General features: G+C 72.8%; 96 protein-coding genes, 1 rRNA gene and 1 pseudogene (1 of these 98 only partly in view). 60 read left to right on the forward strand and 38 right to left on the reverse strand.

What is annotated here, in order from left to right; translation table 11 throughout:
• Positions 1-105, forward strand: a 5S ribosomal RNA gene (gene rrf / locus ACGFT2_RS16530); the annotation flags it as partial.
• 1,058 nt (positions 106-1,163) lie between these two features.
• Complete coding sequence (locus ACGFT2_RS16535; protein WP_393279196.1) at positions 1,164-2,156, forward strand: hypothetical protein; 993 nt, start codon at positions 1,164-1,166, stop codon at positions 2,154-2,156.
• An 82-nt stretch (positions 2,157-2,238) separates the two neighbouring features.
• Here ACGFT2_RS16535 and ACGFT2_RS16540 read toward each other — a convergent pair whose 3' ends face one another.
• Positions 2,239-3,522 (reverse strand): DUF1015 domain-containing protein, encoded by a 1,284-nt coding sequence (locus tag ACGFT2_RS16540; protein ID WP_393278434.1) that lies wholly within the window; start codon positions 3,520-3,522, stop codon positions 2,239-2,241.
• A gap of 73 nt (positions 3,523-3,595) precedes the next feature.
• Here ACGFT2_RS16540 and ACGFT2_RS16545 point away from each other — a divergent pair, with 73 nt between their 5' ends.
• The 4 genes from ACGFT2_RS16545 to ACGFT2_RS16560 are packed head-to-tail and all read left to right on the forward strand — an operon-like array spanning position 3,596 to position 7,613.
• The gene (locus ACGFT2_RS16545; RefSeq protein ID WP_393278436.1) at positions 3,596-4,624 is read left to right on the forward strand and encodes an HAD hydrolase-like protein; all 1,029 of its coding nucleotides are present in this window, start codon (positions 3,596-3,598) and stop codon (positions 4,622-4,624) included.
• Between the two features lie 57 nt (positions 4,625-4,681).
• Positions 4,682-5,725 carry a FecCD family ABC transporter permease gene (locus ACGFT2_RS16550; protein ID WP_393278438.1) on the forward strand — a complete coding sequence of 348 codons (1,044 nt, stop codon included), beginning with the start codon at positions 4,682-4,684 and terminating at the stop codon, positions 5,723-5,725.
• On the forward strand, positions 5,722-6,768 hold the full coding sequence (locus ACGFT2_RS16555) for a FecCD family ABC transporter permease (RefSeq protein WP_393278440.1): 1,047 nt from the start codon (positions 5,722-5,724) through the stop codon (positions 6,766-6,768). The genes ACGFT2_RS16550 and ACGFT2_RS16555 overlap by 4 nt, the downstream gene beginning before the upstream one ends.
• Complete coding sequence (locus tag ACGFT2_RS16560) at positions 6,765-7,613, forward strand: ABC transporter ATP-binding protein (RefSeq protein WP_393278442.1); 849 nt, start codon at positions 6,765-6,767, stop codon at positions 7,611-7,613. Before ACGFT2_RS16555 ends, ACGFT2_RS16560 begins: the two co-directional genes overlap by 4 nt.
• Positions 7,614-7,674: 61 nt before the next feature.
• On the opposite strand, the gene ACGFT2_RS16565 is transcribed toward ACGFT2_RS16560, so the two are convergent.
• Positions 7,675-8,022, reverse strand: coding sequence for a sterol-binding protein (locus ACGFT2_RS16565; protein WP_393278444.1), 348 nt, complete (start codon positions 8,020-8,022; stop codon positions 7,675-7,677).
• A gap of 42 nt (positions 8,023-8,064) precedes the next feature.
• On the opposite strand from ACGFT2_RS16565, the gene ACGFT2_RS16570 reads away from it, so the two are divergent.
• The 5 genes from ACGFT2_RS16570 to ACGFT2_RS16590 all read left to right on the forward strand — a co-directional run bounded on the left by ACGFT2_RS16570 (position 8,065) and on the right by ACGFT2_RS16590 (position 13,957).
• Entirely contained in the window at positions 8,065-8,364 is a 300-nt protein-coding gene (locus ACGFT2_RS16570) for a hypothetical protein (protein WP_393278446.1), read from the forward strand.
• A 57-nt stretch (positions 8,365-8,421) separates the two neighbouring features.
• A complete protein-coding gene (locus ACGFT2_RS16575; protein ID WP_393278448.1) occupies positions 8,422-9,237 on the forward strand; it encodes a TlyA family RNA methyltransferase in 816 nt (271 codons plus the stop codon).
• On the forward strand, positions 9,234-10,139 hold the full coding sequence (locus tag ACGFT2_RS16580) for an NAD kinase (RefSeq protein ID WP_393278450.1): 906 nt from the start codon (positions 9,234-9,236) through the stop codon (positions 10,137-10,139). Before ACGFT2_RS16575 ends, ACGFT2_RS16580 begins: the two co-directional genes overlap by 4 nt.
• A gap of 316 nt (positions 10,140-10,455) precedes the next feature.
• A complete protein-coding gene (gene recN / locus ACGFT2_RS16585) occupies positions 10,456-12,198 on the forward strand; it encodes a DNA repair protein RecN (RefSeq protein ID WP_393278452.1) in 1,743 nt (580 codons plus the stop codon).
• A gap of 583 nt (positions 12,199-12,781) precedes the next feature.
• Positions 12,782-13,957, forward strand: coding sequence for a glycosyltransferase family 4 protein (locus ACGFT2_RS16590; RefSeq protein ID WP_393278454.1), 1,176 nt, complete (start codon positions 12,782-12,784; stop codon positions 13,955-13,957).
• Positions 13,958-13,990: 33 nt separating this feature from the next.
• Here the strand turns inward: ACGFT2_RS16590 and ACGFT2_RS16595 are convergent, their stop codons facing one another.
• From ACGFT2_RS16595 to ACGFT2_RS16605, 3 genes are all read right to left on the reverse strand, one after another.
• Positions 13,991-15,673 (reverse strand): PucR family transcriptional regulator, encoded by a 1,683-nt coding sequence (locus ACGFT2_RS16595; protein ID WP_393278456.1) that lies wholly within the window; start codon positions 15,671-15,673, stop codon positions 13,991-13,993.
• A gap of 274 nt (positions 15,674-15,947) precedes the next feature.
• A complete protein-coding gene (locus ACGFT2_RS16600; RefSeq protein ID WP_393278458.1) occupies positions 15,948-17,330 on the reverse strand; it encodes an FAD-binding protein in 1,383 nt (460 codons plus the stop codon).
• A 134-nt stretch (positions 17,331-17,464) separates the two neighbouring features.
• Positions 17,465-19,267, reverse strand: a complete 1,803-nt coding sequence (locus ACGFT2_RS16605) for a glycoside hydrolase family 15 protein (RefSeq protein WP_393279198.1) — start codon at positions 19,265-19,267, stop codon at positions 17,465-17,467.
• A gap of 533 nt (positions 19,268-19,800) precedes the next feature.
• Here ACGFT2_RS16605 and ACGFT2_RS16610 point away from each other — a divergent pair.
• The 11 genes from ACGFT2_RS16610 (at position 19,801) to ACGFT2_RS16660 (ending at position 32,512) form a co-directional block, all read left to right on the forward strand.
• Positions 19,801-21,450: a CTP synthase gene (locus tag ACGFT2_RS16610; RefSeq protein WP_393278460.1), complete on the forward strand. Its 1,650-nt coding sequence runs from the start codon at positions 19,801-19,803 to the stop codon at positions 21,448-21,450.
• A 75-nt stretch (positions 21,451-21,525) separates the two neighbouring features.
• A complete protein-coding gene (locus ACGFT2_RS16615; RefSeq protein ID WP_393278462.1) occupies positions 21,526-22,152 on the forward strand; it encodes an NUDIX domain-containing protein in 627 nt (208 codons plus the stop codon).
• Positions 22,153-22,315: 163 nt separating this feature from the next.
• Positions 22,316-24,382: a tetratricopeptide repeat protein gene (locus tag ACGFT2_RS16620; protein ID WP_393278465.1), complete on the forward strand. Its 2,067-nt coding sequence runs from the start codon at positions 22,316-22,318 to the stop codon at positions 24,380-24,382.
• A 140-nt stretch (positions 24,383-24,522) separates the two neighbouring features.
• A complete protein-coding gene (gene ald / locus ACGFT2_RS16625; RefSeq protein ID WP_393278467.1) occupies positions 24,523-25,647 on the forward strand; it encodes an alanine dehydrogenase in 1,125 nt (374 codons plus the stop codon).
• Between the two features lie 413 nt (positions 25,648-26,060).
• A complete protein-coding gene (locus tag ACGFT2_RS16630; RefSeq protein ID WP_393278469.1) occupies positions 26,061-27,194 on the forward strand; it encodes a ParA family protein in 1,134 nt (377 codons plus the stop codon).
• Entirely contained in the window at positions 27,179-27,727 is a 549-nt protein-coding gene (locus ACGFT2_RS16635) for a hypothetical protein (protein WP_393278471.1), read from the forward strand. The genes ACGFT2_RS16630 and ACGFT2_RS16635 overlap by 16 nt, the downstream gene beginning before the upstream one ends.
• A gap of 18 nt (positions 27,728-27,745) precedes the next feature.
• On the forward strand, positions 27,746-28,963 hold the full coding sequence (locus ACGFT2_RS16640) for a segregation and condensation protein A (RefSeq protein ID WP_393278473.1): 1,218 nt from the start codon (positions 27,746-27,748) through the stop codon (positions 28,961-28,963).
• Positions 28,960-29,610: an SMC-Scp complex subunit ScpB gene (scpB, locus tag ACGFT2_RS16645; protein WP_393278475.1), complete on the forward strand. Its 651-nt coding sequence runs from the start codon at positions 28,960-28,962 to the stop codon at positions 29,608-29,610. Before ACGFT2_RS16640 ends, scpB begins: the two co-directional genes overlap by 4 nt.
• A 13-nt stretch (positions 29,611-29,623) precedes the next feature.
• On the forward strand, positions 29,624-30,685 hold the full coding sequence (locus ACGFT2_RS16650) for a pseudouridine synthase (protein WP_393278477.1): 1,062 nt from the start codon (positions 29,624-29,626) through the stop codon (positions 30,683-30,685).
• A 53-nt stretch (positions 30,686-30,738) separates the two neighbouring features.
• Positions 30,739-31,758 (forward strand): ADP-ribosylglycohydrolase family protein, encoded by a 1,020-nt coding sequence (locus ACGFT2_RS16655; protein ID WP_393278479.1) that lies wholly within the window; start codon positions 30,739-30,741, stop codon positions 31,756-31,758.
• A 4-nt stretch (positions 31,759-31,762) separates the two neighbouring features.
• Positions 31,763-32,512, forward strand: coding sequence for a DNA polymerase beta superfamily protein (locus ACGFT2_RS16660; RefSeq protein ID WP_393278480.1), 750 nt, complete (start codon positions 31,763-31,765; stop codon positions 32,510-32,512).
• Here ACGFT2_RS16660 and ACGFT2_RS16665 read toward each other — a convergent pair.
• Positions 32,438-33,280: a DNA polymerase beta superfamily protein gene (locus ACGFT2_RS16665; RefSeq protein WP_393278482.1), complete on the reverse strand. Its 843-nt coding sequence runs from the start codon at positions 33,278-33,280 to the stop codon at positions 32,438-32,440. The genes ACGFT2_RS16660 and ACGFT2_RS16665 overlap by 75 nt on opposite strands.
• Positions 33,281-33,302: 22 nt before the next feature.
• On the reverse strand, positions 33,303-33,767 hold the full coding sequence (locus tag ACGFT2_RS16670) for a Rieske (2Fe-2S) protein (protein ID WP_393278484.1): 465 nt from the start codon (positions 33,765-33,767) through the stop codon (positions 33,303-33,305).
• A gap of 159 nt (positions 33,768-33,926) precedes the next feature.
• On the opposite strand from ACGFT2_RS16670, the gene aroH reads away from it, so the two are divergent.
• The 5 genes from aroH to der all read left to right on the forward strand — a co-directional run bounded on the left by aroH (position 33,927) and on the right by der (position 38,450).
• Positions 33,927-34,289, forward strand: a complete 363-nt coding sequence (gene aroH, locus ACGFT2_RS16675; protein ID WP_393278486.1) for a chorismate mutase — start codon at positions 33,927-33,929, stop codon at positions 34,287-34,289.
• Positions 34,286-35,371 (forward strand): prephenate dehydrogenase, encoded by a 1,086-nt coding sequence (locus tag ACGFT2_RS16680; protein ID WP_393278488.1) that lies wholly within the window; start codon positions 34,286-34,288, stop codon positions 35,369-35,371. Before aroH ends, ACGFT2_RS16680 begins: the two co-directional genes overlap by 4 nt.
• 168 nt (positions 35,372-35,539) lie before the next feature.
• Entirely contained in the window at positions 35,540-36,235 is a 696-nt protein-coding gene (cmk, locus tag ACGFT2_RS16685) for a (d)CMP kinase (protein ID WP_393278490.1), read from the forward strand.
• A 62-nt stretch (positions 36,236-36,297) separates the two neighbouring features.
• Positions 36,298-36,885, forward strand: coding sequence for a lysophospholipid acyltransferase family protein (locus tag ACGFT2_RS16690; RefSeq protein WP_393279200.1), 588 nt, complete (start codon positions 36,298-36,300; stop codon positions 36,883-36,885).
• Positions 36,886-36,968: 83 nt separating this feature from the next.
• Positions 36,969-38,450 carry a ribosome biogenesis GTPase Der gene (gene der / locus ACGFT2_RS16695; RefSeq protein ID WP_393278492.1) on the forward strand — a complete coding sequence of 494 codons (1,482 nt, stop codon included), beginning with the start codon at positions 36,969-36,971 and terminating at the stop codon, positions 38,448-38,450.
• Positions 38,451-38,514: 64 nt separating this feature from the next.
• Here the strand turns inward: der and ACGFT2_RS16700 are convergent, their stop codons facing one another.
• Together ACGFT2_RS16700 and ACGFT2_RS16705 are read right to left on the reverse strand one after the other, a co-directional pair.
• Positions 38,515-38,925, reverse strand: coding sequence for a hypothetical protein (locus tag ACGFT2_RS16700; RefSeq protein WP_393278494.1), 411 nt, complete (start codon positions 38,923-38,925; stop codon positions 38,515-38,517).
• A gap of 192 nt (positions 38,926-39,117) precedes the next feature.
• Positions 39,118-39,906 carry a hypothetical protein gene (locus tag ACGFT2_RS16705; protein ID WP_393278496.1) on the reverse strand — a complete coding sequence of 263 codons (789 nt, stop codon included), beginning with the start codon at positions 39,904-39,906 and terminating at the stop codon, positions 39,118-39,120.
• Positions 39,907-40,448: 542 nt separating this feature from the next.
• On the opposite strand from ACGFT2_RS16705, the gene ACGFT2_RS16710 reads away from it, so the two are divergent.
• Complete coding sequence (locus ACGFT2_RS16710; RefSeq protein ID WP_393278498.1) at positions 40,449-41,150, forward strand: transglycosylase family protein; 702 nt, start codon at positions 40,449-40,451, stop codon at positions 41,148-41,150.
• A 44-nt stretch (positions 41,151-41,194) separates the two neighbouring features.
• Here ACGFT2_RS16710 and ctaD read toward each other — a convergent pair whose 3' ends face one another.
• Positions 41,195-42,880 carry a cytochrome c oxidase subunit I gene (gene ctaD / locus ACGFT2_RS16715; RefSeq protein ID WP_393278500.1) on the reverse strand — a complete coding sequence of 562 codons (1,686 nt, stop codon included), beginning with the start codon at positions 42,878-42,880 and terminating at the stop codon, positions 41,195-41,197.
• Positions 42,881-43,311: 431 nt separating this feature from the next.
• On the opposite strand from ctaD, the gene ACGFT2_RS16720 reads away from it, so the two are divergent.
• Positions 43,312-43,527, forward strand: coding sequence for an I78 family peptidase inhibitor (locus ACGFT2_RS16720; RefSeq protein ID WP_393278502.1), 216 nt, complete (start codon positions 43,312-43,314; stop codon positions 43,525-43,527).
• A 111-nt stretch (positions 43,528-43,638) separates the two neighbouring features.
• Here ACGFT2_RS16720 and ACGFT2_RS16725 read toward each other — a convergent pair whose 3' ends face one another.
• Positions 43,639-44,661 carry a phosphatase PAP2 family protein gene (locus ACGFT2_RS16725; protein ID WP_393278504.1) on the reverse strand — a complete coding sequence of 341 codons (1,023 nt, stop codon included), beginning with the start codon at positions 44,659-44,661 and terminating at the stop codon, positions 43,639-43,641.
• 238 nt (positions 44,662-44,899) lie between these two features.
• Positions 44,900-46,288 carry a hypothetical protein gene (locus ACGFT2_RS16730; protein WP_393278506.1) on the reverse strand — a complete coding sequence of 463 codons (1,389 nt, stop codon included), beginning with the start codon at positions 46,286-46,288 and terminating at the stop codon, positions 44,900-44,902.
• A gap of 260 nt (positions 46,289-46,548) precedes the next feature.
• Between ACGFT2_RS16730 and ACGFT2_RS16735 the strand changes: the two genes are divergently transcribed.
• Together ACGFT2_RS16735 and ACGFT2_RS16740 are read left to right on the forward strand one after the other, a co-directional pair.
• A complete protein-coding gene (locus ACGFT2_RS16735) occupies positions 46,549-48,174 on the forward strand; it encodes an MFS transporter (RefSeq protein ID WP_393278509.1) in 1,626 nt (541 codons plus the stop codon).
• A 288-nt stretch (positions 48,175-48,462) separates the two neighbouring features.
• Positions 48,463-49,653, forward strand: a complete 1,191-nt coding sequence (locus ACGFT2_RS16740; protein ID WP_393278511.1) for an acyl-CoA dehydrogenase family protein — start codon at positions 48,463-48,465, stop codon at positions 49,651-49,653.
• A 36-nt stretch (positions 49,654-49,689) separates the two neighbouring features.
• Here the strand turns inward: ACGFT2_RS16740 and ACGFT2_RS16745 are convergent, their stop codons facing one another.
• Positions 49,690-50,133, reverse strand: a complete 444-nt coding sequence (locus ACGFT2_RS16745; protein ID WP_393278513.1) for a cell division protein SepF — start codon at positions 50,131-50,133, stop codon at positions 49,690-49,692.
• Between the two features lie 324 nt (positions 50,134-50,457).
• Here ACGFT2_RS16745 and ACGFT2_RS16750 point away from each other — a divergent pair, with 324 nt between their 5' ends.
• From ACGFT2_RS16750 to ACGFT2_RS16790, 9 genes and pseudogenes are all read left to right on the forward strand, one after another.
• Positions 50,458-51,669, forward strand: coding sequence for a DUF5685 family protein (locus tag ACGFT2_RS16750; protein WP_393278515.1), 1,212 nt, complete (start codon positions 50,458-50,460; stop codon positions 51,667-51,669).
• Between the two features lie 671 nt (positions 51,670-52,340).
• Entirely contained in the window at positions 52,341-54,140 is a 1,800-nt protein-coding gene (locus tag ACGFT2_RS16755) for an FAD/NAD(P)-binding protein (RefSeq protein ID WP_393278517.1), read from the forward strand.
• Entirely contained in the window at positions 54,137-55,078 is a 942-nt protein-coding gene (locus tag ACGFT2_RS16760; protein ID WP_393278519.1) for an LLM class flavin-dependent oxidoreductase, read from the forward strand. The genes ACGFT2_RS16755 and ACGFT2_RS16760 overlap by 4 nt, the downstream gene beginning before the upstream one ends.
• A 70-nt stretch (positions 55,079-55,148) precedes the next feature.
• Positions 55,149-55,702: pseudogene (locus tag ACGFT2_RS16765) on the forward strand (DUF1684 domain-containing protein); the annotation flags it as partial.
• Between the two features lie 259 nt (positions 55,703-55,961).
• Entirely contained in the window at positions 55,962-56,861 is a 900-nt protein-coding gene (locus tag ACGFT2_RS16770) for a S1 family peptidase (protein WP_393278521.1), read from the forward strand.
• Positions 56,862-57,199: 338 nt separating this feature from the next.
• Positions 57,200-58,282, forward strand: coding sequence for a S1 family peptidase (locus ACGFT2_RS16775; RefSeq protein ID WP_393278523.1), 1,083 nt, complete (start codon positions 57,200-57,202; stop codon positions 58,280-58,282).
• A 262-nt stretch (positions 58,283-58,544) separates the two neighbouring features.
• Positions 58,545-62,141, forward strand: coding sequence for a DNA polymerase III subunit alpha (locus tag ACGFT2_RS16780; protein WP_393278525.1), 3,597 nt, complete (start codon positions 58,545-58,547; stop codon positions 62,139-62,141).
• Positions 62,138-63,112 carry a hypothetical protein gene (locus ACGFT2_RS16785; protein WP_393278527.1) on the forward strand — a complete coding sequence of 325 codons (975 nt, stop codon included), beginning with the start codon at positions 62,138-62,140 and terminating at the stop codon, positions 63,110-63,112. Before ACGFT2_RS16780 ends, ACGFT2_RS16785 begins: the two co-directional genes overlap by 4 nt.
• A gap of 449 nt (positions 63,113-63,561) precedes the next feature.
• Positions 63,562-64,464 (forward strand): esterase/lipase family protein, encoded by a 903-nt coding sequence (locus ACGFT2_RS16790; RefSeq protein WP_393278529.1) that lies wholly within the window; start codon positions 63,562-63,564, stop codon positions 64,462-64,464.
• Positions 64,465-64,550: 86 nt separating this feature from the next.
• On the opposite strand, the gene ACGFT2_RS16795 is transcribed toward ACGFT2_RS16790, so the two are convergent.
• From ACGFT2_RS16795 to ACGFT2_RS16810, 4 genes are all read right to left on the reverse strand, one after another.
• Positions 64,551-65,609, reverse strand: coding sequence for a lytic polysaccharide monooxygenase (locus ACGFT2_RS16795; protein WP_393278531.1), 1,059 nt, complete (start codon positions 65,607-65,609; stop codon positions 64,551-64,553).
• 326 nt (positions 65,610-65,935) lie between these two features.
• Positions 65,936-66,070, reverse strand: a complete 135-nt coding sequence (locus tag ACGFT2_RS16800) for a hypothetical protein (RefSeq protein WP_393278533.1) — start codon at positions 66,068-66,070, stop codon at positions 65,936-65,938.
• 299 nt (positions 66,071-66,369) lie between these two features.
• The gene (locus ACGFT2_RS16805; protein ID WP_393278535.1) at positions 66,370-66,870 is read right to left on the reverse strand and encodes a DUF402 domain-containing protein; all 501 of its coding nucleotides are present in this window, start codon (positions 66,868-66,870) and stop codon (positions 66,370-66,372) included.
• The gene (locus ACGFT2_RS16810) at positions 66,848-67,780 is read right to left on the reverse strand and encodes a GNAT family N-acetyltransferase (protein ID WP_393278537.1); all 933 of its coding nucleotides are present in this window, start codon (positions 67,778-67,780) and stop codon (positions 66,848-66,850) included. Before ACGFT2_RS16810 ends, ACGFT2_RS16805 begins: the two co-directional genes overlap by 23 nt.
• A gap of 72 nt (positions 67,781-67,852) precedes the next feature.
• Between ACGFT2_RS16810 and ACGFT2_RS16815 the strand changes: the two genes are divergently transcribed.
• Positions 67,853-68,224: a GntR family transcriptional regulator gene (locus tag ACGFT2_RS16815; protein WP_393278539.1), complete on the forward strand. Its 372-nt coding sequence runs from the start codon at positions 67,853-67,855 to the stop codon at positions 68,222-68,224.
• A 246-nt stretch (positions 68,225-68,470) separates the two neighbouring features.
• On the opposite strand, the gene ACGFT2_RS16820 is transcribed toward ACGFT2_RS16815, so the two are convergent.
• Together ACGFT2_RS16820 and ACGFT2_RS16825 are read right to left on the reverse strand one after the other, a co-directional pair.
• Complete coding sequence (locus tag ACGFT2_RS16820) at positions 68,471-69,241, reverse strand: DUF72 domain-containing protein (RefSeq protein WP_393278541.1); 771 nt, start codon at positions 69,239-69,241, stop codon at positions 68,471-68,473.
• Positions 69,242-69,256: 15 nt separating this feature from the next.
• Positions 69,257-70,351: a DUF5925 domain-containing protein gene (locus ACGFT2_RS16825; protein WP_393278543.1), complete on the reverse strand. Its 1,095-nt coding sequence runs from the start codon at positions 70,349-70,351 to the stop codon at positions 69,257-69,259.
• Between the two features lie 131 nt (positions 70,352-70,482).
• Here ACGFT2_RS16825 and ACGFT2_RS16830 point away from each other — a divergent pair, with 131 nt between their 5' ends.
• Positions 70,483-71,898: a xylan 1,4-beta-xylosidase gene (locus ACGFT2_RS16830; protein WP_393278545.1), complete on the forward strand. Its 1,416-nt coding sequence runs from the start codon at positions 70,483-70,485 to the stop codon at positions 71,896-71,898.
• 12 nt (positions 71,899-71,910) lie between these two features.
• On the opposite strand, the gene ACGFT2_RS16835 is transcribed toward ACGFT2_RS16830, so the two are convergent.
• The 5 genes from ACGFT2_RS16835 to ACGFT2_RS16855 all read right to left on the reverse strand — a co-directional run bounded on the left by ACGFT2_RS16835 (position 71,911) and on the right by ACGFT2_RS16855 (position 79,274).
• Positions 71,911-75,714, reverse strand: coding sequence for a lipopolysaccharide biosynthesis protein (locus tag ACGFT2_RS16835; RefSeq protein WP_393278547.1), 3,804 nt, complete (start codon positions 75,712-75,714; stop codon positions 71,911-71,913).
• Positions 75,707-76,507, reverse strand: coding sequence for a polysaccharide deacetylase family protein (locus ACGFT2_RS16840; RefSeq protein WP_393278549.1), 801 nt, complete (start codon positions 76,505-76,507; stop codon positions 75,707-75,709). Before ACGFT2_RS16840 ends, ACGFT2_RS16835 begins: the two co-directional genes overlap by 8 nt.
• A 134-nt stretch (positions 76,508-76,641) precedes the next feature.
• Positions 76,642-77,631: a glycosyltransferase family 2 protein gene (locus tag ACGFT2_RS16845; RefSeq protein WP_393278551.1), complete on the reverse strand. Its 990-nt coding sequence runs from the start codon at positions 77,629-77,631 to the stop codon at positions 76,642-76,644.
• The gene (locus ACGFT2_RS16850) at positions 77,628-78,452 is read right to left on the reverse strand and encodes a glycosyltransferase family 2 protein (RefSeq protein WP_393278553.1); all 825 of its coding nucleotides are present in this window, start codon (positions 78,450-78,452) and stop codon (positions 77,628-77,630) included. The genes ACGFT2_RS16845 and ACGFT2_RS16850 overlap by 4 nt, the downstream gene beginning before the upstream one ends.
• 381 nt (positions 78,453-78,833) lie before the next feature.
• Entirely contained in the window at positions 78,834-79,274 is a 441-nt protein-coding gene (locus tag ACGFT2_RS16855) for a hypothetical protein (protein WP_393278555.1), read from the reverse strand.
• A 284-nt stretch (positions 79,275-79,558) separates the two neighbouring features.
• On the opposite strand from ACGFT2_RS16855, the gene ACGFT2_RS16860 reads away from it, so the two are divergent.
• Entirely contained in the window at positions 79,559-80,365 is an 807-nt protein-coding gene (locus ACGFT2_RS16860) for an SGNH/GDSL hydrolase family protein (RefSeq protein ID WP_393278557.1), read from the forward strand.
• Between the two features lie 18 nt (positions 80,366-80,383).
• On the opposite strand, the gene ACGFT2_RS16865 is transcribed toward ACGFT2_RS16860, so the two are convergent.
• The 4 genes from ACGFT2_RS16865 to ACGFT2_RS16880 all read right to left on the reverse strand — a co-directional run bounded on the left by ACGFT2_RS16865 (position 80,384) and on the right by ACGFT2_RS16880 (position 86,863).
• A complete protein-coding gene (locus ACGFT2_RS16865; RefSeq protein WP_393278559.1) occupies positions 80,384-82,012 on the reverse strand; it encodes a serine/threonine-protein kinase in 1,629 nt (542 codons plus the stop codon).
• Positions 82,013-82,056: 44 nt separating this feature from the next.
• Complete coding sequence (locus ACGFT2_RS16870; protein WP_393278561.1) at positions 82,057-83,769, reverse strand: nickel transporter; 1,713 nt, start codon at positions 83,767-83,769, stop codon at positions 82,057-82,059.
• Entirely contained in the window at positions 83,766-85,238 is a 1,473-nt protein-coding gene (locus ACGFT2_RS16875) for a tetratricopeptide repeat protein (protein ID WP_393278563.1), read from the reverse strand. The genes ACGFT2_RS16870 and ACGFT2_RS16875 overlap by 4 nt, the downstream gene beginning before the upstream one ends.
• An 83-nt stretch (positions 85,239-85,321) precedes the next feature.
• Entirely contained in the window at positions 85,322-86,863 is a 1,542-nt protein-coding gene (locus tag ACGFT2_RS16880) for a DUF4331 domain-containing protein (RefSeq protein WP_393278565.1), read from the reverse strand.
• Positions 86,864-87,072: 209 nt separating this feature from the next.
• On the opposite strand from ACGFT2_RS16880, the gene ACGFT2_RS16885 reads away from it, so the two are divergent.
• From ACGFT2_RS16885 to ACGFT2_RS16895, 3 genes are all read left to right on the forward strand, one after another.
• Entirely contained in the window at positions 87,073-87,615 is a 543-nt protein-coding gene (locus ACGFT2_RS16885) for a sigma-70 family RNA polymerase sigma factor (RefSeq protein ID WP_393278567.1), read from the forward strand.
• Positions 87,612-88,424: an anti-sigma factor domain-containing protein gene (locus ACGFT2_RS16890; RefSeq protein ID WP_393278569.1), complete on the forward strand. Its 813-nt coding sequence runs from the start codon at positions 87,612-87,614 to the stop codon at positions 88,422-88,424. The genes ACGFT2_RS16885 and ACGFT2_RS16890 overlap by 4 nt, the downstream gene beginning before the upstream one ends.
• A gap of 126 nt (positions 88,425-88,550) precedes the next feature.
• Positions 88,551-88,820 (forward strand): hypothetical protein, encoded by a 270-nt coding sequence (locus ACGFT2_RS16895; RefSeq protein ID WP_393278571.1) that lies wholly within the window; start codon positions 88,551-88,553, stop codon positions 88,818-88,820.
• Positions 88,821-89,007: 187 nt separating this feature from the next.
• On the opposite strand, the gene ACGFT2_RS16900 is transcribed toward ACGFT2_RS16895, so the two are convergent.
• From ACGFT2_RS16900 to hmgA, 4 genes are all read right to left on the reverse strand, one after another.
• Entirely contained in the window at positions 89,008-90,204 is a 1,197-nt protein-coding gene (locus ACGFT2_RS16900; RefSeq protein WP_393278573.1) for a CaiB/BaiF CoA transferase family protein, read from the reverse strand.
• Positions 90,205-90,330: 126 nt separating this feature from the next.
• The gene (locus tag ACGFT2_RS16905; protein WP_393278575.1) at positions 90,331-91,485 is read right to left on the reverse strand and encodes a type ISP restriction/modification enzyme; all 1,155 of its coding nucleotides are present in this window, start codon (positions 91,483-91,485) and stop codon (positions 90,331-90,333) included.
• 25 nt (positions 91,486-91,510) lie between these two features.
• Positions 91,511-92,260, reverse strand: coding sequence for a GntR family transcriptional regulator (locus tag ACGFT2_RS16910; protein ID WP_393278577.1), 750 nt, complete (start codon positions 92,258-92,260; stop codon positions 91,511-91,513).
• Between the two features lie 27 nt (positions 92,261-92,287).
• Positions 92,288-93,604 (reverse strand): homogentisate 1,2-dioxygenase, encoded by a 1,317-nt coding sequence (hmgA, locus tag ACGFT2_RS16915; protein WP_393278579.1) that lies wholly within the window; start codon positions 93,602-93,604, stop codon positions 92,288-92,290.
• A 152-nt stretch (positions 93,605-93,756) separates the two neighbouring features.
• On the opposite strand from hmgA, the gene ACGFT2_RS16920 reads away from it, so the two are divergent.
• The 9 genes from ACGFT2_RS16920 to ACGFT2_RS16960 all read left to right on the forward strand — a co-directional run bounded on the left by ACGFT2_RS16920 (position 93,757) and on the right by ACGFT2_RS16960 (position 104,730).
• Positions 93,757-94,413 carry a hypothetical protein gene (locus ACGFT2_RS16920; RefSeq protein ID WP_393278581.1) on the forward strand — a complete coding sequence of 219 codons (657 nt, stop codon included), beginning with the start codon at positions 93,757-93,759 and terminating at the stop codon, positions 94,411-94,413.
• Positions 94,414-94,477: 64 nt separating this feature from the next.
• Positions 94,478-95,095 carry a TetR family transcriptional regulator gene (locus ACGFT2_RS16925; protein WP_393278583.1) on the forward strand — a complete coding sequence of 206 codons (618 nt, stop codon included), beginning with the start codon at positions 94,478-94,480 and terminating at the stop codon, positions 95,093-95,095.
• A 159-nt stretch (positions 95,096-95,254) separates the two neighbouring features.
• Positions 95,255-97,486, forward strand: coding sequence for a molybdopterin oxidoreductase family protein (locus ACGFT2_RS16930; RefSeq protein WP_393278585.1), 2,232 nt, complete (start codon positions 95,255-95,257; stop codon positions 97,484-97,486).
• Between the two features lie 124 nt (positions 97,487-97,610).
• On the forward strand, positions 97,611-99,098 hold the full coding sequence (locus tag ACGFT2_RS16935; RefSeq protein WP_393278587.1) for a CitMHS family transporter: 1,488 nt from the start codon (positions 97,611-97,613) through the stop codon (positions 99,096-99,098).
• Positions 99,099-99,126: 28 nt separating this feature from the next.
• Positions 99,127-100,407, forward strand: a complete 1,281-nt coding sequence (locus ACGFT2_RS16940) for an MFS transporter (protein ID WP_393278589.1) — start codon at positions 99,127-99,129, stop codon at positions 100,405-100,407.
• A gap of 102 nt (positions 100,408-100,509) precedes the next feature.
• Complete coding sequence (locus ACGFT2_RS16945; RefSeq protein ID WP_393278591.1) at positions 100,510-101,196, forward strand: hypothetical protein; 687 nt, start codon at positions 100,510-100,512, stop codon at positions 101,194-101,196.
• Complete coding sequence (locus ACGFT2_RS16950; RefSeq protein ID WP_393278593.1) at positions 101,183-101,884, forward strand: class F sortase; 702 nt, start codon at positions 101,183-101,185, stop codon at positions 101,882-101,884. Before ACGFT2_RS16945 ends, ACGFT2_RS16950 begins: the two co-directional genes overlap by 14 nt.
• 358 nt (positions 101,885-102,242) lie before the next feature.
• Positions 102,243-103,631, forward strand: a complete 1,389-nt coding sequence (locus tag ACGFT2_RS16955; RefSeq protein ID WP_393278595.1) for an aldehyde dehydrogenase family protein — start codon at positions 102,243-102,245, stop codon at positions 103,629-103,631.
• Between the two features lie 16 nt (positions 103,632-103,647).
• Complete coding sequence (locus ACGFT2_RS16960) at positions 103,648-104,730, forward strand: Zn-dependent alcohol dehydrogenase (RefSeq protein ID WP_393278597.1); 1,083 nt, start codon at positions 103,648-103,650, stop codon at positions 104,728-104,730.
• 3 nt (positions 104,731-104,733) lie between these two features.
• Here ACGFT2_RS16960 and ACGFT2_RS16965 read toward each other — a convergent pair whose 3' ends face one another.
• From ACGFT2_RS16965 to ACGFT2_RS16975, 3 genes are all read right to left on the reverse strand, one after another.
• On the reverse strand, positions 104,734-105,669 hold the full coding sequence (locus tag ACGFT2_RS16965; protein WP_393279202.1) for a DMT family transporter: 936 nt from the start codon (positions 105,667-105,669) through the stop codon (positions 104,734-104,736).
• Positions 105,670-105,767: 98 nt separating this feature from the next.
• Positions 105,768-106,481, reverse strand: coding sequence for an ArsR/SmtB family transcription factor (locus ACGFT2_RS16970; protein WP_393278599.1), 714 nt, complete (start codon positions 106,479-106,481; stop codon positions 105,768-105,770).
• A gap of 53 nt (positions 106,482-106,534) precedes the next feature.
• Positions 106,535-107,176, reverse strand: a complete 642-nt coding sequence (locus tag ACGFT2_RS16975; RefSeq protein ID WP_393278601.1) for a TetR/AcrR family transcriptional regulator — start codon at positions 107,174-107,176, stop codon at positions 106,535-106,537.
• 102 nt (positions 107,177-107,278) lie between these two features.
• On the opposite strand from ACGFT2_RS16975, the gene ACGFT2_RS16980 reads away from it, so the two are divergent.
• The 3 genes from ACGFT2_RS16980 (at position 107,279) to ACGFT2_RS16990 (ending at position 109,473) form a co-directional block, all read left to right on the forward strand.
• Positions 107,279-108,430, forward strand: coding sequence for an acyl-CoA dehydrogenase family protein (locus ACGFT2_RS16980; RefSeq protein ID WP_393278603.1), 1,152 nt, complete (start codon positions 107,279-107,281; stop codon positions 108,428-108,430).
• A gap of 59 nt (positions 108,431-108,489) precedes the next feature.
• Positions 108,490-108,777: a YiaA/YiaB family inner membrane protein gene (locus ACGFT2_RS16985; RefSeq protein ID WP_393278605.1), complete on the forward strand. Its 288-nt coding sequence runs from the start codon at positions 108,490-108,492 to the stop codon at positions 108,775-108,777.
• A 72-nt stretch (positions 108,778-108,849) separates the two neighbouring features.
• Positions 108,850-109,473 carry a TetR/AcrR family transcriptional regulator gene (locus tag ACGFT2_RS16990; protein ID WP_393278607.1) on the forward strand — a complete coding sequence of 208 codons (624 nt, stop codon included), beginning with the start codon at positions 108,850-108,852 and terminating at the stop codon, positions 109,471-109,473.
• A 13-nt stretch (positions 109,474-109,486) separates the two neighbouring features.
• On the opposite strand, the gene ACGFT2_RS16995 is transcribed toward ACGFT2_RS16990, so the two are convergent.
• Positions 109,487-109,948, reverse strand: a complete 462-nt coding sequence (locus tag ACGFT2_RS16995; RefSeq protein ID WP_393278609.1) for a MaoC family dehydratase — start codon at positions 109,946-109,948, stop codon at positions 109,487-109,489.
• Positions 109,949-110,054: 106 nt separating this feature from the next.
• Between ACGFT2_RS16995 and soxR the strand changes: the two genes are divergently transcribed.
• On the forward strand, positions 110,055-110,507 hold the full coding sequence (soxR, locus tag ACGFT2_RS17000) for a redox-sensitive transcriptional activator SoxR (protein WP_393278611.1): 453 nt from the start codon (positions 110,055-110,057) through the stop codon (positions 110,505-110,507).
• A gap of 333 nt (positions 110,508-110,840) precedes the next feature.
• Here soxR and ACGFT2_RS17005 read toward each other — a convergent pair whose 3' ends face one another.
• Entirely contained in the window at positions 110,841-111,551 is a 711-nt protein-coding gene (locus ACGFT2_RS17005) for a 3-keto-5-aminohexanoate cleavage protein (RefSeq protein WP_393278614.1), read from the reverse strand.
• A 252-nt stretch (positions 111,552-111,803) separates the two neighbouring features.
• Positions 111,804-112,406: a hypothetical protein gene (locus ACGFT2_RS17010; RefSeq protein ID WP_393278616.1), complete on the reverse strand. Its 603-nt coding sequence runs from the start codon at positions 112,404-112,406 to the stop codon at positions 111,804-111,806.
• 207 nt (positions 112,407-112,613) lie between these two features.
• Here ACGFT2_RS17010 and ACGFT2_RS17015 point away from each other — a divergent pair, with 207 nt between their 5' ends.
• Positions 112,614-114,900, forward strand: partial view of a penicillin acylase family protein gene (locus ACGFT2_RS17015; protein ID WP_393278618.1) — the 5' portion only. Its footprint extends 500 nt past the window's final position; the window shows 2,287 of its 2,787 coding nt (coding positions 1-2,287); it begins with the start codon at positions 112,614-112,616; its stop codon lies beyond the right edge, outside the window.

Here is a 114,900-nt window from a genome sequence, read left to right on the forward strand (position 1 = left end):
AGCGTGAGGGAAACGCCCGGTTACATTTCGAACCCGGAAGCTAAGCCTCACAGCGCCGATGGTACTGCAGGGGGGACCCTGTGGGAGAGTAGGACGCCGCCGAACAATCTTTGGGAAGGACCCCTGGTCCCCAGCGTTCAGCTGGGACCAGGGGTCCTTTCGTTTTTACAATGCTTGCGGTACCGAAGACAGGAGTCACCATGTCCACCAACTCTCCCGACGACCGACCGGAGCGCGACCAGCGGCGACGGGACAGTGGTGACCGCGGTGACCGTGGCGGCTTCCGCCGCGACGACCGCCGTGATGACCGCGGTGACCGTGGTGGCTTCCGTCGCGACGACCGCGGTGGCGACCGTCCCTCCTACCGCCGCGACGACGACCGTGGTGGTCACGGTCGGCGTGACGACAACCGGGGTGGCTTCGGCCGCCGTGACGACCGCCGCGATGACCGCGGCGACCGTCGTGACGACCGCGGTGACCGCGGCGGCTTCCGCCGCGACGACCGCCGTGACGACAGCCGCGGTGGCGGCGGCTACCGCCGTGAAGGTGACCGCGGGCCTCGCCCCGGTTTCCAGCGCGACGACCGCCGTGAGGGTGACCGCGGGTCCCGCCCCGGCTTCCAGCGCGACGACCGCCGTGAGGGTGACCGCGGGTCCCGCCCCGGCTTCCAGCGCGACGACCGTGACCGTGGCGACCGCGGCGGCTTCCGCCGCGATGATCGCCGTGACGACCGCGGTGACCGCGGTGGCTTCCGTCGCGACGACCGCGGTGGCGACCGTCCCTCCTACCGCCGCGACGACGACCGCGGTGGCGACCGTCCCGCCTTCCGCAGGGATGACCGCCCCTCCTACCGCAGGGACGACCGCAGGGACGACCGCAGGGACGACCGCAGGGACGACCGCAGGGACGACCGCCGAGACGACCGGCGGGACGACCGGCGCGGCGAGGACCGGGGTGGTTTCCGGGGCCGTGACGACCGGGGTGACCGTGGCGGATTCCGCGGCCGTGACGACCGCGGTGACCGTGGCCCCCGTCGGGACGACCGTGGCGGTCGGCCGGGTGGCCTCCGGGGCCGCGACGACCGTGGCGGACGGGACGACCGCCGTGGTGGTGGCCGCTTCCGCGACGACCGCGACCGCGACCGTGACCGCGACCGCGAGCCGATCAAGCGGCTGCCGATCCCGGAGGACGTCACCGGCGAGGAGATCGACAAGGACGTCAGGCAGGAGCTGCAGAGCCTGCCCAAGACGCTCGCGGACGACGTCGCCAGGAACCTGGTGATGGTGGCCCGGCTCATCGACGAGGACCCCGAGGGCGCGTATGCCTACTCCAAGGTGGCCCTGCGTCTGGCGTCCCGCGTCGCCGCCGTGCGCGAGGCCGGTGGCTTCGCCGCGTACGCGAACCAGAAGTACAGCGAGGCCCTTGCCGAGTTCCGTGCCGCGCGGCGCATGACCGGCTCCGTGGAGCTGTGGCCGGTGATGGCCGACTGCGAGCGTGGGCTCGGCCGGCCGGAGAAGGCACTGGACATGGCCGGTGCCCCGGAGGTGCAGAAGCTGGACAAGGCGGGCCAGGTCGAGATGCGGCTCGTCGCGGCCGGCGCCCGGCGGGACATGGAGCAGCTGGACGCGGCCATCGTGACCCTGCAGAGCCCCGAGCTGGCGTCCAACTCCGTACAGCCGTGGACCGCGCGGCTGCGGTACGCCTACGCCGACGCTCTGCTGGCCGTGGGCCGGGACCGCGAGGCGCGGGAGTGGTTCGCGAAGGCGGTCGAGGCCGACCGGGACGGCAGCACGGACGCCTCCGACCGGCTCGCGGAACTCGACGGAGTCGAGTTCATGGACGCCCTCGACGAGACCGGCACCGAGGCCGAGTCCCGCCCCGAGGCCGAAACCGAGACCGTCGCCGACGCCGACGCTGACGCTGACGCTGACGCTGACGCTGACGCTGACGCTGACGCTGACGCCGACGCCGACGCCGAGGTCCGGAGCCCGGACGACGACGCGTCGGACGACGACGCGTCGGACGACGACGAGGCGGACGACAACGCGTCGGACGACGACGAGGCGGACAGCAACGCGTCGCACGACGAGGCGGAAGAGTCCGGCCAGTCCGGCCAGTCCGGCCAGTCCGGTCAGGTGGACGGCGACAAGGACTGACGTAGGTCATCGAGAAGAGGGCAGGCTCCTTGTGGAGCCTGCCCTTTTTCATGTCCTCCCCCGGGAGGTCCGCCCTCGGCGGTCAGGTCTCCAGTGCGCGCAGCACCAGCCCTGAGGCCGGTTTCGGGCCGAAGGACGTCGACTTGCGCGGCATGGTCACGCCCTGGCGGGCCAGGTCGCGTACGACCTCCTCGTGGACCGGGTGCATCAGTACGGCCGTTCCGCCGTCGCGCTCGGCCTTCTCCACCGTGGCGGCCGTGTCGTGGATGTAGGCGATGTGGGCCGGGGAGTCCTCGGGGATGTGCCAGACGTGTTCGAGGAGCGTGGCGTGCAGGACCGTGGCGTCCAGGGAGCGCCAGGCGGCCGGGCGGTCCGCCGGGATCGTCCGGCCCAGCAGTGCCGGGTCGGGACGGTCGAGCAGGTGGAAGGCGCCGTCGCCGGCGAGCAGGAACGCGTTGCCCGCGCCGGCCGCCTCGCCCAGTGCCTCCTGCGCCTGGGTCAGGGGCGTGTCGAGGCGCCGTACCCGGAACAGGCCGTCCACGGCGGACAGCGCGTCGGCGACCGGCAGGCCGTGCAGCAGACGGTGGATGGCGCGTACGCGCAACGGGTAGCGGACGGTGTCGACCAGGAGGACCAGGCCGTGGTCCCAGGGGCTGGGGGAGGGGTGTTCCGCGCGCAGCCGGAGGTAGGTGGCCCAGCGGTGGTGGCCGTCCGCGATCAGGGCCTGGTGGCGGGCCAGCTCGGACTGGATGAGCGACTGGTCGGCGGCGTCGGTGACGGACCACAGGCGATGGTGGAAGCCGTCCTCCGTGGTCGTCGCGAGCAGCGGGGGACCGGCCGCCGTCCGCTCGACGACCTCGGCGGCCGTGCCGTTGCCGCGGTAGGTCAGCAGCAGCGGCTCCAGGTTCGCCCGGGTGGCGCGCATCAGGGCAGCGCGGTCCGCGACGACGGGCGGCATGACGTCCTCGTGCGGCAGTACCACGCCCTCCTCGGGCTCCGAGACGCGTAGGGCACCGATCACGCCGCGCTGCAGCATGCCGTCGCCGTCCCGCTGCTCGTACACGTACAGGCCGGGCTCGGAGTCGGCCGCGAGGATCCCTTCGTCCAGCCAGCGGCGCAGGGTGTCCGCCGCCTGCTCGGTGCCTGCGCTCGGCGTGCCGGCCTGGGGCAGAATCAGCCGGACGATGTTGTACGGGTCGGCCGACTGGAGGTGGTGGACCCCGTCGGGCCGTACGACGACGTCGTACGGCGGAGAGGTGACGGAGGCCAGGCTGCCGACCCGTTCGGGGTCGTAACGAAGGCCGCGGAACGGGGTGAGTTCCAGGCCTCGGCGCGCCGTTGCTTCCGAGTGACCTGCAGTGTTCATCCCGGCATCGTACGTGTCCGGGCGGCGTGCGGGATGATCGGGGGAAAAGCGAGTGAACGAGGAGCGATGTGACATGAGCCAGGGCGTCAGGACGAGGCCCGAGGGCAGTGGGCAGCCCCTGAGCGAGGCGTACGACACGGCGCTGCTCGATCTCGACGGGGTGGTGTACGCGGGCGGGAACGCGATCGCGCACGCGGTGGACTCGCTGGCGGCGGCGCGCGACGGCGGGATGCGGTTGGCGTACGTCACCAACAACGCGCTGCGGCCGCCGGACGCCGTGGCCGGGCATCTGACGGAGCTGGGCATACCGGCGGGGGCCGAGGACGTGATCACCTCCGCGCAGGCCGTCGCCCGGCTGATCAGCGAGCAGGTGCCGCACGGGGCGCGCGTGCTGGTGATCGGAGGTGACGGACTGCGGGTGGCGCTGCGCGAACGGGGGCTGACCCCGGTGGAGTCCGCGGACGATGATCCGGCGGCGGTGGTGCAGGGGTTCGGCGGGGCCGATCTGCCGTGGGGGCGCTTCGCCGAGGCCTCGTACGCGGTGGCGCGCGGGGTCCCGTGGTTCGCGTCCAACACGGACCTGACGATTCCCAGCGGGCGGGGGATCGCGCCGGGCAACGGGGCGGCCGTGGAGGTCGTGCGCATCGCGACCGGCGCCGAGCCGCAGGTGGCGGGCAAACCGCTGCCCCCCATGCACAAGGAGACGATCATCCGGACGGGTGCGAAGCGGCCGCTGGTGGTCGGGGACCGGCTGGACACCGACATCGAGGGCGCGTTCAACGGCGAGGTGGACTCGCTGCTGGTGCTCACCGGCGTCACCGACGGGGCCGGGCTGCTCGCCGCGCCCCCGCGGCACCGGCCCACGTACGTGGACGCCGATCTGCGCGGTCTGCTCTCCGGCCAGCCGGAAGTGACCGAGGAGGGTGACGGGTTCCGCTGCGGTGGCTGGACGGCGTCGGCCGGCGCGGACCGGCTGGAGCTGGCGGGCGACGGCGAGGCGCTGGACGGGCTGCGGGCGCTGTGCGCGGCGGCCTGGACGGCGGCAGGGGACGGTTCCTGCGCGCTGGACGGCGCGAAGGCGCTGGCCCGGCTGGGGCTTTGAGCCGCGGGACGTGCCCCGGGGATCGAGAGAACAGGCAGGGTAGGCTAACCTAACCGGGTGTTGGTCGACAGTCCTACGGAACAGTGCGCGGAGACCGCCCCCGCGCCCCCAACCCGCCGGGCGGTGAGGGTCCTTGGGCTCTTGCTCTCCGTCGCGATCCTGGTGCTCGTCGCCCTGGCGAGCATCGCGATCGGGGCGAAGGCGCTGCCCCTGGACCAGGTCTGGCACGGCCTGTTCCACGACACGGGGAGCTACGGCGACGTGGTCGTGGACGAGCGGCTCGCCCGTACCGTCCTCGGACTGCTGGCCGGTGCCGCGCTCGGCCTGTCGGGCGCGGTGCTGCAGGCGCTCACCCGGAACCCGCTGGCCGACCCCGGTCTGCTCGGTATCAACGCCGGCGCCTCCGCCGCCGTCGTCACGGCCACCACCTACTTCGGTGTCACCAGCCTCAGCGGCTATGTGTGGTTCGCCTTCGCCGGCGCCGCGGCGGTCGGCGCGCTGGTGTGGTTCCTGGGCGGCAGCCGGGGCGCCACGCCGGTCCGGCTCGCGCTCGCCGGTACGGCGATCAGCGCGGCCCTGTACGGCTATCTGCAAGCCATGATGATCTTGGACGACGCGGTGCTGGGCAAGATGCGCTTCTGGACGGTGGGTTCGCTCTCCTCCGCCTCGAACGCCACCACCCTTCAGGTGCTGCCCTTCCTCGCGGTCGGCGCGGTCCTCGCGCTCGCGCTGGCCCGGCCGCTGAACGCGGTGGAGATGGGCGACGACACGGCACGCGCTCTCGGCGCCAACCTCAACCGCACCCGCGCGCTGGCCATGCTGGCCGCCGTGCTGCTGGCCGGGGCCGCGACCGCCGCCTGCGGTCCGATCGTCTTCGTCGGCCTGATGGTCCCGCACGTGGTGCGCTCCTTCACCGGCCCCGACCTGCGCTGGATCCTGCCCTACGCCACGGTCCTGTCGCCCGTCCTGCTGCTCGGCGCCGATGTCGCCGGCCGCGTCGTGGCCCGGCCCGCGGAGCTTCAGGTGGGCATCGTCACCGCGCTCGTCGGCGGCCCGGTCTTCATCTTTCTCGTACGTCGGCGGAGGACGGCCCAGCTGTGAAGACACTCTCCAAGAGCCGTGCCGTACGCACTCCCGGCGGGCTCTCCCTGCGCCTGGACCCGCGTGCCCTGGTCGTCGTCGTCCTGCTGCTGGCGGCCGCCTGTGCCGCCGGTGTCGCGCTGATCGGCACCGGCGACGCGCAGATCCCCGCGGCCGACGTGCTGCGCACGCTCGCCGGCGACGGCACCGCCTACCAGGACTTCATCGTCAACGAGCTGCGGCTGCCCCGGGTCCTGGTCGGCCTGCTGGTCGGCGCCTCGCTCGGCCTCGGTGGCGCCCTGTTCCAGTCGGTCTCCCGCAACCCGCTGGGCAGCCCCGACGTGCTCGGTCTCGCCCAGGGTTCGACGGCCGGCGCCCTCACCGTGATCGTGCTGCTGTCCGGCAGCGCCACCCAGGTGACCATCGGCGGTCTGGTCGGCGGCCTGGTCACGGGCCTCGCCATCTATCTGCTCGCCTGGCAGCGGGGCGTGCACGGCTACCGGCTCGTCCTGGTCGGCATCGGTGTCAACGCCGTCGCCACCGCGGTCAACGGCTATCTGCTCACCAAGGCCGATCTGGTCGACGCGGCCCGTGCGGTGGTGTGGATGACCGGCTCGCTCAACGGCCGTGACTGGGAACAGGTCTGGCCGCTGCTCGCCCTGTGCGCCGTCGTGGTGCCGCTGGTCCTCGCCAACGCGCGCGGCCTGCGGATGATGGAGATGGGCGACGACGTCTCGAACGCGCTCGGCGTGCGCGTGCAGCGCGTGCGGCTCGTGCTGATGGTCTCCGCCGTCCTGCTCACCGCCGCCGCCACGGCCGCCGCGGGCCCCGTCAGCTTCGTCGCGCTGACCGCGCCGCAGCTCGCCCGCCGGCTGACCCGCTCCCCGGGGCCGAACCTGGTGCCCTCCCTCTGCATGGGAGCCGCTCTGCTGGTCGCCGCCGACTGGGCCTCCCAGCGCGCCTTCGGCGCCGACGAGCTGCCCGTCGGCGTGGTCACCGGTGTCCTGGGCGGCGCCTATCTGCTGTGGCTGCTGGTCACCGAGCGCCGGGCAGGCCGGATATGAGCGGCACGAACACGAACACGACTAGGAGCACTGTGAACCGCCTGTCCGCCGAGAGCGTCACCCTCGCCTACGACCAGCGTGTGATCGCCGAGCAGCTGTCGGTGGAGATTCCCGACAACTCCTTCACGGTGATCGTCGGCCCGAACGCGTGCGGCAAGTCGACGCTGCTGCGGGCGCTGTCGCGGATGCTCAAGCCCAGCCGGGGCCGCGTGCTGCTCGACGGCCAGGCCATCCAGGCGATGCCGGCAAAGAAGGTCGCCCGCACCCTCGGACTGCTGCCGCAGTCGTCCATCGCGCCGGACGGCATCACCGTCGCCGACCTGGTCGGCCGGGGCCGCTACCCGCATCAGGGCCTGCTGCGCCAGTGGTCCGCAGAGGACGAGCGGGTCGTCCAGGAGTCGATGCGGCAGACCGGCGTCGCCGAGCTGGCCGAGCGGTACGTGGACGAACTGTCCGGCGGTCAGCGGCAGCGGGTGTGGATCGCCATGGCACTGGCCCAGCAGACCCCGCTGCTGCTCCTGGACGAGCCGACCACCTATCTCGACATCCAGCACCAGATCGACGTTCTCGACCTGTGCGCCGAGCTGCACGAGACGCAGGGCCGCACCCTGGTCGCCGTCCTGCACGACCTGAACCACGCCGCCCGCTACGCCACCCACCTCATCGCCCTGCGCGGCGGCGAGGTCATCGCCGAGGGCGCGCCGAACGAGATCGTGACGGCCGAGCTGGTCGAGCGGGTGTTCGGGCTGCGCTGCCAGGTCATCGAGGACCCGGAGACGGGCACCCCGCTGGTGGTGCCGGCCGCGCGGAAGGCACGGGCCGAGAAGGTCACAGCAGCCTCCTGAGCCGGAGCAGGTCCAGCGGGCGTCATAGCAGCTTCCTCAGCCGGAGCAGGTCCAGCGGGCGTCACAGCAGCTTTCTGAGCCGGAACAGGTCCAGGAGGCTCGCCTCCAGCTTCACCCGGCCCCTGCTCCAGGCGGTCGCGAAGGTCAGCTCGCCGTCCACCAGAGCCACCAGGTCGTCGCCGGCCATGGCGAGCCTGATCTGCGCCTTCTCGCGGGGCGACCCCGGACGGGTCTCCTCGACCTCGATCCGGCCACCGGTCATCCGGCCCGCGAAGGTGACGTCGAGATCGGTGATGTGGCAGCTCACCGAGCGGTCCAGGGCGGCGGCCGCGCGGACGTCGCCCTCGGAGTCCTGCATGTTGTCCGAAAGCTTTCCCAGTGCGGTGCGGCACTCCTCGACCGTGGCCATCGCCACCGACGTTACCCCAGCGGTTCGGGGTAGCGTCTGGGCATGAGCGAGTCCGTGTCCGAGGCCGTCCCGCAGGCCGCCGAGGACGTCCCCGAGCCCGAGCCGGCGCCCGAGTACGACCCCGCCGCCCCGGCCCCCCTGAACGTCCCGCGCACCCCCACCGGCAACGCCGAGGTCGACGCCGGGCTGCAGCGGCTGGCCGATGCCGACCACCTCGCCACCGACGGACACGTCGAGGTGTACGAGGATGTACACGGAGGGCTGCGGGACGCGCTCGCCGCGCTCGACGCCCGCCCGGGGCCGCCGGCTCCCGGCCGGCCCCCGACCGCCGCCCCCCGGTAAGACCCCCGGGTCGCACCGACCGATCGCCGTACCACCAGAGCAGGAGCTGAACCGAACGTGGCAGGAGTCGCACGCCGTCGTCTGGACGCGGAGCTGGTCCGCAGGAAGCTCGCGCGTTCACGCGAGCACGCCGGCCAGCTGATCGCCGCCGGGCGGGTCTCCGTCGGCAAGACCGTGGCGACCAAGCCGGCCACCCAGGTGGAGCCCGCGGCGGCGATCGTCGTCCAGACCGACGACAGCGATCCCGACTACGTCTCCCGCGGCGGACACAAGCTGGCCGGCGCGCTGGCGGTCTTCGTGCCGCAGGGCCTCGTCGTCGAGGGCCGGCGCGCGCTGGACGCCGGCGCGTCCACCGGCGGCTTCACCGACGTCCTGCTGCGCGCGGGCGCCGCCCACGTCGTCGCGGTGGACGTCGGTTACGGTCAACTCGCCTGGTCCCTGCAGAGCGATGAACGCGTCACCGTCAAGGACCGTACGAACGTACGCGAGTTGACGCTCGAGGCGATCGATGGGGAACCAGTGGATCTTGTCGTGGGCGATCTGTCCTTCATCCCGCTCGGGCTGGTGCTGCCGGCCCTGAAGCGGTGTGTGAAGCCGGACGCCGATCTGGTGATGATGGTCAAGCCGCAGTTCGAGGTGGGCAAGGAACGGCTGGGCAGCGGGGGTGTCGTACGGAGTCCGCAGCTGCGGGCGGAGGCCGTGCGTGCAGTGGCCGAGAAGGCCTGGGAGCTGGGGCTCGGGGTGCGTGGCGTCACCGCGAGTCCGCTGCCCGGACCCTCGGGGAACGTCGAGTACTTTCTCTGGCTGCGGTCCGGGGCTCCCGCACCGGACCCGGCCGACGTCGAGCGTGCAGTGGCGGAGGGGCCGCGTTGACACAGAACCGGGCGCGAACTGTTTTCCTGCTGGCCCACACCGGGCGGCCCGCGGCGATCCGCAGTGCGGAACTCGTCGTCAAGGGCCTGCTGCGGCACGGCATCGGGGTGCGGGTGCTGGAGGAGGAGGCGTGCGATCTGCCGCTGCCGGACGAGGTGCAGCTGGTCAAGGAGGCGACTCCGCAGTGCCTAGACGGCTGTGAGCTGCTGATCGTGCTCGGCGGCGACGGCACCCTGCTGCGGGGCGCCGAGTTCGCACGGGCCTCCGGGGTGCCGATGCTCGGCGTCAACCTCGGGCGCGTGGGATTCCTCGCGGAGGCCGAGCGGGACGACCTCGATCGGGTGGTCGACCGGGTGGTGGCGCGGTCGTACGAGGTCGAGGAGCGGATGACCGTCGACGTGGTCGTGCACCGCAACGGCGACATCGTGCACACCGACTGGGCGCTGAACGAGGCGGCCGTGCAGAAGGCGGGCGCCGAGAAGCTGCTGGAAGTGGTGCTGGAGATCGACGGGCGCCCGGTGACCGGCTTCGGCTGCGACGGGGTCGTCCTGTCCACGCCGACCGGCTCCACGGCGTACGCGTTCTCCGCCGGCGGCCCCGTGGTGTGGCCCGAGGTGGAGGCCTTGCTGATGGTGCCGATCAGCGCGCACGCGCTGTTCGCCAAGCCGCTGGTCACCTCGCCGGACTCGGTGCTCGCGGTGGAGGTCCTGCCGCACATCCCGCCGGGCGTCCTGTGGTGCGACGGGCGGCGGACCGTGGAACTGCCGCCCGGGGCGAGGGTGGAGGTCCGGCGCGGGGCCGTGCCCGTGCGGCTGGCCCGGCTGCACCACTCGTCGTTCACGGACCGGATCGTGGCGAAGTTCGCGCTGCCCACCACCGGCTGGCGGGGGGCGCCGCACTAGGGGCCGTCCGACGGTTCCCGTCCGCCGCGCGACGCCGGACAGCACGCGCGCCGCAGCGGCCCCGGACCCGGGTACGTCCGGTACGCGGGCCTGGAGCAGGCACGCCGGGAGCACGCACCCGACGCCGCGCGGCCGCCCGTCGGGCGGGACGCGCATCGCCGGACAGGCCCAGGCGGCGTTCGTGGGGATGGGTCCGTTTCGCCGGCGGGTGCGGGTGCTTCGCGGCTCGTCGCGCGGTTCCCCGTGCCCTCCCCGGCCGGACCACTCGCCGGAGTGACAAGGGCGGCCTGTGTGCACTCCCCGCCCCGGACCTCGTATGGTCTGTTCCGTGTTGGAGGAGATGCGGATACGGTCGCTCGGGGTCATCGACGATGCCGTCGTCGAGCTGTCACCCGGGTTCACAGCCGTCACCGGTGAGACGGGTGCGGGCAAGACCATGGTGGTCACCAGCCTCGGGCTGCTGCTCGGTGGCCGGGCGGACCCGGCGCTCGTGCGGATCGGCGCCGAGAAGGCGGTCGTGGAGGGGCGGATCGCCGTGCCCGCCCACGCCGCCGCCCTCGTACGCGCCGAGGAGGCCGGAGCCGAGCTGGACGACGGGGCCCTGCTGATCAGCCGTACCGTTTCGGCCGAGGGCCGCTCCCGCGCCCATCTGGGCGGGCGCAGCGTGCCGGTCGGGCTGCTCGCAGAGCTGGCCGACGACCTGGTGGCCGTGCACGGGCAGACCGACCAGCAGGGGCTGCTGAAGCCGGCCCGGCAGCGGCAGGCGCTCGACCGGTACGCCGGGGACGCGGTCGCCGGGCCGCTCGACAAGTACACGGAGGCCTACCGGCGGCTGCGGGCCGTCGTCGCCGAGCTGGACGAGATCACCACCCGCGCGCGTGAGCGGGCCCAGGAAGCCGACCTGCTGCGCTACGGGCTCGAGGAGATCGCCGCCGTGGAGCCGCGGGCCGGGGAGGACGTGGAGCTGGCCGAAGAGGCGGAGCGGCTGGGGCACGCCGAGGCGCTGTCGTCCGCCGCGACGGTCGCGCACGCCGCTCTCGCGGGCAACCCGGAGGACCCCGAGGGGATCGACGCCGCGACACTCGTCGCGGGCGCCCACCGGGCCCTGGAGGCCGTGCGGTCGCACGATCCGGCGCTGGCCGGGCTCGCCGACCGGATCGGGGAGATCGGGATCCTGCTGGGCGATGTGGCGGGTGAGCTGGCGGGGTACGCCGACGATCTGGACGCCGATCCGCTGCGGCTGGCCGCCGTGGAGGAGCGCCGGGCCGCGCTCACCGGGCTCACCCGCAAGTACGGGGAGGACGTGGGCGCCGTCCTGGCCTGGGCCGAGCAGAGTGCCGCGCGCCTGACCGAGCTGGACGGCGACGACGAGCGGATCGGGGAGCTGGCCGCCGAGCGGGACGCGCTCCGCACCGAACTGGGCGCCCTCGCGCAGGCGCTGACGGACGCGCGGTCCGAGGCCGCCGAGCGGTTCGCGGCCGCCGTCACGGCCGAACTGGCCTCGCTGGCGATGCCCCACGCACGCGTGTCCTTCGACATCCGGCAGACCGAGGACCCCGAGGGCGTCGAGGTCGGCGGCCGTACCGTCGCCTACGGGCCGTCGGGCGCCGACGAGGTGGAGCTGCTGCTCGCCCCGCACCCCGGCGCCCCGCCCCGGCCCATCGCCAAGGGCGCCTCCGGTGGTGAACTGTCCCGCGTGATGCTGGCCGTGGAGGTGGTGTTCGCGGGTACCGACCCCGTGCCGACGTATCTCTTCGACGAGGTCGACGCCGGTGTCGGCGGCAAGGCGGCGGTCGAGATCGGGCGGCGCCTGGCGAAGCTCGCGAGGACCGCGCAGGTCGTCGTGGTCACCCACCTGCCCCAGGTGGCGGCTTTCGCCGACCGGCAGCTGCTGGTCGAGAAGACCAACGACGGATCCGTCACCCGCTCCGGCGTGAAGGTCCTGGAGGGCGAGGAACGCGTCCGCGAGCTGTCCCGCATGCTGGCCGGCCAGGAGGACTCCGAGACGGCCCGCGCACATGCGGAGGAGCTGCTGGCGGCGGCGCGGGCGGATCTCTAGCGGGGCCGGCGGACGGCCGGGGGATCGGCGCACGAAGGTCCGGCTCCCGCCCGCCGCCCGCCGCCCGCCGCACCTCCGAGCCGGGGCGCCCTCCTGCGGGCGCCCGGCCCGGTCGCGCTCGGCGGCGGCTCTCGTGGCGGCTGACCGGAGTGCGGGGCCGCTCGGGTGCGATGGCCGCGCCCTTGCGCGGCAGGCGGCGCCGCGCCGCCGGCGCAGCGAGGCGGTGCCGGGGAGTCGTGGCCGCTGCCGCCCGGAGAGAACGGGTGAGTCCGGTGGGCCCCTCGGCCGTGAGCGTCCGACCTCGCCGAACCGCGGTGCACGGGGGTCGGCCGTGCCGGGCCTCCCTCACCCGTGTGGGTGGCGTGCACCGGCGCATCGCCCCCGCCCGCCGCACGGTGCGCCCTCCCGCGTTTACCGGAACGGCCGTGTCTCCTGGCATGCTTGACCGGAGCGCGGGGCGGGCGACGGGCCGGCACAGCCCGTGACGGAGGCGCGCGCGGTACGTCCTTCCACCCCCCTGCGCCCGCTACCGTCTGTACGTTTCCTCGTGACCGCACCGCGTCGAACCAGGAGCCCCGGCCCCGTGAGCCCCGTGAGCAGCAACGCACCGCACGGCCAGTCGCCGCTGCGCACCGTGCAGGTGCTGGGCGGAGCCAACGCCGGCAGCAGCGCGCACGTGCGGTCCCTCGCCGAGGGGCTCGTCGCACGGGGCGTGCGCGTCACAGTGTGCGCCCCCCTCGAAGCCGACCACGCCTACGATTTCACCGGGGCCGGTGCCGATCACGTGCCGGTGCCCCGCAGCAGCGACCCGGTCTCCGTGGCCGCGCTCCGGGCCGCCTGCGCCGACGCCGACCTGGTGCACGCCCACGGCCTGCACGCCTCCTTCCGCTCCGCGCTCGCCCTCGGCGGGCGCTCCACCCCCCTGGTGGTGACCTGGCACAACCGGGCGCGGGCCGAGGGCGCGCGGGCCCATCTGCTGCGGATGCTGGAGCGACGGGTGGTGAAGACCGCGGCCGTCGTCCTCGGCACCAGCTCCGACCTGGTGGACCGGGCCCGCCTGAGCGGTGCGCGCGACGCCCGGCTCGCGGCGGTCGGCCTGCCCGGACAGCGCCGGTCCTGCCCGCTCGACCCCGGGGGCGACGCGGCGGAGGGCTCCCCGTGCGCCGACGACCCCGACGGGCGGCGGCCCAAGGTCCGGGCCGAACTCGGTGCCACCGGCCGCCCGCTGCTCATCGCGGTCGGCTCCCTCGACCGGCACCGCGGCTACGACGTCCTGCTCGACGCGGCCCGCGCCTGGCGGGACCTGGATCCCGTGCCGCTGGTCTTCGTCGCCGGGGAGGGCCCGCTGCGGCCGGTGCTGCAGCGGCGGATCGAGGACGAGGGGCTGCCGGTGCGGCTCATCGGCCGCCGCGAGGACGTGACCGAGCTGCTCGCCGCCGCCGATCTCGCCCTGCTGACCAGCAGCTGGGAGTCCCGGTCCGTGCTCGCCCAGGAGGCGCTGCACGCACGCGTGCCGCTCGTCGCGACCCGCGTCGGCGGCATCCCGGACCTCGTCGGTGACGCGGCCGAACTCGTCCCGTACGGCGACGCGGAGACGCTCGCCCACGCCGTCGTACGCCTGCTCGCCGACCCGGGACGGCGTGAACTGCTGCGGGAGCGGGGCGTGCGGCAGGCCGCGGGCTGGCCCACGGAGGACGAGACGGTCGCCCAAGTGCTCAGCGTGTACGACGAGTTGACCCAGCCGCGACCGCTGGTCTAGCCACGGCCCGCTCGCCCGGCCGCGGCCGCTCGCCTAAGGGACGTGGCGGCGGGCGCGCAGGGCCAGGCTCAACGCCAGGACCGTGTGCGGGTCGTCCAGGTCGGTGCCGAGCAACTCCCCGATGCGGGCGAGGCGGTTGTAGAGGGTCTGGCGGTTGAGGTGCAGTTCGCGGGCCGTCTCGGCCTTGCGGCCGGCGTGCGCCAGATACGTCTCCAGGGTGGGCAGCAGGGGCGGCCGGGAACGGTGGTCGTGGTCGCGCAGCGGGCCGATCGCGCGGTCCACGAAGGCCGCCAGGTCCGGGTCGTCGCGCAGCCGCCACAGCAGCAGGTCGATGTCGAGACGACGGGCGTCGTACCAGGGCCGGTCGCCGAGGCCCTGCGCCGCCGTCGCCGTCTGCGCCGCGTGCCGCAGTCCGGCCGAGGCCGCCGCCCAGCCGCCCGCCACCCCGACCACCACCACCGGCGCAGCGGCGCCGGGCCGCTGCATCCCGGCCCGCTCCACACCCGCGCGCAGCGCCGCCGCCACCCGGTCCGCGACCACCGGCCGCTCCGTCTCCGCGCGCAGCCCCAGCAGGACCAGCACCCGGCCCTCCACCGGCCGCACGCCCAGCAGCACCGGCATGCCCACCGCGGCCAGTTCCTCCGAGACGGCCCTGGCCAGCACCGCCCAGCCGCCGCCCCGCTCGGCCGCGCTCGTGCGGGCGGTCCCGCCGTCCGGGGAGAGGGTGTCCGCGATCCGCATGACCACGGGCAGCAGCGGGCTGGCGCCGGGCTTGAAGCCGAGGACCCGTGCCTGCGCGGGAGCGTCCTGCGCCGCGATCCGGCCCTCGGCGAGATCGGTGAGGAAGTCGCCGCGGCCGCGCGCCGCCAGCTCCTCCTCCTGCCGGGCCTGCATCAGCACGACGGCCAGGATGCTCGCGGCCCGCTCGGCGGCGATCCGGTGCACCGGGGCCAGCGGCGAGCGGACCGGCAGCAGCACGAGCCGGGCCCGCACCGAGCCCGCCGTACCGGGACCGCCGCCGGGCACGTCCACGAGCACCGAGCCGGCCGGCGGCGGGGAGTCCTTGTGCGGACCGCGCAGCCCCTCCCACACCTGCAGCGGGTCGGCGCCCTCCGGACCGGACCCGGCGGCGTACAGCAGCCGGCCGTCCGCCGTCTCCAGGAACACCGGGTTCGCGCCGAAGTCGGCCAGGATGCCCAGCACCTGCGGCACCCCGCCGCCGCTCAGCAGCGCCTCGGTACAGCGCCGGTGCACCTCCTCCGCCCGCTGCAGCAGCGCGTAGTGGCCGTTGACGATCTCGGTGTGGATCTCCTCGGTCACCGTCACGAACGGCACCTCGCGGTGCAGCTGGACCAGGGGGAGCCCCGCGCTGCGGGCGGTGTCGACCAAGGCGGCGGGCAGCCGGCTGAAGCGCGGGCCCAGCTCCACCACCAGGGCGGCGATCCCGCGCTCGGCGAGGGTCCGCACGAAGGCCCGCTGCTCGGCCGGGCGGGTGCCGAGGCCGTAGCCCGTGGTGAGCAGGAGTTCGCCGCCCTTGAGCAGCGAGGCGATGTTCGGTACCTCGCCCGCGTGCACCCAGCGCACGGTGCGTCCCAGCCGGTCGGCGCCCGCCAGGATCTCCGGCAGCCCGCTGCGCAGACCGGGCAGCTCCAGTGCCCGCTGAACGGTGATCCCGGCGCCCTGAGTGGCGAGTCTGCTCTCCGTGCCGCTGTCCATGCAGCGGACGCTACCTGCGTGAACGCCCGAAGGACATCTCCGGACCACACCGGCCGGACGTTCCGGACCACACCGGCCCGCCGTCCCGGACCACACCGGCCGGACGTTCTGGACCACCCCGACCCGCCGTCCCGGACCACCCCGGCCGGACGCTCCGGACCACCCCGGCCCGCCGTCCCGGACCACACCGGCCGGACGTTCGGGACCCGACCGGGCCGACGCCCGGGACCCGACCGGGCCGACGCCCGGGGACCGGCCGGCCCGGCGTGCCGGACTACACCGGCCGGATGTTGTGGTTGAAGCGGAAGACGTTGTCCGGGTCGTAGCGCCGCTTCACCTTCTCCAGACGCAGCGTGTTCCCCTCGCCCAGGCCCGCCCTGACCCGGTCCGGGCCCTCGTCCCCGATGAAGTTCAGGTAGACGGCGCCGGTGCTCCACGGCCGGACCGCGGAGCGGACACTGCGGACCCAGGAGATCGCCCGCTCGTCGTCGACCGGGTCCTCCCAGACGGCGAAGGGGTGCGCGGCCCAGGCCGCGTCCCGGTACGGCACCGGGTACTCCTGCGGACCGGCGGCGATCGCCCCGCCCTGCGGGAACAGCAGGTGCCGGGTCCCGGTCGGCACCGGCATGCTGTCCCCGAGGGCGCAGAAGGACTCCACCAGATCGTCGGGGAGAGCGTTCAGGTACTCCGCCGACCAGTAGTTCCGCATCCCGGGCGGATCGTCGAGCAGGCACTGCACGTCGGCGTACGGCATGTCACCGGCCAGCTCCACCTCGTGTGGCAGCGCGAGCATCGGCCGGGCGAGCCCCCGCAAGGAGTCCTCGCCGCCCGCGTAGGTCAGCACCGCGGCGCACAGCAGCTTGCCCACCAGCTCCGCGGGGGTGAACTCCTCGGGTGGACCTGTCAGATACAGCACCGCGCCGCTCAGCTCGTCCGGCCCGGTACGGATGATCTCCCGGAAGGCGCGCGTCACATCCGGTCCGAGCTGGGGCAGGAACATCAGCAGGGCCACCGAGAAATCGGGCAGCTCGTGCAGTTCGAGGGTCAGCGCGGTGGCGACGCCGAAGTTGCCGCCCCCGCCGTGCAGGGCCCAGAACAGCTCGGGGTTCTCGTCCGCGTTCGCGTGCACCCGCTCGCCGTCGGCGGTCACCAGTTCCACGCCCAGCAGGTTGTCCGCGGCCAGACCGAAGGCGCGGTCGAGCCAGCCGGTGCCACCGCCTAGGACGAAGCCGCCGACCCCGGTGGTCGACGCCCGCCCGCCGGTGGTCGCGAGGCCGTGGGGCTCGGTGGCCCGGTCCAGATGGCTCATCGTCGCCCCGCCCTCGACGCGCACGGCCTCCGCCGCCGGATCGACGGTCACCCGGTGCATCCGGCGCAGGTCCACCACGAGTGCGCCGTCGCCCAGCGCCGACCCGGCCACGCCGTGCCCGCCGCCGCGCACCGCGATCGACAGGTCCAGCTCCCGGCCGAACCGCACGGCCCGCACCACGTCGGCGGCATCCGCGCACTGGGCGATCACGGCCGGCCGGCGGTCGATCATCGCGTTGAAGACCGTCCGGGCGGGGTCGTACCCCGGGTCCCCGGGGGCGAACACATCGCCGACCAGGTCTTCACGCAGCGCGGCGAGGGCCGCGCCCGCCTTCGACAGGGAAGCCATGGCCGCCGCCCTTCGCGAAAGGGGCTGATGTCCGCTTCCAGAGTAGGACCCGTCCGGCGGTTCACCGCAGACGGGAATCGCCGGACAGGCGCCGGCGCGGGTGCGGGCGGCCCGGTCGCGCTCAGCGGCGCCGCTCAGCCGCCGTACGCCCCGGAGGCCGTCAGCCGCAGGGCGGTGTCGATCAGCGGGACGTGGCTGAAGGCCTGCGGGAAGTTGCCGACCTGGCGCTGCAGGCGCGGGTCCCACTCCTCGGCGAGCAGGCCGAGGTCGTTGCGCAGCCCGAGGAGCTTCTCGAACAGCCTGCGGGCCTCGTCCACCCTGCCGATCATCGCCAGGTCGTCCGCCATCCAGAACGAGCAGGCCAGGAAGGCGCCCTCGTCGCCGGGCAGGCCGTCGACACCCTCGTCCTGGCCCTCCGTGGGATAGCGCAGGATGAACCCGTCCGGGGTGGACAGCTCGCGCTGGATGGCCTCGATCGTGCCGATCACGCGCTTGTCGTCCGGCGGCAGGAACCCCATCTGCGGGATGAGCAGCAGCGAGGCGTCCAGCTCCTGGGAGCCGTAGGACTGGGTGAAGGTGTTGCGCTCCTTGTCGTAGCCCTTCTCGCACACGTCCCGATGGATGTCGTCGCGCAGTTCCTTCCAGCGCTCCAGCGGGCCGTCCGCGTCACCGGACTCGATCAGCTTGATGGTGCGGTCCACCGCGACCCAGGCCATCACCTTGGAGTGCACGAAGTGCCGGCGCGGGCCGCGCACCTCCCAGATGCCCTCATCCGGCTCCTGCCAGTGGTCCTCCAGGTAGCGGATCAGCTTCAGCTGGAGCAGGGAGGCGTAGTCGTTGCGCGCCAGACCCGTCATGTGGGCCAGGTGCAGGGCCTCGGTGACCTCGCCGTACACGTCCAGCTGGAGCTGGTGCGCGGCGCCGTTGCCCACCCGGACCGGGGCGGAGCCCTCGTAGCCCGGCAGCCAGTCCAGCTCGGCCTCGCCCAGCTCGCGCTCACCGGCGATGCCGTACATGATCTGCAGGTTCTCCGGGTCGCCGGCGACCGCGCGCAGCAGCCACTCGCGCCAGGCGCGGGCCTCCTCGCGGTAGCCGGTACGCAGCAGCGAGGACAGGGTGATCGCCGCGTCCCGCAGCCAGGTGTAGCGGTAGTCCCAGTTGCGGACCCCGCCGATGTCCTCGGGCAGCGAGGTGGTGGGGGCCGCGACGATGCCGCCGGTGGGGGCGTACGTCAGCGCCTTCAGGGTGATCAGCGAGCGGACGACCGCCTCGCGATAGGGCCCGTGGTACGTACAGTGCTCGACCCACTCACGCCAGAAGGTCTCCGTCGCCTCCAGGGACTGCTCCGGCTCCGGCAGCGGCGGCGGCTGCTTGTGCGAGGGCTCCCACGAGATGGTGAAGGCGATCCGGTCACCCGGGGCCACCGTGAAGTCCGCGTACGTCGTCAGCGACTTTCCGTAGGTCTCCGCCTGCGTGTCGAACCACACGGAGTCCGGCCCGGCGACCGCCACGGTCCGGCCCTCGTGCCTGTGCACCCACGGCACGACCCGGCCGTAGGAGAAGCGCATCCTGAGCGCCGAGCGCATCGGCACCCGGCCGGTGACGCCCTCGACGATCCGGATCAGCTGCGGGGCGCCGTCGCGCGGGGGCATGAAGTCCGTCACACGGACCGTGCCGCGCGGGGTGTCCCACTCCGACTCCAGGATCAGCGAGTCGCCGCGATAGCTCCGCCGGGTGGCCGCCGGGGGGCTGGAGTCGACGGCGTGCGCCGGGCCGAGCCGCCAGAAGCCGTGCTCCTCGGTGCCCAGCAGGCCGGCGAAGATGGCATGCGAGTCGAAGCGGGGCAGGCACAGCCAGTCCACCGTGCCGTCCCGGCAGACCAGTGCTGCGGTCTGCATGTCTCCGATGAGTGCGTAGTCTTCGATGCGCCCGGCCACGTGCAACTCCAGTCGAACGGCCACGTCACCCCCGCGCAGGGGGGCTGTCGCTAGTGCGGTCAAGGGGTCGTTTTATGCGTTGAGCGGTGAAGCAAAGCAGCCGCCGAGCCCTGAGGCAACACGACAGTCCTTACTCAACGAACTGCCGCGCTCTCGTTGTTCCGGGTGATGGTGGCGGGGGTGTGCCGTCGTTCCGGCCGGGCTCGGCAGCGAATGTCCGAGCAGGATACGACGCACGTAGATGATCTGCGTGCCGCTCCGGGCAACCCGTGTGGGCCGAACGAGTGACCAACCGGTGAGAACCATGTGACCGGGGCGTGCCGTGGTGACACATGTCGTGCCGTGCTGTGCCGTGCTGTGCCCGGCCGGGCGCGCAGCGTGGCCGGAAGCCATCGCCTCCAGGCGCTGATACCCTGGTAGCCCGTGGACCGGTGGGCCTGAAACCCCCGAACCGCAGCGACGGCACCCCCGAAGATCCGGGTCGGAGGCCGTACCGCACGACAGACAGCGACCACGGGAGCCCCCTCTTGGCCATGCCGCCGAAAACCACGACGACCAAGCACATCTTCGTCACCGGGGGTGTCGCCTCCTCTCTCGGCAAGGGCCTCACCGCCTCCAGCCTGGGCATGCTGCTCAAGGCCCGCGGCCTGCGCGTCGTGATGCAGAAGCTCGACCCGTACCTGAACGTCGACCCGGGCACGATGAACCCCTTCCAGCACGGTGAGGTGTTCGTCACCAACGACGGCGCCGAGACCGACCTGGACATCGGTCACTACGAGCGGTTCCTCGACCGCAACCTGGACGGGTCCGCCAACGTCACCACCGGCCAGGTGTACTCCACCGTGATCGCCAAGGAGCGGCGCGGCGAGTACCTGGGCGACACCGTGCAGGTCATCCCGCACATCACCAACGAGATCAAGCACCGCATCCGGCGGATGGCCACCGACGAGGTGGACGTCGTCATCACCGAGGTCGGCGGCACGGTCGGCGACATCGAGTCGCTGCCGTTCCTGGAGACCGTCCGCCAGGTCCGTCACGAGGTCGGCCGGGACAACGTCTTCGTGGTGCACATCTCGCTGCTGCCCTACATCGGCCCCTCCGGCGAGCTGAAGACGAAGCCGACCCAGCACTCCGTCGCCGCGCTGCGCAACATCGGTATCCAGCCGGACGCGATCGTGCTGCGCTGCGACCGCGAGGTGCCGACCGCGATCAAGCGCAAGATCTCGCTGATGTGCGACGTCGACGAGGCGGCCGTCGTGGCCTGCCCGGACGCCCGCTCGATCTACGACATCCCGAAGGTCGTGCACACCGAGGGCCTGGACGCCTACGTGGTGCGCAAGCTGGACCTGCCGTTCCGCGACGTCGACTGGACGACCTGGGACGATCTGCTCGACCGCGTCCACAACCCGGACCACGAGATCACCCTGGCCCTGGTCGGCAAGTACATCGACCTGCCCGACGCCTACCTGTCGGTGACCGAGGCGCTGCGCGCCGGCGGCTTCGCCAACCGCGCCCGGGTGAAGATCAAGTGGGTCACCTCCGACGACTGCAAGACCCCGGCCGGCGCCGAGGCCCAGCTCGGTGACGTCGACGGCATCTGCATCCCGGGCGGCTTCGGCGACCGGGGTGTGCTCGGCAAGGTCGGCGCCATCCGCTTCGCCCGCGAGAACAAGATCCCGCTGCTCGGCCTCTGCCTCGGCCTGCAGTGCATCGTGATCGAGGCCGCGCGCAACCTGGCCGACATCCCGGACGCCAACTCCACCGAGTTCGACCCGGCCACCGCCCACCCGGTCATCTCCACCATGGCCGAGCAGATGGACATCGTCGCCGGCGAGGGCGACATGGGCGGCACCATGCGGCTCGGCATGTACCCGGCCAAGCTGGCCGAGGGCTCCATCGTCCGCGAGGTGTACGACGGCAAGGAGTACATCGAGGAGCGGCACCGCCACCGCTACGAGGTGAACAACGCCTATCGCGCGGAGCTGGAGAAGAAGGCCGGCATCCTGTTCTCCGGCACCTCCCCGGACGGCAAGCTCGTCGAGTACGTGGAGTACCCGCGCGACGCCCACCCCTACCTGGTCGCCACCCAGGCGCACCCCGAGCTGCGGTCGCGCCCGACCCGTCCGCACCCGCTGTTCGCCGGCCTGGTGAAGGCCTCCGTCGAGCGGAAGATCGCCAAGTAACACACCGGTTGTACGGTGGCCGGGGTGCATACCTGCAGAGGTGGGCACCCCGGCTTTCGTATGGGAGGACAGGGCATGACGATCATGGACACCCCCGAGGAGTGGGAGATCCGGGCGACGGACACCCCCTTCAGAGGCAACAAGACCTCCGTCCGCACGGACGACGTGGTCATGCCCGACGGTTCGGTGGCCCGCCGTGACTACCAGGTCCACCCCGGCTCGGTCGCGGTCCTCGCCCTGGACGAGGAGGACCGGGTGCTGCTGATCAACCAGTACCGCCACCCCGTGCGGCACAAGCTGTGGGAGATCCCGGCCGGCCTGCTGGACGTGCCGGGGGAGAACCCGCTGCACGCGGCCCAGCGCGAGCTGTACGAGGAGGCGCACGTCAAGGCCGAGACCTGGCGGGTGCTGACCGACGTGTACACCACGCCCGGCGGCTGCGACGAGGCCGTACGGATCTTCCTGGCCCGCGATCTCTCGGAGGCCGAGGGGAAGCGCTTCGAGGCGGAGCACGAGGAGACCGACATGCAGCACGCGCGGGTGCCGGTCGATGAGCTGGTGCGTCGGGCACTGGCCGGCGACGTGCACAACAACTGCCTGGTGGTGGGCGTGCTGTCGCTGGTCGCCGCTCGCGGCGGGGACGGGCTCGACGCCCTGCGGCCGGCCGACGCGCCGTGGCCGGCCCGCCCCTTCGAGGCCTGAGCCCCCCGTCCGGCCCACTGGTGTGAACATCGCCTGATCCGATCGGGCGATGTGTCCGCCGCGCTCGTCACGGAACGTCGCAGAGCGTGAACTAGGCTCTGGAAACGCCCGTACCGGAAGTCACCGGCGGGCTCGCGCGTGCGGTGGGACGGGAGTGTGGCCCGTGACGGATCAGGCGGTGGACACAGACGGAGCGCGGCCGTCCGCGCACTTGGTCGCGGAGAACCGGTTCCTGGGCCGCACGCGAGAGCTGAAAGAGCTGCGCGCCGACATCGAGCGCGCGGGCCTGGACACCCTCTCCGGCCGCAAGGCACCCCGCGCGCGCGTGCTGCTGATCGCCGGCCGTCCCGGTTCGGGCCGGACCGCGCTCGCCGAGGAACTCGTCCGGCAGGTCGCCGGGCGCTACCCCGACGGGGTACTGCGGGCCCGGCTCGGCGAACCCGACGGCAGCCCGGTCCCGGTCGAGCGCGCCGCCCGCGAACTGCTGGCCACGCTGGACCTGCCCGCCCCGGCCGGGGCGGCCGAGGAAGACCTGACCGAGGCCCTGCGCACGGCCCTCGCCGACCGGCGGGCGCTGCTCCTGCTGGACGACGCGGCTGGCGCCGAACAGGTCGACGCGCTGCTCCCGGCGGCCCCCGACTGCCTGGTGGTGGCCGTCTCCGGCGGACCGCTCACCGGCATCGCCGACGTCCGCCCCTGCACCCTGGGCGGCCTCGACACCAAGTCAGCGGTGGAGCTGCTGGCCGGATTCACCGGCTCTGTCCGCATCACCGTCGACCCGCGCGCCGCCGAGAGCCTGGTCGAGGCCTGCCAGGGCCACCCGGCCGCCCTGGTGCTGGCCGGCGGCTGGCTCGCGGCGCGTCCCCAGGCCGCCGTCTCCGACCTCGCCAAACGGCTGCACACCGCCAACGACGACGGCTCCGACGGCAGCCCGCTGGCCCGCGTCCTGCGGCTCGTCCACGCCCAGCTGCCCGGCCCGGCCGCCCGGATGCTGCGACTGCTCTCCCTCGCCCCGGCCGGCCTGATCGACCCGCACACCGCCTCCTCGCTCGCCGGCTGCTCGGTGGACGCGGCCCGCGCCGTCCTGGACGACCTCGTCGCCCACGGCCTGCTGCGCGCGACGCACGTCCCCCTGCCCCAGTACGACGTCCCCGGCTGCCTGCACCCCATGTTGCGCGCCCTCGCCGAGAGCCAGGAGCGGCCCGCGGAGCTGCAGCTGGCCCGGGCCCGGATGCTGGAGCGGACGGTACGGCTGCTGCAGTCCTGCCGGGCGATCACCGAGACGGACAGTCCGCAGGCCCGGGAGAAGCTGAGCGCGATGTCCCGCGAGGTGCGCTTCCCGAATCCCAGGGCCGCCGCCGACTGGCTGCGCATCCGGCGGCCGGCCCTGCTGGCCTCCGCACGTCTCGCGGTGGCCGACGGAGACCTGGACACCCTGGCAAGGAGGCTGCTGTCCCAGCTGGTCAGGGCCATCGTGGCGCATGTCGGCACCCAGGCCGCCGCCCCCGATCTGTACGGCGTCCACAGTCTCGTCCTCGATGTTGCCGAGCGCCGCGGGCTGCCCCGGGAGAAGGCCGCGGCCCTGCTGAACCTGGGCGATCTGGACGCCCAGACCGGCCGCACGAGAGACGCGCTGGCACGATATCGGTTGGCATTGGGGGCTGGACGCGAAGCAAATGACCCGTACGCGACCGGTCGCGCAATGGAATCCGTAGGTGGGGCGTACCAGGAGCTGGGGGACTACGACCGGGCCGCCGACTGGTTCGGCCGGGCCCTGGGCGACCGGCTCGCCCGCGGCGAGCTGGAGCAGGCCGCCCGGCTGTACGGCCGGATCGCCAGCGCCCACACCTACGCGGGCCGCTACGGCGAGGCGCTCAGGAACTGGCGCGCCGCCGTCGCCGGCTACCGCAGGAGCGGCGATGTGGCCGCTCATGCCCGCGCGTTGAGCGAACTGGCCCGGGTGCAGGAGTACGCGGGACGGCCCGCGGAGTCGCTGCGCACCTGCCAGCAGGCGGTGGAGTGGGCGCGCCAGGCCGAGGACGTCCGCCTGCAGGCCGCGCTGCAGCTGCGGCTGGCCGACACCCTGGAGCGGCTCGGCGACCCCGCGTCGGCCCATCTGCACCGCGCCGCGGCCGAGCGCATGCTGGATGAGGAGCCCCCGGAGAGCGAGGAAGGGCGGGAGCAGGGCGTAAAGGCCTGCGAAATCCGTAGTGCATCCGACGAAGATTGATGCAATGAAAGGCTAGACAGCCGGAACGCCTTCATTAAACTGGCTCTGCCGCACGTTCTCCTGCGGTGTCTCCCGGTGTGCCCCCGCACGCCTGGGTATGTCATGCAACGCACCCCCCCATACCCTCTGAGCCAAGGACCGTGATCGACGTGAAGGTCGGCATCCCCCGCGAGGTCAAGAACAACGAGTTCCGGGTGGCCATCACCCCCGCCGGTGTGCACGAGCTGGTGCGCAACGGCCACCAGGTCGTCATCGAGCGGGGCGCCGGCCTCGGCTCCTCGATCACGGACGAGGAGTACGTCGCCGCCGGCGCCGGCCTCCTCGACACCGCCGACGAGGTGTGGGCGGCCGCCGACCTGCTGCTGAAGGTCAAGGAGCCCATCGCGGAGGAGTACCACCGCCTCCGCAAGGACCAGACGCTCTTCACCTACCTGCACCTGGCCGCCTCCAAGGAGTGCACGGACGCGCTCATCGAGTCCGGCACCACGGCCATCGCCTACGAGACGGTGGAGCTGCCGAGCCGCGCGCTGCCGCTGCTCGCCCCGATGTCCGAGGTCGCGGGCCGGCTGGCCCCGCAGGTCGGCGCCTACCACCTGATGCGCGCGGCCGGCGGCCGTGGCGTGCTGCCGGGCGGCGTCCCGGGCGTGACCCCGGCCAAGGCCGTGGTCATCGGCGGCGGTGTCTCCGGCTGGAACGCCACCCAGGTCGCCGTCGGCATGGGCTTCGACGTGACCCTGCTCGACCGCGACATCAACAAGCTGCGCGAGGCCGACAAGATCTTCGGTACGAAGGTCAAGGCGATCATGTCCAACTCCTTCGAGCTGGAGAAGGCCGTCCTCGACGCCGACCTCGTCATCGGCGCGGTCCTCATCCCGGGCGCCAAGGCCCCGAAGCTGGTCACCAACGAGCTGGTGTCCCGCATGAAGCCCGGAAGTGTTCTTGTCGACATCGCGATCGACCAGGGCGGCTGCTTCGAGGACTCCCGTCCCACCACGCACGCCGACCCGACCTTCCCGATCCACAACTCGGTCTTCTACTGCGTGGCCAACATGCCGGGCGCGGTGCCGAACACCTCCACCAACGCCCTCACCAACGCGACGCTGCCGTACATCGTCTCGCTCGCCAACAACGGCTGGGTCGAGGCGCTGCGCCGTGACGCCTCGCTCGCCAAGGGTCTCAACACCCATGACGGCAAGGTCGTTTACAAGGAGGTCGCGGAGGCCCACGGCCTGGAGCACGTCGAGCTGAGCTCGCTGCTCGGCTGACCCCGTGACCTGGTGAGTCGTTAAGTCGCCCTCCGGCAAAAGGCGATTCGTCAACACGACTCGTCAACACCACACACCCGGCCGGACCTTGCCCGACAAGGTCCGGCCGGATGTGTGTATGGTCACTTTGCGGCTCTCGGCCAACTCGCCTCGAACGTAACTCTTCGACCGATTCGCACACCGGTGAAACCTGCTGTGCGACGGCAGTACGCCCTTGACAGCGAGATGTTTCATTGCCGACACATCCTGCCGGGTCCGGCGGATTGTGTTGCTGCGGACCGCCGACACGCCATAGAGTCGCCAACCGTCGGCATGGTGCCACGCTGACCTTGTCTAGAAGTTTCCTGGTCACCAAGGAGGTAAGACGACTTGTGAATGAGTCGACATTTTCTCCCGGGGGTGGTCAACCAGGAATGCCGGTACGGGGCCAGGACCCCACGGGATTCGAGGCTGTCGGCTCCGTAGCTGTGCGCACCTTCGCAGCCCACCAGAGTCCGGGGCCGCAACCGGCCCGGACAGCACACCAGAGCATGGATGGCCATCACGTGAACGCCATGGCCGGCGACGGAAGTGGCGCGCCCCACAACCAACTCGCCGTCTACGACGAACTGCCCGAGGGGCACTTCTACGACCCCGATGCCGAGTACGAGCCCGATCCGGAGTACGCGGCCACGCTCGCGCCCGACGCGGCCCGCCAGCGCCGTGAGCGCGTCGGTCCCACCGGACGCCCGCTGCCGTACTTCCCGATCCCGGGCCCGCTGACCGACCACGGCCCCGCGAAGATCATCGCGATGTGCAACCAGAAGGGCGGCGTCGGCAAGACGACGTCGACCATCAACCTGGGTGCCGCGCTCGCGGAGTACGGCCGGCGCGTGCTGCTCGTGGACTTCGACCCGCAGGGCGCGCTGTCGGTCGGTCTCGGCGTCAACCCGATGGAGCTGGACCTCACCGTCTACAACCTGCTCATGGAGCGGGGTATGTCCGCGGACGAGGTGCTGCTGAAGACGGCGGTCCCGAACATGGACCTGCTGCCGTCCAACATCGACCTGTCCGCCGCCGAGGTCCAGCTGGTCTCCGAGGTGGCCCGAGAGTCGACGCTCCAGCGCGCGCTCAAGCCGCTGCTGCCCGACTACGACTACATCGTGATCGACTGTCAGCCCTCGCTCGGCCTGCTGACCGTCAACGCGCTGACGGCGGCGCACAAGGTGATCGTGCCGCTGGAGTGCGAGTTCTTCGCGCTGCGCGGTGTGGCCCTGCTGACGGAGACCATCGAGAAGGTCCAGGAGCGGCTCAACCCCGAGCTGGAACTGGACGGCATCCTCGCCACGATGTACGACTCGCGCACGGTGCACAGCCGTGAGGTGCTCGCACGTGTCGTCGAGGCGTTCGACGACCACGTCTACCACACGGTCATCGGCCGCACGGTCCGCTTCCCGGAGACCACGGTCGCCGGTGAGCCGATCACCACGTACGCCTCCAACTCCGTCGGTGCCGCCGCCTATCGCCAGCTCGCCAGGGAGGTGCTCGCCCGGTGTCACGCCGAGTGAGTCTGCCGGGGGCCGACGAACTCTTCCGTACGACAGGGGGGACGGCGCTGCAACCGTCGGGTCCCCGGCGCCCGGCCAACGGTGAGGCCCGGGTGCCGGCTCCCGCGGGGGAGAGCGACGAGGCGGCCGCCGCCGAGGACGCACCGCAGTCGGTGCCCGTGCGGAGCGGCGACGGAGAAGGTGCGGAGCATGTCGCGGCGGAGGCCGAGCCGGCCGAGGACGGCGAGTCCCGCAGCCGCCCGGCGCGCGGGCAGACGGTGCAGGAAGGTTCTGCCGCCGGGCAGCAGCGCAAGCGGGGCCGGGCGGCGAACCGGCGGCCCAGCGGGCGCGAGCGGCACGACGAGAAGATCACGGTGTACGTGTCGGCCGAGGAGCTGATGGACCTGGAGCACGCCCGGCTCGTGCTCCGCGGCGAGCACGGTCTCGCCGTCGACCGCGGGCGCATCGTCCGCGAGGCGGTGGCCGTGGTCCTGGCCGACCTGGAGTCCCGCGGGGACGCGAGCATCCTGGTACGACGGCTGCGCGGGCGGTAACGGTAGCCTGCGGGGGCCATGCCCTCGAACGACGTTCCCGCACCCGTACCCGCGTCCGGCGCCGGACGCCGGCGTGCGCTGGGCCGGGGCCCGGGAGCGGCGCCGACCGGTCCGGCCGCGCCGCCGCAGCCCGCCGCACCGCAGCCCGACCCCGTGGCGCCGGAGCAGTGTCCCGGGGCGGAACCGATCCGCGGACCGGAGCAGCCTCCCGGAGAGAACGCCGAGACCACGCCTCCCGCGCCGGCCGTGTCCGAGCCTGCGGTGCCCGCGCCGGTCGTGTCCGCGCCGGCCGTCTGTGAGCCTGCGGTGCCCACGCCGGCCGCGCCCGCGCCGGCCGTGCCCGAGCCGGCGGTGTCCGCGTCCGCGTCCGTGGCCGATGAGCCGGTCCTGGCCGTGCCGGAGCCCGGTCCCGGTGACCGGGCTCCCGCCGACGGTGTCTTCAAGGTTCGCCTCGCCAACTTCGAAGGCCCCTTCGATCTCCTCCTCCAGCTGATCTCCAAGCACAAGCTGGACGTGACCGAGGTCGCCCTGTCCAAGGTCACCGACGAGTTCATGGCGCACATCCGGGCGATGGGGCCGGACTGGGACCTGGACCAGACGACCGAGTTCCTGGTCGTGGCCGCCACCCTGCTCGACCTCAAGGCCGCCCGGCTGCTGCCCGCCGCCGAGGTCGAGGACGAGGCCGACCTGGCACTGCTGGAGGCGCGGGACCTGCTGTTCGCGCGCCTGCTCCAGTACCGCGCCTACAAACGGATCGCCGACATCTTCAACGAGCGCCTCGACGAGGAGGCGCGCCGCTACCCCCGCACCGTCGGCCTGGAGCCCGGGCACGCCGAGCTGCTGCCCGAGGTCGTCATCAGCATCGGCCCCGAGGGCTTCGCCCGGCTCGCGGTCAAGGCGATGCAGCCCAGACCCAGGCCGCAGGTCTACGTCGACCACATCCACGCGCCGCTGGTCAGCGTGCAGGAACAGGCGGGGATCGTGGTGGCACGGCTCCGCGAGCTCGGCGAGGCGAGTTTCCGGACGCTCGTCGAGGACACCGACGACACCCTGACCGTCGTGGCGCGGTTCCTCGCCCTGCTGGAGTTGTACCGCGAGAAGGCCGTCGCCCTGGAGCAGGAGGCCGCGCTCGGCGAGCTGACCGTGCGCTGGACGGGCGGGGACGCGCAAGCGGCTCCGCTGGTCACCGACGAGTTCGACCGGGCGCCCGAGCAGACCGAGGAGAAAAAGGCATGAGCGAGGAGACCGCAGAGCACCCGGCGGGGCTGCGCGCCGTCGCCGGCCTCGGGCTGAAGCCCACCCTGGAGGCGATGCTCATGGTCGTGGACGAGCCCGCGACCGAGGAGCACCTGGCCAGAATCCTCGAGCGGCCCAGGCGGCAGATCGGGGACGCGCTGCGCGAGCTGGCCGACGAGTACACCGTGCAGGGCCGCGGCTTCGAGCTGCGCTTCGTCGCGGGCGGCTGGCGTTTCTACACCCGTGCCGCGTACGCGCCCGCCGTGGAGAGACTGATCCTGGAGGGCCAGACGGCCCGCCTCACCCAGGCGGCGCTGGAGACCCTCGCGGTCGTCGCCTACCGCCAGCCGGTCAGCCGCAGCCGCGTCTCCGCCGTACGCGGAGTCAACTGCGACGGCGTGATGCGCACGCTCCTGCAGCGCGGTCTGGTCGAGGAGGCGGGCACGGAACCCGAAACAGGTGCGATCCTGTACAGGACGACGAACTACTTCCTGGAGCGGATGGGCCTGCGCGGCCTTGACGAACTTCCGGAGCTCGCGCCCTTCCTCCCGGAGGCGGAGGCGATCGAGGCCGAGAGCCAGGAGGGGGTCCCGTCGTTCGACCCGGACGCGCCCGACGCGCCCGGCGGTCAGGACGCAGACGACTAAGACGGAAACCTTGATGCGAAGCAGCGGCAGCGGCAAGAGCGGCGGGCGCGGTAACTACCGCGGTGCCGGCAACGACAGGGACCAGAAGCAGGGGCAGGGACGTCCCCGCAAGCCCCGCCCCGAGGAGCGCCGCTACGACGTGGGTCCCGGCGCCTCCCCGGAGGGCCCCAAGTCCGGGCGCGGCGGCGCGGCCCGCGGTGGCGCCAAGGGCGGCCCGAAGAAGCCCCAGCAGGGCGGACGTACGGCCCCCGCACGCTCGCGTGAGTACGAGACGCGGGTCGAGGAGCGCAACCGGGAGCGGTACGCCGACAAGAAGGACGTCAAGCTGCCCAAGACCTTCCCGGGCGCCGAGCAGGAGGGCGAGCGGCTGCAGAAGGTCCTCGCGCGCGCGGGCTACGGCTCCCGGCGTGCCTGCGAGGAACTGATCGAGCAGGCCAGGGTCGAGATCAACGGCGAGATCGTGCTGGAGCAGGGCCGCCGGGTTGACCCGGAGAACGACGAGGTCAAGGTCGACGGCCTGACCGTGGCGACCCAGTCGTACCAGTTCTTCTCGCTGAACAAGCCCGCCGGTGTCGTCTCGACGATGGAGGACCCGGAGGGCCGGCAGTGCCTCGGCGACTACGTCACCAACCGGGAGACCCGGCTCTTCCACGTCGGCCGGCTGGACACCGAGACCGAGGGCGTCATCCTGCTCACCAACCACGGTGAGCTGGCGCACCGCCTCACGCACCCCAAGTACGGCGTGAAGAAGACCTACCTCGCGCACATCGTCGGCCCGATCCCGCGTGACCTCGGCAAGCGGCTGAAGGACGGCATCCAGCTGGAGGACGGCTACGCGCGCGCGGACCACTTCCGGGTCGTGGAGCAGACCGGCAAGAACTACCTGGTCGAGGTGACCCTGCACGAGGGCCGCAAGCACATCGTGCGGCGCATGCTGGCCGAGGCGGGCTTCCCGGTCGACAAGCTGGTGCGCGTGGCCTTCGGCCCGATCACCCTGGGCGACCAGAAGTCCGGCTGGCTGCGGCGCCTGTCGAACACCGAGGTCGGCATGCTGATGCAGGAAGTCGACCTCTAGACACCTTGCCGTGATTCACCATCCCCTTTATTGTCAGACTGACGATAAAGGGGATGGTGAATCACGTGTCCAAACGTGCCGCGACGGGAGCACTCCTCGGCCTCGCTCTCGGGGACGCCCTGGGCTTCCCGACCGAGTTCGACGACGTGCCGTCGATCCTGACGAAGTGCGGCCCCTGGCGAGAGATGCAGCTGCCCCCGCGGGCCCTCGTCTCGGACGACACGCAGATGACCCTCGCCCTCGGGCGGGCGCTGCGGACCGCCATGGAGCGCGGCCACCTCACTCCCGAGCGGCTGGAGCGGCCGCTGCGCGAGGAGTTCGTCGACTGGTTCCGCTCGCCGGAGAACAACCGCGCCCCGGGCCGCACCTGCCTGACCGCGTGCGAACTGCTCGCGCGGGACGGCCGGGCCTGGCAGGACGCCAGCCGGCTCGGCTCCAAGGGCTGCGGCGCCAACATGCGCGTCGCTCCCATCGGCCTCGCTCCCGGGCTCAGCGACGAACAGCGCTCGGGCGCCGCCCGGTTGCAGTCCGCGCTCACCCACGGACACCCCACCGCGCTCGCCGCCTCCGACCTCACCGCCCACGCCGTCCAGCTGCTCGCGCACGGCACCGACCCGACGAGCCTGGTCGGCCGGCTGCGCTCCTACGCGCTGGAGCACCGCACCCACTACGACCACACCTGGCTCGGCGACCTGTGGACCCGCTCCCAGGATCCCGGCCCGGAGCACTTCGTCGCGCGCGGCTGGGACGAGTGCCTGAACATCCTCGACCGCCTCCAGGAGGCCGTGCGGACCGTCTCGCCGGAGACCGACCCGTGCCTGGCCACCGGCGAGGGCTGGATCGCCGAGGAGGCCCTCGCCACCGGGCTGCTGTGTTTCCTGCTCTTCCCGGACGAGCCCGTCACCGCCCTGCGCCGGGCCGCCTGTTCCGCCGGCGACTCCGACTCCATCGCCTGCCTCACCGGCGCCTTCGCGGGCGCCTGGCTGGGCGCGGACGCCTGGCCGGCCGACTGGACCGAGCGGATCGAGTACCGAGGCGACCTGTTGGCCCTGGGCGCGCTCTGGGACGCTTAGGGCCATGATCGAAGACCTCGACATCGACCTCGCGCCCGTGGTCGCCGAACAGCCCGACCCGCTGCTGTTCGCGACCGTGTCCGGAGCCCACCTGTACGGCTTCCCCTCGCAGGACTCGGACGTGGACCTGCGCGGCGTCCATCTCCTGCCGGCGGCCGAACTCGTGGGCCTGCACGAGCCGGAGGAGACCCGGTCGCGGGCCTGGGTGCGGTTCGGCGTCGAACTCGACCTCGTCACCCACGACCTGCGCAAGTTCGTCCGGCTGATGCTCCGCCGCAACGGCTACGTCCTGGAGCAGCTGCTCTCACCCCTGGTCGTGCAGACCGGCGACGCCCACCGGGAGCTGGCCGCCCTGGCACCCGGCGTCCTCACCAGCCACCACGCCCACCACTACCGCGGGTTCGCGGTGACCCAGTGGCGGCTGTTCGAGAAGACGCAGGAACTCAAGCCGCTGCTCTACACGTTCCGGGTGCTGCTCACCGGCATCCACCTCATGCGCTCCGGCGAGGTCCAGGCCCACCTGCCGACGCTCCTGGACACCGTCGGCGCTCCCGGCTATCTGCCGGAGCTGATAGCCGCCAAGGCGGCGCGGGAGCACGGGGCGGCCGACGTCGACCCCGCGCGTGTCGAGGGCGACGTGGAGCGGTTGCAGGCGCTGCTCGACGAGGCGCAGGCCACCTCAGCCCTCCCCGAGGCGCCCAGCGCCTACGACGCCCTCCACGACTTCGTGGTGCGCCTGCGTCTGGGGGGCTGAGCCGGGCGCGGGCGTCCGCCGGGCCGGGGCGGGCGCCTCCGCCCCGCCGGCCGGCGGTGTCGGCGTGCGCCCCTGGTGACCGGCGGCCGAGTCCCGGCGGACGCGGAAGAGGAAGTCGGCCACGCGTGCGTGGTCCGGCTCCGGCGGCAGCGGGCTGCCCCGCAGGGCCTCCTCGGTCTCGGCCGCCAGTGCGGTCATCCACGCGTCGACCTGCGCCCAGGGCACTTCGCCGCGCTTGACCGCGAGGAGGGACCCGCGCCGGTCACCGACGTCGATCCGCAGCTCCCCGGTGCGCAGCAGGTCGCGGGCGCTCACCAGCAGCCGCAGCAGGTGCATCGCGTGCTTCCAGCGCGGGGCGCCCGTCGTGCGCATGCCGGCCTCCAGCTTGCGGCGCTGGGCGAGGGCGTAGCGGCCGAACGTCTCATGGACCCGCAGGGACAGGAAGGCGCCGCGCAGGGACAGCAGCTCGCGGCCGGTGCCGTCCAGCTGCTCCACCAGCGGGGAGTGCAGGCACTCCAGGATGTTCGGGTTGCCGCGCAGCGCCAGCTCGCAGAACCGCTCCAGCTCCCAGGAGAACTGCTCCTCGCCCGGTCCCTCCACATGCGTCGGCGGCTTCCGGAACCGCCAGAAGAGGGGAGTGGGGGCGAGGAACACGCCCCGCCGGTCCGTGTCGCTCTCGTCGGTCGCGAGGCCGAAGGCCCGCGAACCCATGACACAGGAGTAGATCGTGTGGTCGCGTACCAGGTACTCGGGATCCTCGGACGGCATGCCCGGAGCGTACGCGGCCGTCTCAGGTCAGGCGGATCGAATTTCCCTCCACCTCGATCTTCTTCTCGGCCAGCGGTCTGGTCGCCGGTCCGTCCGCCACCGAGCCGTCGGCGATGTGGTACTTGCTGCCGTGGCAGGGGCAGTCGATCGTGCCGTCGGCCACCTGCCGCACCAGGCAGCCCTGGTGGGTGCAGACCGCCGAGAACGCCTTGTACTCACCCTTCTTCGGCTGGGTGATCACGATCTTGCGGTCGGCCAGGACCTTGCCGCCGCCCTCCGGGATGTCGCTGGTCCTCGCCACTTCCTTCCCGCCGGAGGCGGCGGAGGCCGAGGTGGCGGCCGGGGGGGAGGCGGGCTTCGAGGTGGCGGAGGCGGGGGAGGCGGGCTCCGAGGCCTTGTCCTTGTCGCCACCGCATCCCACGCATCCCGCAGCGAGCGCCGCAGCGCCCGTCGCCAGAACCGTGCGCCGCATCGCGGGCTGGGTCATGTCACCACTCCGTACAGACGTTGAAGAGCAGGGTGCGAAACCGGTGGTTACCGGTACATTCGCATCGTCTCAGTGATCGGGCGCCGTGCGCCCGGACCGCGCGGGCTGACTACGCTGGACGGGCCAGAACAGACACACCTGTCAGCGAGGAGCAGCGCCGTGGCGGTACGAGCGGTCCGGGGGGCCGTCCAGCTGGAGCGGGACGACGCCGGACACATGGACGAGCAGGTCGGAGCGCTGCTCACCGCCGTCCTGGAACGGAACGGACTGACCACCGACGACCTGATCAGCATCTGGTTCACGGCCACTCCCGACCTGCACAGCGACTTTCCGGCCGCCGCGGCCCGCAAGCTCGGCATCGTCGACGTCCCCCTGATATGCGCCCAGGAACTCGACATCGCGGGCGCCATGCCCCGCGTCGTCCGGGTCCTCGCCCACATCGAGTCGGACCGGCCACGCGCCGACATCGCCCACGTCTACCTCGGCGCCGCGGCCGCCCTGCGCAAGGACATCGCCCAGTGAGAACCGCACTCGTCATCGGAACCGGACTGATCGGCACCTCCGCCGCCCTCGCCCTCGCCCAGCGCGGGGTCGTCGTCCACCTCGCCGACCACGACCCCGAGCAGGCCCGCACCGCCGCCGCGCTGGGCGCCGGCACCGACGAGGCCCCCGGCGGCCCCGTCGACCTGGCGATCGTGGCCGCCCCGCCCGCGCACGTGGCCGGCGTGCTCGCCGACGCCATGCGCCGGGGCGCGGCCCGCGGCTACCTGGACGTGGCGAGCGTCAAGGGGGGCCCGCGCCGCGAGCTGGAGGCGCTGGATCTGGACCTGTCCGCGTACATCGGCACGCACCCCATGTCCGGCCGCGAGAAGTCCGGCCCGCTGGCCGCCACCGGCGACCTCTTCGAGGGCCGCCCCTGGGTGCTCACCCCCACCCGGGACACCGACACCGAGGTGCTCAACCTCGCCCTGGAGCTGGTCTCGCACTGCCGTGCCGTCCCGGTGGTCATGGACGCCGACGCCCACGACCGTGCCGTCGCCCTCGTATCCCACATGCCCCACCTGGTGTCCAGCATGGTCGCCGCGCGCCTGGAGCACGCCGAGGAGGCCGCCGTACGGCTGTGCGGGCAGGGCATCCGGGACGTGACCCGGATCGCCGCCTCGGACCCGGGCATGTGGATCGACATCCTCTCCGCGAACCCCGGGCCGGTCGCCGATCTGCTCTCCGACGTCGCCGGCGACCTGGACGAGACCGTGCGGGCCCTGCGCGCCCTGCAGTCCTCCGACGAGGCCAAGCGGCGCGAGGGCGGCGCGGGCGTCGAGGACGTGCTGCGCCGCGGGAACGCGGGCCAGGTGCGGGTACCCGGCAAGCATGGCAGCGCGCCGCGGGTGTACGAGAGCGTCGTCGTGCTCATCGACGACCAGCCCGGCCAGCTGGCCCGCATCTTCGCGGACGCGGGACGGGCCGGCGTCAACGTCGAGGACGTACGCATCGAGCACGCCACGGGGCGGCAGGCCGGCCTGGTGCAGCTCATGGTCGAACCGAGGGCGGCGGCGGGCCTGCGGGAGGCGCTGCGCGAGCGGGGCTGGGCCCTGCGCCAGTGAGCGCGGCCGGCCCGGCTCCCGCGGTCCGGGCGGGAGCGGTTCCCCCGCCCCGGTGAGACCGGCTCCCACGGGCCGGTGAGGGCGCCTCCCGTGAGCCAGTAACCTTGTGCGGGGCGCCCTCGCGTCCCGCACCCCGCCCACCACCCTTCACCAGGAAGGTGCCCTCCCGTGGAAAACGGCGCCGCCCCGACCGCCAAGCCCGTGATCGTCGCCATCGACGGTCCCTCAGGCACGGGCAAGTCGAGCACGTCGAAGGCCGTGGCCGCGCAGCTCGGCCTGAGCTACCTGGACACCGGTGCCCAGTACCGGGCGATCACCTGGTGGATGGTGACCAACGGCATCGACATCGAGGACCCGACCGCCATCGCCGCCGTCGCGGGCAAGCCCGAGATCCTCTCCGGCACCGACCCGGCCGCCCCGGCCATCACGGTCGACGGTGTGGACGTGGCCGGCCCGATCCGGACCCAGGAGGTCACCTCCCAGGTCAGCGCGGTCAGCGCGGTGCCCGAGGTGCGCACCCGGATCACCGAGCTGCAGCGCTCGATCGCCACCGGCGCGGAGCACGGCATAGTGGTCGAGGGCCGCGACATCGGTACGACCGTCCTGCCGGACGCCGACCTGAAGATCTTCCTCACCGCCTCCCCGGAGGCCCGCGCGGCCCGCCGGAGCGGCGAGCTGAAGGGCGCCGACGTCCACGCCACCCGCGAGGCCCTGATCAAGCGGGACGCGGCCGACTCGAGCCGTAAGACCTCCCCGCTCGCCAAGGCCGGCGACGCGGTGGAGGTGGACACCACCGAGCTGTCCCTCGCCCAGGTCATCGAGTGCGTCGTCACCCTGGTCGAGGAGAAGCGGGCCGGGAAGTGACCGAACCGTCCCTCCCCTCGGAGCGGGGGGCCGAGGTCGGGCGGCGCATCGGCGTCGGCCTGATGTACGGGCTGTGGAAGCCGCGCGTGCTGGGCGCCTGGCGGGTACCGGCGACCGGCCCGGTGATCTTCGCGGTGAACCACTCCCACAACGTCGACGGCCCGATGGTCATGGGCGTGGCGCCCCGGCCGACGCACTTCCTGATCAAGAAGGAGGCGTTCATCGGCCCGCTGGACCCCTTCCTGACCGGTATCGGTCAGCTGAAGGTGGACCGCTCCTCCGCCGACCGCACCGCCATCTCCCGGGCCCTCGGTGTGCTCGAGGCCGGGGGAGTGCTGGGCATCTTCCCGGAGGGCACCCGGGGCGAGGGCGACTTCGCCTCTCTGCGTGCCGGGCTCGCCTACTTCGCGGTACGCAGCGGGGCGCCGATCGTGCCCATCGCCGTACTGGGAAGCTCCGACCGGCCCGGGCGGTTGATAAAGGCGCTGCCGCCGCTGCGCACCCGGGTCGACGTCGTCTTCGGCGACCCCTTCGACGCGGGCGACGGCAGCGGGCGGCGCACGCGCAAGGCGCTGGACGAGGCGACCGAGCGCATCCAGAAGCAGCTCACCCGCCACCTGGAAAACGCCAGGCGCCTGACCGGGCGCTAGGCGACACTTGAGTAGTGGATCAGCCGGGACGAAACCGGGCCGGTCCACCGACCACCAAGAATGAACGACGAGGTACGGACTTCATGAACGACGACATCCAGCCCGACGGCTCGGCCGAGCACGAGCACGAGCACGGGGCTCTCGGCGACGCCGAGTACGCGGAGTTCATGGAGCTCGCCGCGGAAGAGGGCTTCGACCGCGAGGACGTCGAGGGCGCCATCGAGGCGGCGGGCCACGGCCCGCTGCCCGTGCTCGCCGTCGTCGGCCGCCCGAACGTCGGCAAGTCGACCCTGGTGAACCGGATCATCGGCCGCCGCGAGGCGGTCGTCGAGGACAAGCCGGGCGTCACCCGGGACCGCGTCACCTACGAGGCCGAGTGGGCCGGGCGCCGCTTCAAGGTCGTCGACACCGGCGGCTGGGAGCAGGACGTCCTCGGCATCGACGCCTCCGTGGCCGCCCAGGCCGAGTACGCGATCGAGGCGGCCGACGCCGTCGTCTTCGTGGTCGACGCCAAGGTGGGTGCGACCGACACCGACGAGGCGGTCGTCCGGCTGCTGCGCAAGGCCGGCAAGCCGGTCGTGCTGTGCGCCAACAAGGTCGACGGCCCGAGCGGCGAGGCCGACGCCTCCTACCTGTGGAGCCTGGGCCTCGGCGAGCCGCACCCGGTCTCCGCGCTGCACGGCCGCGGCACCGGCGACATGCTGGACTCCGTCCTGGAGGCGCTGCCCGAGGCGCCCGTGCAGACCTTCGGCGCCGCCGTCGGCGGCCCGCGCCGCATCGCCCTGATCGGCCGCCCGAACGTCGGCAAGTCCTCCCTGCTGAACAAGGTGGCGGGCGAGGAGCGCGTGGTCGTCAACGAGATCGCGGGCACCACCCGCGACCCGGTCGACGAGCTGATCGAACTGGGCGGGGTGACCTGGAAGTTCGTCGACACCGCCGGCATCCGAAAGCGCGTCCACCTGCAGCAGGGCGCCGACTACTACGCCTCTCTGCGTACGGCCGCCGCCGTGGAGAAGGCCGAGGTCGCCGTCATCCTGATCGACGCGTCCGAGAGCATCTCGATCCAGGACCAGCGCATCGTCACCATGGCCGTGGAGGCGGGCCGCGCGGTCGTCCTCGCCTTCAACAAGTGGGACACCCTCGACGAGGAGCGCCGCTACTACCTGGAGCGGGAGATCGAGACCGAGCTGGGCCAGGTCGCCTGGGCGCCCCGCGTCAACGTCTCGGCCCGCACCGGCCGGCACATGGAGAAGCTGGTCCCGGCGATCGAGACCGCCCTGGCCGGCTGGGAGACCCGGGTGCCCACCGGCCGTCTCAACGCCTTCCTCGGCGAGCTGGTCGCGGCCCACCCGCACCCGATCCGGGGCGGCAAGCAGCCGCGCATCCTCTTCGGCACCCAGGCCGGCACCAAGCCCCCGCGGTTCGTGCTCTTCGCCTCCGGGTTCATCGAGGCGGGCTACCGCCGCTTCATCGAGCGCCGCCTGCGCGAGGAGTTCAGCTTCGAGGGCACCCCGATCCACATCTCGGTGCGGGTGCGCGAGAAGCGCGGCGCCAAGAAGAAGTAACCGCCGTACGACGTGAAGGGCGGCCCCCGGAGCACCGGTGGGCCGCCCTTCGCCGTTCCGTCCGTCACGCTCCCCGGCGCGGCCCCGGAGGAAGCGGCAGGGCCGCCGGGACGTGGTGCATCCCGGTGTCCTGCTGCCGCCCGAGCGTGCCGACGCGCTGCCACTGGGACTGCGACTGCTGCCGCGCGCTGTACGCCCCGGCGCTGTAGGCGCTGTACGAGCTGCTGAACGAGCCCGCCCGGTGCCCGCCGTACGATCCCGCGCCGTCCGGGATGTCCCCGAAGGCGCTGAACCGCAGATCCTCCTCACCGCTGCGGTCCCCCGGCAGCGTGCGGAAGGCCCTGACCCACTCCGCGTAGAGCGTGTCGTAGATCGGCGTGGCCGATGACGCGCCGAGCCCCTCCTGCCCCGTCCGGGCGGACGGGACGGAGACGAAGGAGGACCGGCGGGGAGGGGGAGTGTCGTATGCGTGCACGTATGTCCAAACGACGCCGCATCCAAAGAGATGCGGTTGTGCGGCATGCCTGAGGGAGCGCGGGCAGTCGCGCGGAGGCCCGCCGGCGGTCCGCCGGCGGGCCGCGGCCGCCGGCGCACCGCGGCTCACCACCCGGCGGCGTCGTCACCCGGCGTCGTCACCCGGCGTCGACACCGCCCGGCGGCGCCGGACTCAGGTACCCGCGAGCGGAAGCGCCGCGGCGACCAGCCTGCCGTTCGCCGCCGCCTTGTCCAGCGCGTCCCGCAGCAGGTCCTCGCGCGGCTGCCGCCCGATCGACCCCACCGGCGCCGCGAACATCAGCACCTGCTGGTGCTTGTTCGCCGCCGCTCGCCAGCTGTCCGTCACCTGCAGCGGCTGGTGCGCCTGCCACCAGGCGACCGGCTGCCCCCCGCCCGCGCCTGGCTGGAGCACCGCGTGCAGCTGGCCCACGGCGAGCAGGACCGACCAGCCGTGCAGCACCGGCGGCACCGAGGTCAGCGCGGTCACCGGCTGGTAGCCCTGCTCGACGAGCAGCGGGAGGAAGTCGTCGCCCGACCCGGAGCCGCCCGGGCGCACGATCGCCGAGGTCGGCTCGACGACGAGCGCGGGGTGCAGTTCGCCCTCGATCAGGACGAGTCCGCTCGTCACCCCGAGCACCGCCTGCTCGGGCACGGCCCTGTGCGGGCCTCCGCCGGTGATGTCGCCGGCGCCGCCGATGGAGCGCACGGCGCCCTGCAACTGCTCCTCGGTGACCTGGACGACCTGTGAGGGCAGACAGCCGGCGTGGGCGAAGGCGAGGACGGCGGTCTCGTCGCCGACGAACAGAACGGTGCTGGTGCGCTCCTGCTCGGAGTCGCCCGGGGTGCGACAGGACGTGCAGTCGTAACTGCCCGGGGCGTTGTCTCCGGCGAGCAGCCGGTCGGCTTCTTCGTCGCCGATCTCGGCGCGTACGGCGTCACTCACGTCGAGCATGCGCGGCACGGTGGCTCCCTCGGGATGCGGTGCTGGGTCGGCCGGGTGGCTCCCTGCCGATGAGCCCCGGGGGTTCCGGGCTCATGAAGAAGACAACGGGCGTCCTGTGGTGGGGGTCACGCCCCCGGGCGGACCGGTTCGAACCATCCGCCGCGCAGCGTCACGATCGGTTGCGGATCGGACACTGAACGTCAACTCTGCGTGCGGTCACGGGACTTGGCGGGGTGAAGTGGGTCACAGATCGCTTCAGCTGCTGGTCGATAAATCAGGAAATCACCGGATGAAATGGGTGACCGAAAATCGCCGATACTCGCGGTAACTGGCAACTGGCCAGGTCTGACTGCCAGTTGGTTGATCCCGGCCCCTCGACCTCCATACATTCCTCCGCCGTGTGCAACGAGCACCGCTCGGGAACGTCCGCCGGGCCGGCACGGGCAGAGCACGACCGCCGACGCCGGACACGACGGACGGGGCGGGCGCGAGGAGCCGCGGTCTTCCGCGGCGAGACGTGCTCCGCCTGGGGGAGCCCGGGTTCGTGGAGAGGGATTCACATGTCCGAATGTGCCGATACCACCCGCAGCACCGCCCGTGACGACAGCGCCCGCAAGGGCCGTACGACGGCCGCGCTCGCCGGTGCCGCCCTGCTGGCCCCGCTGGGGCTGCTGGCCGCGACCGGAAACGCCGCAGCGGCGGACAACGGAGTGTGGGACCGCATCGCCCAGTGCGAGAGCGGCGGCAACTGGCACATCAACACCGGCAACGGCTACTTCGGCGGGCTCCAGTTCTCCGCCGGCACCTGGCGCGCGTACGGCGGCTCCGCCTACGCCCCGACGGCCGACCAGGCCTCCAGAAGCGCGCAGATCGCCGTCGCCACCGAAGTCCAGCGGGCCCAGGGCTGGGGCGCCTGGCCGGTCTGCTCCGGCCGAGCCGGAGCCTCCGGAGCCGCGCCCGCCTCGGCCACCGGACACTCCTCCGGCGGCACCGTCTCCAAGGGCGTGACGACCAAGTCCGCCCCGGCGAACTCGGCCCCCGCGTACTCGGCGCCGGCCAAGGCGCCGCGGCAGCCGCGGCACTCGGCGGTCGACGCGGGCCGCAGCGCCGCGCATGGCGACTACACCGTCCTCGAGGGCGACACGCTGAGCACCATCGCGGCCCGGCACGGCACCACCTGGCAGCGGATCTACGCCGTCAACAAGGCCGTCATCGGCGGCGATCCCGACCTGATCGTGCCCGGTCAGCGCCTGGCGTTCTGAGCGGAGCCCGGCACCGGCCGGGCGCGTGGCACCCGTCGAGGCGGTCAGGAGGATCCGGAACCGGCCTGGTGCCGCTTCGGTTCGGGCTGCGGGGTCTGGGCCGCGTACTCCGGGTGGTGCAGGTCGAACGCGGGGGACTCCGAGCGGATCCGGGGCAGCGTGACGAAGTTGTGCCGGGGCGGCGGGCAGGAGGTCGCCCACTCCAGGGAGCGGCCGTAGCCCCAGGGGTCGTCGGTCTCGACCTTCTCGCCGTACCTGGCGGTCTTCCACACGTTGTACAGGAACGGCAGCGTCGACAGGCCCAGCAGGAAGGCGCCGATGGACGAGACGGTGTTGAGGGCGGTGAAGCCGTCGGCCGCCAGGTAGTCGGCGTACCGGCGGGGCATGCCCTCCGCGCCCAGCCAGTGCTGCACCAGGAACGTCGTGTGGAAGCCCACGAACAACGTCCAGAACTGGATCTTCCCCAGCCGCTCGTCCAGCATCTTCCCGGTGAACTTCGGCCACCAGAAGGAGAAGCCGGCGAAGACCGCGAAGACGACCGTGCCGAAGACGACGTAGTGGAAGTGCGCGACGACGAAGTAGGAGTCCGTGACGTGGAAGTCCAGCGGCGGCGAGGCGAGGATCACCCCGGTCAGCCCGCCGAGCAGGAACGTCACCAGGAAGCCCGTCGCCCACAGCATCGGCGTCTCGAAGGACAGCGAGCCCTTGATCATCGTGCCGGTCCAGTTGAAGAACTTCACCCCCGTCGGCACCGCGATCAGGAACGACATGAGGGAGAAGAACGGCAGCAGCACCGCGCCCGTCGCGAACATGTGGTGCGCCCACACCACCATCGACAGACCGGTGATCGCCATGGTCGCGCCCACCAGCGTCAGATAGCCGAAGATCGGCTTGCGGCTGAACACCGGGATGATCTCCGTGATGATCCCGAAGAACGGCAGCGCGATGATGTACACCTCGGGATGCCCGAAGAACCAGAACAGGTGCTGCCACAGCAGCGCCCCGCCGCTCGCCGCCTCGAACACCTGCGCACCGAACCGCCGGTCGGCCTCCAGCACCAGCAGCGCCGCCGCCAGCACGGGGAAGGCCAGCAGGATCAGGATCGACGTGAACAGGGTGTTCCAGGTGAAGATCGGCATCCGGAACATCGTCATGCCGGGCGCGCGCATCCCGATGATCGTGGTGATGAAGTTGACCGCGCCGAGGATCGTCCCGAAGCCGGAGAGCGCCAGACCCATGATCCACAGGTCCGGGCCGAGACCGGGGGAGTGCGCGGTGTCGTTGAGCGGCGCGTAGGCGAACCAGCCGAAGGCGGCCGGCCCGTCGGGTACCAGCAGCGAGCTCAGCACGATCAGCCCGCCGAACGCGAACAGCCAGTACGAGAGCATGTTCAGCCGCGGGAAGGCCACGTCCGGCGCGCCGATCTGCAACGGCATCAGCTCGTTGGCGAAGCCCGCGAAGCTCGGGGTGGCGAAGAGCAGCAGCATGATCGTGCCGTGCAGCGTGAACAGCTGGTTGAACTGTTCGCTGGTCATGATCTGCAGCCCCGGCCGGGCCAGTTCGGCGCGCATCAGCAGCGCCATCACCCCGCCGGCCAGGAAGAAGCCGAACGCCGTGATCAGATACAGGTGTCCGATCTTCTTGTGGTCGGTGGTGGTGAGCCAGTCGACGGCCAGCCGGCCGCCGCTGCGCACCGGTTCGGCCGTCGCCCGCACGGTCTCGGTCCCCATCGCTCGCCCTTCGCTCGTCGCGCCCGGGCCCGTCGCATCCCGCGGCGCGCGCACGCGAGCTGCTCACATGATGCTCGCGCGGCCCGGGGCGCCGGCAGGGGGCGTACGGCGGTCGTGTGCTGAATCCGTGAAATTCCTATGCGGCGTCAGCTGCCCGGGGGCGGTGATGGATTGCCGGGTGAATCGCGCCCCGAAGCCACCGCGTTCCCCGTTGCGGAACTTTCCGCCTGATATTCCGAAGAGACACTCCGGCGCGCAAGAATTCTGTTCGATTACCCCGGTAAGCGGTACGGAAACCCCCATACGTGTGACGGAGTTCGAGGGAAACGCGGGTCGGGCGGCTGTGACAGAAGTGTGACCGGGACCGGATGCTTCTCCGACCCGGTCATGCCCGGCTTCCGTCCCCGCCGGATGCGGCCTAGCGTGGCGGCATGGCACCGATTCCCACTCCGTCAGCGGAGCCCCAGGACAGTCCGGACGGGTATGTCGGCCTCGACGCCGCGCACGCCGAGCGGCTCGCTCGGCAGCGGGGGTGGCCGACGATACGGTCGCTGCCGCCGGGCGCGATCATCACCATGGAGTACCGGGCCGGACGGCTGAACTTCGAGGTGCGGGACGGCCGGGTGAGCCGCGCCTGGAAGGGCTGACCCCGGCGCCGCGGACGTACGCACGACGAAGGCCCCGCTCCGGTGAGGGAGCGGGGCCTTCGTCTTGGCGCGGGCTGGGTGTGCGTACCGGACCCGCGGTCTCGGCCGTCCTCAGCCGCCGGCCAGCGGGCGGGCCGGCTGGCCGGCGCCGCGCGGCAGACGGTCGGCGTGCGGGGGCCGGCGGCTGCCCACCGGGGTGACCGGGGTGCGCTCGGACCGGGTGGTGTGCGGTCCGGGCGCCAGGTGCGCCGCGCCCCTGGAGGCGCGCGTCGAGGAGACCGGCTCGCGTACCGGCGCCGCCTCGGCGGGCACGCCGCGCGGCTTGAGCACCACCGGCGTGACCGGAACGACCGGCTCGACGACCGGCCGGCTGCGGCGGTCGCGCCAGCGGTCGCGCAGGTCGAAGAGCCAGCCCTCCGACTTGGCGATCAGCGGCTCGAACCACGGCAGGGCCAGCAGGATCAGCAGACCGGCGGCCCAGCCCAGCAGTACGTCGCTCAGCCAGTGCGTACCGAGGTAGACGGTGGTGAGGCCGACGCCGAGCGAGGTGACCGCCGACAGTGCGGACAGCCAGCGGCGTGCCCGCGGGGTGGAGGCCAGGTATGCCAGGATTCCCCAGGTCACGACGGCGTTGGCGGTGTGGCCGCTGGGAAATATATCGCCGCCCAGGCCCATCTCGTTCGCGCCGATCACGGTCGCGTAGTGCGGACCGAGGCGTCCCATGCCGAGCTTGGCGGCGCCGACCGTGATGTTCAGCAGCAGAAGTGAGGCGGCCAGCGTCAGCAGCGGGCGCAGGGTGTGCTGCCGCCAGGAGCGCCAGCCGAGCCAGGACGCGACCATCACGGCGGTGGGGCCGCGCTGGCCGAGCACCACGTAGTAGTCGAGGAAGGCGTGGATCTCCGGCCACTGCTGGTAAGGCCGGAAGAACATGACCTGCCAGTCGAGCCGGACGAGCCAGGAGGTGGTCACCACGGCCCACACGATCGCCAGGTAGAAAGCCAGGGTCGCCGAGAACAGAACGACCCGGTGCCGGCTCATCCTCGGCACATCGATGTGGGCCGGTCGTTCCGGCTCCCGGTCGAGTCTCGCGAACACCCGGTCCAGACGCCGGGTGAGGTTTCGTTCGGTACGCACCCAATCGACGTTACAGCGAGTGAGCTGTGTGCCCGGTCGAAACAGGGGCTTTGTGATGACGATGTGATGTGGGAAACCTCTCAAGGGCGGTGCGAATTCCCGGGATTCCGCAATCCTGTGAGGTCCCTCTCTTCAATTCCTCTGATCATGCCGGGTGTTGTTTATATGGCGCTTATGAATGCGTTAACCCGGACCTGGCGTGGAATTCTCCGGCGCGTCATCGGGCCGTCGATGTCGATCACGGTGGGCCGGAGCCGTTCAGCCAGAACGCCCCGTAGACCGCCGCCGCGACCGCCAACCCGGCCGTGACCAGCACGGATCGGGACGTACGCGCGCGGGCGAGGGCGCCGGCCAGGGGCAGCAGCACCGGGAAGGCGGGCATGAGCAGCCTCGGCTTCGAGCCGAAGTAGCTCGACGCGCACAGGGCGAGCGCCAGTACGACGCCGGTGTACACCAGCAGTTCGACCGGCTGGCGCTCGCGCACACCGGTGACGTACAGCCAGATGAGCAGGGCTACCGCGATGATCAGGCCGAGGCCCGCGAGGGCGGACGGAAATGACGTGAACTTGTCGGCCACGAAGCGGGCGAAGGCGTACCCGCCGTCGAAACCGTTGCGCCACCCGGCCTGGACGTCCAGGTAACCGAGCGGGCCCTTGCCGGTGCGCCGGCCGACCCAGAGGACGTAGCCGGCGGCGCCGAGCGGAGCGAGTGCCATGCCGAGCACGCGACGCCAGGGAGGTGCGCAGGGAGCGCCGTCCGTGCGCTGCCGGAGAGATGCGTGCGGAGCGTCGCCCGTGCGGTCCGGGAGTGGCGTGTACGGAGCGCCGTCCGTGCGGTCCGGGAGTGGCGTGTACGGAGCGCCGTCCGTGCCTCCCTCACCCGTCGGTGCGGGCGCAGGCGCAGGGTGCTCGCTCCCCGCGCGCGCGCCATGAGTCCGCGCCGGGGCGCCATCGCCGGAGCGCGCGCCGTGCGCACCGGATGCGCTTCGCTCTCGCACGAACGAGATCACGCCCGCCACCCACACCGCCGCGACCACGGCGGCCCCCACCGGCCGGGTCAGTCCCGCGAGCGCGGCCAGCAGACCCGCGCCGATCCACCGCCCGGTCAGCAGCGCGTACAGCGACCAGGCCGCCAGCGCCGTGAACAGCGACTCGCTGTACGCCATCGACTGCACGGCACCGACCGGCAGCACCGCCCACAGCAGCACCGCGCAGACACCGGCCCGCGAGCCGTGGACATGATCAACGACCGCGAAGATCCCGGCCGCGGCGGCGAGCGAGGCCGACAGGCTCACCACGAGGCCGGCGTCCGCGTACGACAGCGGCGCGACCGAGTGCAGCAGCCGCTCCAGCCAGGGCAGCAGCGGGAAGAACGCCAGATTGGAGTGGACGTCCCCGTTCGGCAGCCGCACCTGATAGCCGTAGCCCCGCTCGGCGACCCGGGTGTACCAGAGTGAGTCCCAGCGTGCGGTCAGCAAGGTGTACGCGCTCTTGCCGCGCGCGGCGCTCCACACCGCCAGCGTGAGCAGCCCCAGAGCGCGGACCGCCACGTACCCCAGAAGGGCCGGGGCGGCCCGGCGCAGGAGAGGGGCGCGGGGCGGGCCCACGCGCGTCGCAAGGTCGGTCACGGGCTCGATTATCGACCGCACGGGGAACGGGACCGGTCGCCGGGGCGTGGTCAGGAGGGGGCGACGTGGTGTACGCCACACGGGTTCCGTCCTGCGTGTGAGAGGTCCGCCACGTGACCGTGGGGTGAACTCGCGTACGCTGACGAGTCACCCGCGAGGGTTTGCGCGGGCCGGAGACACCGCTCCTCTCCGGCCGTACGACAGGGAGCCCCCACCCCGTCGCTCCGCCCCACGCGAGGGACCATCTGGGAGGTACGTACATGTCCGGGACGACCGCGGCCGCCGTACGGCCGTGCCGTCGGGCGGCCGGGGCCGGTGCCAACCGCTGGGTCGTCCTCGTCGTCCTCTGCACGAGCCTGCTGCTCGTCGCGCTCGACGCGACCGTGCTGCACGTGGCGGTCCCCGCCGTCACCGAGGACCTCAGGCCCGGTGCCACGGAACTGCTCTGGATCGTCGACGTCTACCCGCTGGTCTGCGCCTCGCTGCTGATCCTCTTCGGCACCCTCGGCGACCGGATCGGCCGCAGACGCGTCCTGCTCCTCGGTTACGCCCTCTTCGGTGTCGCCTCCGCCGTGGCCGCGTTCGCGCCCAGCGCCCAGACACTGATCCTCGCCCGCGCGCTGCTCGGCGTCGGCGGTGCCATGATCATGCCCGCGACGCTGTCGATCCTGCGCCAGGTCTTCCCCGGCCGGCGCGAGCGGGCGCTGGCCATCGGCATCTGGAGCGCGGTCGCCGCCGTGGGCGCGGCGGTCGGCCCGCTGCTCGGCGGATTCCTGCTGGAGCACTTCTGGTGGGGCTCGGTCTTCCTGGTCAACATCCCGCTGATGCTGGTCAGCCTGCCGGTGGGCCGGATCCTGCTGCCCGAGTCCCGCGGCGGCCGATGCGGGCCGTGGGACGTCACCGGTGCGCTGATGGCGGCCGCCGGCCTCTTCGGCGTCGTGCTCGGGGTGAAGCAGCTGGGCGCCGGCGACCCGGCGACGAGCCCGTCCGCCCTGCCGCCGCTGCTGCTCGGCGCGGCCCTCCTCTTCTTCTTCGTACGACGCCAGCGCCGGCTCCCGCACCCGCTGGTGGACCTGCGCATGTTCCGCCGGCCCGCGTTCAGCACCTCCGTCGGCTGCATCGTGCTGGCGATGCTCGCGCTGGTCGGCCTGGAACTGATCGCCGCCCAGTACCTGCAACTGGTGCTCGGCCTCTCCCCCCTGCAGACCGGTCTCAGGCTGCTGCCCCTGACCGTCGCCGCGATGGCCGCGGGGCTGGCGGGCGCGCGCATGCTGCGCCGCTTCGGACCGCGCCGCATGGTGTGCGTCGGCTTCTGCCTGACGGCGGCCGCGGTGCTGACCCTGACGGCGATGGGCGCCACCGACAACCCCGCCCTGCTGCTGGCCGGCTTCGTGCTGCTGGGGTTCGGTCTGGAGACCACGCTCTTCGGCGCGTACGAGTCGATGCTCAGCGAGGCCCCGGCGGACCAGGCGGGCGGCGCGGCGGCGATCGGCGAGACGTCGTACCAGCTCGGCGCCGGCATCGGCATCGCGCTGCTCGGCAGCGTGATGAACGCGGCCTACGCGCCGGGACTGAGGACGGTGCCGGGTGTTCCACGGCACGCGTCGGATGCGGCGGGACACTCGCTCGGCGAGGCCTACGAGGTCGCCGGGCGGCTGGGCGGAGCCGCCGGTACCGCCCTGCGCCGGGCGGCGCGGGACTCCTTCGTGCACGGGCTGCACGTGACGCTGCTGGTCAGTGCGGGGCTGTTGCTGCTGGGCGCGGCGATGGCGCTGCGGCTGCCGCGGATCATGCAGTGCGGCGAGGAGGCCGCCGGGGCCGGCGTGGAGCTGCCGGCGCCGCGGGAGTCGGAGGCGGCGGCCGGAAAGCCGCGGGTCACGGCCTGACCTCCGCCGGATGTGCGGGTCACCGGCCGGAAGCGCGGGTCACGGCGTTGCGGGTCACCGGCCGAAGGCGCGGGTCACGGCACTGCGGTCACCGGCCGAAGGCGCGGGTCACGGCACTGCGGTCACCGGCCGGAGGCGCGGGGCACGGCATCGCGGGTCACCGGCCGGAAGCGCGGGTCACGGCCCGGCCTCCTCTGGACGTGCGGGACACTGCACCGTAACGTCGGCCCGGAGAGCCGTAACTAGCGCTGCTAGTTTTGCCGAGTTCCGTGTCCCGGAGGGTGTTCCATGTCCGCGTCCGCGAAGCTGCCCCCGTTCGATGCCACCGACCCGCTCGGGATCGACGACCTGCTGGACCCGGACGACCTGGCCGTCCGGGACACCGTCCGCAGCTGGGCGGCCGACCGCGTGCTGCCGTACGTGGCCGACTGGTACGAGAAGGGCGAGGTACCGCGGATCCGCGAACTCGCCCGGGAGCTCGGTGACATCGGCGCCCTCGGCATGTCGCTCACCGGATACGGCTGCGCGGGGGCGACGGCCGTGCAGTACGGACTGGCCTGCCTGGAACTGGAGGCGGCCGACTCGGGCCTCCGGTCCCTGGTCTCCGTGCAGGGCTCGCTCGCGATGTACGCGATCCACCGGTTCGGCAGCGAGGAGCAGAAGCAGCAGTGGCTGCCGGCCATGGCCGCGGGCGAGGTGATCGGCTGCTTCGGCCTGACCGAGCCCGATCACGGCTCCGACCCCGCCTCCATGCGCACCCACGCCAAGCGCGACGGCGACGACTGGATCCTCAACGGCCGCAAGATGTGGATCACCAACGGGTCGGTCGCCGGGGTGGCCGTCGTCTGGGCGCAGACCGAGGAGGGCATCCGCGGCTTCGCCGTCCCCACCGACAGCCCAGGCTTCTCGGCGCCGGAGATCAAGCACAAGTGGTCCCTGCGCGCCTCCGTCACCAGCGAACTCGTCATGGACGACGTACGGCTGCCGGCGACGGCCGTCCTGCCGGAGGTCACCGGCCTGCGCGGACCGCTCAGCTGTCTCTCCCACGCCCGCTACGGCATCGTCTGGGGCGCGATGGGCGCCGCGCGCAGCAGCCTCGAGGCCGCGGTGGAGTACGCGAAGACCCGGGAGCAGTTCGGACGGCCCATCGGGGGCTTCCAGCTCACCCAGGCCAAGCTCGCCGACATGGCGGTCGAACTGCACAAGGGGATCCTGCTCGCCCATCATCTGGGGCGGCGGATGGACGCCGGCCGCCTGCGTCCCGAGCAGGTCAGCTTCGGCAAGCTCAACAACGTCCGTGAGGCCATCGAGATCTGCCGCACGGCACGCACGATCCTCGGTGCCAACGGGATCTCCCTCGAATACCCCGTGATGCGGCACGCGACCAACCTGGAATCGGTGCTCACCTACGAGGGCACCGTCGAGATGCACCAGCTCGTGCTGGGCAAGGCGCTCACCGGGCTCGACGCCTTCCGGTGAGCCCCCGGGCAGGCAGGGCCGGTGAGCGGCCCTGCCTCAGCTCTGGTTGAAGAAGCCGTCCTCGCGGCGGCCGGCCGGCTCACCGCTGATGATCTCCGTGTTCGAGGGCGTCAGCAGGAACACCCGGTTCGCGACCCGCTCGATGGTGCCGCGCAGGCCGAAGGTCAGTCCGGCCGCGAAGTCCACGACGCGCTTGGCGTCGGCGGGCTCCATCGCCGTCAGGTTCATGATGACCGGGACCCCGTCCCGGAACAGCTCGCCGATGGCGCGGGCGTCCCGGAAGCTGTCCGGGGTGACCGTGCCGATCCGCCGGCCCTTCTCCTCGGCCGAGTCCGTGGCCACCTTCACCCGGGGGTCCGTGACCCAGGCGTCCCCGGGCCCGGGCTCGGTGCCCTCGGAGTACTCGTCGTCGTAGTAACGCTCGTCATCGTTGTCGTCGACGAGGCCGAGCCACGCACTCGCCTTGCGTACCGATCCCATGGACGCCTCCTCTCACAGCGGTCTTTCTCGATTTGCGCATCCCTATGGTCATCCATGATGCGGACGGCGCGCCAAGTGGATAGACGCCGCGCGGGGGGTTTGTGACGGTACTGGTGCACGGGCGATCCGTCGAGAGTCCTTGTGCCCCAAGGGTCGTGACTCATACGGCTGCTGACTGTGAGTGAAATATGATTGTCGGCGGCGGATGGGTGATGCACCGTGCGTACGGGTGAACGGACGGCTGAACGGAAGCGGTGATACGAGCCGACAGTCGGCCGATACGATGCCGCAGCTCAACGTCGTATCGCGACATGGGGGATCACTGTGTTCGGAATCGTCAGGCCCTGCTCCCATCGGCTCGGGGGAAACCTCAAGGCCCAGTGGATGGCGCACCTGTGCGGGCTGTGTCTCGCGCTGCGCAAGGATCACGGGCAGTTCGCGCGCATCGTGACGAACTACGACGGCTTGCTCATATCGGTTCTGACGGAGGCTCAGGCCGGTGTGGTGAGCGGGGGCAGGCGCACGGCGGGCCCGTGCGCGCTGCGCGGCATGCGTACCGCGTCCGTGGCCCAGGGTGAGGGCGCGCGGCTCGCCGCCGCGGTCTCACTGGTCCTCGCCTCCGCCAAGGTGCGCGACCATGTCGCCGACCGGGACGGGCTGCTGGCGCGCCGCCCGGTGGCGGCCGCGGCGCGCCGGGTGGCGGCGGGCTGGGGCCGCGCCGGGGCGCGTGGCGGATCGGCGGTCGGCTTCGACACGGACGTCCTGGTGGACGCCGTCGACCGCCAGCTGGGTCTGGAGACCCTGGCCGGGCCCGGCACCCCGGTCCTGGCGGTCACCGAGCCGACCGAGACGGCGACGGCCGCCGCCTTCGCGTACACCGCGGTGCTGGCCGGCCGGCCGGGTAACGCGGAGCCGCTGGCGGAGGTGGGCAGGCTGTTCGGGCGGTTGGCACATCTGCTGGACGCCGTGGAGGACCGGGAGGCTGACGCGGCGTCAGGCGCCTGGAACCCGCTCACCGCCACCGGCACCTCCCTCACCGAGGCCCGCCGGCTCGCCGACGACGCCCTGCACGGCATCCGGCTGGCGCTGCGGGAGGCGGAGTTCGCCGACGGGAAGCTGGCGCACCTGCTGCTGGTACACGAGCTGCGGCGTTCCGTGGACCGGGCGTTCGGCGCACTGCCGGCCTGTGCGACGCGGCCGCCGGGGGCCGCGCACCAGCTGGGATCGGGGCACGAGTCGGGGGCGGCGCACCGGTCGGGGGCGGCGCCGGGGCCGACGCCGGGGCACCCCCTGTTCTCTCCCTCCATCCCCGCTCCGAAGCCCAAGCCGCCCCGGAGCTTCCTGCCCGGCTGCGGCATGTTCCTCCTGTTGTGCTGCAGCTGCCAGATGTGCTGCGCCGGGGAGTACGAGGGCCCGTGGTCCCGCAAGAAGCGCGAGGGCTGCTGCCGCGACTGCGACTGCGACTGCCCGTGCCAGGGGTGCGACGGGTGCGGGTGCGACGGTTGCGACTGCTGCTGCCCCTGTGACGGCTGTTGAGCGAAGGGCGCCGGGAGGCCGGGAAGGCACCACCGGAATCCGGCCAGGCGTATCCGGTGGTGGTCTCCTGGTGGCAGAAGGGTGAAAAGCGCGAGGGGAGGGGGTGCGTGTGAAGGCGCAGGGGGAAACCGGAGTGCGCAGAGCGCGTGAGGCGCCCGCCTTCTGGGCGGGCAGGCATGCAGGGGGTCGGCTCAACAGGAACAGGACCACACGCGACCGAAGTCGATGTGGGAGCGGGTGACCAGCCACTGCTGCGGATGCATGGGGCAAGTGGAACAGGCATCCGGTTGCGCGTCAACTGACGTGAGACGTACGGCTCATACTCTGGACAACCTTGACAGCGGAGGGAAACCTCCGCGTACTCTCGCCGCACGGCCCTGCTGAGGGGCTCGGCCGTATCCGCGCCGTTCGGCGCGCTCGTGTGAAGGCATCACCCCGTTCTGACGACTCGATGCGTCCGGGAGCCTTCGCATGTCATCCGACACCGTCGCCACAGCCCCTTGCCGTCCCCGCGTCCGGTCCGACGCCCGGTCCTGCGTCCGGTCCGACGCCCAGACCTGCGTCCGGTCCTGCGTTCCGCCTCGCGTGCGATCCCGCGTCGGACCCCGCTTCCCGTCCTGTGTGCGGTCCCGCGGGGAGAAGTACCGTGCGCACAGCACGGAGCACGTCCGATGAGGCCGCAGCTGGTGATCGTGGGAGCCGGGCCGCGGGGGACCGGCGTCCTGGAGCGCCTCGCCGCCAACGCACCCGAGCTGTACACCGGCCCGGGCCTCGACATCCACCTCGTCGACCCCCATCCACCGGGCGGCGGACGCGTCTGGCGCGAGGAGCAGTCCCCGCTGCTGTGGATGAACTCGCACGCCCAGGACGTCACCATGTTCACCGACGAGACCGTGACCATGGACGGCCCGGTGCGCGAGGGCCCCACCCTGCACGAGTGGGCCGCGATGGACGGCCGCACCTTCGCCGACCGCCGGCTCCAGGGCCGCTATCTGCGCTGGGTGTACGAGCGGGCCCGCGCCGGCCTGCCCCCCGGCGCCGAAGTCCACCACCATCCGCGGCGCGCCCTGCGGGTCACCGGCTCGCGCGACGGCCGCCAGCAGGTGTGGCTGGAGGGCGGCACGCGCCCCCTCCTCGCCGACCTGGTCGTCCTCGCCCTCGGCCATCTGGACGCCGAACCGGACGACGAACAGGCCGGGCTGGCCGCGTACGCCGCCGAACACGGCCTCATCCACCTGCCGCCCGACTTCACCGCGGACAGCGACCTGTCCGCGCTGCGGGCCGGTGGACCCGTCCTGGTACGGGGCTTCGGGCTGGCCTTCGTCGATCTGATGGTGCTGCTCACCGAGGGGCGCGGCGGACGGTACGAGGGCGGCGCCTACCTCCCCTCGGGCCGCGAACCGGTGCTGTACGTCGGCTCGCGGCGCGGGGTGCCCCACCACTCGAAGATCGGTTACGACTGGACCGGCGACCGGCCCCCGCTGCCCCGCTTCCTCGGCCCCGCCGAGGTCCGGGAACTGCTGGCCAGACCCGGGGGCTTCGACTTTCGGCGCGATGTGTGGCCCCTGGTGGAGAAGGAGCTGGGCTTCGCCCACTACCACCGGCTGTTCACCGCGCATCCGGACCGTACGGCGATGGCCTGGACCGACTTCGAGGAGAGGTACGCGACCGCCGGCGACCCCGCCGAGGCGCGGGCGCTGATCGCCGCCGCCGTACCGGATCCGGCGGACCGCCTCGACCTCGCCGCCCTGGACCACCCGCTCGCCGGAGTGCGGTACCCCTCCCACGAGGCGTTCCAGGACGGACTGCGGGGTTATGTCGAAGCCGACCTGAGTCGCCGTCACGACCCGTCGTACAGTGCCGACCTGGGGGTCTTCCTCGGGCTGCTCTCCGTCTACGGGCAGCTCGTGCGGCTCGGGGACACAGGCCCCTGGTGGCACGGCTTCTTCAGCCGTCTGGCGTCCGGGCCGCCCGGCCCCCGGCTGCGGCAGATGCTCGCGCTGTCCCGGGCCGGTCTGCTCCGGTTCGTCGGTGCCGACATGGCCGTCACCGCCGAGGACGGGGTGTTCCGGGCCACCAGCCCCACGGTGCCGGACTTCCGGGTCGAGGCTCGGGCGCTGGTCGAGGCACGGCTGCCCGCGCCCACCGTCGGCCGCGCCCGCGACGGCCTGCTGCGCGAGCTGCACGACGACGGCGCCGGCGAGAACCCCGCGGGGCTGCTCCGGGTCGACCCCGGTGACGGCCGCATCCTGGACGGTGCCGGACGCCCGCACCCGCGGCGCTTCGCCCTCGGCCCCTACACCGACGCCGGTACCCCCGGCGCCTTCACCCGGCCGCGCACCGGCGGAGCCGCGTTCCGGCAGAACGACGCCACCGCCCGGGCGGCGCTGGACTTCCTGCGGGACCCGGCCGGCCGCGCGACCGCGGCCGGGCCCGTCCATCAAGCCGCGAAGGGCGAGGTGGTGGCGTGAGTGCGCGGTGCCGCGGGCTGTTGCACCTCGCCGCCGCCGTCGATCAGCCGGACTGCCTCGACAGCGGCTCCTACGTCGAGCTGGCCCGGCTCGCCGAACGCGGCGGGCTGGACTTCGTGACGCTGGACGACTCCCCGGCCCGGCCCGGCTTCGACGCGCTCGCGACGCTGTCCCGGGTGGCCTCAGCGACCCGGCGGATCGGGCTGGTCCCCACGGTGGCCCACCGCACGGGGCCCTTCCGGGCGCAGACGGCCGTGGCCGCCCTCGACCAGGTCAGCCGGGGGCGGGCCGGCTGGCGCATCGACGTGTTCCCCGCCGAACAGGACGCTCCGCCGTTTGGCCGCCGTCGGGTGGCTCCCGTGCCCCGGCCGCCGCAGGGACACCTCGTCCGCGTGGCCGACGCCACCGAGGACGAGGACGGGGCCGCCGTCGCCGCCCGGTACGCGGACGTGGCCCTGGTCCGCGCCGTGACTCCGGCGCAGGCCGCCGTCGTACGCGACCGGCTGCGCGCGCAGGCGGACCGGTTCGGGCGGAAGCCGGACTCCCTGCGGGTGCTGGCGAGTCTGCTGGTGGACCTCGGTGACGGTGAGTACGCGGCCGAGCCCGGCCACGGCGGAGGGGGCCCGCGGCAGACCGCGCGGGGCCCGTTGTACCGGGGCGGTCCGGTCGACCTCGCGGAGCTGATCGCCACCTGGCACGCCGAGGGTGCCGCCGACGGGTTCCACCTCGTCCCCGTCGAACCGCGCCGCGATCTGGAGCGGCTGGTCAACGGCACGGTGGCGGTGCTCCAGCATCGCGGCCTGTTCCGCACCTTCTATCCGGGCAGCACCCTGCGCGAGCATCTCGGTCTGACCCGGCCCGCCGGCCGCCCCGCCCCGGCCCGGGGGCCCGGCAGGGAGCGGCCGATCGCATCTGAGGCGCGTCCGGGGCACGTCTGAGTCGCCGCGAATCGCATATGAACCGCCTGTGCATCGAAGAGAGAGACCGCATGGAGAAGGAGTCGACGGCATGGTGACGGAGGCCTCGGACGCGTGGGAGCACTGGCACGTCAAGCGCGAGCAGACGGTCTCGGCGGCCTACGGTCCGCTCGCACTGACCGCCACGCACTGGGTCGAGGACTATCCGGAGGGGCGACTTCCGGACATTCCCGGGATCCGGGTGGCGGATGACGAGGGGATTGTGCTCACCGCCGCCGAGGCCGACGGCCTGACCGTGGACGACCGGCCCCTCGCCGGCGGGGTCCACCTTGCCGCCGACCGTGGGCCGGAGTCCGCGTCGCGCTCGGTGGGAAGCGGCTGTTCGTCCTGGTCCGCGAGGGCGTCCGGGGTGTACGGGTGTACGACCCGGAGTCCCCTGCCCGCCGTGCCTTCCGGGGTGTCGAGGCCACCCCCCACGCGCCCCGCTGGTCGGTGGCGGGGCACTTCACGCCGTACGACGGCCCGCGCACCGTGCGCGTCGGCAACGCGGACGGCCGGGAACGCGGGCTCGCGCTCGCCGGCGAACTCGCCTTCACCCTGGCCGGACAGGAGCTGACGCCGCAGGTCGCACAGCAGGGCGACGGGTTGCGCCGACCGGGCGTGCGACGTTGCGCCGAGCCGGCGTCAGAAGGGCGCCGGGGCGGGAGGCGTGCGCCACGAGGCGGCAGGTAGTTCAAATTCCGACGGCCGAAAGGCACCCTTGTGCCGACCGGCCGTTCGGCCGAATACTCCCCCTCAGCGCTTGTCAGGAGCATGCGTGTTTGGAAAACAGCCGCACCCCTGGCTGCGCCTCACGGGCCCCGACCCCACGCGGGCCCCCGACTTCCCTTGGAGGGAACGAAACGTGAGGATCAAGCGCACCACTCCCCGCAGCGGCACCGCCAGACGGACCCGGCTGGTGGCCGTGGCCACCGGCTTCCTGGCCGCGGCGGCGTTCGCCGCCCCCACCGCGAACGCCAGCGACACCCACTCGTTCAGCGCCACCCAGCTCACCAAGGCGAGCGACTCCGTCCTCAAGGCCGACATCCCCGGCACGGCCTGGGCGGTGGACAGCAAGACCAACCGTGTGCTCGTCACCGTGGACAGCACGGTGTCCAAGGCCGAGATCGCCAAGATCAAGCAGCAGGCCGGCGGCACCGCGGGTGCACTCACCATCAAGCACACCTCCGGCAAGTTCAGCAAGCTGATCACCGGTGGCGACGCCATCTACGGCGGCTCCTACCGCTGCTCGCTCGGCTTCAACGTGCACAGTGGCAGCACCTATTACTTCCTGACCGCCGGACACTGCGGCGAGGTCGCCTCCACCTGGTACAGCAACTCCGCCCACACGACCGTCCTGGGCACGAACGTCGGCTACAGCTTCCCGGGCAACGACTTCGCACTGGTCCGCTACACCAACTCCTCGATCGCGCACCCGAGCGCGGTCGGCAGCCAGACCATCAGCCGCGCGGCAACGCCCACCGTGGGCACGACCGTGTACCGGCGCGGTTCCACCACCGGCACGCACAGCGGCCGGGTCACCGGGCTGAACGCCACCGTCAACTACGGCAGCGGCGACATCGTCAGCGGCCTGATCCAGACCACGGTCTGCGCCGAGGGCGGCGACAGCGGCGGTCCGCTCTACTCCGGGTCGACCGCCTACGGTCTGACCTCCGGCGGCAGCGGCGACTGCACCTCCGGCGGTACGACCTTCTTCCAGCCGGTCACCGAGGCGTTGAGCTACTACGGGGTCACGCTTCCCTGACGGGCTGACTCCCGGCCCCACCGAGCCCCCGCACGCCATGCCGCGTGCGGGGGCTCTCGGCTGGGCGGAACGGCCGGACGCAGGGGCGATTTTCGGCCACCGGCGGCGGTCACGGTCCGCCTAGCGGTTACTCGCTCGTAGTGTTTGCTGCGCGAATTCCCTGACGTGGGGGCGCGCGCCCCTGCGGAACGAGGCGCGCAAGTCCTCGGTACGCGCGTCCTGAAGTCGACCTTGTGTGCTCCCCGCGCGGTTCGGAAGAGTGGGCGCCCGTCACCCAGCCTTCCGGCCCGTCAGGTCCCCACAACCTCACCGGCCGGCCCCCCACAGGAGGACGTGAGTTGAAGCACCGACGCATAACCGGCCGGCGGACCGCCCTGGCCGGCGCGGGTATCGCCGCACTGGTCGCCGCGGGTGTCACCTTGCAGAATGCGAACGCCGACGAGCCCCCGAAGCCCGCTCCGGAGCTACGCGTTCTGTCCGCTCCGGCGGCCGGAAAGCTCGCCTCGAACCTGAACGGCGACCTGGGTACCGCCGGGGCGGGCAGCTACTACGACGCCCGCGCGAAGAGCCTCGTCGTCAACGTGCTCGACCGGGCCGCCGCCAGGATCGTCGAGGCGGCCGGGGCCAAGGCCAGAATCGTCACCAACTCCCTGGCCGAACTCGGCGCAGCGCGTTCGACGCTGAAGAAGGACGCGACCATCCCCGGCACCTCCTGGGCGATCGACCCGGTCGGCAACAAGGTCGTCGTCACCGCCGACCGGACGGTGTCCGAAACGCAGCTGGACAAGCTGGGCAAGGTGATCGAGGGACTCGGCGGCAAGGCCGAACTGAAGCGGTCCAAGGGAGAGTTCAAGCCCTTCATCGCCGGTGGTGACGCGATCACCGGTTCGGGCGGGCGCTGCTCGCTCGGCTTCAACGTGGTCAAGGGCGGCCGGCCGTACTTCCTGACCGCCGGTCACTGCACCGAGTCCATCTCCACCTGGACGGACTCCAGCGGCAAGCAGATCGGGCAGAACGCGGAGTCCCACTTCCCGGGCACCGACTTCGGCCTGGTCGAGTACACGGCCCAGGTCGACCACCCGAGCGAGGTCGACCTCTACAACGGCTCCACCCAGAAGATCACCGGCGCCGCCGAGGCCACCGTCGGGATGAAGGTCACCCGCAGCGGCTCGACCACCCAGGTGCACTCCGGCACGGTCACCGGCCTGAACGCCACCGTCAACTACTCCGAGGGCTCGGTCGGCGGCCTGATCCAGACCGACGTGTGCGCCGAGCCCGGTGACAGCGGCGGCTCGCTGTTCTCGGGGAGCGACGCGATCGGGCTGACCTCCGGCGGCAGCGGTGACTGCACCTCCGGCGGAGAGACCTTCTTCCAGCCGGTCACCGCGGCCCTGTCGGCCACGGGTGCGCAGATCGGCTGAGCCGGCAGCGAACCCCACGATCTCCCGCCCCGGGCGCCCGGGGCGGGAGATCGTGCTTTCGGGGCCGCCCCGGGGACGGGGCGGAGGGCTTCCCGGCCGGTTGTGTCATGTCCTCGCAGGCCGGGTCGGCGCGGTGTTTGCGCAGGTGAGAGGCGGCTGGACGGCTGTCGCACAGATGTTCGAGAATGGGGGTATGGTGGAGTACGGAAGTTGGAACTGATGTTCGAGAGTCGTTCGGGACTCACGAGTGCGGGAGGTGCGTGTGCCGGGCTTCACGCATCTGCACACCGCCTCCGGGTTCTCCCTGCGGCACGGGGCGTCCCACCCGGAGCGGCTGGCCGAGCGCGCCTCGGAGCGGGGCATGGACGCCCTCGCCCTCACCGACCGCGACACCCTCGCCGGCACGGTCCGCTTCACCAAGGCCTGCGCCAAGGTGGGCGTGCGCCCGCTGTTCGGGGTGGACCTGGCGGTGGAGCCGGCCCGGGCCGTACGCGGTGAGCGGCGCCGGACCCCCGTGCGCGGCGGCGCCTTCCTCGACGAGTCGGCCCCCCGGGTGACCTTCCTCGCCCGGGACGGCGCACGGGGATGGGCCGGCCTGTGCCGGATCGTCACGGCCGCGCACGCGGGCGGGGGCGGCGCTCCGCTGCTGCCCTGGTCCGGGCATCAGGGCGACGGCCTGGTCGTACTGCTCGGACCCGGCTCCGACGTCGGGCGAGCGCTCGCCGCGGGGCGTCCCGACCGGGCCGCGACACTGCTGGTCCCGTGGCGCGAGGTCTACGGCGACGCCCTGCGCCTCGAGGCCGTCTGGCACGGCCGTACCGGCACGGGGGCCGGTTCCCTGCGGCTCGCCGCCCGTACCGTCGGCTTCGCCGCCGAGCAGCGGGTGCGGCCCGTGCTGAGCAACGCCGTCCGGTACGCCGACCCCGGTCAGGGGCCGGTCGCCGACGTGCTCGACGCCGCGCGGCGCCTGGTCCCGATCGACCCGCGCGGGGAACTGGACTCCGGTGAGGCCTGGCTGAAGGACGCGGGCGCCATGCTCCAGGCCGCCGAGCGGGTGGTGGAGGCGGCCGGGTACCGGCGTGACACCGCGCACCGGCTGCTGGAGCAGACCCGGGCCACCGCCGCCGAGTGCCGGGTCGACCCCGAGGGCGACCTCGGCATCGGCACCGTCCACTTCCCCGAGCCGCACCTCGTCGGCGCCGGCCGCCGCACCGCCCAGCGGGCGCTGGCCTCGCGGGCGGCCGCGGGCATGGTGCGGCTCGGTTACGGCGGCCGGCGTGCGTACTGGGAGCGGATGCACCGGGAGCTGGACATCATCGCCCACCACGGCTTCGCCTCCTACTTCCTGACGGTTGCTCAGGTCGTCGACGATGTGCGGGAGATGGGGATCCGGGTGGCCGCGCGCGGCTCCGGCGCCGGGTCGCTCGTCAACCATCTCCTCGGGATCGCGCACGCCGATCCGGTCGCGCACGGGCTGCTGATGGAACGCTTCCTGTCCAAGGAGCGCGTGGTGCTGCCCGACATCGACATCGACGTGGAGTCCGCGCGCCGGCTCGAGGTGTACCGGGCGATCATCGACCGGTTCGGCGGCGAGCGGGTCGCCACCGTCTCGATGCCGGAGACCTATCGGGTCCGGCACGCGATCCGGGACGTGGGCGCCGCCCTGTCCATGGACCCGGCCGAGATCGACCGGGTCGCCAAGTCCTTTCCGCACATCCGGGCGCGGGACGCGCGCGCGGCACTGGAGGAACTGCCCGAGCTGAAGCGGCTGGCGGGGGAGAAGGAGCGGTACGGCAGGCTCTGGGAGCTGGTCGAGGCGCTCGACGCCCTGCCGCGTGGGATCGCCATGCATCCGTGCGGGGTGCTGCTCTCCGACGCCTCCCTGCTCGCCCGTACGCCGGTGGTGCCGACCAGCGGCGAGGGGCTGCCGATGGCGCAGTTCGACAAGGAGGACGTGGAGGACCTCGGGCTGCTCAAACTGGACGTGCTGGGCGTGCGGATGCAGTCGGCGATGGCGCACGCGGTCGCCGAGGTGGAGCGGGTGTCGGGCGAGCGGGTCGACCTGGACACGCTGGCGCCGGGCGATCCGGCGACGTACGGGCTCATCCGCTCCACCGAGACGCTCGGCTGCTTCCAGATCGAGTCGCCGGGCCAGCGGGACCTGGTGGGGCGCCTGCAGCCGGCCACCTTCCACGACCTGGTCGTCGACATCTCCCTCTTCCGGCCCGGCCCGGTCGCCGCCGACATGGTGCGGCCGTTCATCGAAGCCCGGCACGGGCGCGCGCCGGTGCGCTACCCGCACCCGGACCTGGAGGAGCCGCTGAAGGGGACGTACGGGGTCGTCGTCTTCCACGAGCAGGTCATCGACATCGTCGCCGTCATGACCGGCTGCGGCCGGGGCGAGGCCGACCGGATCCGGCGCGGGCTGTCCGATCCGGAGTCGCAGGCCCGGATCAAGGTGTGGTTCGCCCAGCACGCGGCGGCCAGGGGATACGACGCGGAGACGATCCGGCGGACCTGGGAGATCGTCGAGGCCTTCGGGTCGTACGGCTTCTGCAAGGCGCACGCGGTCGCCTTCGCGGTGCCGACGTACCAGTCGGCGTGGCTGAAGGCCCATCACCCCGCCGCCTTCTACGCGGGGCTGCTCACGCACGATCCCGGCATGTACCCGAAGCGGCTGCTGCTGGCGGACGCACGGCGACGCGGGGTGCCGATCCTGCCGCTGGACGTCAATGTCTCCGGAGTCGCACACAGGATCGAACTGGTGTCTGAATCACCGACGGTGTGGGGGCTGCGGCTGGCCCTCCGCGACGTGCACGGCATCAGCGAGGCCGAGGCACGGAGGATCGAGGACGGGCAGCCGTACTCCTCCCTGCTGGACTTCTGGGAGCGGGCCCGGCCGAGCCGCCCGCTCGCCGGGCGGCTCGCACAGGTGGGCGCGCTGGACGCCTTCGGCGCCAACCGGCGTGATCTGCAACTGCATCTGACCGAACTGCACCGGGGCGCCCGGGGCGGCGGCGGAGGCCAGCTCCCGCTGGCCGGGGGCCGCAAGACGGCACCGGCCGGGCTGCCGGACCTGTCGTCGGCGGAACGGCTCAGCGCCGAGCTGGGCGTGCTGTCCATGGACGCCTCGCGCAATCTGATGGACGACCACCGGGAGTTCCTCGAGGAGCTGGGCGTGGTCTCGGCACGCCGGCTGCGCGAGGCCCGGCACGGCGAGACCGTGCTGGTCGCGGGCGCCAAGGCGGCCACCCAGACTCCGCCGATCCGGTCCGGCAAGCGGGTCATCTTCTCCACGCTGGACGACGGCACGGGCCTGGTCGACCTCGCCTTCTTCGACGATTCCCACGACGTCTGCGCGCACACCGTCTTCCACTCCTGGCTGCTGCTGGTGCGGGGAGTGGTGCAGCGGCGCGGCCCGCGCAGCCTGAGCGTGGTGGGCTCCGCCGCCTGGAACCTCGCCGAACTGGTGGACGTGCGCGACGAGGAGGGGCTCGACGGGGTGGCGGCAAGGCTGGCCGAACCGTCCGGCACGGCGGGGGACGGCCCGAGGGACGGGGATGCGTCCACCGTGGAGGGCGGACCGGCTGCGGGGGAGGGGCCGACCGCGGAGGGCGGACCGACTGCGGGGGACGGATCGGCGGCGGGGGACGGCGGTGGTCCGTCCCGGGCCCGGCTCGCCGGTTCCGACGGGCTGCCCCCGCCGGCCGGCTCCGCGGCCCGCGACCCGATGGCGGGCCGGACGATCCGAATGCCCACGGGGTACGAGATGCACCCCTGGGCTGATCTGCGCCCCGCGGGCGAGGGGCCCGCGGTGGGAAGGAAGTTGTGGCACCAGAGTCCGGGGAGTGCGGGATGACCATCCTCTGCGTACGTTTCCAGCTGCCGCCGATGTACGAGACGGCCCTGCCGGGGCTGCTCGGGCTGCTGGAGGAGTTCACGCCGGTCGTCGAGGCGCTGCCACCCGACGGGGCGCTGGCCGATCTCCGGGGCGCCGAACGGTACTTCGGGCGCAGCGCCGTGGAGCTGGCCTCGGTGATCCGGGTCCGGGCCCTGGCCCGGTACGGCGTCGACTGTGCGATCGGCGCCGGTCCGGGCCCGATGCTGGCCCGTGTGGCGCTGCGGGCCGCCCGGCCCGGGGTGACCTGCGCGGTGCCCGAGGACCCGGACGGCATCGCGGAGTTCCTCGCCGGACGGCCGGTGTCGGCGCTGCCCGGCGTCGGCACGGCGACCACCCGCACCCTGTGCGAGTACGGGCTGGACACCCTCGGCCTGGTCGCCGCAGCGCCGTTGGCCACACTCCAGCGGCTGATCGGCGCGAGGGCGGGCCGCGAACTGCGCGAGAAGGCGGGCGGCGTCGACCGGAGCCGGGTCGTCCCGAACGCCGTCTCGCGTTCCCTGGTCACCGAACGCCCCTTCGACGTGGACGAGCTGGATTCCGACCGGCACCGCAGGGCGCTGCTGTCGGCCGCCGAGGAGATCGGCGTCCGGCTGCGTGCGGTGGAGAAGGTCTGCCGCACCCTGACCCTCACCGTGCGCTACGCCGACCGCTCCTCGACCACCCGCAGCCGCACCTTGAAGGAACCGACCGCGCACTCGGCGGCCCTGGCCAGGACGGCCTACGTCATGTACGAGGCGCTCGGTCTGCAGCGCGCCCGGGTTCGGGCGCTCGTCCTGCGCGCCGAGGGCCTCACCTCGGCCGACCAGGCCTCCTACCAGCTCACCTTCGACCCCGTGGACGAGAAGGTCCGCCGCATCGAGGAGGTCGCGGACCGCGCGCGGGCGAAGTTCGGGCCGCGGGCGGTGATCCCGGGAAGACTGGCGGCGTAGGCGGCGACGGCCGCCCGGCCTCGCCGGGAAGCGGGCGTGCCGAGGGATCGGCCGGCCCACGGCGGGGTGATGCGGGTGCCGTCGGCGAGCCGGGCCTGTGCGCGGGCGGCGGAGGCGGCGGCCGCCTACGCGGTGGGGGGGATGGGCCGAGCTGCTGGGCGCGGCCTAAGTGCGGCTGGTGCGGGACCGGTTGGTGCTGGTCGAGGCCTAAGTACGGCTGTTGCGGGCCCCGTTGGTGCGGATCGCTTCCCATGGTCCGATCGCGCCCGCCTGGTGACGACCAGTCAGCGGTTCGGTGATGCGCCGGTTACCACTGGAAGTTTTTACTGACGCGTAACTTCACACTTGCACTACTCGCTCGTAACTTGACGAGTGAACAGCATCCTCGTGATCCGGATCACAGGGTAAGGCCGTCGTACCTCCCCTCTGAGCCGCAAGGAGATCACTCGATGCTGCCCTGGAAACGAGTGCTCAGACCCCTCACCGCGCTGCTCCTGACCGCCGCCGTCGCCGTCGTACCCGCCGCCACCGCCCACGCCGCCGCCACCGCCCACGCCGCCGGCACCGCCCACGCCGCCGGCACCGCTGCCCCGAGCAGTGGCTGGAACGACTTCTCGTGCAAGCCCTCCGCCGCCCATCCCCGCCCGGTCGTCCTGGTCCACGGCACCCTGGGCAACTCCATCGACAACTGGCTCTCCCTCGCGCCCTATCTGACGGTCCGTGGCTACTGCGTCTTCTCCCCGGACTACGGCCAGTTGCCCGGCGTGCCGCTCTTCCACGGCCTCGGCCCCATCGACAGGTCGGCCGAGCAGTTGTCCGCCTACGTCGACCGGGTGCTCGCCGCCACCGGGGCGGCCAAGGCAGACCTCGTCGGACACTCACAGGGCGGCATGATGCCCCGCTACTACCTGAAGTTCCTCGGCGGAGCCGCCAAGGTGAACGCCCTCGTCGGCATCGCCCCCGACAACCACGGTACCGACCTCAGCGGCCTCGCCAACCTGCTGCCGTACTTCCCCGGCGCCGAGGACCTGCTCAAGGCCACCACCCCCGGCCTCGCCGACCAGGTCAGGGGATCGGCGTTCCTCACCAAGCTCAACGCGGGCGGCGACACCGTACCCGGAGTGCACTACACGGTCATCGCCACCCAGCACGACGAGGTCGTCACCCCGTGGCGCACCCAGTACCTGAGCGGCTCGGACGTCCGCAACGTCCTGCTGCAGGACCTGTGCCCGCTCGACCTCTCCGAACACGTGGCGATCGGCCTGATCGACCGGATCGCCTTCCACGAGGTGGCCAACGCGCTCGACCCGGCCCGCGCCAGCGCCACGACCTGCGCGTCGGTCTTCAGCTGACGCGTCCGACGCGTCCGACGCACCCGAGGCGCCGATGCGCCGCCGGGGCCCGTCCGGCCTGAGCCGCCGGACGGGCCCCGGACACCTCACCGGCGGTGGCCGTCGGCCGTCGCGCGCCGGCGCACGGACACGAACAGCACGGCCGAACCGAGCGCCAGCGTCGCAGCGCCGCCGATCGCGAGGTACGAGGTGCCGGTGGACGCGCCGGTCTCGGCGAGGTTCTCCGGGGACCCGGCGGCCTTCGGCCGGCCGGCCGCGGCGGCGGGCTCCGCCGAGGTGCTCGCATCGTCGTCGCCATGGCCGTGGTGCTCGATCGTCGACTTGCCGGCTCCGGCCGCGATCTGCTCGTCGGACGGCGCGGAGGCGGTCGGGGCCGGGTTGGCTCCGGCACCTTCTGCGCCGCCGGCGTCCGCCCTGCCGCCGGCGTCCCCCGTGCTGCCGGCGGTCCCCTTGTCACCGCCACCGTTCTCGCTGCCGCTGCCGCTGCCGCTGCCGCTGCCGCTGCCACCGAAGTCGACGTCCGAGCAGGAGTAGAACGCCTCCGGGCTGTCCGAGCGCTGCCAGACGGCGTAGAGCAACTGCCGCCCGGACCGCTGGGGGAGCGAGCCGGAGAAGGTGTAGAAGCCGCCCGAGGGGACGGGGTCGGTGACCGTCGCCACCGGATGCTCCAGGTCCAGCGCGGACCAGGCCAGCGGCCTGGCGGGGTCGTAACCGGGCTTGGTGAGATAGACCTTGAAGGTGCCCTTGTGCGGAGCGGTCACCCGGTACTTGAAGGTGTACGAGCCACCGCGCACGCTCGTGGCCGGCCAGTCGGCGCGGGCCAGGTCGAGGCCCTTGAACTCCTCGTCGGCCGCGCTGCACAGCTTGCCGTCCGGGATCACCTGCCGGTGTCGTCCGCCGGCGTCGCCGACCCGGATGCCGTTCCAGTCGTACAGTGCCTGCGCCCCGCCGGCCGCCACGGCCGCCTTGCACGCGGCCGAGCCGGGGCTCTCCGGCCCCTCCGCGTAGCACTGCGAGACCCGGCTGACCGGGTCGCCCATCGAGCCGTGGGCGGACGCGGGGGCGGTGGCGAGCGCGGTGAGGGCGAGCGGCGTCAGGCCGACCATGGCGACGGCGGCGGCCTTGCGGCGGGCGCGAGCGGGCATGCGGAACTCCTCCGAACGGTCCGTGGGGACTGGATCCCGTGGGGTGATCAGAAGCTAGCCCCGGAAAACCGTGGAATCGCCCGCTGGAGGCGGGTGGAGGAGATCCTTATGGTGCCGTTAAGGGGAGGCTCAGACTGCGCTCAGGATGGCGCCGTCGGGCGCTCGGGCTCCGCCCGGGACGACGCCGTCGAGGGGTGCTCACACTGGTGGCGAGGGTGCTCGAGCCGCACTCGGGAGGGTGCCGTCGAGCGGTGCTCAGGCGGCGCTCGGGACGGTGCCGTCGCGGCCTGGTCGAACTGCGCTCGCCTCTGGCGGAGCCGGCGGCGTCAGCCGTCCGGCCACCAGGTGCGTGCGATGTCCTTGCGCACCTCCGGACGCTCCGACGGGCGCTCCTGCGCCTCGTCGCGGATGCGGCGGCTGTCCGTCTTCTTCAGGGGCTTCTGCACGGTCACGCGGCGCATGACTGCCTCCTTCAGTGCCTACCGGGCTCCGCGTGGTCACGGAGGCAGACGCTTTCGGTGAGAGTTGCTCATCGGCGCCGGTCTGTCAGTGGCGGCTGTCACGTCCGCGTTGTCAGTGGCGTCTGTCACTCTCTGGTCATGACGAGAGAGAAAGGGCGCACGGTTGCGAATGCCCCGATCGTGGACGGGGATGCACAGGAGGCCGTTGTTCGGCGACGGGTGGCGACCATGTGTGTCCGGACCGGGCCCGTGCGTGACCGCGTGAGGGGGTGCGGGGCGGACCCGAGAGGCCCGGCGCGTCAGGTCAGCAGTGCCTCGAAGCCGCCCTCGCGGGCCAGTCCCTCCAGCTCGTCGAGGGCGGCCACCGCGGCGGACGCGGCCTGCGGATCCGTCTCCGTCAGCCCGCTCTCGGCGAACTCGTCCTCGTCCAGCCGTCGCACCTGCGAGCCGTCCGCGGAGCGCCACAGGTCCAGGTCCAGGTCCTCGACGACCAGTTCCCCGGCGGAGGCGACCGCGGGGCGGGTGATGTCGCAATACCAGCCCTTCACGCCGCCGTCCGCCGCGCGGACCTCCTTCACCGAGTACCAGCGGTCGCGCCAGTAGTACTCGGTGAACACATCCCCCGGTTCGAAGCGCACGAAGCCGAAGTCGCGGACGCCGGAGCCCGCCCAGGGGGCCCGGACGACGATCCGGATCCCGTCGTCCTGGAGCAGCTCGGCCGGGTAACGGATCTTGGTCCGGCCCGCCTTGACCAGGACGACCTGGCACCGCACCGGGTCATCGGCCGAGTTCGCGGACATAGCGCACCTCCGTGGCGCAGAACTCGTATCCGAGCCACTTGTTGATCGCGATCATGGGGTCGTTGCCGGTGTCGTTGCCGGTGAAGGCCTCGGTGACACCGGCGGCGCGGGCCCGGTGCAGGGCGTGCACCTTGGCGAGCTTCGCCAGGCCGCGGCCGCGGTGGGCCCGGGCGGTGCCGGTCATGGCCGTGGCGTAGCGGCCGGCGCCGTCGGTGTAGGCCACGGTGAAGGCGGCGGGCCGGCCGGCGACGCAGGCGACCGTGGTCAGCTCCCGGTCCAGCAGCGGATGCCGCCAGGTCTCCGCCAGCCACGCCTCGTAGTCGGTGAACTCGGTGGAGACATCGCCCGGTTCGTCCCGCACGGTCTCCGCGTCCAGCTCGAACAGCGGCCGGGGGTCGTCCGCGAAGTCGGCGGCGGGGCGCAGTTCGACGCCCGGCGGAACCGGAAGGAGGGCCGGGAGGGCGCCGTCCGCCAGGTCCAGACGGAGGAAGCGGGCCGAACGCCCCCGGGTGTAGCCGCGCCGCTCGGCGAAGGCACGATTGGCGGGCTCGTCGAGCGCCCAGGCGAACACCTTGGCCGCGCCCTGCTCGGCCAGGTAGGTCTCGCCGGCCGCGACCAGCAGCCGGCCGGCGCCCCGGTGGGTCCGGTCCGGGCGGACGTACACGTTCAGGCAGCCCAGCCCCGGCTCGGGGCTGTCGTGGGCGAGATGCACCTGGGCCGTGCCGACGACCTCGCCGTCCTCGACCGCGACGAGCGGCCGGTAGCGGGCGCCGGGATGCACATGGGCGGCCGTGTGGCGCACCGATTCCGCGGTGAACAGGATGTACGGCAGGGCCAGGCGGCGGACGTGGGCGAAACCCTCGGCGTCGGAAGGGACGTCGGGGCGGAGCTCACGCACGATCACTGTCATGGGCAGGCACCGTACGCGGCGGGAACGCCGGGGTGCCTCTCATTTTCCCCCGGGTACGGGACAATCGGCGTTGTGAGCCTGAAGATCCACATCGACGACAGCGCGCCTCCGTACGAGCAGGTGCGGGCGCAGATCTCCGAGCAGGCGCGGTCCGGGGTACTGCCGGTCGGCTACCGGCTGCCGACCGTGCGGGGGCTCGCCGAGTCCCTGGGGCTCGCGGTGAACACGGTCGCCAAGGCGTACCGGGCGCTGGAGGGCGACGGCGTGATCGAGACACGGGGGCGCAACGGCACGTTCGTGGCCGCCGCCGGCTCGGCCGCGGAGCGCGAGGCGGCCCTGGCCGCCCAGGCGTACGTGGAGCGGGTGCGGCGGCTCGGGCTCGGGGAGCCTGAGGCGCTGGCCGCGGTGCGCGACGCCCTGCGGGCGGCGTACGGGCAGGCCTGAGCGAAACCGGACCGGTGCCGTGACCGAGCCGAGCGCCGTCGCTGAGCGGGACCGGCCGGTGCCGTGGCGAGCGCCGTCGTTGAGCGGAACCGGACCGGTGCCGTGACCGAGTGCCGTCGCTGAGCGGGACCCGCTGGCACCGTGACCGAGCGCCGTCGCTGAGCGGGACCGGCCGGCCCGCGACCCGGTCCCGTCGCTGAGTGGGACCCGGCGGCCCGTGACCCAGCGCCGTCGGGTGGGGGTCTGTCAGCCGTGTCGTGCCGGTTCCGGGATCCGTGTCACCGTGAGGCCCGCCCGCGCGGCCGCTCTGCCGAAGACACCCGCGTCCGCCACCGCAGCGCCCCCCGGGTCGTTGTTGAAGTACGCGTACACGTCCTCCCCGTCCGACCAGGTCGTCGCGATGCGGTCGACCCAGGTGTGCAGGGAACGGCGGCCGTAGCGCGGCCAGGGCCGGGCGCGGCCCTGGTGGAAGCGGACGTAGCCCCAGCCGGCGGTGCGCCACAGCGGAGTGACCGGGCGGGCCAGGACGTCCGCCCAGCACAGGGCCGCGCCCCGGGCCTCCAGCACCTTCCGCACCTCGGGTGTCCACCAGGAGTCGTGGCGGGGCTCGACCGCCACCCTCGTGCCGCGCGGGAAGCAGGCCAGGCAGGCGTCCAGCAGGGGCGGATCGGCGCGCAGGGTGGGCGGAAGCTGGAGGAGGACCGGCCCCAGCCGGTCGCCCAGGCCGGCCGCATGGGTCATCAGCCGGTGGACCGGTTCCCCGGGCTCCTTCAGGCGCCTGATGTGGGTGAGATAGCGGCTGGCCTTGACCGCGACCACGAAGTCCGGCGGCACCCGCTCGCGCCAGGAGCCGAAGTTCTCGCGTGAGGGCAGCCGGTAGAACGCGTTGTTGAGCTCCACGGTCGCGAACAGCCGTGTGTACTCCTCCAGCCACAGCCGCGCCGGGACCCCGGCCGGGTAGACGAGGTCCCGCCAGTCCTTGTACTGCCACCCCGAGGTGCCGACGAACAAGGTCATGGCACCATCAAAGCACTACAGATACAGGCCCGCGTCCGCCCCTTCCCGGGCGCCCGGCACCGACGTCGGCGTCGTGCCCCGGCGCAGCGCGTACAGCTCGGCGAGCGTGGCCCCGTCCCGGCCGACGCCCTCCTCGGTGCCGAGCCAGTCCACCGCCTCCTGGCGGGTCAGCGCGCCCACCTCGATGCGGGCCAGGCAGCGGCCGGGGCGGACCACCGCCGGGTGCAGCCGCTCCAGGTCCTCGTTGGTGGTGACGCCGACCAGGACGTTGCGGCCCTGGCCGAGCAGGCCGTCGGTGAGGTTCAGCAGCCGGGACAGGGCCTGGCCCGCCGTGTGCCGGGCCTCACCGCGGATCAGCTCGTCGCAGTCCTCCAGCAGCAGGAGCCGCCAGCGGCCCTTCCCCGCGCCGTCGTCCTCGCCGATCGCGATGTCCATCAGATAGCCGACGTCGGAGAAGAGGCGTTCCGGGTCGAGGACGCAGTCGACCTGGCACCAGTCCCGCCAGGAGCGGGCGAGGGTGCGCAGCGCGGAGGTCTTGCCGGTGCCGGGCGGCCCGTGCAGCAGGAGCAGCCGGCCCGCGATGTCCTCCGGGGTCGTCTTCATCAGACGGTCCATCGCATCGGCCACCGGCCCGGTGTAGTTGGGCCGGACCTCGTTCCAGGTGCCGGCGGAGATCTGCCGGGTGGTGCGGTGCGGTCCGCGCCTCGGCGAGACGTACCAGAAACCCATGGTCACGTTCTCGGGCTGCGGTTCGGGCTCGTCGGTGGCGCCGTCCGTGGCCTGGCCGAGGATCCGCTCGGCCAGTTCGGCGCTGGTCGCGGTGACCGTCACGTCCGCGCCCCGGTTCCAGCGGGAGACCAGCAGGGTCCAGCCCTCGCCCTCGGCGAGGGTGGCGCTGCGGTCGTCGTCGCGGGCGACCCGCAGCACGTGGGCGCCGTCGGGCAGCAGGGTCGCACCGGAGCGCACGCGGTCGATGTTCACCGCGTGCGAGTACGGCTGCTCGCCCGTCGCGAAGCGGCCGAGGAACAGCGCGTCGACGACGTCGGACGGCGAGTCGGAGTCGTCGACGTGGAGCCGGATCGGCAGAGCGTCGTGTGGGTTGGCAGACATGCCGCCATGATCCGGCACGGACGGTCTCCGCGCACGGCATTTCGAGCCGCTTGTTCCGGGTGTTCCGATACGGTTCCGGGTGTTTCCAACCCCTGCCCCCCGTCCGGCTTCCCCCCTTACTGTTGTCCTCGATGGCGCGTCATGGGTGGGATGCGAGGACTCGGCGGTGGCGGCTCATCGCCCTGCTCGGGGTGGGCGCGACGGTGCTGGCCCTGGTCGTGACCCTGCTCGGCACGCTGTCCGGCGGCCCCGGTACGCAGGGCACCACCCGCGACGGCGACAAGGTGCACGGCACCCCCGCCACCCCGGCCGCCCCACCGTCGCCGGACGTCGGCTGGGGCTTCACGCACACCCAGTACAGCGCCGACCAGGGCGAGCCCGCCGCCACCCGGCGGGCACGGCAGCTGCTCGGGCAGGGCGGCGGGCTGCCGCAGAACCAGCACATCATGGGCTGGGGCGCCGACAACCCCGAACCGGTCGAGGGCCACTACGACTTCGGTGCGCTGGACCGTCGCATCGACTTCGTCCGCGCCTCCGGCGGCACCCCCGTGATCACACTGTGCTGCTCCCCGGACTGGATGAAGGGCGGCAAGGCCGGGGCCGGAAACACGGACTGGAGCCGGGCCGCCCTGGAGAGCGCCCCGACCCCCGGCCACTACCAGGACTTCGCCGACCTCGCCGCGACCGTCGCCCGGCGCTACCCCGACGTGAAGCACTTCATCGTCTGGAACGAGTTCAAGGGATTCTGGAACGACGCCGAATCCCGCTGGGACTACGAGGGCTACACCAGGATGTACAACCTCGTGTACCAGGCGCTCAAGAAGGTCGGCACGGACATCATGGTCGGCGGGCCGTACCTGTCGATGGACAGCGTCGACCCGCGCGACCCGAACGCCTCCACCGCCCTCAAAGGTCCCTGGGGCGCCATGGACCGGCGGATCCTGGACGCCTTCGACTACTGGAACGAGCACAGGACGGGCGCCGACTTCGCCGTGGTCGACGGCTCCAGCTACACCCGCGACGACGAACTGCTCCCCGACGAGTTCGCGGCCACCGCCAAACTCACCGCGGTCGGCGCGTGGGTACGTCGCCGCACGCACGGCCTGCCGCTGTGGTGGGCCGAGTACTACGTGGAACCCGGCGACGGCGGCGACGAGCGCGACGGCTGGACCGAACCGCACCGGGTGGCGGTCCAGGCCACCGGGATGATCGCCATGGCGAGGGGCGGCGCCGACTCAGGCTTCTACTGGAACCCGCAGGAGAGGTCGGGCGACTGCGCCGGCTGCCTGTGGACGCCGACCGGCGGCGCGGGCGGCGGCCGGGCCCTGCCCATGTACGGCCTGGTCTCCAGGTTCGCCAGGGCGTTCCCGCCGGGGACGAGGTACGCGTCCGTGCCGGTCGCCCCCGACGACAGGCCCAACGTCCGCGTACTGGCCGATGACAGGACCGTCCTGGTCGTCAACACCCTCGGCCGCACGATCAGCGCCGAGGTCGACGGCAAGCGGTTCGACCTGCGCGCCTACGAGGTGAAGTGGCTCGACCGCTGAGCCACCGCACGCTCACTTCATCGTCACGAACCGCAGCAGCAGCGAGGCCGGCACCACGGCCAGCAGCGGCAGCGAGAACCAGAAGGAACCCTGTAGCAGCCGCAGCCGGCGCACGCTCGGCCGGACCGCCACCCGCACCACCTCCCGGGCGGTCAGCAGCAGGATCACGGCGACGGCGGCCAGCGCGCCGACCACCGACCACGGCGTCCACGTCACCTGCGGCCCGATCGGCCCCGGATCCGGCCGCGGCACCGGGCCCGCCGGCCGCTCGCGCAGCGCGTACAGCGTGACGTCCTCGTTGACCAGGACCTTCGTCAGCTGCTGCCGGCCGTCCAGGTTCCCGGTCAGCCGGGACTCCCAGGCCGCGGGGTAACCGGCGTCCAGCTCCAGATAGGTCGTCTGACTCCGGTTGATCATGAGGTACGAGTTCGGGCCCGCGTCCTTGAGCGCCTTGACCAGGCCCGACACCAGCGCCGGGTCGGCGGGCGCCAAGGTCGGCAGATAGTCGACCCGCTCCATGTCCCGAGCGCCCCACGGCATCGCCGGTGTCACGTCGTCGACCGGGTCCTGGGTCAGCCACAGCAGCCGCACGGTCGGCTTGTCGTGGGCGTACACCCAGTCCATGGCCGTGACCTCGCCCGGTCGGACCCGCTCGAACGGCTCGTTGCCCCAGCGGGCCACCAGAAAACCGCCCATCAGCAGCAGCCCGGCGAGCAGCGCGGCCGGCGCAGCGAGCCACGTGCGCGCTCCGGCGCGTCTCCGGGCCGCCCCGGTCGTGGCCTCGGCGACGGTGGCGGTGGCGGTGGTGCTCCCGGTCCCGGCCCCGGTGGCGGTGGTGCTCCCGGTGGCGGTGACGGTGGGGGTGGTTCCGGCCGGGGCGGGTGCTTCGCCGCGCGGGAAGAGGGCGAGGGCGCCGAGCAGGGCCGCGCCCGGCACGGCGAACATGAAGACGCGCAGCGCCATCTCGCCGCCGTACGACTGCATGCCGAAGCCCAGGAACGGCACGAGGACGAGGATCGGCAGGGATCGCTCGCGGTACCGGTGCAAGCGGCGCCGCCACCAGCCCCAGCAGGCCAGACCGAGCACCGAGCCGGCCAGCAGCACCCGGGTGTACAGCACCAGTTTGTGCGTCGAGCTTCCACCGTCGATACGGCCGGAGACGGAGGTGGAGACATTGCCGCCCACCCCGCCCACCCCGCCGAAGAGGTCGTCGAAGTGCCCGGACCAGTACGGCTCCGCCATGAAGCCGACCCAGACCGCGACCAGCACCGCGAACAACAGCGGCAGGCCCCGCAGTTCACACCGCCCGGCCACCACCAGGGCCGCCAGCACACCGAGCATCACGAACGGGGTGAGCTGGTGCGCCGGGACGCTCGCCGCGTACAGACCGATCAACACCAGCAGCAGCACGGCACGTTGGCGCCGGTCGGTGGGCTCCACCTCGGCCTCGCCCGGCCGGAGCCTGCCCCACAGCATGCGCGGCGGGCGGAACCAGACCAGCAGGACCGCCACGAAGGTCAGGTACAGCAGATAGGTGAAGCCCTGCGGGGAGAAGTAGTCCTGGCCGACCCAGCCGCTCAGCACGAAGATCCAGATTCCGGCCCACTTGGCCCGCCAGCTCGCCCGCAGCGATCGGGTGAGCAGGAACATCGGTGCCAGGTAAGCCAGTTGGACGGCGGTCGGCCACCAGCGGATGATCTCGGTGAAGTCGGTGACCCCGCAGGCCTTGCCGACGAAGGCGGCCACGGCGAAGAAGCCCGGCCAGCTCCAGCGGGCGTCCAGGTCCGGCACGGCGGAGCCGGTACGGTCGATGTAGTCGATGAAGCCGAGGTGCTGCCAGGCCGTGGGGAACCGCGGAGCGGTCTCGATCGCCGCGGGCAGCGCGTGCAGGGACACCGCGGTCGCCACCAGCGTGACGAGCAGCAGCGCCCGGTGCTCGCGGCGCAGCCGGAGCAGTGCGGCGAAGACCGTGATCAGGAGCGCCGCCCCCACCAGGGTGGGCAGCGGCAGCACGGAGACCAGCCCGAGGCCGCCCATCCGGTCCAGGTCGGCCTCGCCGAGCCGGAGCGCGGGCACCCAGTACAGCAGCAGCGCGGCGATCAGCAGACAGCCCAGGACGGCACCCGGGCGGGTGGGCAGCAGCCGTTCCCGGAGCGGCGGACGGGCCGCCCGCGCCTCGGGCGCCACATCCTCCACCGCCGCCCCGGCCGGTCCGCCGGCTCCGGGCACGGCCACCGGTGAGCCCGAGGGCGGTGTGCCGGGGCCCGGGCGGACGTCCGGCCGCCGCTCCACATGGTCGAAGTCCACATGGACGCCGAGGGCCAGGGTGTCGGCGTCCAGCGCCCAAGCCGGGCTGTGCCCCCGCGCCGGAGAGCCGGCCGGGCCGGTGGGGGTCCCCCCGCGCGAGCGGAGCCGGGGGCGAGGCGGTGTTCCCAGGTCGGCGAGGTCGCCGTCCGGAGCCGTCGTATCGGGTGCGGTGGGCGCGGACCGTACCGTCCTCCACAGCCTCGGTGCGGCGATCGCCGCGATCACCGCGATACTGGCCGCTTCGGCGACGCCCGCGCCGGTCAGGCCCGTTCGGGGCAGGAGCAGCAGGGTCAGGCCCAGCACCAGCACGCACAACAGGCCCTGGAGCCAGGCGAGTCCGGCGGTGCGGCTCTGCGCGCGCAGCACCGCGAAGTACGTCTCGATCACGACCCGCAGGACCGAGCCGACGGCGAACCAGCGCAGCAGGGGGGTCGCCGCCTGCGCGTAGCCCTCGCCGAACACACCGAGGATCCAGGGGGCGCCGAGGAACAGCAGGCCGGCGATCGGCAGCATGATCCGGGCCATCCGCTTCAGCGCGGCGCGGGTGTTGGCCGCGAGACGTGCCGGATCGTGCGCGCCCTCGACCGTGAGGGACGCGCCCATGTTGATGGCGAGCAGGTCGGTCGTGCCGCCGATGGTGGTGGCGATGTAGAAGTACGCGTTGCTCTCGGAGCTGACCTGCGCCGCGATGATCACCGGAACGAGGTAGATCACGGCGAGCGAGAACAGCGAGCCGGTGTAGTCCCCGGCCAGGAACGTGCCGACCTCCTTGAGTGTGGGCGGCTCGGTGCGGCCCGCGGTCCGACCGACGTGCCGGGGCACCAGCCGCCGGAACACCAGCCAGCCCAGCGGCACCACCGAGAAGGCGATCGCGGCCACCCAGGAGGCGAAGACACCGCTGGTCGGGAGGGCGACGGCGAACGCGGCGAGCAGGGCCAGCTTGACCGCGGAGAACACGGTGTTGCCGACCGGCACCCAGGGCGCGCTGCGCAGCCCGGTCAGGACGCCGTCCTGCAGGGTGAGCAGGTTCCAGGCGACGACGGCCACGACGAAGCCGAGCCCGTGGACCGGACCGTGCAGGAACCGGTACGACGGCCCCCACGTGTCCAGGGTGACCAGGAAGACGCCGGCGGCCAGTGCCACGATCAGCGAACTGCCCGCATAGGTACGCAGGACGAGCCGGGCGGTGCGGGGCCCGGACACCGGGATGAAGCGGGCCAGGGCGCCGGTCAGGGTCACCGCGGTGAGCCCGGCCAGGAACTTCATCGCGGCGATCGCCGCCGAGCCCTGGCCGACCGCGGACTCGGAGTAGTAGCGGGCCGCGGTCAGCCAGAAGCCGAGTCCGAGGACGGCGGAGATGCCGGTGTTGAGCATCAGCGCGTAGGCGTTGCGGAACAGCTGGCTGCCACCGGGGGAGCGGCTCCTCCCGGGCAGCCGTAGCCGGCGCCGGGTCGCGGGCGCCTCGGCGCGGGGCGTTTGCGTCTCGGACGTGGTGGTCGTGTCAGACACGGGAACGAATGGCCTTCCGGCGGACCTGGCGCGCTCTGCGGACGAGGGCGTACCCCTTGGTCAGGGCACGGTCCCGGGCGAAGGCACGGGTGAGGGCACGGCCTTCGAGCAGTCGCCCGAACTCCTCGACGCCGGTACGGCGGCGGACCGTGACGCGCCGCAGCGCGTACGGTCCCTGGCGGCGACGGGCGAGAGCGTTGCCGACGGCCAGCGCCTGGGCGTACCCGGTCGCCCGCACGGCCTGCCGGACACGCCGGCTGGAGTAGCCGTAGGGGTAGGCGAACGACACCGGCCGGGTGCCGAGTTCGCCGGCGACGATCTCCGCACAGCGGGTCAGCTCCGTGCGCAGCTCGACGTCGCCGAGCTGGTCGAGCTGCGGATGGGTGTGGCTGTGCCCGCCGATCTCGGTCCCGGCGGCGGCGAGTTCGCGGACCTGCCGCCAGTCGAGCATGGTGTCGAGGCCGCCTCCGGTGTCGTACGCGCCCCTGATCCAGCCGGTGGAGACGAACAGTGTGGCCGCGAAGCCGTGCTCGGCGAGCACGGGCAGGGCGTGCCGGTGCACGCCCTCGTAGCCGTCGTCGAAGGTGATGAGCACCGGCCGGGCGGGCAGCGGCCGGCCGGAGCGCCAGCGGGCGGCGAGCGTGGCGGTGGTCACCGGGGTCAGGCCCAGGTCGCCGATGCGGGCCATCTGCTCCGCGAACGCCTCCGGAGCGACCGACAGGGCACGGGTGGCGTCGTTGGGAGCGGTCGCCACGGAGTGGTACATGAGGATGGGCACGGGCATGTCGCTCATCTGCGCCTCCCCGACCGTACGGGCATGTCACTCATGTGCGCCTCCACGACCGTATGGGCATGCCGCTCATGTGCGCCTCCACGGGCCGTACGGGCATGCCGCTCATGTGCGCCTCCACGGGCCGTACGGGCATGTCACTCATGTGTGCCTCCACGGACCGGCACGGCGTGGAACGCGGTCGCCGCCCGCCGGGCCCGCACACTGCCCACGACGTATCCGGCCGCCGCGGTGAGCACCCCCGCGACGATGGCACCCGCGCGTCCCGCCCCGCCGGGCCTGCCGAGCAGGGCGTCCCGCAGGCCCCGGACGATCCCGGCCGGCAACACCCGTATGGTGTACCGGCGTTCGGACTCCAGCCCCTTGTCCGCCCCCACGCTCCGGGCGACCAGGGCCTTGGACAGGCCCTCGGCGTAGGCGCGGGTGCGGAAGTAGGCGAAGTGCTCGCGGGGGCCCGGGACCCGGTGGTGGATCACGGCGCGGTCGTCGATGAGCAGGACGGCGCCGGGGCGGGCCCGGGTGAGGCGGATGCACAGCTCCGTCTCCTCGCAGCCGAGCGGGCGGCGGTCGCCGTCGCGGCCGATACCGGTGGCGAAGCCGCCCGCCGCCTCGAACGCCGCACGCCGGAAGGAGGCGTTGCCGCCGAGGACGTTGCGTACCCGCACCCGGCCGGGTGGCAGCCCCTTGTAGGTGCAGCCCACCACCCAGTCGAACTCCTCCGGGAACCAGAGTGGGCGCCGGCCCGAGGCCCAGACCGGCATCGTCCGGCCGCCGACCGCCATCACGCGCGGGTCGGAGTAGCCCTCGGCGAAGCGGCGCAGCCAGTCCCGTTCGGCCACGGCGTCGTCGTCCAGGAAGGCGATCACCTCGCCGTGGGAGGCGGCGATGCCGGTGTTGCGGCCTGCCGACAGGCCGCGCGGGCCCGCGTTGGGCAGGGTCCGGACGCCCTCGGTCTCCTTGTACTCGCGGGCCAGCCGGTCCTTCAGGGCCGGGTTGTGGTCCACGACCAGGAGTGTCTCCAGTGCCGGGTACGACTGCGCGCGCACCGAGGAGACGGCCGCGAGGATGTCCTCCCAGCGGTCCTCGGTGTACACGCAGATCACGACGGAGATGCCGGGACCGGTCAAGACACCTCTCCCCGCCCGGTGTGCAGTTGCGGCGAGCGGTGCGTGCGCCGCCGCCGCAGGTCACGCCGGTTGGAGCGTTCCGCGAGGATCACCTTCAGAACCCGCAGCCCGTCGCGGACGGCCCGCAGATTGCTGGTGCCGTGGATGCGCAGGTACTCGTGGCTCGGGATCTCCTGCACCCTCAGCCCGGCCTTGACCACTCTGATGTTCATCAGGGTCTCGACCTCGAATCCGGTGCAGTCGAGGTCGATCTTGTCGAGGCAGTGCCGCCAGAACGCGTTGTATCCGTAGCAGAGGTCGGTGTAGCGGGCGCCGAACTTGCGGTTGACGACGGCGCACAGCGCCCGGTTGCCGAGTTTGCGGATGAAGGTCATGTCGTCGGTGCCGCCGCCGTTGGCGAAGCGCGAGCCCTTGGCGAAGTCGGCACCGGACACCAGCGCGGAGACGTACGAGACGATCTCGTTGCCGTCGGCGGAGCCGTCCGCGTCGACCATGACGATGATGTCGCCGCTGCAGGCCTCGAACCCGGTGATCAGGGCATCCCCCTTGCCCTTGCCGTGCTGTTCGACGACCTTGACCGCCGGCCACAGGGACCGGGCGACGTCGACCGTGTCGTCCGTGGAGTTGCCGTCCACCAGTACGACCTCGTGGATCCAGGCGGGCAGCGTCTTGAAGACGTAGGGCAGATTCTCCGCCTCGTTCATGGCGGGAATCACCACGCTCACCGGCGGAGTGATCGCCAGGTGGGAGGAGATGGGCCGGTAGCCGGTGCCGAGCGACGGATCACTGCCCGAACTCGGCGGGCGCAGAACGGAACTCACGGGTGTTTTCCCTCTCGTCCGGTCGGACCGCCCGCCCCCGGGCGACCCTGCTGTGTGTCCGGTTCGAAAGGGGGGTTCTCGTCGTCGGTACGGGGAATCGATCTCCGTGCCCGCAGACGAGCTGGCAAAGCTGGCCGGGCAGCCCGAGAACAACGGCAGCCGGTCGCGCGGCACGACCCGGTGACGGTTGCTCACCGAGCACGGCACCCCCCTACCGCGCCCCGACCGGAAGACGCCGCGGCCCTGAGCCCTCCCCTGGAGCCGTGTGCCGACGTACCGGTGCGGGTGAGATGTATGACGGTATTGACGATTGAGCCCGAAGGACAAGGCCTGCGAGACTCCCTCGCGTTTTCATTGTTTTGGCCGTTACACCACCTTGGCCTAAGTTGTTCGCTCTTGTACTCGTTTTGCGGAAATCCGCTCTCGGAACAGGCTGAGCAGCAGAAGCGCCAGGCTCAGCACGGTCACGGCGACCACTCCGCCGCGGATCGACCACCGGTGGATCGCGAGCATGCCCTGGGCGACCAGCATGTCGACGGCCACCGCGCCCGCGAGCGCGCACAGCGCCCGGCCGAACGGATCCAGCCCGCGCAGTGCCGTCGCGACCGCCGTGGCCGGTGCCATGACCAGGAAGAACAGCGCGCACGGGCCGCGCAGTGGAGAAGCGGAGTCGACGGACGCGAGCAGTGCGCCCACCGCTGCGACGGCGGTCGCGGCTCCCGCGAGCAGCGGTGCCGGGACTCTCCCCGGACCCGGTCGCCGCTCCTGGGTGCCGGTCGAGGAGCCGCCGGGCGAAGGTGCGTTGGTACCGAAGGTCTGCATTGGCGACTTTGCCCCCCGACGCGCCGGATGCCGGGCTTCAATGTGGCGCAGGCCGGGGCGGCCCGTCAAGACGACGATCCCTCGCTAAACATGTGTTCGATCCCGGTCGTCGGCCGCGCCTCTGACGGTATGTCAGCGGACGCCGCTCGCATCCGCAATAGATGAGCGGTGAACGTTTCGCGTTGATCCTGTTGAGACGCCAAGAGTTTTGGCATGAACACTTCCCGTCAACACGCGTAGTTGCTACCACAGTTACGGCAGACATGCTGCTAAAGGGAGGTTCCATGAGACGTTCCCGACTTACCGGATTAGTGACCTCGCTCCTCCTCGCCGCCGGTCTCGGTCTCACCGGGGCCGCTTCGGCGCAGGCGTCCCCCACGGCCGCGACCGGCGGTTATGTGGCCCTCGGTGACTCCTACTCCTCCGGAGTGGGCTCCGGCAGCTACATCAGCTCCAGCGGCGACTGCAGCCGCAGCACGAAGGCGTACCCGTACCTGTGGAACGCCGCCCACAGTCCCTCCTCGTTCGCCTTCAACGCCTGCTCGGGCGCCAGGACGGACGACGTCCTCGCGAACCAGCTCGGCTCGCTGAACTCCTCCACCTCACTGGTGTCCATCACCATCGGCGGCAACGACGCGGGGTTCGCCGACGTCATGACCACCTGCGTGATCCAGTCCGACAGCGCCTGTCTCTCCAAGATCAACACGGCGAGGTCGTACGTCGCCAACACGCTCCCCGGCAAGCTGGACACCGTCTACAACGCGATCAGCGCCAAGGCCCCGTCCGCGCGCGTGGTGGTCATCGGCTACCCACGCTTCTACCTGCTCGGGCAGACCTGCCTCGGTCTCTCCGAGACCAAGCGGTCCGCGATCAACGACGCGTCCGACTACCTCGACGCCACCGTGAAGACCCGCGCCTCCGCCCACAACTTCGCCTTCGGCGACGTCCGTACCACGTTCTCCGGCCACGAGATCTGCTCCAGCAACTCCTGGCTGCACAGCGTCAACTGGCTCAGCATCGGTGAGTCGTACCACCCCACCGCGGCGGGCCAGTCCGGCGGCTATCTGCCCGTGTTCACGAACGCCGCCTGACCCTGCGGGCTCCGCCCATCAGGGCGAACTGCCGGGCGAGCCCGAGGCGGACGCGGAGGCCCCTTCCGACGGGGTCTCCGCCGTCGCGCAGGTCACCGAGAAGGGCACGGACTCCGAGGTGACGCGGACCGGCCCGCGCACCTCCACGCCGATCTCGTTCTCCACCGTCGCCGCTTCTGAGTACGCCGTCACCGTCACCCGCACCTGCCGGGACCTGTCGCCGCCGGCCGGGAAGGACAGGGTCCTCCACCCCGGATCCGACACCGACCCGTGTGCCGGCACCCATCGGTACTCGACCTCCGCCGGCAGCCGCCCCACCGTGAACGTCGCCGTGAAGGACGGCGCCTGAGCGGCCGGCGGCGGACAGGTCCCGGAGTACGCCGTGTGCGCCCCGGTCAGACGCACGTGCACCGACTGGGCCGGCTCGCCGCTCGCCGAAGGGGTGCCGTGCGTGGGCGGGGGCGCCGCGGTGTCCGACTCCGGGGAGCCGCTCGCCGCGGGGGAGTGCGCACCACCGCTCGCCCGGCCGGTGGTCTCGGTCTCGCCCCCCTTGCCGCCCCCGCCCCGGTGGAGCAGTGCGTACGTCACCCCCGCCAGCGCCAGAACCACCGCGAGCACGCCCGCGATCAGGACGAGGGCGGCGCGCCGGTTGCGTTCCGGCCGCGGATCCGGTCGCGCGGCCGTGGCCCACGGGTCCGGGTAGCCGGTGGGCAGCGGCACCGGTGGCGGGCCGGCCGGCCGCGTCGCCCCGTCCCGCGAGGAGCGGTCCGCGGCCGGAGCGTACGGCGACGACACCGCCCGCGTGTCCGCCCGGGACGCCCCGCCCGCCGCGACCAACCGCAGCTCCCGCTGCGCCTGTTCGGCGGACAGCCGGCCGGCCGGGTCCTTGCGCAGCAGTCCGGCGATCACGGGCGTGAGCGGCCCGGCCCGGTGCGGAGGCGGCAACTCCTCGTCGACCACGGCCCGCAGAGTGCTCAGCGGAGTGTCCTGCCGGAACGGGGAGACACCTTCGACCGCCGCGTACAGCAGCACGCCCAGCGACCACAGATCCGACTCGGGGCCCGGCGTGCGCCCCAACGCCCGCTCCGGCGCGAGAAATTCGGGTGAGCCGATCACTTCACCGGTCATGGTCAGCGCGGAGCTGCCCTCGACGCTGGCGATCCCGAAGTCCGTGAGGACCACCCGGCCGTCGTCGGCGAGCAGCACATTGGCCGGTTTCACGTCCCGGTGCAGTACCCCGGCCGCGTGCGCCCCGCGCAGCGCGGACAGCACCTCGGCACCGATGTGCGCGGCATGCTGCGGTGGCAGCGGGCCCTCGGCCTCCAGCCGGTCGGCCAGGGAAAGACCGCGCACCAGCTCCATCACGATCCAGGGGCGGCCCGCCTCGGTCGCCACGTCGTACACCGTGACCACGTTGCGGTTGGCGACCCGGGCCGCCGCCCACGCCTCCCGCTCCAGGCGTGCGTACATCCGCTCGACGTCCGCGGCCGGCAGCCCGGCCGGGGCTCGCACCTCCTTGACGGCCACCTCGCGGTGCAGCACCTCGTCGTGGGCGCGCCACACGGTGCCCATGCCGCCTTCGCCCAGCGGAGTCAGCAGACGATAGCGACCCGCGATCACACGTTCACGGCCCGGTTCGACGGACACGGGCGCCCCCAAGGCATCTCGCGCGAATCCTCCACGAAAGTAGCTCAGCTCAGCGCGGTCACGGCCCCCTTGAGCACCAATCCGGTACCGAGCGCGACCACGAGCAGAGCGGAACCGAGCGGCACCGAGCGGCGCACCAGCGCGGCCAGCGGGTGCGTGGTCCAGCGCGGACGCCGCTCCAGCACCCGGGCCACCCCCGACCCCATTCGCACCACGGCGAACCCGGCCGCGGTGAGCGTCAGCGCGAGACCGGCCCCGTACGCCACGACGAGCAGCAGCCCGAACCAGGCCTGCCCGAGCGCCGCCGCGCCGACCAGCACGACCACGGCGGACGGGCTCGGCACCAGCCCTCCGGCGAACCCGAGCAGGATCGTGCCGCGGAGCGTGGGAGCGGTGGGGTGGCTGTGGGTGTGCCCCCCGTGGGTGTGCACCACACCGGCGTGCGGGTGATGCCGCCCGCCGTGATCGTGGTTGTGGTCGCCGTGATCGTGGTTGTGTTCGTCGTGCCCGTGACGGTGATCCTGGGCGAGGTCGCCGTGGTCGTGATGGTGATCGTGGTCGCCGTGGTCGCCGTGGTCGTGATGGTGATCGTGGGCCGGTCCGTCGTGCTCGTGGGTGTGTCCCCCCTGGGCAGGACGGTGCTCGGCATGCGCGGCCTCCCGGTGCGCTCCGGCCAGGACCAACGGGCGCTGCTCGGCTCTCACGTGCGGGTGCGGGTGCGGACGCGCGGGCGGGCGGTTGCGCCAGGCCCGGCGTACGAGGTCGGCACCGGCCAGCAGCACCAGCGCGCCGCTCGCGACGCCCAGCCAGGCGATCACCGACGGCGTGGCGGCGGAGCCCGCCGTCACGAGCAGGCCGAGGGCGACGACGCCGAGGGTGTGGGTGACCGTGACCGAGGCGGCCAGCGGAAGCACGTCCCGCAGCCTGGCCCGGCCCCCGCGCGCCGCCGCCGACGCCGCCATCAGGGTTTTGCCGTGGCCCGGGGCGAGGGCGTGCATCGCGCCCAGAGCGACCGCGATCAGCAGGGCGAGCGCGGCGAAGCCGACGGTGAGGTCGTGGCGGGCCACCAGGTCGTCGAGGGCCCGGGTCCAGCGGTCGGCGCCCCGGGGGAGCACACCGGCGCCGGGGGCGTCCTGCCGTTCCGCGTCCGCCGCGAGCGCCGGTCCGCCGGGGCGCACCCGCAGGGTGGCGGTGGCGGTGTCGGCCGGCGAGGACAGCAGGTCCCCGGGGTACGCGGTCAGTTCGTGCGAGACCGACGTCTTCGGTACGTCCGTCGCGGTGAGCGTCGTCCGGTCGCCCCGCGCGGTGATCTCCCGCCAGCCGGGCCCACCGGTGGCCCCGGCACCGCGGAAGCGGAGGGTGACGCCGTGCCCGCGGGGGAGCCCGGCGGTCAGCCGGCACTCCACGCGCAGGGTGTGCAGCCCGGCCTGACCGGGACGCAGATGTGCGGTGGCGCCGGCGGCGGTCAGGGCGGTCGGGCGCCCGGAGACGGTGAGCCTGCTGTCCGCGGCGGCCCGGGCGCACCGCTGCCGGGCCCACGCGGCCGGTCCCAGCCGCTCCAGGTCGGGCCCGGCCTGGGTCGCCGGGATCTCCGCGAGGTCCTCCACGTGGTCGACTCTGAGCTGTCCGGGCGCGGCGACCAGACCGTCGTAGCGGTTGACGGTGAAGTTGCCGAGGGGATGCGCGCTCGCGGGGCCGGCGGTGAGCAGCACGAGGCCGCATCCGGCGAGGAGGGCGAGCAGCCGGCGTGTCGTCACTTCGCGCCCTCCAGAGCCGCACGGGCTCGCGCGGCGCCCAGCGGCGAGAAACCGGGGTTCAGCCTCAGGGCCGTGGTCAGCGAGGAGCGGCCGGCCGCGCGGTGGCCCGTGGCCAGCTCGATCACCCCGCGGTGGTAGCGGAAGGCCGCGTTGCGGTAACCGGTGGCCGTGGCCCGCCGCGCGTAGGGAAGGGCCTGTGCGTCGCGGCCGTTGACGTGCAGCGCCCAGGCCAGGGCGTCCGCGGTGTGCACCGTGTGCCGGCGGGCCCATTCGGCGCGGGCCGCCCGCAGCGCGGCCGCCCTGTCGCCGTGGTCGGCGGCGGCCAGCGCGGTGTCCAGGTCCGCGTTGACGCCGTTGGCCCGGGCCAGTGCGATCCAGGCGTCCACCAGGGCGTACTGCCGCCGCGCCCGCGCCCCGTCGCCGGCCGCGCCCCGCGCCTCGTACAGCTCGCCCAGTTCGACGAGCGGGCCCGGCAGCGGGTACCGCGACACCACCGCCTCCAGCCCCTTGATCGCGGCGGCCCGGTCACCGCTCGCGGCCTGCGCGCGGGCCCGGCCCTCCAGCGCCGGCAGGTAGCCGTCGTCCGCGGCGAGGGCGCGGGCGTAGTGGCGCAGGGCCGACTTGTAGTCGCCCTGGTTCCAGTCCAGTTGGCCCAGCTGCGCGGCCACGTAGGCCGTGTCGCCCGGCGAAGTGGCGGCGGACAGGGCCTGTTCGAGGACCCGGCGCGCCGTGGTGACGTCGCCGCGCAGCTCGTGCACGTAGGCGTACCGCGTGAAGACCGGTACGCCCGGTTTGCGCGCGTCGGCGGTGCGGGCCGCCTTCGCCGCCTCGGGGTACCGGCCGAGTTCGACCAGGGCGTCGATGCGGGAGGACAGCGCGCGCTCGCTGTACGGGTTCTGCCGCAGGGCCGCGTCCGCGAAGGTCAGGGCGTGCTCGAAGTCGTGCCGGGCGGCGGCCAGGGCGGCGCGGCCGGCCAGGGCCCGGTCGTTGTCCGGCGCCGACGACAGGGAGCGCCGCAGCGCCTGTTCCGCCTGCGGGTACCGGGACGGGTCGCCCTTGGTCCGCGCCTGCTCGACGTAGGCCAGCCCCAGGGTGGCCCAGTCGCCGGAGTCCTTCGGCTGGGCCCGCAGATGCGTCTGGAGCGCGGCGATGCTCGCGTCCAGGTCCCCGCCGCCCAGGACACCGGGGTCGACGGCGGCGGCGGCGACCGGCTGGGACGCCGGCGCCCGGTGGGTACCGAGCGCGATCGCGCCGCCGGTCATGGCGACCGCCAGGAGCGCGGCGACGAGAGCCAGTTGCGAGCCGTGACGGAGGCGCCCGGCGGCACCGGCCCGGCGCACGGCGGCCACCCGCGCATCACCGCCGGCCTCGCCCGCACCGACGGGCCGGAGCTCCGCGGTGCCCGCGTTCGTGCCGTCGGGGTTCTCCGTCCGCTCGTCCTTCTCGTCGTCCTGCCCGCGCGGGCCCATGCCTTCTCCTCCGTCGGTCGTGTGGAAGGCGCGGCCCGCCGTGGGGGAGTACGGGCCGCGCCGGTTTCGGTGGGACGCCGGTGTCAGTAGGCGCGCTGCAGGCGCCGGCGCCACCAGGCGAAGGCGGTCCCGAGCAGCAGGATCCCGGCGGCGCCGGAGGCCGCCGAGGCGGCGATCAGCATGGTGTCGCCGGAGCCGCCCGTGGAGGAGCCGGCCGGCTGGAGGGCGTCACCGAGCTGGCTGCGCACGTCCGCACCAGCGGTCGCGCCCTTGGCGAGCCGGCCGCGCGAGCCGGCCGTGGGCTCGGCGACGTACGGGAAGTACTTCTCGAAGTGCTTGTCGTTCTTGTCGACGGCGTCACCCAAGTCGTTCTTGGAGCCGACCAGTTCACCCTCGACGACCTGCAGCGCCTCGTCGATCACGTCGTCGGTGAGCCGGCGCCCGTTCGGGAAGCCCGCGTTGTCGCCGTCCAGCACGCCCAGCCGCTTGGGGTGCATGCTGGGCTTGATCGAGGTGTTGAGCCGCAGTTCCTCCGAGGGCTTGCCGTTCGGCGGCTGGTTCAGGCCCTTGACACCCTTGAGGAAGACGTCGACGAGATCGTTGCGCGGCTCGGCGGGCGCCTTGATCTTGTAGATGGACTCGATGAGCTTCGGCAGCTCCGGATTGGTGACGTTCTTCAGGAACTGCGCGTCGTACGCCGGCTGCGAGGCGTTGAACTTGTCCTTGTCCTTCTGCGGGTTGACCACCTCGTTCACCAGCGGGTTGCCGAGGCGGGAGACCTGCGTGTAGTAACCCTGGGCGTTGCGCCGCTGGGTGGTGGACCAGATGCCGACGACCGGCTGGTGTGAGGACTCGCGGATCAGGTCGTTGGGCACCTGCAGGGCGATGGTGTTGACGTTGTAGCCCTTGAGGGTGTCCCGGCCGACCTCGCTGAGGTTGCCTCCGTACAGCAGGTCGAAGACGCGCAGGTCCAGGAAGAACGGGTCGTCGGCCTGGCCGGCGAAGGTCGTGGTGCCGCCCGCCGTCTTGTACACGGCCTGGGAACGCAGCTTGCCGTAGTCCGGCATGGACGCCTTGCCGACGTTCGACGGCGCCGCCGGCACGTCGTCGGCGAGCTTCGTCCGCGAGACCTCGTGGCCGTTCTTCGTCCTGATGAGGTCGAGGTCGTAGGTCTGCGTGATGTTGAGGTCGGGGTCGGCCAGGTTGGTGACCGCCCCCGTGTTGTAGAGGAACGTGTCTTTGTTCTTCGTGTGCGTCGTGAAGGTGTAGCGGAACACCGAGTCGCCCTGCGCGTCACCGTTGCTGTCGATGTGCAGGTCGTACTGCGCGTCGTCCGCGAACGTGTAGAAGTTCGGTCCGCCCGCCGGTTCCTCGAACGGGATCCAGTCGGCCACGATCGTCGTCGTGTCGGGCTTGTCCGGACTGACGAACGCGTACAGGTCCGTGTTGTCGTACTGCGGGGTGCCCGAGATCAGCGGGGCCTCCCGGTGGGAGGAGGCGGAGGCCGCCCCGGGTTCCAGCGCGGTGACGCCGGCGGCTGCGAGCCCGCCGGCGGCCAGTGCTCCGCATATGAGCGTGACCAGGCCCGAGCGCCCCGCTCCGCTCCTGGAGAAAAGAGGTGTCATGCCGTCCGTCCTCAGTGCCGACTTGCCTTTGACGGACGGGTATACGGAGCTGAGGCGCCGATCGGCTTGGTCGGACGGGGAAAAAGTTTTTTCCGGCCCATGACCCGCGTTTTCGGCCCGCGGATCCGTATCACCTCGGGGAGGTGTGTGCGGTGCGGATGCGCGGTGCGCGGGGAAGACCGGGCTGCGGCCACGGAGAGGGGGCCCGCATGGCGGCCGACGAGCTGCTGATCCTCGTGGCCGGCGGCGACCAGCGGGCGTTCGAGGAACTGTACGGACTGGTGTCCGGGCCGGTGTTCGGGCTCGTCCGGCGGGTGGTGCGCGATCCCGCCCAGTCCGAGGAGGTCGCCCAGGAGGTGCTGCTCGAACTGTGGCGCTCCGCCGCCCGCTTCGACCCCGGCCGGGGCAGTGCCCTGTCCTGGATCCTCACCCTCGCCCACCGCCGCGCCGTCGACCGGGTGCGCAGCGCCCGCGCGGCCGGCGAACGCGAGCAGCGGGAGGCGCTCCGCGCCGGGGAACCCGCCTTCGACCAGGTCGCCGAGGAGGTGGAGGCCGGACTGGAACGCGAGTGGGTGCGCCGCTGCCTGAGCCGGCTCACGGCGCTGCAGCGCCAGTCGGTGACCCTCGCCTACTACGACGGTTACACCTATCGTGAGGTGGCCGAACGGCTGTCCCTGCCACTCGGCACGGTCAAGACGCGGATGCGTGACGGACTGGCCCGGCTGCGCGAGTGCCTGGGAGGTGCCGCATGAGCATGTTCGGCGGACTCCTGGGCCGCGAGGGCCTGCACTCCCTCGCCGCGCCCTACGCGCTCGACGCACTCGACCCCGGCGAGCGGCGCCGGTTCGAGAAGCATCTGCGGGGCTGCGACCGCTGCGCCGGCGAGGTGCAGACCCTGGCCGAGGACGCGGTGCGCCTCGCCTGGTCCACGGCGGCCCCCGCGCCCGCCGTCCTGCGCGACCGGGTCCTGGCCGCCGTCCGCAGCACCCCGCAGGAGCCGGCTCCGGCCCGCGAGCCCGCGCCCCGGCTGCCGCCGCACGTGTGGGGCGCCCAGCCCCCGCCGGGCCGTGTCCGTCCGCCCCGGCCGCGCCCCCTGTTCGTGCCGTTCGCCACGGTCACCGCCGCGGCGGCCCTCGTCGTCGCCGCCCTCTTCGCCGTCCAGGCCCATCGCACCGAGGACCGTCTCGCCGCCGAGCAGACCCGGGCACGTGAGATCGCCCACGTTCTCGCCGCCTCCGACGCCCGCGCCGTGAACAGCGAGGACACCCGGGGCCGGAGTATCGGAGTGATCGCCTCCGCGTCGAAGGGGGAAGCCGTCGTCACCCTCAGCGGATACGGCGACCCCTCCGGAGGGCGCGTGCACCAGCTCTGGCTCATGCGCCCCCGCGTGCAACCGCGCTCCCTCGGGCTCTTCGCGGGCGACACGCCCTTGGTCGCGAAGGGGCTCGGCACGTCAGCTACGTCACTCGCCGTAACCGTCGAGCCTGACGGAGGGTCAGCGCAGCCCACCGGCCAGCCCATTGTCCAACTCGCCCTGAAACCGGTTGGATTCGGAGAGTAGTCAAGCAGGGATGGTCAACATCCTTACAGGGAAGGTGAATCCTGTGGCCGAGATACACGCGTGCCCCACCGGGGCGATAGGGTTACCCTGCCCGGGCCGGGTGGACTCGTACGGGTGGGGAGTGACATGGAGCAGATAACAGTGCGCAGCAGGGCCAGGGTCCCTGCGATCACCTGCGGGAGCAGCGCGACCAGTTCGCGCCTCGACCGCCATCTCTCGGTGCTGGGAGGCCCCGCCATACCGCAGCGGGAGACGATCGAGGCGACCTCGCTGATGCGTGAGCTGACGGCGCGAGACGCCGTGCACGAGCGCAGTGACCGGGGTGCGCGGGTCAGCCGTGTCTCCCTCTTCGCGCCGCTGCGCCGGCTGCGCCGCTCGCTCTTCGGCGGCCACTAGCGCGCTTCCAGCGGTCACCGATCGACCTCGGCCACCGAGCACCTCCCGATCACCGCGTACCTCACCGATCACGGAACACCGAGCACCTCACCGATCACCGCGTACCTCACCGATCACCGAGCATCTCACCGACCACCGTCACCGAGTGAACCGGCGCCCCCGGAGCGCAATTCCGGGGTGCCCGCGGTCAGGCCGCCACACCGTCCCGGCGCAGTGCTGCGATCTCGTCGTCCGTCATTCCCACGGCACGCAGCAGCGCCGCGGTGTGCTGCCCGAGCGCGGGCACATCACCCATCCGCGCCTCGTCACCGCCCGGCAGGGTGATGGGCGGCAGCAGCGCCTTCAGCGGTCCGGCCGGCGATCCCACCTCACGCCACCGCTCCCGTGCCGCCAGCTGAGGATGCTCCGCCAGCTCGTGCAGATCCCGCAGCCGCGCACAGGCGATGCCCGCCCGCTCCAGCCGGGCCAGCGCCTCCTCGGCGTCCAGCACCCGCAGCGCGTCGCCGACCAGTTCGTCGGTGCGCGCCCGGTGCGCCACCCGCGCCGCGTTGGTCGCGAACGCCGGATCCGTCCCCAACTCCGGACGGCCTATGACCTGCTCCGCCAGCCGCCGCCACTCCCGGTCGTTCTGCACCGACAGCAGCACCCGCCCGCCCCCTGCCGTCGCATAGGCGTCGTACGGTGCGATCACGGCGTGCGCGAGCCCGGTGCGCGCCGGGGGCTCACCCCCGTGCATCGCATGGTGCAGCGGATGCCCCAGCCACTCGGCGAGCGCCTCCAGCATGGACACCTCCACCGGACCGCCCAGCCCGGTCGTCCCGCGCCGGACCAGGGCCGCCAGCACGCCCGAGAAGGCGTACATGGCGGCCGCGATGTCCGCCGCCGGAACGCCCGCCTTGACGGGCTGCGCGGGCGTCCCCGTCACGGACACCAGCCCCGCCTCGCACTGCACGAGCATGTCGTACGCCCGCTTGTCCGCGTACGGCCCCGAGCCGCCGTAGCCCGAGATGTCCACGGCGATCAGCCGCGGGTGCTCCGCGCACAGCGTGGCCGCGTCGAGGCCCAGCCGGGCCGCGGCACCGTGGGCGAGGTTCTGCACGAACACGTCCGCGTCCGCGATCAGCCGCCGTACGACGCCGAGACCGCGCGGATCCTTCAGGTCCAGCGCGAGGGACTCCTTGCCGCGGTTGCACCACACGAAGTGCGAGGCGAGACCGCGGGCCGCCGTGTCGTAGCCGCGTGCGAAGTCACCGCCGTCGACCCGCTCCACCTTGATGACCCGGGCGCCCAGGTCGGCGAGCTGGCGGGTGGCGAAGGGCGCGGACACGGCCTGTTCGACGGCGACGACGGTGATGCCCTCCAGGGGCAGCGGCAGAAGACCCATGGGGTGGATGATCTCCCCTGACCGGCCGCTCTGTCAGCAGCCGCCCGTCGGCGACGGCCCCGGCGAGGGGACGGGCCGGGGGCCGGGCGGGCGCCGGAGCGGGGCCCCCGGTCCCCTCGCCCCGGGTCAGAGCAGCGCGAACTGCCCGTCCGGGCCCTCCTCGTGGTGGTCCAGGACCGAGGCGGGGCGACGGGAGGGATCCGGTGGCGGAAGGACGCCGGCCTGCCGCAGGTCGGCCGCCGTGACGGCCGACTCCGGCGGGGAGCCGGCGGCCGGCGGCCGCAGTTCCGCCAGCAGTGCGAGGACCGTGATGAGTTCCAGCAGTTCCGACGTCCAGGCCTGGGGCCAGGTCGCCGGGCGGATCCCGGCGAGGGTGCCCGGGCCGGCCGGGGTGGTCCGGGCCGCGAACCAGGCCTGCAGGACCCGGACCCCGGCCACCTCGTGGTCCCAAACCTGGGGCGGGACGGGGGAGACACGGCCGTCGTCGAGGTACAGCGTCTCCTCGTCACGGTCGTAGTGGAGGTGCACCGGGCGGCTCGGCAGGGGAGCGCGGACGTAGGGCCGGCGGCCCCCCGGCAGCTTGGGGCGTTCGCCGTCACGGCACATCAGCCAGAGCATCCGGCGGCCGGACTCGACGCCGCGGGACCACAGCTCCCGGTCGCCGGTGAGCGGCACGGTCAGGTCCGGGCGGACCGTCGCCAGGATCCAGGCCAGCACGTCCGGTGGCGTGACCCGGTCGCCCAGCCGGGCGGACAGGTGCTCCAGCAGGCCGGGAGCGAGATTGGGCTCCGTGCCGCCGGGGCGCCGGTGGAGCGGGCGGACGCGGCCGGCGCGCAGGGTGGGCAGCAGGGACGTCGCCAGCAGCGGGGTGCGATCGTCGCCGGTCTCCACCGTGAACACCTGGTGTGCGTCCGCCACCCGCCACAGCTCCGGGCGGGCCGCGTCGATCAGCCGGTGGTCCGGGATGATCCACTGCTCGTCGAAGGGCGCCGCCAGGACCCGTACCGGCTCCGCACAGGGTCCTTCGGCGCGTGCGAGCCGTCCGGTGCCGGCGGCCCGGCCCGGCAGCTGGCCCACCGCCGACCGGAGCGTACGCGCGCGGGTCGGCTCGAACAGGGCCTCCCGGTCCGGCCCTTCCGCCTTCAGCAGGGCGTCCCAGCGGGCCTTCAGCGAAGCGGGGTCCGGTGCCGTGGGCCAGGCGCGGCCCGGTCGCAGCGGTGCGACGGACCACGGCATGAGGTCCGCCAGCAGCGGAGCGTCGTCGTGCGTCACGCACGGCATGGTACGGCCTGAGCGGTGCCCGGAGTCAGGTCGCGTCCAGCGTGACGGTGAACGAGAAGCGGTCGCCCCGGTAGTGGATGACCGCCACGTCCAGGACCCGGCCCGCGGTGTCGTAGGTCACGCCCGTGTAGTGCAGGATCGGGCTGAGCAGCGGTACCCGGAGCAGCCGCGCGGTCTCCGGGTCCGCTAGCCGGGCCTCCACGGTGTCCGTGATGCGGCTGATGTCCGCCTTGACGACGTCCCGCAGCACCTTCGTCATCGGCCAGCGGACCAGATCGTCCAGGTCGATCCGCGCGGCGAGCTCGGGACGTACGTGGTTGACGGCGTGGTTGGTCGGCTCGCCGGTCTTCTCGTCGCAGCGCAGCCGGTGGTACGTCGCCACCTCCGTGAGATCCGTGAAGTGTTCGGCGACGCAGGCGGGCACCGGTGCGTGGCCGTGGTCCAGCAGCTCGGTCGTCATACCGGACTGCTGGGCCACGATCGCGTCCACCGAGCCCAGCAGCCGCACGGGAGCGCCGCGCCGCACCCCGGGCTCGATGAACGTGCCGCGCCGCCGGTGCCGGCTGATCAGCCCCTCGTCCTCCAGCTCCTTCAGCGCCTGCCGCATGGTCAGCACGCTGACGCCGTAGTGCTCCGCCAGCTGCTCCTCGGTGGGCAGGCGCAGCGGGTCCTGCGGCGAGCGGCCGAGTATGGAGGCGCGCAACGACTGCGACACCTGGTACCACAGCGGCAGCTTGCGGTTCAGGACGATCGAGTCCGGGGCGAAGGAGGTCACACGGCTATCCGTACCTGTCGGGGCTGTTCAGTGCAATGGACGGAAATGGCGCTGCAGACCCTGCCACACGTCGTCGTAGCGCCGCTGGAGATGCCCCGCGCCGGCCGCGTGCGGGGTGAGCGTCACCGGCCAGCGGGTCTCGAACATGAAAGCCAGCCCGTCGTCGATCTTCTGCGGCCGCAGCTCGGCCGCGCTCGCCCGGTCGAAGGTCTCCCGGTCCGGACCGTGCGCCGACATCATGTTGTGCAGCGAACCGCCGCCCGGCACGAAACCCTCCGCCTTGGCGTCGTAGGCACCCTCGATCAGGCCCATGTACTCGCTCATCACGTTGCGGTGGAAGTACGGCGGCCGGAAGGTGTCCTCGCCCACGAGCCAGCGCGGCGCGAACACCACGAAGTCGACGCCGGCCAGGCCCGGGGTGTCCGACGGAGAGGTCAGGACCGTGAAGATCGACGGATCAGGGTGGTCGTAGGAGATGGAGCCGATCACATTGAAGCGGCGCAGGTCATAGACGTACGGCACATGGTTTCCGTGCCAGGCGACCACATCGAGGGGGGAGTGGTCGTAGGTCGCCGTCCAGAGGTTGCCGCAGAACTTGTTCACCACCTCCACCGGGCCCTCGACGTCCTCGTACGCGGCGACCGGCGCCCGGAAGTCCCGGGCGTTGGCGAGGCCGTTGGCGCCGATGGGGCCGAGGTCCGGCAGCTGGAACGGCGCCCCGTAGTTCTCGCACACATAACCCCTGGCCGACTCGTCGAGCAGCTCCACACGGAAGCGCACCCCACGCGGAATCAACGCGACGTGTGCGGGCTCCACATGGAGCCGGCCGAACTCGGTGTGCAGTAGCAGCCCGCCCCGCTCCGGCACGATCAGCAGTTCCCCGTCGGCGTCCGAGAAGACCCGCTCCATCGAGGCATCGGCCTGGTACAGGTGCACGGCCATGCCGGTGCGCTGGGTGGCGTCGCCGTTGCCGCCGAGGGTCCACAGTCCGGCCAGGAAGTCGGTCCCCGCGGGCGGTTCGGGCAGCGGGTTCCAGCGCAGCCGGTTCGGGTCGGGCACCGTCTCGGTGAACGGCGCCGTGCGGATCGCGCCGTTGCCGGTGCGGGTGAACGCCGGGTGCGCGGCCGACGGCCGGATGCGGTACAGCCAGGAGCGGCGGTTGTGCGCCCGCGGCTCGGTGAACGCCGTACCGCTCAGCTGCTCCGCGTAGAGGCCGAGCGGTGCCCGCTGCGGCGCGTTGCGGCCCTCGGGCAGGGCGCCCGGCACCGCCTCCGAGGCGTGTTCATTGCCGAACCCGGTCAGATACGACAGTGCCTCGGCGGTCTTCCGCGCGTCCCCGCTCATGATCGCTCCCTTGCGGTCCTGATTCCTATGCAACACCGTAGGAATGTGCGAGGCGGTGCGCAAGAGGGGCCCGCGTACTGCGGCCGGGGGACGGAAGGAACCAGACTTCAGGGGGATTCGGGCGGCCGGAGCGCTGTCCTAGTCTCCGGAGCATGTCGTGGACGACGTGGACGACGTGGACGCGCGGATCTCTCGCCGCGCTCGCGGCCTGCGTCCTGCTGCCGTGCGCGGCGGCGGGCTGCGGGACCGGCGAGGCGCACGGGCGTGGGAGCACGCTCTCTCCCTCACCGGTGGGCCGGATCCTGGACGACACCGACGACGCCGGCCGCCATCTGCGGGAGGTGGCCGAGCGGGACGCGCCGGAGGTCGGCGTCGAGGTGACCCCGGACTCCGGCGGCGGCTGGGACGTCCGGCTGGCCTTCCACCGCTTCCGCTGCTCCGCACCCGGCGCCGGGCCTACGGCGGCCCCGGGGCGTGGGCTCGCCCACCTCTTCGTCGACGGCCGGCGGGTCGCCCGGCTGCGCGCGCCCGAGTACCACCTGCCCGGCCGCCTCGTCCCGCGCGGCACCCACCACGTCACCGCGCGCCTGTACGCGGACGACGGCACGGTGTGGGCCGTACACGGCAGGCCGGTACAGAGCACCGCCGACATCACGGCGTCGGACCCGGCGGCGGACGTGAGGGCGGACACGGCGCCGGACGCGGATACGGACGGGCACGCGGGCAGGGCGCCGGACCCGGCATCGGACGCGGATGCGGTCGCGGCGGGGCCCTCGGTCGCGACCCCGACCCTCGTCACCGGCGAGTGAGTGCACCGGCCGCCGTTCTCCGTACTGGCGGGCGAGGTTCACCGGAGCGCGGCGGAGAGGCATCATGAACTCCGTGCCCGAAGCGACATCCCTCCGCCGCGCGCCCGTACAGCGACGCAGTGCCGAACGGCTCACCAGGATCCTGGACGCCTGCGCCGAACTCCTCGACGAGGTCGGCTACGACGCCCTGAGCACCCGCGCGGTCGCCCAGCGCGCCGGCGTGCCCATCGGCTCGGTCTACCGGTTCTTCGGCAACAAACGGCAGATGGCCGACGCCCTCGCCCAGCGCAACCTCGACCGGTACACCGGGCGCGTCACCGAGCGGCTGAAGGAGGCCCGCGAGGGCGACTGGCGGGCCGCGATGGGGGTCGTCCTGGACGAGTACCTGGCCATGAAGCGCACCGCGCCCGGCTTCTCCCTGGTCGACTTCGGCAACCAGATCCCGGTCGGCGTGCGCCAGGCCGAGCCCAACACCCGGGTCGCCGACCGGCTCTCCGGCCTGATCTCCGGATACCTCGGCCGGACCCCCGACGAGGACCTGCGCCGGGTCTTCCTGGTCGCGGTGGAGAGCGCCGACACCCTGGTCCAACTGGCCTTCCGGACCGACCCGCAGGGGGACGAGGCGATCATCGAGGAGACGCGGGCGCTGCTGCTGGCCTACCTCGGACGCGTACTGGACTGAAGCCCCCATTCCGCCCAGAGGCTCCCCGTCATTCCCCCCAGGGGCTCCCCCCTCGTTCTTCCCGGGGTCTCCCCTCCATGCATACCGGTCGGTATGCTCGACCGGAGTTCGCCGCACCCGTCCGTGCTCACCCGGCACCCCCGACCCTCCGGAGGACCCGTGTCCCGCACCGCTCTGCGCATCTGCCCTCTGTGCGAGGCCACCTGCGGGCTGACCCTGACCATCGAGGGCACCCGGGTCACCGGCGCCCGCGGTGATCGCGAGGACGTCTTCAGCAAGGGCTTCATCTGCCCCAAGGGTGCCTCCTTCGGCGCCGTGGACGGGGACCCCGACCGGCTGCGCACCCCGCTCGTCCGGCAGGACGGCACACTGCGCGAGGCCACCTGGGACGAGGCCTTCGACGCGGTCGCCGCGGGCCTCGGCCCGGTCGCGGAACGGTACGGCCCGAACGCCGTCGGCGTGGTCCTCGGCAACCCCAACGTGCACACCGTGGCCGGCGCCCTCTACCCGCCGGTCCTGCTGGGCGCCCTGCGCACCCGCAGCCTGTTCACCGCGTCCACGGTCGACCAGATGCCCAAGCACGTCTCCAGCGGACTGCTGTTCGGGGACGCGGGCGCGATCCCGGTGCCGGACCTCGACCACACCGCCCATCTGCTCCTCATCGGCGCCAACCCGCTGGAGTCCAACGGCAGTCTGTGCACCGCGCCCGACTTCCCCGGCAAACTCAAGGCGCTCAAGGCCCGCGGCGGCCGGCTCACCGTCGTCGACCCGCGCCGCACCCGCACCGCCAGGCTCGCCGACCGGCATCTGGCGATCCGTCCCGGCACCGACGCCCTGCTGCTCGCCGCGATGGCCACCGTGCTGTTCGAGGAGGACCTGGCCGACCTGAAGGACCTCGCCCCCCACGTCCAGGGCCTCGAGGAACTCCGGTCAGCCCTGAGCGACTTCACCCCGGAGGCCGTGGCCGCGGCCTGCGACCTCGACGCCGGTGACATCCGCACCCTGGCCCGCGAACTCGCCGCCGCGCCCACCGCCGCCGTATACGCCCGCATCGGCAGCTGCACCGTCCCGCACGGCACCCTGGCGAGCTGGCTGGTCGACGTCCTCAACATCCTCACCGGCAACCTCGACCGGCCCGGCGGTGCCCTCTTCCCGCAGGCGGCCACCGACAGGACGCCCCGCCCGGCGGGGCCCGGCCGCGGCTTCGCCCTCGGCCGCTGGCGCTCCCGGGTGAGCGGACACCCGGAGGCGAAGGGGGAGTTGCCGCTCTCCGCCCTGGCCGAGGAGATCGACACGGCGACCGCCGAGGGCGAGCCGGTGCGCGCACTGATCGTCGTGGCCGCCAACCCGGTGCTGTCCGCGCCCGACGGCGACCGCCTCGACAAGGCGCTGGACTCCCTGGACTTCATGGTCGCCGTGGACCCGTACCTGAACGAGACCTCGCGCCACGCCCACGTCGTACTGCCCCCGCCCCCGCCCTCCCAGAGCCCGCACCACGACTTCGCCTTCAACGCCCTCGCCGTGCGCAACCAGGTCCGCTACAGCCGCCCCGCGGTGCCGCTGGAACCGGACCGCATGGCGGAGAGCGAGATCCTCGCCCGGTTGATCCTGGCGGCCACCGGCATGCACGGCACCGACCCGGCCGCCGTGGACGCCATGGTCGTCGACCAGACCCTCGGCAAGGCCGTGCGGGAGGAGCACTCGCCGGTGCACGGCCGCGATCCGCGTGCCCTGGCCACCCGGCTCACCGGCGACACCGGCCCCGAGCGGCGGCTCGACATGATGCTGCGGCTCGGCCCCTACGGCGACGGCTTCGGCGCGCGGCCCGACGGGCTGACCCTGGCCAAGGTGCTCGCGCACCCGCACGGCATCGACCTCGGCCCGCTGCGCCCGCGGCTGCCGGGGCCGCTCAGGACCCGCAGCGGCCGAATAGAGCTGCTGCCGGACCCCATTGCCGGCGACCTGCCCCGGCTGCGCCGGGCGCTCGGCGAGCGCCCCGAGGGGCTCGTCCTCGTCGGCCGCCGCCATCTGCGCTCCAACAACAGCTGGATGCACAACGTGCCCGCCCTCACCGGCGGCAGCAACCGCTGCACCCTGCACATCCACCCCGAGGACGCCGACCGGCTCGGCGTGCGCGACGGGGAGGACGTACGGATCAAGGGCGCCGGGGGAGAGGTGGTGGCCCCCGCCGAGGTCACCGACGGCGTCCGGCCGGGGGTGGTGAGCCTGCCGCACGGCTGGGGGCACGACCGCCCCGGCACGCGGCTCGGCCACGCCTCCAAGACCCCCGGCGTGAACGTCAACCAGCTCCTCGACGGCAGCCTGCTGGACCCGCTCTCGGGCAACGCGGTCCTCAACGGCATCCCCGTCGCTCTCTCGGCGAGCCTGTGACCTGGAGTTCTGCGCTTATTGCTCGCGCGTCAACGTCTTGTTAACGCCGGACGACGGGACCTAACGTCAACGCACCGCCGACCCCCAGGTGGGATGTTCAAGGGCGAACGTTAGGTATCCACTCATGCTGACCATCCTCGGCTTCGCCATGATCGCGACCTTTCTGGTCCTGATCATGCTGAAGAAGATGTCGCCGATCGCGGCGCTCGTGCTGATCCCCGCGCTGTTCTGCGTGTTCGTCGGCAAGGGTGCCGGGCTCGGCGACTACGTCCTCGACGGCGTCACCGACCTCGCCCCGACCGCGGCGATGCTCATGTTCGCGATCGTCTACTTCGGTGTGATGATCGACGTCGGCCTCTTCGACCCGATCGTCCGGGGCATCCTCCGGTTCTGCCGGGCCGACCCGCTGCGCATCGTCGTCGGCACCGCGGTGCTCGCCGCGATCGTCTCCCTCGACGGCGACGGCTCGACCACGTTCATGATCACCGTCTCGGCGATGTACCCGCTCTACAAGCGCCTGAAGATGTCCCTGGTCGTCATGACCGGCGTCGCCGCCATGGCCAACGGCGTGATGAACACCCTGCCGTGGGGCGGCCCGACCGCCCGGGCCGCCACCGCGCTCAAGGTCGACGCGAGCGACATCTTCGTGCCGATGATCCCCGCGCTGGCCACGGGCCTGGTGGTCGTCCTCGCCCTCGCATACGTCCTCGGCCGCCGCGAGCGCAAGCGGCTCGGCGTGCTCACGCTGGACGAGGTGCTGGTCACGGAGTCCGCCGAGCAGGAGAGGGCCGCCCTGGTGCCCGCCGGCAGCGGCACGGGTACGCCGGGTGCGGGTGCCGCCGAGGGCGAGGGCGCGGCGGCAGCCCAGGGCGCGGAAGGCACGGACGGTGCGGCCGGCGGCGAGGATGCGGCGGGCGCGCACGGTGCCGGCGGTGACGCGCCCGGGGCCGGGCGGCCCGGAGACGACGGATTCCAGGGGCTCGACCCGTCCCGTCCCACCCTGCGGCCCAGGCTGTACTGGTTCAACGCCCTTCTCACGGTCGCCCTGCTCACCGCCATGATCATGGAGTGGCTGCCGATCCCGGTGCTGTTCCTGCTCGGCGCCGCACTGGCCCTGACCGTCAACTTCCCCCACATGCCCGACCAGAAGGCCCGCGTCGCCGCCCACGCGGAGAACGTCCTGAACGTCTCCGGCATGGTGTTCGCCGCGGCGGTCTTCACCGGCGTCCTGCAGGGCACCGGCATGGTCGACCACATGGCCAAGTGGCTGGTCGGCAACATCCCCGACGGCATGGGCCCGCACATGGCCCTGGTGACCGGCGTGCTGAGCATCCCGCTCACGTACTTCATGTCCAACGACGGCTTCTACTTCGGCATCCTGCCGGTCCTCGCCGAGGCGGGCCACGCGCACGGCGTCTCCTCGCTGGAGATCGCCCGCGCCTCGATCGTGGGCCAGCCCCTGCACATGTCCAGCCCGCTCGTCCCCGCCGTCTACGTCCTGGTCGGCATGGCCAAGGTCGAGTTCGGCGACCACACCAGGTTCGTGGTGAAGTGGGCCGTCCTCACTTCGCTGGTGGTCCTCGGCGCGGGAATCCTGTTCGGCACCATCTGACCCGCGCGGCACACAGGAGGACCCGACCATGACGCCCGCCGGGAACCGCGGCCGGCTGTTCCGCCTCGTCGTCCCGTCCGCCGGGAACCGCGGCTGGCTGCTCCGCCTCGTCATCGCCTTCGGCTTCGCCCAGGGGGCGGTGTCCATGGCCCGGCCCGCCGTCTCCTACCGGGCGCTCGCGCTGGGCGCCGACGAACGGGCGGTCGGCGTCATCGCGGGCGGGTACGCCCTGCTCCCGCTCTTCGCCGCGGTGCCGCTCGGCCGCCGCACCGACCACGGCCGCTGCACGCCCCTGCTCTGCGTCGGCGTGCTCCTCATATCCGGCGGCTGTGCCCTCAGCGGGGCCGTGGAGTCCCTGCCGGCGATGGCCCTGTGGAGCGGGGTGATGGGCCTCGGCCACCTCTGCTTCGTGATCGGCGCGCAGTCCCTGGTCGCCCGCCGGTCCGCCCCGCACGAACAGGACCGCAACTTCGGGCACTTCACCATCGGCGCCTCCCTCGGCCAGCTCGTCGGCCCGGTCGCCGCCGGTGCCCTGATCGGCGGCCACGACATGGCCGGCAGCAGCGCGCTGGCCCTCGTCGTGGCGGGCGCGGGCGCGGCGGTCGCCTGCACCTCCCTGTGGCGCCTCGAGGACGGTACGGCGGCCGGCTCCCGCCCGCCGCACGGCGAGCGGGTACCGGTCGGCGGGATCCTGCGCGCCCGGGGAGTGCCCGCGGGAATGCTGGTCAGCCTGTCCGTACTGTCCGCCACCGACGTCCTCACCGCCTACCTTCCGGTGGTCGGCGAGCACCGCGGCATCTCCCCCTCGGTGGTCGGCGTCCTGCTCGGCCTGCGTGCCGGTGCCACCATCGCCTGCCGGCTCGTCCTCAGCCCGCTGCTGCGCCTGCTGGGCCGGCCCGCGCTGCTGACCGTGACCTGCCTCCTCGCGGGCGTACTGTGCGCCGGGGTGGCGCTGCCGGTGCCGGTGCGGGCGCTCGGCCCGATGCTCGCCGTCCTCGGGTTCTGCCTGGGCGTCGGGCAGCCGCTGTCGATGACGACGGTCGTCCAGGCCGCCCCGGCGGACGCCCGCTCGACCGCGCTCGCGCTGCGCCTGACCGGCAACCGGCTCGGCCAGGTGGCCGCCCCGGCCGCGGCGGGCCTGGTGGCGGGGCTGGCCGGTGCGGGCGCGCCGTTCGTCATGCTCGGGGCGCTGCTGCTGCTGTCGTCCGGAGTGGCGCTGCGCTCGCCGGGGCGACCCGGGAGTGCCGCGGGACCGGCGTCGCACGAGCGGCCGGAGCGGTCGGGATTGCGCCGCACGAGCGATATTTGACGACGCGCCGGGCGTCGCTGCCGCGGGCGGCGCGCTCCATGAAGGAGAGTCCAGGCGAAAGAGCGATTTGTATGAAAATCGTCTGAATTCGGAGGAGCGCTCATGCCCACCCAGACACTCCCACGTGCCGTCGGCTCCCGCGCGGGCGCCACTGTCGTCCTCACCGCCCTCGCCGCGGCGGGCGCGTCATGGGTGGCGGCGCCGAACGCGATGGCCGCGGGCGAGAACGGCGACATCAGGATCCACCGCGCCGAGATGTATCCCAACTCGGGTGGCAAGGACGACCCGTTGGTCTGCAGGTTCTACCTCGACGCGGTCAACTTCGACGTCCTGCCCACCATCGCGTACACCATCACGCCGCAGCCCCCGCTGCCCACCGCGGCCACCGTCTCCGGCACCATCCAGCTCGCCGGTGGCGCCGGGCACACCGACCCGCTCGGCCTGGCGGACGGCCAGTACAAGATCACTTGGGTCGCGGGTGGCGCCACCAAGGAGAAGGTGTTCCGCGTCAACTGCCGCGACGGGCAGCACGACGGCCAGCACGATGGCCAGCACGACGGTGCACAGGGCCCGGGCGGGCAGATCGAGGACCACCAGCAGGACAACGGGGGCTGGAGCCAGAACGGCCAGCAGCCCCCGAGGGGCGGCGTGCACGCGGGCGGCGGCGGTCTCGTCGACACGGCGGCCGCCTACTCACCGGTGACGGCCGCGGCGGCGGTGGGCCTGGTCGCGGTCTGCGGTGCGGTGTACTTCCGGCTCATCCGCCGGCGGCCCCATGGTGCCGCGTAGGCGCAGACGCAGGCCCTGGCACCGGACCCGCGCCTACCGCCTCAGCAGGACGGCCCTGCTCGTGTTCGTCCTGGTGACGGTGGGCACGCGGTGCGGCGGGCACGGCTCACCTGCCGTGCCCGGCCAGACGGCCCGATCGGGCGCCGCGGGACCGCACTCCGGCCGTGCGGACGGACTCGGCCCGGACCGGACGGAGTCCGGCGAGGACCGCACGCCCCCGCCCCGTCCGCTGTCCCGCTCCCGGCCCACGATGTTCCGTGTCCCCGCGCTGGGGATCGACGCCCCGGTCACGGGTATCCGGCTGAACCGCGAAGGGCAGTTGGAGACGCCGCCCGTCGACACACCGAGGCTGGTCGGCTGGTACGAGGGCGGCCCCACCCCGGGCGAGCCCGGCACCGCGGTCGCCGTCGGCCACCGGGACACCACGACCGGCAGCGCCGTGTTCGCCGGACTCGCGCAGGTCAAGCCCGGAAAGCGCATCGAGGTCGAGCGGGCCGACGGGCGCAGCGCCGTCTACACCGTGGACCGGGTGAAGGTCTTCGACAAGGCGGGCTTCCCGGACAAGGAGGTCTACGGGCCGGCCCGGCGTCCGGAGTTGCGGGTGATCACCTGCGGCGGTCTCTTCAGCCGGCGGACGGGCTACACCAGCAACGTGGTGGTCTTCGCCCACCTGGCCGCCACGAAGTGACCCGATGGTGCGGGCGTCGCGCCCGCACCATCGGCTCCACCCGGCTCCACCCGGCTCCTCTCGGCCCCACGCCCGTCGACCCGGGGCTCCCGGCTCCTCTCGGCTCCGCGCCCGTCGCCCCGGGGCTCCCGGCTCTCCCCGGCTGCGCGCCGCTCTGCCCGGCGTGCCCCGGCCCCCTCCCGGAGTCCGGCGCTTCCCTCGCGGTCCGCGCCGGTGCACCGCACGCCCCGGCCGGGCGCCGTCCCGGCCCGGGCGAGAGGCGTCCGGGCCGGCGCGACGATCTCCGTGCACCTGGCGTCAGAAAACTAACGCCGCTAGTTTGTGTGCCGGACGAACAGCCCCGCCGGGAGGAAGCAGCATGAAGGCACACGACGGCCTGTACATCGACGGCGCCTGGCGCCCCGCCGCCCCCGGCGACCCGATCGAGGTCGTGAACCCGGCCGACGAGCAGGTCGTCGCCCGTGTCCCGGCGGGCGACGCCGGGGACGTCGACAGCGCCGTACGCGCCGCGCGCGCCGCCCTCCCGGCGTGGGCCGCCACGCCCCCGGCCGAACGCGCCGCACGCCTCGCCGCCCTGCGCGACGTCCTCGTGACGCGCAAGGACGAGATCGCCGAGACGGTCACCGCCGAACTGGGCTCCCCGCTCGCGTTCTCCCAGGCCGTGCACGCGGCCGTACCGATCGCGGTCGCCGGTTCCTACGCCGAACTGGCCGCCACCCACTCCTTCGAGGAGAAGGTCGGCAACTCCACGGTCCTGCACGAGCCGATCGGCGTGGTCGGCGCCATCACCCCCTGGAACTACCCCCTCCACCAGATCGTGGCCAAGGTCGCCCCGGCGCTCGCCGCGGGCTGCACGGTCGTCCTCAAGCCCGCCGAGGACACCCCGCTCACCGCCCAGCTGTTCGCCGAGGCGGTGCACGAGGCGGGCGTACCGGCCGGTGTGTTCAACCTGGTCACCGGCCTCGGCCCGGTCGCCGGCCAGGCCCTGGCCGAGCACCCGGGCGTGGACCTGGTCTCCTTCACCGGTTCCACCGCGGTCGGCAGGCGGATCGGCGCTCTGGCGGGCGCTGCCGTGAAGAAGGTGGCCCTGGAACTGGGCGGCAAGTCCGCCAACGTGATCCTGCCCGGCGCGGACCTCGCCAAGGCCGTGAACGTCGGCGTCGCCAACGTGATGTCCAACTCCGGCCAGACGTGCAGCGCCTGGACCCGGATGCTGGTCCACCGCGACCGGTACGACGAGGCGGTCGAGCTGGCCGCCACCGCCGCCGCCAAGTACGCCGACCGCATCGGCCCGGTCGTCAACGCCGAGCAGCGGGCCCGCGTGTGCGGCTACATCGAGAAGGGCGTCGCCGAGGGTGCCCGCCTGGTCGCCGGCGGCCCCGAAGCCCCGCGCGACAAGGGCTACTTCGTCAGCCCGACCGTCCTCGCCGACGTCACCCCGGAGATGACCGTCGCCCAGGAGGAGATCTTCGGCCCGGTCCTCTGCCTCCTGCGCTACGAGGACGAGGAGGACGCCCTGCGCATCGCCAACGGCACGGTGTACGGGCTCGCCGGCGCCGTCTGGGCGGCCGACGAGGCAGAGGCGGTGGCCTTCGCCCGCCGCATGGACACCGGGCAGGTGGACATCAACGGCGGCCGTTTCAACCCCCTCGCGCCGTTCGGCGGCTACAAGCAGTCCGGCGTGGGCCGGGAACTCGGCGCGCCCGGACTCGCCGAGTACCTCCAGACCAAGTCCCTCCAGTTCTAAGGGAGTTCCAAGAGCCATGGCCGTACGAGCCGCCGTTCTGCCCGCCGTCGGAGCCCCCCTGGAGATCACCGGCGTCGTCCTGCCGGACCCGGGCCCCGGCCAGGTCCGCGTCCGCCTCGCCGCGGCCGGTGTCTGCCACTCCGACCTGTCCCTGACCAACGGCACCATGCGGGTGCCGGTCCCCGCGGTCCTCGGCCACGAGGGCTCCGGCACGGTCGTCGCGGTGGGGGAGGGGGTCACCCGGGTCGTCGCCGGCGACCCGGTCGTCCTCAACTGGGCGCCCTCCTGCGGCACCTGCCACGCCTGCACGCTCGGCGAGGTCTGGCTGTGCGCCGGCGCGCTGGGCGGCGCCGCCGACGTCTACGCCCGTACCGTCGACGGCACCGCGCTGCATCCCGGCCTGAACGTCGCCGCGTTCGCCGAGGAGACGGTGGTCCCCGCGTCCTGCGTGCTGCCCCTGCCGGACGGCGTCCCGCTCACCGACGCGGCCCTGCTCGGCTGTGCCGTCCTCACCGGCTACGGCGCGGTCCACAACTCCGCGCGGGTACGGGCCGGCGAGACCGTCGCCGTGTTCGGGGCCGGCGGGGTCGGTCTGGCCACCCTCCAGGCGGCCCGGATCGCGGGTGCCTCCCGCGTCATCGCCGTCGACGTCTCACCCGGGAAGGAGGAGCTGGCCCGCGCGGCCGGCGCCACCGACTACGTCCTCGCCTCCGAGAACACCCCGCGCGAGATCCGCGCCCTCACCGCGAAGCAGGGCGCCGACGTCTCGATCGAATGCGTGGGCCGCGCCGTCAGCATCCGCGCGGCCTGGGACTCCACCCGGCGGGGCGGCCGTACGACGGTCGTCGGCATCGGTGGCAAGGACCAGCAGGTCACCTTCAACGCCCTGGAGATCTTCCACTGGGGCCGCACCCTCTCCGGCTGCGTCTACGGCGACACCGACCCGGCCCGCGACCTCCCGCTGATCGCCGAGCATGTGCGCGAGGGACGCCTCGACCTGTCCGCGCTGGTCACCGAGCGCATCGGCCTGGAGGACATCCCGGCCGCCTTCGACAACATGCTCGCGGGCAAGGGCGGCCGGGCGCTGGTGGTCTTCTGACGCTCAGGGCACCTTCTCGGGTCGCGGCCGCCGGGCCGCGACCCGGGCCGTCCGGCCGCCGCCCGCCCGCGACCGCGACACCGCCACACCCGCGAGACACAGCACCCCGCCGGCCAGCGTGAGCACCCCGGGCACCTCGCCGAGCAGCAGCCACGACATGAGCACCACGAGGGCGGGTACGGCGTACGTGGTCGCCCCCATCCTGCTGGCGGTGGTCCGGGCCAGGGCGTAGGCCCAGGTGGTGAAGGCGAGGGCGGTCGGGAAGACGCCCAGGTAGACCATGTTCAGGGTGGCCGTCAGGGGGGCGTGAGCGGCCTCGTGCACCAGCTGCCCGGTGAACGGCAGACATGCCACGGCACCGACCAGGCAGCCGAACGTGGTCACCTGCAACGCGCTCGCCCCGCCCAGCGCGGGCTTCTGCGCGACGACCCCGCAGGCGTACGCGACGGCCGCGAGCAGGCACAGCAGCACGCCGAGCACGGAGGACCCGCCGCCGCCCGACATCGACAGTCCCACGGTCACCGCGCCCGCGAAGGACACGGCCATTCCGGCCAGCAGCCGCGGCGGCATCGGATCGCCGAGCAGCCGGGCCCCCAGCAGGGCGATCAGCAGCGGGCCGACGTTGACCACCAGCGCCGCCGTGCCGGCGTCCACCCGCTGCTCGCCCCAGTTCAGGACGACCATGTAGAACCCGAACCACAGCAGCCCGGAGAGCAGGATCCCGCGCCAGGCGGCCCTGGGCGGCAGCCCTTCCCGGCGTACGGCCCAGATGATCCCGAGGGCGAGCACACCCGACGCCAGCCGGCCGAGGGCCAGCGCGCCGGGGGAGTAGGCCTGCCCCGCGCTCCGGATCGAAACGAAGGCGGAGGCCCACAGCAGCACGGTGACCACGGCGGCACCGGGGGCGAGTATGTCGGGACGGTTCCGGACGGCGTTCATCATGCTCCCGAGGCTAGGCAGGACATCGTTCACGGGCTGGCGGATTCCGGACGGGGCACACGTCACCCCGCCGGTCACGAGGCGACCGGCACGCGGGTTCAGCGGAGGGCGTCGGCCGGGATGCCCAGCAGGTCGGACAGTGCTCGCTCGCCCTGCGCGGTCACCTTCACCGCCCGCGCGGAACCGATGCGCACGCACCACCCCGCGTCGAGCGCGTGCCGGCACAGCGCGGCCCCCGCCGCGCCCGCGAGATGGGTGCGCCGCTCGGTCCAGTCGAGACACGCGCGGGCCAGCGGGCGCCTGCCGGAGAGGTCGAGGGCGATGCCCGCCCCGCCGAACCACTCCAGCCCGGCGTCCGTGAGCGCGAACCCGGTGTCCTGCCGCAGCAGTCCGCGGTCGGTCAGGGCGTCCGTGACCGCGATGCCCAGCCGCCCGGCGAGATGGTCGTAGCAGGTCCGGCCGCGGGCCATGGCGGCACCGGCGCTCGACTCCCGCAGGGTGTGCGCGGGGTGCCGTACGGTCGCCGCGGGCACCTGTGCGACGAGGTCCTCGACGAGCTGCGCCACCCTCGCGTCGGCCAGCCGCACATACCGGTGGCGGCCCTGGCGTGCCTCGGCGAGCAGTCCGCCCGCGACCAGCTTGCCGAGGTGCTCGCTCAGCGTCGAGGCGGCGACCCCGGCATGCCGGGCCAGTTCCCCGGCGGTCCAGGCCCGCCCGTCGAGCAGTGCCAGCAGGCACGCGGCCCGCGTCTCGTCGGCTACCAGTGCGGCGAGGGCGGCGAGGCCGGTGGCCCGGGGATCCTTGGTGGTCATACGCCCAGCATGCGCCACCGACGGTTCGGTCCGGGCCGAAGTGTCGGCCGCCCTCACGAGCCCCGCCGCACCTGCTCGTACTGCTGTGCCAGCCCGTCCAGCAGCGCCGACAGGCCGGCCTCGAAAGCCCGCTCGTCGATCTTCTCCTGCTGTTCGGCGAGGAGATGGGCCTGGCCGAGGTGGGGATAGTCGGCGGGGTCGTAGGCGCTCGCGTCGTCCACGAAGCCCCCGGCGAACGAACCGAGCGCCGAGCCCATGATGAAGTAGCGCATCAGCGCGCCGATGGAGGTCGCCTGGGCCGCAGGCCAGCCCGCGTCGACCATCGCCCCGTACACGGCGTCGGCCAGCCGCAGCGCGGCGGGACGGCGGCCGGGGCCGCGCGCGAGGACCGGGACGATGTTCGGGTGGTCGCGCAGGGCGGCCCGGTAGGAGACGGCCCAGTCGTGCAGCGCGGTCCGCCAGTGCCGGCCCCCGTCGAACATCGACAGATCCACCAGGGCGCTCACCGAGTCCGCGACCGCCTCGAGGATCTCGTCCTTGGTCCGGAAGTGGTTGTAGAGCGAAGGCCCGCTCACCCCCAGTTCGGCGGCGAGCCGGCGGGTGGAGACGGCCGCCAGGCCCTCCCGGTCCACCAGTTCCCGCGCCGTCTCGACGATCCGGTCGGTGCTGAGGAGGGGCTTGCGCGGTCGGGCCATGGCGCACATAGTAGGGCTGCGACTGGAAACTAGCAGTGCTAATTTAAATGTACGGTTTTCAAGATCCGGTGATGGATCCGTTCGGTGTGGGGTGATCTCGTGGTGAACCTGGGACTCAGCGAGGAGCAGACGGCCGTACGGCGGCTCGCCCGGGACTTCGTGGAGCGCGAGATCGTCCCGCACGCGGCCGCCTGGGACCGCGCCGAGGAGGTCGACCGCGGCATCGTGAGGAAGCTGGGCGAGATCGGCTTCCTCGGCCTGACCGTCGACGAGGAGTACGGCGGCTCCGGCGGCGACCACCTCGCGTACTGCCTGGTCACCGAGGAGCTGGGGCGTGGGGACTCCTCGGTCCGCGGAATCGTCTCCGTCTCCCTCGGGCTGGTCGCCAAGTCCGTCGCCGCCTGGGGGAGCGAGGAGCAGAAGCGGCGCTGGCTGCCGGGGCTGACCTCCGGTGCGTACGTCGGCTGCTTCGGCCTCACGGAGCCCGGCACCGGATCCGACGCGGGCAACCTCACCACCCGGGCCGTGCGCGACGGCGACCACTACGTCGTCAACGGCGCCAAGATGTTCATCACGAACGGCACCTGGGCCGACGTCGTCCTGCTGTTCGCCCGTTCCACCGACGCCCCCGGCCACAAGGGCGTGTCCGCCTTCCTGGTGCCCACCGACAGCCCCGGCCTGACCCGCCGGACCGTCCACGGCAAGCTCGGCCTGCGCGGCCAGGCCACCGCCGAACTGGTCCTCGAGGACGTGCGCGTGCCCGCCTCGGCGATGCTGGGTGCCGAGGGGAAGGGCTTCTCCGTGGCCATGTCCGCGCTCGCCAAGGGGCGGATGTCGGTGGCCGCGGGCTGCGTCGGCATCGCCCAGGCCGCACTGGACGCGGCCGTCGGGTACGCCGGTGAGCGCGAGCAGTTCGGCAAGCCGATCGCCCGGCACCAGCTCGTGCAGGAGCTGATCAGCGACATCGCCGTCGACGTCGACGCGGCCCGGCTGCTGACCTGGCGGGTCGCCGACCTCATCGACCGCGGCGAGCCGTTCGCCGTCGAGTCCTCCAAGGCCAAGCTGTTCGCCTCCGAGGCCGCCGTCCGCGCCGCCGGCAACGCCCTGCAGGTCTTCGGCGGTTACGGCTACATCGACGAGTACCCGGTCGGCAAACTCCTGCGCGACGCCCGTGTGATGACGCTCTACGAGGGCACCAGCCAGATCCAGAAGCTGCTCATCGGACGCTCCCTGACCGGCGTTTCGGCGTTCTGAGTACCGTCCTGAGTATCTCGGCGGATGTGGCGCGGGCCGCGTCCGCCGATGCTGGGGCCATGAGTGACACACCGGTCAAACAGCAGAGCACGGCCGCCTTCTACGGCCAGGCCGTCGCCTCCTTCGCGGTCGCCATGGCGGCCACCGCCATCGGCATCTTCCGGCTCGACGCGAACGCCTGGGTCCGCGGTTTCCTGGCGATCGCCGTCCTCTACCTCGTCACCTCCGCCTTCACCCTCGCCAAGGTGATCCGGGACCGGCAGGAGGCCGGGCAGATCGTCAGCCGCGTCGACCAGGCGCGCCTGGAGAAGCTGCTCGCCGACCACGACCCGTTCGAGAAGCGCTGAGCGGCTACGCTAAGCGCTCGCTCACCGTCGGCGGTATGGTGGTGCTCCTGTCACGAGAGGGGCGAACGAGCGATGAGTACGGCGGAGGAGACGACCGGCGGCGAAGTGGAGCCGTGGGAAGAGGTCACCCCTGACGCGGCCCGGCGGCTCCTGGTCGCCGCCGTGGAAGCCTTCGCCGAGCGCGGCTACCACGCGACCACGACCCGCGACATCGCGGGCCGTGCCGGCATGAGCCCGGCCGCGCTCTACATCCACTACAAGACCAAGGAAGAGCTGCTCCACCGGATCAGCCGGATCGGCCACGACAAGGCCCTCGACATCCTGCGCACCGCGGCCCGCCGGGAGGGCAGCGCCGAGGAGCGGCTCGCCGACGCCGTCGGCTCCTTCGTCCGCTGGCACGCCGGGCGGCGCACCACCGCCCGGGTCGTGCAGTACGAACTCGACGCCCTCGGCCCCGCGGCCCGCGCCGAGATCGTCGCGCTGCGCCGCCAGGTGGACGCCGAGGTGCGCGGGATCATCGAGGACGGCGTGGCCGCGGGCGAGTTCGACGTGCCGGACGTCAAGGGCACCACGCTCGCCGTGCTGTCGCTGTGCATCGACGTGGCCCGCTGGTTCGACGTGAACGGCCCGCGCACCCCCGAGCAGGTCGGCGCGCTCTACGCCGACCTGGTGCTGCGGATGGTGGGCGCCGGGTAGGGCGCCCCAGCGTTCACAGGTAGTAGCGGGAGACCGACTCCGCGACGCACACGGGCTTGTCGCCGCCCTCGCGCTCCACGGTGAAGGCCACCGTGACCTGGATCCCGCCGGTGACGTCCTCGACGCCACTGATCGTCCCGGTGGCGCGCAGCCGGGAACCGACCGGGACGGGGGCGGGGAAGCGGACCTTGTTCGTGCCGTAGTTGACGCCCATCTTCACGCCCTCCACCCCGATCAGCTGCGGCCCGAAGAGGGGCAGCAGGGAGAGGGTCAGATAGCCGTGCGCGATGGTGGTCCCGAACGGCCCGGCGGCGGCCTTCTCCGGGTCCACGTGGATCCACTGGTGGTCCCCGGTGGCGTCGGCGAACAGGTCGATCCGCTTCTGGTCGACCTCCAGCCAGTCGGTGTACCCCAGCTGCTCGCCCACGGCCGCCTTCAGCTCGTCGGGGGAGGTGAAGGTCCTCGGTTCTGCCATGTTCCCGGCCTCTCGCTCGCGTCTCTAAGCAACTGCTTAGCATGGTGGGGCGAGGGGTCGATGTCAACGGATGGCGGGGTCCGTGCGGGTGGGTAATCTCTGAGGAGTGCCCCAGATCCCCGTCAAGATCCACGAGCTGACCGTCGGCCAGCTGTCCGCGCGCAGCGGTGCCGCCGTGTCCGCCCTGCATTTCTATGAGTCCAAGGGCCTGATCAGCAGCCGCCGCACGTCCGGCAACCAGCGCCGCTACAGCCGGGACACCCTGCGCCGGGTCGCCTTCGTCCGGGCGGCCCAGCGGGTCGGCATCCCGCTGGCCACGATCCGCGACGCCCTGGCCGAGCTGCCGGAGGAGCGGACACCGACCCGTGAGGACTGGGCGCGGCTGTCGGAGAAGTGGCGCTCGGAACTGGACGAGCGCATCAAGCAGCTGAACCGTCTGCGCGATCACCTCACGGACTGCATCGGCTGCGGGTGCCTGTCCCTGGAGAACTGCGTCCTCTCCAACCCGGACGACATATCCGGCGAACGGCTCACGGGGTCGAGACTGCTGGCCGACTGACCGCTCGCGCGGCCTCGGCCGACGCGGTCCGTGCCGTGCCGTCCCGGGTCCCGCCCGTCTTCGGCCGCGGGTTCGTGGGGGCCGGTCGCGCAGTTCCCCGCGCCCCTGGGGCGCGGGGGTCCGGTTCGCCCTCTCCGGCCGGCGGCGACCTCGCGCGCGGAGTCATGACAGGACCGTCGCCGATGCCCTCGACCGCCCTCACCGCCGTCCTGGCGGCCAACGGCACCGGCTTCCACACCCTCCCCGAGAGGAGTGCCGGGCTTACCCGTCACACCCTCCCCGAGAGGAGTGCCGGGCTTACCCGTCACACCCTCCCCGAGAGGAGTGCCGGGCTCATCCGTGCCGGGTAACCGCCTCCGCCACCAACTGGGCGTTGGACAGGGCGCGTTCGCCGTCCGGCAGCAGCAGGGTGTCCTCCAGGCCGATGCGCGTGGCCAGGCCCAGCCGGCCCGCAAGCCGCAGCACCGGCCAGGTGCCGCCCTCCTCGCCGTGCAGCAGGACCGGGCGGCCGGCCGCCAAACCCAGTTCGGCCAGCAGGGCCCTCGCGGAGGCCTCGGCGGTCGCCGGGTCCGGGTCGGTCACCTCGGCCAGCACCCGCAGCACCCTCGGCCCGAGGGGCGAGGCCGCGAACCGGGCGGCGCCGTCGGTACCGGAGAAGATGCCCGCCTCGACACCCACCCCCATGCCGAGCAGTTGCCGGGCGACCTCCTCGGCGCCCGGCTCATGCCAGTTGACCGAGGCGAAGTCGGGCCGCACCGACCAGCCGCGCACCCGGCCGAGCCGGGCCGCCGGGTCGGGCTCGGCCCAGGCGCCGGTGGTCACCCCGACCGGGACCCGCACCCGCGCGCGGATCGCCTCCAGCGCCGGCGCGATCACCCGCGGGGAGAGACTGTCGTGACCGCACGGAGTCTTCGGATGGACATGGACCGACGTGGCTCCCGCCGCAACGGCTTCGGCCGCGGAGCGCGCCAGGTCCCGGGGAGACATCGGTATCGCTGCGCCGTCGGCCGCCGAGCGGCGCCCGTTGAGACATACCTGCACCATGCTCCGATCGTGCCAGGCACCGAGACCGACGGCACGGATGCCGCCGGCGCCGGGTTCGGCGGCCCTGAGCGCGGCCCCGGGGGCGCGGCCGTACGCCGATGACCGCATCTTGAGGCCGGCCCCCCGGCCGGCCTCGCAGCCGGATTCCGTGGCCTGGCACCGCAGTCGGGTTCCGTGGCCGGATTCCGTCGCCGCATCCCAGGGCCGGGGGTGCGGCATCCCCTGCGCACCCCACAGGTGAGCCCCCGATGCTCAGGCCGACATCAGCAGCCGTTCGCGCCGGGCGTACTCCAGTGCCCGGTCGGTGAGCACGGGGCGCGGCACCAGGATTCCGCAGTCCGTGCAGACCGGGCCGGACGACGGCTCGTGGTCCAGGCCGTATCGCCAGACCAGGCGTTCCGCGTCGCACACCGGGCAGGCGGAGCCGGGCGCTCGCTCCAGGGCGGCGATCATCCGGCGCAGCACCACGGCCAGTGGTTCGCCGGGGTGGACCCGAGGGTCGTCGCACCAGGCGACCCCGAAACCGCCCCAGGTGAGCCGGTGCCAGTCGTCCACGCTGCCCGGCCGGCGCAGCCCGTCGTGCTTCTCCTTCTTCCGCCGCTCGGTGAACTCCGTCTCGTACCCGAGCCAGACCGAACGGGCCTCCTCCAGCTCCTCCAGTGCGGCCACGAGCCGCACCGGTTCGGGAGATCGGTCCTCGGGCCCGAACCCCGCCCGGGAGCACAGATGGTCCCAGGTCGCCCGATGCCCGTAAGGGGCGAACTTCTCCAGGCACTTGCGCAGCGAGTACCGCCGCAGTGCCAGGTCACAACGCGGATCGCGTACTTGTCTCGCCAGACTCCGGAAACCGGCCATAGTCCTGCACCTCCGTCACATCTGCGCCTGAACTTCGGTCACTTCGGCGTCTTGCACGGACGTCGCCGAATAGACGTATCGACAGGCGAATCGGCTCCATCTCTTCTCGTCGCTCTGCTCGCGGACTTGAAAAAGTGACGCATGTTCATCTTTGAAGTTGGGGATACCGGCGGTAACGTTCGCCCACCCCTGTCGCTAGGAGCTGCTATGCCACGGCGAACCCCACGCACCGCCCCTGACGGAGTGAGAACGTCCCGCCGACTCTTCGGGTTCCTGAAGACCGCGTCCGTATGCGTCCTGATCGCCGGTCTTCTCTCCCCACTGACGCAGACAGCGGCGGCAGCCGGCCCGGCCGCCGCCGCCGACCACTGCGGCGGCCAGTGCTCGGACATCCTGCCGCCCGGCGAGAACGGCAACGCCACACTCGCGCAGATCCTGCTCAACCAGGCCTTCGGCACCCAGCCCGGGCACGCCGAGGACCAGCTCGGCCCGTACGCGGGCCTCGCCACCGGCTACCCGGGCCTCACCGACGCGAGCCTCAACTCCTTCCTCAACGACGCCTCCTTCGGCGTCCCGTCCGGCCAGGTCGCCTCCACCGAGAAGCCGGCCGGCCGCGGCGACGTCACGATCGTCCGCGACAAGAAGACCGGTGTGCCGCACATCACAGGCACCACCCGGTACGGCACCGAGTTCGGCGCGGGCTACGCGGCGGCCGAGGACCGGTTGTGGCTGATGGACGTCTTCCGGCACGTGGGCCGCGGCCAGCTGACCTCGTTCGCCGGCGGCGCCCCCGCCAACCAGGGCCTGGAGCAGCAGTTCTACCGCAGCGCGCCCTACACCGAGGCCGACCTCCAGGCGCAGATCGACAGCGCCGTGGCCAAGAGCGGCGCGCGCGGCCAGCAGGCCCTCGCCGACGTCGACGCCTACCTCGCGGGCATCAACTCCTACATAGACGCCTCCGACGGCGGCCGCTACTTCCCCGGCGAGTACGTCCTGACCGGTCACAAGGACGCCATCACCAACGCGGGGACCATAGATCACTTCAAGGTCACCGACCTGGTGGCGCTGGCCTCGGTGGTCGGCTCCCTGTTCGGCTCCGGCGGTGGTGGCGAGGTGACCAACGCGCTGTCCCTGGCGGCCGCCCAGGCCAAGTACGGCGTCGAGGAGGGCACCAGGGTCTGGGAGTCCTTCCGCGAGCGCAACGACCCCGAGGCCGCCCTCACCGTCCACAACGGCGAGAGCTTCCCGTACGCGTCGAAGCCCGCCGACGCCAAGGGCGAGGCGCTGCCCGACGCCGGCTCGGCGACCCAGGAACCGCTCGTCTACGACCGCACCGGCAGCGCGGCCACCGCGGCCGCCAGGAGCGGCTCGGCCGGCGCCGCCAAGGCCGCCCTCGGCTCGGCCAGGCGCGGCATGTCCAACGCCCTGGTGGTGAGCGGCAAGTACACCGCGAGCGGTCACCCCGTCGCCGTCTTCGGGCCGCAGACGGGCTACTTCGCCCCGCAGCTGCTCATGCTGCAGGAGATCCAGGGCCCGGGGATCAGCGCCCGCGGTGCCTCCTTCGCGGGCCTGAGCATGTACGTCGAACTCGGCCGCGGCCAGGACTACTCCTGGAGCGCGACCACCTCGGGCCAGGACATCATCGACAGCTACGCCGTCGAGCTGTGCCAGGACGACTTCCACTACCTGTACCACGGCACCTGCACCGCCATGGACAAGGTGGAGCAGAAGAACGCCTGGAAGCCGACCGTGGCCGACGGCACGGCGGCGGGGTCGTACACCATGCGGGTGTGGCGCACGAAGTACGGGCCGGTGGAGTACCGCGCGACCGTCGGCGGCAAGAAGGTCGCCTACACCAGTCTGCGCTCCTCCTACCTGCACGAAGCCGATTCGATCATCGGCTTCCAGATGCTGAACGACCCGGACTTCGTCAAGGGCCCGGACGGCTTCCGGAGCGCGGCGCAGCACATCAACTTCACCTTCAACTGGTTCTACGCCGACTCCCAGCACACCGCGTACTACAACAGCGGTGACAACCCGGTCCGGGCGAGCGGGGTCGACGCCGAGTTCCCGGTGTGGGCGCAGCCGGCGTACGAGTGGCGCGGCTGGGACCCGGCGACCAACACGGCCGACTACACGCCGGCCTCCGCCCACCCGGGCTCCGTCGACCAGGACTACTACATCTCCTGGAACAACAAGCAGGCCAAGGACTACACGACCGCGTCCTGGGGCGACGGCTCCGTGCACCGCGGTGATCTGCTGGACGACCGGGTGAAGAAGCTGGTCGCGGCCGGCGGGGTGACCCGCGCCAAGCTGACGCAGGCCATGGCGGACGCGGCCCTCGTCGACCTACGTGCCGAGGACGTGCTGCCGAACCTGCTCAAGGTGATCGGCTCCTCGGCGGTGAGCGACCCCACCACCGCCGCGGCGGTGAGCAAGCTCCAGGCCTGGGTCACCGCGGGTGCCAAGCGCACGGAGACCGCCGCCGGCTCGA

It is taken from the genome of Streptomyces sp. NPDC048514, from assembly GCF_043199955.1.
Lineage (GTDB): Bacteria > Actinomycetota > Actinomycetes > Streptomycetales > Streptomycetaceae > Streptomyces.

What these genes read in the sequence shown, in the direction of transcription:
- ACGFT2_RS16540 (WP_393278434.1), bottom strand. Translation starts at nt 3,522, where the DNA reads ATGAACACTGCAGGTCACTCGGAAGCAACGGCGCGCCGAGGCCTGGAA.
- ACGFT2_RS16545 (WP_393278436.1), top strand. Translation starts at nt 3,596, where the DNA reads ATGAGCCAGGGCGTCAGGACGAGGCCCGAGGGCAGTGGGCAGCCCCTG.
- ACGFT2_RS16560 (WP_393278442.1), top strand. Translation starts at nt 6,765, where the DNA reads ATGAGCGGCACGAACACGAACACGACTAGGAGCACTGTGAACCGCCTG.
- ACGFT2_RS16565 (WP_393278444.1), bottom strand. Translation starts at nt 8,022, where the DNA reads ATGGCCACGGTCGAGGAGTGCCGCACCGCACTGGGAAAGCTTTCGGAC.
- ACGFT2_RS16570 (WP_393278446.1), top strand. Translation starts at nt 8,065, where the DNA reads ATGAGCGAGTCCGTGTCCGAGGCCGTCCCGCAGGCCGCCGAGGACGTC.
- recN (WP_393278452.1), top strand. Translation starts at nt 10,456, where the DNA reads ATGGTCTGTTCCGTGTTGGAGGAGATGCGGATACGGTCGCTCGGGGTC.
- ACGFT2_RS16595 (WP_393278456.1), bottom strand. Translation starts at nt 15,673, where the DNA reads ATGGACAGCGGCACGGAGAGCAGACTCGCCACTCAGGGCGCCGGGATC.
- ACGFT2_RS16600 (WP_393278458.1), bottom strand. Translation starts at nt 17,330, where the DNA reads ATGGCTTCCCTGTCGAAGGCGGGCGCGGCCCTCGCCGCGCTGCGTGAA.
- ACGFT2_RS16610 (WP_393278460.1), top strand. Translation starts at nt 19,801, where the DNA reads ATGCCGCCGAAAACCACGACGACCAAGCACATCTTCGTCACCGGGGGT.
- ACGFT2_RS16615 (WP_393278462.1), top strand. Translation starts at nt 21,526, where the DNA reads ATGACGATCATGGACACCCCCGAGGAGTGGGAGATCCGGGCGACGGAC.
- ACGFT2_RS16630 (WP_393278469.1), top strand. Translation starts at nt 26,061, where the DNA reads ATGCCGGTACGGGGCCAGGACCCCACGGGATTCGAGGCTGTCGGCTCC.
- ACGFT2_RS16640 (WP_393278473.1), top strand. Translation starts at nt 27,746, where the DNA reads ATGCCCTCGAACGACGTTCCCGCACCCGTACCCGCGTCCGGCGCCGGA.
- scpB (WP_393278475.1), top strand. Translation starts at nt 28,960, where the DNA reads ATGAGCGAGGAGACCGCAGAGCACCCGGCGGGGCTGCGCGCCGTCGCC.
- ACGFT2_RS16650 (WP_393278477.1), top strand. Translation starts at nt 29,624, where the DNA reads ATGCGAAGCAGCGGCAGCGGCAAGAGCGGCGGGCGCGGTAACTACCGC.
- ACGFT2_RS16655 (WP_393278479.1), top strand. Translation starts at nt 30,739, where the DNA reads ATGGTGAATCACGTGTCCAAACGTGCCGCGACGGGAGCACTCCTCGGC.
- ACGFT2_RS16660 (WP_393278480.1), top strand. Translation starts at nt 31,763, where the DNA reads ATGATCGAAGACCTCGACATCGACCTCGCGCCCGTGGTCGCCGAACAG.
- ACGFT2_RS16665 (WP_393278482.1), bottom strand. Translation starts at nt 33,280, where the DNA reads ATGCCGTCCGAGGATCCCGAGTACCTGGTACGCGACCACACGATCTAC.
- ACGFT2_RS16670 (WP_393278484.1), bottom strand. Translation starts at nt 33,767, where the DNA reads ATGACCCAGCCCGCGATGCGGCGCACGGTTCTGGCGACGGGCGCTGCG.
- ACGFT2_RS16690 (WP_393279200.1), top strand. Translation starts at nt 36,298, where the DNA reads ATGTACGGGCTGTGGAAGCCGCGCGTGCTGGGCGCCTGGCGGGTACCG.
- der (WP_393278492.1), top strand. Translation starts at nt 36,969, where the DNA reads ATGAACGACGACATCCAGCCCGACGGCTCGGCCGAGCACGAGCACGAG.
- ACGFT2_RS16710 (WP_393278498.1), top strand. Translation starts at nt 40,449, where the DNA reads ATGTCCGAATGTGCCGATACCACCCGCAGCACCGCCCGTGACGACAGC.
- ctaD (WP_393278500.1), bottom strand. Translation starts at nt 42,880, where the DNA reads ATGGGGACCGAGACCGTGCGGGCGACGGCCGAACCGGTGCGCAGCGGC.
- ACGFT2_RS16720 (WP_393278502.1), top strand. Translation starts at nt 43,312, where the DNA reads ATGGCACCGATTCCCACTCCGTCAGCGGAGCCCCAGGACAGTCCGGAC.
- ACGFT2_RS16735 (WP_393278509.1), top strand. Translation starts at nt 46,549, where the DNA reads ATGTCCGGGACGACCGCGGCCGCCGTACGGCCGTGCCGTCGGGCGGCC.
- ACGFT2_RS16740 (WP_393278511.1), top strand. Translation starts at nt 48,463, where the DNA reads ATGTCCGCGTCCGCGAAGCTGCCCCCGTTCGATGCCACCGACCCGCTC.
- ACGFT2_RS16745 (WP_393278513.1), bottom strand. Translation starts at nt 50,133, where the DNA reads ATGGGATCGGTACGCAAGGCGAGTGCGTGGCTCGGCCTCGTCGACGAC.
- ACGFT2_RS16755 (WP_393278517.1), top strand. Translation starts at nt 52,341, where the DNA reads ATGAGGCCGCAGCTGGTGATCGTGGGAGCCGGGCCGCGGGGGACCGGC.
- ACGFT2_RS16785 (WP_393278527.1), top strand. Translation starts at nt 62,138, where the DNA reads ATGACCATCCTCTGCGTACGTTTCCAGCTGCCGCCGATGTACGAGACG.
- ACGFT2_RS16790 (WP_393278529.1), top strand. Translation starts at nt 63,562, where the DNA reads ATGCTGCCCTGGAAACGAGTGCTCAGACCCCTCACCGCGCTGCTCCTG.
- ACGFT2_RS16795 (WP_393278531.1), bottom strand. Translation starts at nt 65,609, where the DNA reads ATGCCCGCTCGCGCCCGCCGCAAGGCCGCCGCCGTCGCCATGGTCGGC.
- ACGFT2_RS16800 (WP_393278533.1), bottom strand. Translation starts at nt 66,070, where the DNA reads ATGCGCCGCGTGACCGTGCAGAAGCCCCTGAAGAAGACGGACAGCCGC.
- ACGFT2_RS16805 (WP_393278535.1), bottom strand. Translation starts at nt 66,870, where the DNA reads ATGTCCGCGAACTCGGCCGATGACCCGGTGCGGTGCCAGGTCGTCCTG.
- ACGFT2_RS16810 (WP_393278537.1), bottom strand. Translation starts at nt 67,780, where the DNA reads ATGACAGTGATCGTGCGTGAGCTCCGCCCCGACGTCCCTTCCGACGCC.
- ACGFT2_RS16820 (WP_393278541.1), bottom strand. Translation starts at nt 69,241, where the DNA reads ATGACCTTGTTCGTCGGCACCTCGGGGTGGCAGTACAAGGACTGGCGG.
- ACGFT2_RS16825 (WP_393278543.1), bottom strand. Translation starts at nt 70,351, where the DNA reads ATGTCTGCCAACCCACACGACGCTCTGCCGATCCGGCTCCACGTCGAC.
- ACGFT2_RS16830 (WP_393278545.1), top strand. Translation starts at nt 70,483, where the DNA reads ATGGCGCGTCATGGGTGGGATGCGAGGACTCGGCGGTGGCGGCTCATC.
- ACGFT2_RS16840 (WP_393278549.1), bottom strand. Translation starts at nt 76,507, where the DNA reads ATGAGCGACATGCCCGTGCCCATCCTCATGTACCACTCCGTGGCGACC.
- ACGFT2_RS16855 (WP_393278555.1), bottom strand. Translation starts at nt 79,274, where the DNA reads ATGCAGACCTTCGGTACCAACGCACCTTCGCCCGGCGGCTCCTCGACC.
- ACGFT2_RS16860 (WP_393278557.1), top strand. Translation starts at nt 79,559, where the DNA reads ATGAGACGTTCCCGACTTACCGGATTAGTGACCTCGCTCCTCCTCGCC.
- ACGFT2_RS16875 (WP_393278563.1), bottom strand. Translation starts at nt 85,238, where the DNA reads ATGGGCCCGCGCGGGCAGGACGACGAGAAGGACGAGCGGACGGAGAAC.
- ACGFT2_RS16880 (WP_393278565.1), bottom strand. Translation starts at nt 86,863, where the DNA reads ATGACACCTCTTTTCTCCAGGAGCGGAGCGGGGCGCTCGGGCCTGGTC.
- ACGFT2_RS16885 (WP_393278567.1), top strand. Translation starts at nt 87,073, where the DNA reads ATGGCGGCCGACGAGCTGCTGATCCTCGTGGCCGGCGGCGACCAGCGG.
- ACGFT2_RS16890 (WP_393278569.1), top strand. Translation starts at nt 87,612, where the DNA reads ATGAGCATGTTCGGCGGACTCCTGGGCCGCGAGGGCCTGCACTCCCTC.
- ACGFT2_RS16895 (WP_393278571.1), top strand. Translation starts at nt 88,551, where the DNA reads ATGGAGCAGATAACAGTGCGCAGCAGGGCCAGGGTCCCTGCGATCACC.
- ACGFT2_RS16900 (WP_393278573.1), bottom strand. Translation starts at nt 90,204, where the DNA reads ATGGGTCTTCTGCCGCTGCCCCTGGAGGGCATCACCGTCGTCGCCGTC.
- ACGFT2_RS16905 (WP_393278575.1), bottom strand. Translation starts at nt 91,485, where the DNA reads ATGCCGTGCGTGACGCACGACGACGCTCCGCTGCTGGCGGACCTCATG.
- hmgA (WP_393278579.1), bottom strand. Translation starts at nt 93,604, where the DNA reads ATGAGCGGGGACGCGCGGAAGACCGCCGAGGCACTGTCGTATCTGACC.
- ACGFT2_RS16920 (WP_393278581.1), top strand. Translation starts at nt 93,757, where the DNA reads ATGTCGTGGACGACGTGGACGACGTGGACGCGCGGATCTCTCGCCGCG.
- ACGFT2_RS16925 (WP_393278583.1), top strand. Translation starts at nt 94,478, where the DNA reads ATGAACTCCGTGCCCGAAGCGACATCCCTCCGCCGCGCGCCCGTACAG.
- ACGFT2_RS16935 (WP_393278587.1), top strand. Translation starts at nt 97,611, where the DNA reads ATGCTGACCATCCTCGGCTTCGCCATGATCGCGACCTTTCTGGTCCTG.
- ACGFT2_RS16940 (WP_393278589.1), top strand. Translation starts at nt 99,127, where the DNA reads ATGACGCCCGCCGGGAACCGCGGCCGGCTGTTCCGCCTCGTCGTCCCG.
- ACGFT2_RS16945 (WP_393278591.1), top strand. Translation starts at nt 100,510, where the DNA reads ATGCCCACCCAGACACTCCCACGTGCCGTCGGCTCCCGCGCGGGCGCC.
- ACGFT2_RS16950 (WP_393278593.1), top strand. Translation starts at nt 101,183, where the DNA reads ATGGTGCCGCGTAGGCGCAGACGCAGGCCCTGGCACCGGACCCGCGCC.
- ACGFT2_RS16955 (WP_393278595.1), top strand. Translation starts at nt 102,243, where the DNA reads ATGAAGGCACACGACGGCCTGTACATCGACGGCGCCTGGCGCCCCGCC.
- ACGFT2_RS16960 (WP_393278597.1), top strand. Translation starts at nt 103,648, where the DNA reads ATGGCCGTACGAGCCGCCGTTCTGCCCGCCGTCGGAGCCCCCCTGGAG.
- ACGFT2_RS16965 (WP_393279202.1), bottom strand. Translation starts at nt 105,669, where the DNA reads ATGAACGCCGTCCGGAACCGTCCCGACATACTCGCCCCCGGTGCCGCC.
- ACGFT2_RS16970 (WP_393278599.1), bottom strand. Translation starts at nt 106,481, where the DNA reads ATGACCACCAAGGATCCCCGGGCCACCGGCCTCGCCGCCCTCGCCGCA.
- ACGFT2_RS16975 (WP_393278601.1), bottom strand. Translation starts at nt 107,176, where the DNA reads ATGGCCCGACCGCGCAAGCCCCTCCTCAGCACCGACCGGATCGTCGAG.
- ACGFT2_RS16985 (WP_393278605.1), top strand. Translation starts at nt 108,490, where the DNA reads ATGAGTGACACACCGGTCAAACAGCAGAGCACGGCCGCCTTCTACGGC.
- ACGFT2_RS16990 (WP_393278607.1), top strand. Translation starts at nt 108,850, where the DNA reads ATGAGTACGGCGGAGGAGACGACCGGCGGCGAAGTGGAGCCGTGGGAA.
- ACGFT2_RS16995 (WP_393278609.1), bottom strand. Translation starts at nt 109,948, where the DNA reads ATGGCAGAACCGAGGACCTTCACCTCCCCCGACGAGCTGAAGGCGGCC.
- ACGFT2_RS17005 (WP_393278614.1), bottom strand. Translation starts at nt 111,551, where the DNA reads ATGGTGCAGGTATGTCTCAACGGGCGCCGCTCGGCGGCCGACGGCGCA.
- ACGFT2_RS17010 (WP_393278616.1), bottom strand. Translation starts at nt 112,406, where the DNA reads ATGGCCGGTTTCCGGAGTCTGGCGAGACAAGTACGCGATCCGCGTTGT.